General features: G+C 69.9%; 95 protein-coding genes and 1 pseudogene (1 of these 96 only partly in view). 54 read left to right on the top strand and 42 right to left on the bottom strand.

Annotation, left to right across the window (positions count from 1 at the left end):
• Positions 1-339, bottom strand: the start of a protein-coding gene (locus ACFWHU_RS10240; RefSeq protein ID WP_385791108.1) for an SPFH domain-containing protein. 597 nt of this gene lie to the left of the window's left edge; the window shows 339 of its 936 coding nt (coding positions 1-339); the start codon lies at positions 337-339; its stop codon lies beyond the left edge, outside the window.
• A 264-nt stretch (positions 340-603) separates the two neighbouring features.
• Here ACFWHU_RS10240 and ACFWHU_RS10245 point away from each other — a divergent pair, with 264 nt between their 5' ends.
• Positions 604-2,886: a transglycosylase domain-containing protein gene (locus ACFWHU_RS10245; RefSeq protein ID WP_385791106.1), complete on the top strand. Its 2,283-nt coding sequence runs from the start codon at positions 604-606 to the stop codon at positions 2,884-2,886.
• A gap of 88 nt (positions 2,887-2,974) precedes the next feature.
• On the opposite strand, the pseudogene ACFWHU_RS10250 reads toward ACFWHU_RS10245, so the two are convergent.
• The 4 genes and pseudogenes from ACFWHU_RS10250 to ACFWHU_RS10265 all read right to left on the bottom strand — a co-directional run.
• Positions 2,975-4,031 (bottom strand): annotated as a pseudogene (locus ACFWHU_RS10250) (catalase); the annotation flags it as partial.
• A 191-nt stretch (positions 4,032-4,222) separates the two neighbouring features.
• Positions 4,223-6,160 carry a SpoIIE family protein phosphatase gene (locus ACFWHU_RS10255; protein WP_385791104.1) on the bottom strand — a complete coding sequence of 646 codons (1,938 nt, stop codon included), beginning with the start codon at positions 6,158-6,160 and terminating at the stop codon, positions 4,223-4,225.
• A 475-nt stretch (positions 6,161-6,635) separates the two neighbouring features.
• Entirely contained in the window at positions 6,636-7,310 is a 675-nt protein-coding gene (locus ACFWHU_RS10260) for a DUF402 domain-containing protein (RefSeq protein ID WP_385791102.1), read from the bottom strand.
• A 138-nt stretch (positions 7,311-7,448) separates the two neighbouring features.
• Entirely contained in the window at positions 7,449-8,834 is a 1,386-nt protein-coding gene (locus ACFWHU_RS10265; protein WP_387224595.1) for a class II fumarate hydratase, read from the bottom strand.
• Positions 8,835-8,940: 106 nt separating this feature from the next.
• Here ACFWHU_RS10265 and ACFWHU_RS10270 point away from each other — a divergent pair, with 106 nt between their 5' ends.
• On the top strand, positions 8,941-10,491 hold the full coding sequence (locus tag ACFWHU_RS10270; protein WP_387224596.1) for a ricin-type beta-trefoil lectin domain protein: 1,551 nt from the start codon (positions 8,941-8,943) through the stop codon (positions 10,489-10,491).
• A 74-nt stretch (positions 10,492-10,565) separates the two neighbouring features.
• Here the strand turns inward: ACFWHU_RS10270 and ACFWHU_RS10275 are convergent, their stop codons facing one another.
• A complete protein-coding gene (locus ACFWHU_RS10275) occupies positions 10,566-12,257 on the bottom strand; it encodes a fumarate hydratase (protein ID WP_387224597.1) in 1,692 nt (563 codons plus the stop codon).
• 398 nt (positions 12,258-12,655) lie between these two features.
• Between ACFWHU_RS10275 and ACFWHU_RS10280 the strand changes: the two genes are divergently transcribed.
• Together ACFWHU_RS10280 and ACFWHU_RS10285 are read left to right on the top strand one after the other, a co-directional pair.
• A complete protein-coding gene (locus ACFWHU_RS10280) occupies positions 12,656-13,321 on the top strand; it encodes a DUF1707 domain-containing protein (RefSeq protein WP_385791093.1) in 666 nt (221 codons plus the stop codon).
• A gap of 269 nt (positions 13,322-13,590) precedes the next feature.
• Entirely contained in the window at positions 13,591-13,965 is a 375-nt protein-coding gene (locus ACFWHU_RS10285) for a WhiB family transcriptional regulator (RefSeq protein WP_385791091.1), read from the top strand.
• 125 nt (positions 13,966-14,090) lie between these two features.
• On the opposite strand, the gene glpX is transcribed toward ACFWHU_RS10285, so the two are convergent.
• Complete coding sequence (glpX, locus tag ACFWHU_RS10290) at positions 14,091-15,122, bottom strand: class II fructose-bisphosphatase (RefSeq protein WP_078075286.1); 1,032 nt, start codon at positions 15,120-15,122, stop codon at positions 14,091-14,093.
• Between the two features lie 122 nt (positions 15,123-15,244).
• Here glpX and ACFWHU_RS10295 point away from each other — a divergent pair, with 122 nt between their 5' ends.
• Positions 15,245-15,835 (top strand): DUF4245 domain-containing protein, encoded by a 591-nt coding sequence (locus ACFWHU_RS10295; protein ID WP_385791089.1) that lies wholly within the window; start codon positions 15,245-15,247, stop codon positions 15,833-15,835.
• 109 nt (positions 15,836-15,944) lie between these two features.
• Here ACFWHU_RS10295 and ACFWHU_RS10300 read toward each other — a convergent pair whose 3' ends face one another.
• From ACFWHU_RS10300 to ACFWHU_RS10315, 4 genes are all read right to left on the bottom strand, one after another.
• A complete protein-coding gene (locus ACFWHU_RS10300) occupies positions 15,945-16,535 on the bottom strand; it encodes a malonic semialdehyde reductase (RefSeq protein WP_385791087.1) in 591 nt (196 codons plus the stop codon).
• A gap of 202 nt (positions 16,536-16,737) precedes the next feature.
• The gene (locus ACFWHU_RS10305; protein ID WP_385791085.1) at positions 16,738-16,995 is read right to left on the bottom strand and encodes an exodeoxyribonuclease VII small subunit; all 258 of its coding nucleotides are present in this window, start codon (positions 16,993-16,995) and stop codon (positions 16,738-16,740) included.
• Between the two features lie 96 nt (positions 16,996-17,091).
• Positions 17,092-18,300, bottom strand: coding sequence for an exodeoxyribonuclease VII large subunit (xseA, locus tag ACFWHU_RS10310; RefSeq protein ID WP_387224598.1), 1,209 nt, complete (start codon positions 18,298-18,300; stop codon positions 17,092-17,094).
• Positions 18,301-18,423: 123 nt separating this feature from the next.
• A complete protein-coding gene (locus ACFWHU_RS10315) occupies positions 18,424-19,950 on the bottom strand; it encodes an APC family permease (protein ID WP_387224599.1) in 1,527 nt (508 codons plus the stop codon).
• An 85-nt stretch (positions 19,951-20,035) separates the two neighbouring features.
• Here ACFWHU_RS10315 and ACFWHU_RS10320 point away from each other — a divergent pair, with 85 nt between their 5' ends.
• Together ACFWHU_RS10320 and ppgK are read left to right on the top strand one after the other, a co-directional pair.
• On the top strand, positions 20,036-21,064 hold the full coding sequence (locus tag ACFWHU_RS10320; protein WP_385791079.1) for a 4-hydroxy-3-methylbut-2-enyl diphosphate reductase: 1,029 nt from the start codon (positions 20,036-20,038) through the stop codon (positions 21,062-21,064).
• Between the two features lie 34 nt (positions 21,065-21,098).
• Positions 21,099-21,845: a polyphosphate--glucose phosphotransferase gene (gene ppgK / locus ACFWHU_RS10325; RefSeq protein ID WP_385791077.1), complete on the top strand. Its 747-nt coding sequence runs from the start codon at positions 21,099-21,101 to the stop codon at positions 21,843-21,845.
• 66 nt (positions 21,846-21,911) lie between these two features.
• On the opposite strand, the gene ACFWHU_RS10330 is transcribed toward ppgK, so the two are convergent.
• The gene (locus tag ACFWHU_RS10330; RefSeq protein ID WP_387224823.1) at positions 21,912-22,436 is read right to left on the bottom strand and encodes a DUF6542 domain-containing protein; all 525 of its coding nucleotides are present in this window, start codon (positions 22,434-22,436) and stop codon (positions 21,912-21,914) included.
• Between the two features lie 369 nt (positions 22,437-22,805).
• On the opposite strand from ACFWHU_RS10330, the gene ychF reads away from it, so the two are divergent.
• Positions 22,806-23,894, top strand: a complete 1,089-nt coding sequence (gene ychF, locus ACFWHU_RS10335) for a redox-regulated ATPase YchF (RefSeq protein WP_242570574.1) — start codon at positions 22,806-22,808, stop codon at positions 23,892-23,894.
• A gap of 245 nt (positions 23,895-24,139) precedes the next feature.
• Positions 24,140-25,579 carry an ATP-binding protein gene (locus ACFWHU_RS10340; protein ID WP_387224824.1) on the top strand — a complete coding sequence of 480 codons (1,440 nt, stop codon included), beginning with the start codon at positions 24,140-24,142 and terminating at the stop codon, positions 25,577-25,579.
• A gap of 204 nt (positions 25,580-25,783) precedes the next feature.
• On the opposite strand, the gene ACFWHU_RS10345 is transcribed toward ACFWHU_RS10340, so the two are convergent.
• Positions 25,784-26,338 carry a hypothetical protein gene (locus ACFWHU_RS10345; RefSeq protein ID WP_387224600.1) on the bottom strand — a complete coding sequence of 185 codons (555 nt, stop codon included), beginning with the start codon at positions 26,336-26,338 and terminating at the stop codon, positions 25,784-25,786.
• 86 nt (positions 26,339-26,424) lie between these two features.
• Between ACFWHU_RS10345 and ACFWHU_RS10350 the strand changes: the two genes are divergently transcribed.
• The 7 genes from ACFWHU_RS10350 to ACFWHU_RS10380 all read left to right on the top strand — a co-directional run bounded on the left by ACFWHU_RS10350 (position 26,425) and on the right by ACFWHU_RS10380 (position 32,457).
• On the top strand, positions 26,425-26,793 hold the full coding sequence (locus tag ACFWHU_RS10350; protein WP_385791070.1) for a hypothetical protein: 369 nt from the start codon (positions 26,425-26,427) through the stop codon (positions 26,791-26,793).
• Positions 26,794-26,905: 112 nt separating this feature from the next.
• On the top strand, positions 26,906-27,388 hold the full coding sequence (locus ACFWHU_RS10355; RefSeq protein WP_381954524.1) for a cupin domain-containing protein: 483 nt from the start codon (positions 26,906-26,908) through the stop codon (positions 27,386-27,388).
• Positions 27,389-27,551: 163 nt separating this feature from the next.
• Positions 27,552-28,304, top strand: a complete 753-nt coding sequence (locus tag ACFWHU_RS10360) for a GntR family transcriptional regulator (protein WP_385791067.1) — start codon at positions 27,552-27,554, stop codon at positions 28,302-28,304.
• 267 nt (positions 28,305-28,571) lie between these two features.
• Positions 28,572-28,751: an SPOR domain-containing protein gene (locus ACFWHU_RS10365; RefSeq protein ID WP_385791065.1), complete on the top strand. Its 180-nt coding sequence runs from the start codon at positions 28,572-28,574 to the stop codon at positions 28,749-28,751.
• A 66-nt stretch (positions 28,752-28,817) separates the two neighbouring features.
• On the top strand, positions 28,818-29,237 hold the full coding sequence (locus ACFWHU_RS10370; protein ID WP_385047852.1) for an NUDIX domain-containing protein: 420 nt from the start codon (positions 28,818-28,820) through the stop codon (positions 29,235-29,237).
• Between the two features lie 89 nt (positions 29,238-29,326).
• Positions 29,327-29,752: an ATP-binding protein gene (locus ACFWHU_RS10375; RefSeq protein WP_387224601.1), complete on the top strand. Its 426-nt coding sequence runs from the start codon at positions 29,327-29,329 to the stop codon at positions 29,750-29,752.
• Between the two features lie 146 nt (positions 29,753-29,898).
• Entirely contained in the window at positions 29,899-32,457 is a 2,559-nt protein-coding gene (locus ACFWHU_RS10380; RefSeq protein ID WP_385791061.1) for a SpoIIE family protein phosphatase, read from the top strand.
• Between the two features lie 277 nt (positions 32,458-32,734).
• On the opposite strand, the gene ACFWHU_RS10385 is transcribed toward ACFWHU_RS10380, so the two are convergent.
• From ACFWHU_RS10385 to ACFWHU_RS10410, 6 genes are all read right to left on the bottom strand, one after another.
• A complete protein-coding gene (locus tag ACFWHU_RS10385; protein WP_387224825.1) occupies positions 32,735-34,762 on the bottom strand; it encodes a TPM domain-containing protein in 2,028 nt (675 codons plus the stop codon).
• Between the two features lie 225 nt (positions 34,763-34,987).
• Positions 34,988-36,481: a glucoamylase family protein gene (locus tag ACFWHU_RS10390; RefSeq protein ID WP_387224602.1), complete on the bottom strand. Its 1,494-nt coding sequence runs from the start codon at positions 36,479-36,481 to the stop codon at positions 34,988-34,990.
• Between the two features lie 174 nt (positions 36,482-36,655).
• Positions 36,656-38,503 (bottom strand): glycoside hydrolase, encoded by a 1,848-nt coding sequence (locus ACFWHU_RS10395; protein WP_385791057.1) that lies wholly within the window; start codon positions 38,501-38,503, stop codon positions 36,656-36,658.
• A 90-nt stretch (positions 38,504-38,593) separates the two neighbouring features.
• Positions 38,594-39,532 (bottom strand): carbohydrate ABC transporter permease, encoded by a 939-nt coding sequence (locus ACFWHU_RS10400; RefSeq protein WP_387224603.1) that lies wholly within the window; start codon positions 39,530-39,532, stop codon positions 38,594-38,596.
• Positions 39,529-40,509, bottom strand: a complete 981-nt coding sequence (locus tag ACFWHU_RS10405) for a carbohydrate ABC transporter permease (RefSeq protein ID WP_387224604.1) — start codon at positions 40,507-40,509, stop codon at positions 39,529-39,531. The genes ACFWHU_RS10400 and ACFWHU_RS10405 overlap by 4 nt, the downstream gene beginning before the upstream one ends.
• Positions 40,510-40,514: 5 nt before the next feature.
• Complete coding sequence (locus tag ACFWHU_RS10410) at positions 40,515-41,756, bottom strand: sugar ABC transporter substrate-binding protein (RefSeq protein ID WP_387224605.1); 1,242 nt, start codon at positions 41,754-41,756, stop codon at positions 40,515-40,517.
• 233 nt (positions 41,757-41,989) lie between these two features.
• On the opposite strand from ACFWHU_RS10410, the gene ACFWHU_RS10415 reads away from it, so the two are divergent.
• Positions 41,990-42,997, top strand: a complete 1,008-nt coding sequence (locus ACFWHU_RS10415; protein WP_387224606.1) for an acetylxylan esterase — start codon at positions 41,990-41,992, stop codon at positions 42,995-42,997.
• Between the two features lie 276 nt (positions 42,998-43,273).
• Here the strand turns inward: ACFWHU_RS10415 and ACFWHU_RS10420 are convergent, their stop codons facing one another.
• Together ACFWHU_RS10420 and ACFWHU_RS10425 are read right to left on the bottom strand one after the other, a co-directional pair.
• On the bottom strand, positions 43,274-44,344 hold the full coding sequence (locus ACFWHU_RS10420; RefSeq protein ID WP_387224607.1) for a LacI family DNA-binding transcriptional regulator: 1,071 nt from the start codon (positions 44,342-44,344) through the stop codon (positions 43,274-43,276).
• A 132-nt stretch (positions 44,345-44,476) separates the two neighbouring features.
• Positions 44,477-46,129 carry an MFS transporter gene (locus ACFWHU_RS10425; protein ID WP_387224608.1) on the bottom strand — a complete coding sequence of 551 codons (1,653 nt, stop codon included), beginning with the start codon at positions 46,127-46,129 and terminating at the stop codon, positions 44,477-44,479.
• Positions 46,130-46,245: 116 nt separating this feature from the next.
• Between ACFWHU_RS10425 and ACFWHU_RS10430 the strand changes: the two genes are divergently transcribed.
• On the top strand, positions 46,246-47,163 hold the full coding sequence (locus ACFWHU_RS10430; RefSeq protein WP_385791045.1) for a TetR/AcrR family transcriptional regulator C-terminal domain-containing protein: 918 nt from the start codon (positions 46,246-46,248) through the stop codon (positions 47,161-47,163).
• 57 nt (positions 47,164-47,220) lie between these two features.
• Here ACFWHU_RS10430 and ACFWHU_RS10435 read toward each other — a convergent pair whose 3' ends face one another.
• From ACFWHU_RS10435 to ACFWHU_RS10450, 4 genes are all read right to left on the bottom strand, one after another.
• A complete protein-coding gene (locus tag ACFWHU_RS10435; RefSeq protein WP_387224609.1) occupies positions 47,221-48,105 on the bottom strand; it encodes a succinate dehydrogenase/fumarate reductase iron-sulfur subunit in 885 nt (294 codons plus the stop codon).
• Positions 48,102-50,027: a fumarate reductase/succinate dehydrogenase flavoprotein subunit gene (locus ACFWHU_RS10440; protein ID WP_387224610.1), complete on the bottom strand. Its 1,926-nt coding sequence runs from the start codon at positions 50,025-50,027 to the stop codon at positions 48,102-48,104. Before ACFWHU_RS10440 ends, ACFWHU_RS10435 begins: the two co-directional genes overlap by 4 nt.
• A 21-nt stretch (positions 50,028-50,048) precedes the next feature.
• Positions 50,049-50,870, bottom strand: a complete 822-nt coding sequence (locus ACFWHU_RS10445) for a hypothetical protein (RefSeq protein WP_385791041.1) — start codon at positions 50,868-50,870, stop codon at positions 50,049-50,051.
• Positions 50,871-51,000: 130 nt separating this feature from the next.
• Positions 51,001-51,240: a hypothetical protein gene (locus tag ACFWHU_RS10450; RefSeq protein ID WP_385791039.1), complete on the bottom strand. Its 240-nt coding sequence runs from the start codon at positions 51,238-51,240 to the stop codon at positions 51,001-51,003.
• A 321-nt stretch (positions 51,241-51,561) separates the two neighbouring features.
• Here ACFWHU_RS10450 and ACFWHU_RS10455 point away from each other — a divergent pair, with 321 nt between their 5' ends.
• From ACFWHU_RS10455 to ACFWHU_RS10515, 13 genes are all read left to right on the top strand, one after another.
• Positions 51,562-54,306, top strand: a complete 2,745-nt coding sequence (locus ACFWHU_RS10455) for an ABC transporter substrate-binding protein (RefSeq protein WP_387224826.1) — start codon at positions 51,562-51,564, stop codon at positions 54,304-54,306.
• A 331-nt stretch (positions 54,307-54,637) separates the two neighbouring features.
• Positions 54,638-56,524 (top strand): translational GTPase TypA, encoded by a 1,887-nt coding sequence (typA, locus tag ACFWHU_RS10460; RefSeq protein WP_078075256.1) that lies wholly within the window; start codon positions 54,638-54,640, stop codon positions 56,522-56,524.
• A gap of 410 nt (positions 56,525-56,934) precedes the next feature.
• The gene (locus tag ACFWHU_RS10465; RefSeq protein WP_385791035.1) at positions 56,935-58,563 is read left to right on the top strand and encodes an ABC transporter substrate-binding protein; all 1,629 of its coding nucleotides are present in this window, start codon (positions 56,935-56,937) and stop codon (positions 58,561-58,563) included.
• A 123-nt stretch (positions 58,564-58,686) separates the two neighbouring features.
• A complete protein-coding gene (locus ACFWHU_RS10470) occupies positions 58,687-59,616 on the top strand; it encodes an ABC transporter permease (protein ID WP_385791033.1) in 930 nt (309 codons plus the stop codon).
• Positions 59,617-59,647: 31 nt separating this feature from the next.
• Complete coding sequence (locus ACFWHU_RS10475; RefSeq protein ID WP_385791716.1) at positions 59,648-60,565, top strand: ABC transporter permease; 918 nt, start codon at positions 59,648-59,650, stop codon at positions 60,563-60,565.
• Positions 60,566-60,576: 11 nt separating this feature from the next.
• Complete coding sequence (locus ACFWHU_RS10480) at positions 60,577-61,635, top strand: ABC transporter ATP-binding protein (protein ID WP_385791032.1); 1,059 nt, start codon at positions 60,577-60,579, stop codon at positions 61,633-61,635.
• Positions 61,628-62,776, top strand: a complete 1,149-nt coding sequence (locus ACFWHU_RS10485) for an ABC transporter ATP-binding protein (protein ID WP_385791030.1) — start codon at positions 61,628-61,630, stop codon at positions 62,774-62,776. Before ACFWHU_RS10480 ends, ACFWHU_RS10485 begins: the two co-directional genes overlap by 8 nt.
• Positions 62,777-62,933: 157 nt before the next feature.
• The gene (locus ACFWHU_RS10490; protein ID WP_385791028.1) at positions 62,934-64,565 is read left to right on the top strand and encodes an ABC transporter substrate-binding protein; all 1,632 of its coding nucleotides are present in this window, start codon (positions 62,934-62,936) and stop codon (positions 64,563-64,565) included.
• A 117-nt stretch (positions 64,566-64,682) separates the two neighbouring features.
• Entirely contained in the window at positions 64,683-65,606 is a 924-nt protein-coding gene (locus ACFWHU_RS10495) for an ABC transporter permease (RefSeq protein WP_078075249.1), read from the top strand.
• Positions 65,599-66,579, top strand: a complete 981-nt coding sequence (locus ACFWHU_RS10500; RefSeq protein WP_385791026.1) for an ABC transporter permease — start codon at positions 65,599-65,601, stop codon at positions 66,577-66,579. Before ACFWHU_RS10495 ends, ACFWHU_RS10500 begins: the two co-directional genes overlap by 8 nt.
• 11 nt (positions 66,580-66,590) lie before the next feature.
• Positions 66,591-67,574 (top strand): ABC transporter ATP-binding protein, encoded by a 984-nt coding sequence (locus ACFWHU_RS10505; RefSeq protein ID WP_387224611.1) that lies wholly within the window; start codon positions 66,591-66,593, stop codon positions 67,572-67,574.
• Positions 67,558-68,676, top strand: a complete 1,119-nt coding sequence (locus tag ACFWHU_RS10510; RefSeq protein ID WP_387224612.1) for an ABC transporter ATP-binding protein — start codon at positions 67,558-67,560, stop codon at positions 68,674-68,676. Before ACFWHU_RS10505 ends, ACFWHU_RS10510 begins: the two co-directional genes overlap by 17 nt.
• Positions 68,677-68,887: 211 nt before the next feature.
• Positions 68,888-69,907, top strand: coding sequence for a hypothetical protein (locus ACFWHU_RS10515; protein ID WP_387224613.1), 1,020 nt, complete (start codon positions 68,888-68,890; stop codon positions 69,905-69,907).
• Positions 69,908-69,961: 54 nt separating this feature from the next.
• Here ACFWHU_RS10515 and ACFWHU_RS10520 read toward each other — a convergent pair whose 3' ends face one another.
• On the bottom strand, positions 69,962-72,247 hold the full coding sequence (locus ACFWHU_RS10520; RefSeq protein ID WP_387224614.1) for a prolyl oligopeptidase family serine peptidase: 2,286 nt from the start codon (positions 72,245-72,247) through the stop codon (positions 69,962-69,964).
• A 180-nt stretch (positions 72,248-72,427) separates the two neighbouring features.
• Between ACFWHU_RS10520 and ACFWHU_RS10525 the strand changes: the two genes are divergently transcribed.
• The 4 genes from ACFWHU_RS10525 (at position 72,428) to ACFWHU_RS10540 (ending at position 76,570) form a co-directional block, all read left to right on the top strand.
• A complete protein-coding gene (locus ACFWHU_RS10525; protein ID WP_147874013.1) occupies positions 72,428-72,622 on the top strand; it encodes a hypothetical protein in 195 nt (64 codons plus the stop codon).
• A gap of 86 nt (positions 72,623-72,708) precedes the next feature.
• Positions 72,709-73,611 (top strand): N-acetyl-1-D-myo-inositol-2-amino-2-deoxy-alpha-D-glucopyranoside deacetylase, encoded by a 903-nt coding sequence (gene mshB, locus ACFWHU_RS10530; protein ID WP_387224615.1) that lies wholly within the window; start codon positions 72,709-72,711, stop codon positions 73,609-73,611.
• A complete protein-coding gene (locus tag ACFWHU_RS10535) occupies positions 73,608-74,207 on the top strand; it encodes a DUF6113 family protein (RefSeq protein ID WP_387224616.1) in 600 nt (199 codons plus the stop codon). The genes mshB and ACFWHU_RS10535 overlap by 4 nt, the downstream gene beginning before the upstream one ends.
• 206 nt (positions 74,208-74,413) lie before the next feature.
• Positions 74,414-76,570, top strand: a complete 2,157-nt coding sequence (locus ACFWHU_RS10540; protein ID WP_387224617.1) for a hypothetical protein — start codon at positions 74,414-74,416, stop codon at positions 76,568-76,570.
• Between the two features lie 88 nt (positions 76,571-76,658).
• Here ACFWHU_RS10540 and ACFWHU_RS10545 read toward each other — a convergent pair whose 3' ends face one another.
• Complete coding sequence (locus ACFWHU_RS10545; protein ID WP_387224618.1) at positions 76,659-77,504, bottom strand: tetratricopeptide repeat protein; 846 nt, start codon at positions 77,502-77,504, stop codon at positions 76,659-76,661.
• 17 nt (positions 77,505-77,521) lie between these two features.
• Positions 77,522-78,529: a GNAT family N-acetyltransferase gene (locus tag ACFWHU_RS10550; protein ID WP_385804776.1), complete on the bottom strand. Its 1,008-nt coding sequence runs from the start codon at positions 78,527-78,529 to the stop codon at positions 77,522-77,524.
• A gap of 139 nt (positions 78,530-78,668) precedes the next feature.
• Here ACFWHU_RS10550 and fdxA point away from each other — a divergent pair, with 139 nt between their 5' ends.
• Together fdxA and ACFWHU_RS10560 are read left to right on the top strand one after the other, a co-directional pair.
• Positions 78,669-78,995, top strand: a complete 327-nt coding sequence (fdxA, locus tag ACFWHU_RS10555) for a ferredoxin (protein ID WP_078075238.1) — start codon at positions 78,669-78,671, stop codon at positions 78,993-78,995.
• Between the two features lie 99 nt (positions 78,996-79,094).
• Entirely contained in the window at positions 79,095-80,189 is a 1,095-nt protein-coding gene (locus tag ACFWHU_RS10560; RefSeq protein ID WP_385804773.1) for a bifunctional succinyldiaminopimelate transaminase/glutamate-prephenate aminotransferase, read from the top strand.
• A 106-nt stretch (positions 80,190-80,295) separates the two neighbouring features.
• Here ACFWHU_RS10560 and ACFWHU_RS10565 read toward each other — a convergent pair whose 3' ends face one another.
• Entirely contained in the window at positions 80,296-80,736 is a 441-nt protein-coding gene (locus ACFWHU_RS10565; protein WP_385799712.1) for an ATP-binding protein, read from the bottom strand.
• A 288-nt stretch (positions 80,737-81,024) separates the two neighbouring features.
• Positions 81,025-81,999 (bottom strand): hypothetical protein, encoded by a 975-nt coding sequence (locus ACFWHU_RS10570; protein ID WP_387224619.1) that lies wholly within the window; start codon positions 81,997-81,999, stop codon positions 81,025-81,027.
• 94 nt (positions 82,000-82,093) lie between these two features.
• Here ACFWHU_RS10570 and dapE point away from each other — a divergent pair, with 94 nt between their 5' ends.
• Together dapE and ACFWHU_RS10580 are read left to right on the top strand one after the other, a co-directional pair.
• Positions 82,094-83,185 (top strand): succinyl-diaminopimelate desuccinylase, encoded by a 1,092-nt coding sequence (dapE, locus tag ACFWHU_RS10575; protein WP_387224620.1) that lies wholly within the window; start codon positions 82,094-82,096, stop codon positions 83,183-83,185.
• A 144-nt stretch (positions 83,186-83,329) separates the two neighbouring features.
• On the top strand, positions 83,330-84,079 hold the full coding sequence (locus tag ACFWHU_RS10580; protein ID WP_385799717.1) for a TIGR00730 family Rossman fold protein: 750 nt from the start codon (positions 83,330-83,332) through the stop codon (positions 84,077-84,079).
• Positions 84,080-84,111: 32 nt separating this feature from the next.
• On the opposite strand, the gene folP is transcribed toward ACFWHU_RS10580, so the two are convergent.
• Entirely contained in the window at positions 84,112-84,984 is an 873-nt protein-coding gene (folP, locus tag ACFWHU_RS10585; RefSeq protein ID WP_387224621.1) for a dihydropteroate synthase, read from the bottom strand.
• A 123-nt stretch (positions 84,985-85,107) separates the two neighbouring features.
• Between folP and ACFWHU_RS10590 the strand changes: the two genes are divergently transcribed.
• Positions 85,108-85,461 carry a DivIVA domain-containing protein gene (locus tag ACFWHU_RS10590; RefSeq protein ID WP_385799721.1) on the top strand — a complete coding sequence of 118 codons (354 nt, stop codon included), beginning with the start codon at positions 85,108-85,110 and terminating at the stop codon, positions 85,459-85,461.
• Positions 85,458-86,054 carry a DNA-3-methyladenine glycosylase I gene (locus ACFWHU_RS10595; RefSeq protein ID WP_387224622.1) on the top strand — a complete coding sequence of 199 codons (597 nt, stop codon included), beginning with the start codon at positions 85,458-85,460 and terminating at the stop codon, positions 86,052-86,054. The genes ACFWHU_RS10590 and ACFWHU_RS10595 overlap by 4 nt, the downstream gene beginning before the upstream one ends.
• Before the next feature lie 15 nt (positions 86,055-86,069).
• On the opposite strand, the gene ACFWHU_RS10600 is transcribed toward ACFWHU_RS10595, so the two are convergent.
• Positions 86,070-86,870, bottom strand: coding sequence for an enoyl-CoA hydratase/isomerase family protein (locus ACFWHU_RS10600; protein WP_387224623.1), 801 nt, complete (start codon positions 86,868-86,870; stop codon positions 86,070-86,072).
• Positions 86,871-87,194: 324 nt separating this feature from the next.
• Here ACFWHU_RS10600 and ACFWHU_RS10605 point away from each other — a divergent pair, with 324 nt between their 5' ends.
• Positions 87,195-87,362: a DUF3117 domain-containing protein gene (locus ACFWHU_RS10605; protein ID WP_003966491.1), complete on the top strand. Its 168-nt coding sequence runs from the start codon at positions 87,195-87,197 to the stop codon at positions 87,360-87,362.
• A gap of 142 nt (positions 87,363-87,504) precedes the next feature.
• On the opposite strand, the gene ACFWHU_RS10610 is transcribed toward ACFWHU_RS10605, so the two are convergent.
• The gene (locus ACFWHU_RS10610; protein WP_356595863.1) at positions 87,505-88,170 is read right to left on the bottom strand and encodes a class I SAM-dependent methyltransferase; all 666 of its coding nucleotides are present in this window, start codon (positions 88,168-88,170) and stop codon (positions 87,505-87,507) included.
• 142 nt (positions 88,171-88,312) lie between these two features.
• Here ACFWHU_RS10610 and sigE point away from each other — a divergent pair, with 142 nt between their 5' ends.
• The 5 genes from sigE (at position 88,313) to ACFWHU_RS10635 (ending at position 93,305) form a co-directional block, all read left to right on the top strand.
• The gene (gene sigE / locus ACFWHU_RS10615; protein WP_385799880.1) at positions 88,313-89,071 is read left to right on the top strand and encodes an RNA polymerase sigma factor SigE; all 759 of its coding nucleotides are present in this window, start codon (positions 88,313-88,315) and stop codon (positions 89,069-89,071) included.
• Positions 89,068-89,949: an anti-sigma factor family protein gene (locus tag ACFWHU_RS10620; protein ID WP_387224624.1), complete on the top strand. Its 882-nt coding sequence runs from the start codon at positions 89,068-89,070 to the stop codon at positions 89,947-89,949. Before sigE ends, ACFWHU_RS10620 begins: the two co-directional genes overlap by 4 nt.
• 90 nt (positions 89,950-90,039) lie before the next feature.
• A complete protein-coding gene (locus ACFWHU_RS10625; RefSeq protein ID WP_387224625.1) occupies positions 90,040-91,914 on the top strand; it encodes a trypsin-like peptidase domain-containing protein in 1,875 nt (624 codons plus the stop codon).
• Positions 91,915-92,040: 126 nt separating this feature from the next.
• A complete protein-coding gene (locus ACFWHU_RS10630) occupies positions 92,041-92,517 on the top strand; it encodes a sec-independent translocase (protein WP_385799731.1) in 477 nt (158 codons plus the stop codon).
• A gap of 116 nt (positions 92,518-92,633) precedes the next feature.
• A complete protein-coding gene (locus ACFWHU_RS10635; RefSeq protein WP_385799733.1) occupies positions 92,634-93,305 on the top strand; it encodes a hypothetical protein in 672 nt (223 codons plus the stop codon).
• Between the two features lie 79 nt (positions 93,306-93,384).
• On the opposite strand, the gene ACFWHU_RS10640 is transcribed toward ACFWHU_RS10635, so the two are convergent.
• From ACFWHU_RS10640 to ACFWHU_RS10650, 3 genes are read right to left on the bottom strand one after another with little or no spacing between them, the layout of a single operon-like run.
• Positions 93,385-94,545: an Mrp/NBP35 family ATP-binding protein gene (locus tag ACFWHU_RS10640; RefSeq protein WP_385799735.1), complete on the bottom strand. Its 1,161-nt coding sequence runs from the start codon at positions 94,543-94,545 to the stop codon at positions 93,385-93,387.
• A gap of 42 nt (positions 94,546-94,587) precedes the next feature.
• Complete coding sequence (locus ACFWHU_RS10645) at positions 94,588-95,190, bottom strand: DUF1003 domain-containing protein (RefSeq protein ID WP_387224626.1); 603 nt, start codon at positions 95,188-95,190, stop codon at positions 94,588-94,590.
• Positions 95,180-96,451 (bottom strand): magnesium transporter MgtE N-terminal domain-containing protein, encoded by a 1,272-nt coding sequence (locus tag ACFWHU_RS10650; RefSeq protein ID WP_385799739.1) that lies wholly within the window; start codon positions 96,449-96,451, stop codon positions 95,180-95,182. Before ACFWHU_RS10650 ends, ACFWHU_RS10645 begins: the two co-directional genes overlap by 11 nt.
• A gap of 256 nt (positions 96,452-96,707) precedes the next feature.
• Here ACFWHU_RS10650 and ACFWHU_RS10655 point away from each other — a divergent pair, with 256 nt between their 5' ends.
• A complete protein-coding gene (locus tag ACFWHU_RS10655; RefSeq protein WP_387224627.1) occupies positions 96,708-97,508 on the top strand; it encodes a hypothetical protein in 801 nt (266 codons plus the stop codon).
• Positions 97,509-97,542: 34 nt separating this feature from the next.
• Here the strand turns inward: ACFWHU_RS10655 and ACFWHU_RS10660 are convergent, their stop codons facing one another.
• Both ACFWHU_RS10660 and ACFWHU_RS10665 read right to left on the bottom strand, forming a co-directional pair.
• A complete protein-coding gene (locus ACFWHU_RS10660) occupies positions 97,543-98,070 on the bottom strand; it encodes a hypothetical protein (protein ID WP_387224628.1) in 528 nt (175 codons plus the stop codon).
• A 31-nt stretch (positions 98,071-98,101) separates the two neighbouring features.
• Complete coding sequence (locus ACFWHU_RS10665; protein WP_387224629.1) at positions 98,102-99,217, bottom strand: magnesium and cobalt transport protein CorA; 1,116 nt, start codon at positions 99,215-99,217, stop codon at positions 98,102-98,104.
• Positions 99,218-99,696: 479 nt separating this feature from the next.
• On the opposite strand from ACFWHU_RS10665, the gene ACFWHU_RS10670 reads away from it, so the two are divergent.
• The 4 genes from ACFWHU_RS10670 to ACFWHU_RS10685 all read left to right on the top strand — a co-directional run bounded on the left by ACFWHU_RS10670 (position 99,697) and on the right by ACFWHU_RS10685 (position 102,900).
• Positions 99,697-100,323 (top strand): suppressor of fused domain protein, encoded by a 627-nt coding sequence (locus ACFWHU_RS10670; protein ID WP_385799747.1) that lies wholly within the window; start codon positions 99,697-99,699, stop codon positions 100,321-100,323.
• 163 nt (positions 100,324-100,486) lie between these two features.
• The gene (locus ACFWHU_RS10675) at positions 100,487-101,125 is read left to right on the top strand and encodes a DUF6758 family protein (protein WP_385799749.1); all 639 of its coding nucleotides are present in this window, start codon (positions 100,487-100,489) and stop codon (positions 101,123-101,125) included.
• Between the two features lie 111 nt (positions 101,126-101,236).
• Entirely contained in the window at positions 101,237-102,106 is an 870-nt protein-coding gene (locus tag ACFWHU_RS10680; protein ID WP_387224630.1) for a PHP domain-containing protein, read from the top strand.
• Positions 102,107-102,294: 188 nt separating this feature from the next.
• Entirely contained in the window at positions 102,295-102,900 is a 606-nt protein-coding gene (locus tag ACFWHU_RS10685; RefSeq protein ID WP_385799753.1) for a MarC family protein, read from the top strand.
• A 128-nt stretch (positions 102,901-103,028) separates the two neighbouring features.
• Here ACFWHU_RS10685 and ACFWHU_RS10690 read toward each other — a convergent pair whose 3' ends face one another.
• The gene (locus ACFWHU_RS10690) at positions 103,029-103,181 is read right to left on the bottom strand and encodes a hypothetical protein (protein WP_187280063.1); all 153 of its coding nucleotides are present in this window, start codon (positions 103,179-103,181) and stop codon (positions 103,029-103,031) included.
• A gap of 177 nt (positions 103,182-103,358) precedes the next feature.
• Between ACFWHU_RS10690 and ACFWHU_RS10695 the strand changes: the two genes are divergently transcribed.
• The gene (locus ACFWHU_RS10695; RefSeq protein WP_385799755.1) at positions 103,359-104,270 is read left to right on the top strand and encodes an NYN domain-containing protein; all 912 of its coding nucleotides are present in this window, start codon (positions 103,359-103,361) and stop codon (positions 104,268-104,270) included.
• A 26-nt stretch (positions 104,271-104,296) separates the two neighbouring features.
• Here the strand turns inward: ACFWHU_RS10695 and ACFWHU_RS10700 are convergent, their stop codons facing one another.
• Both ACFWHU_RS10700 and ACFWHU_RS10705 read right to left on the bottom strand, forming a co-directional pair.
• Complete coding sequence (locus ACFWHU_RS10700; RefSeq protein ID WP_387224631.1) at positions 104,297-105,157, bottom strand: alpha/beta fold hydrolase; 861 nt, start codon at positions 105,155-105,157, stop codon at positions 104,297-104,299.
• Positions 105,158-105,287: 130 nt separating this feature from the next.
• Positions 105,288-107,111, bottom strand: a complete 1,824-nt coding sequence (locus ACFWHU_RS10705) for a DEAD/DEAH box helicase (RefSeq protein ID WP_387224632.1) — start codon at positions 107,109-107,111, stop codon at positions 105,288-105,290.
• A 506-nt stretch (positions 107,112-107,617) separates the two neighbouring features.
• Here ACFWHU_RS10705 and ACFWHU_RS10710 point away from each other — a divergent pair.
• Positions 107,618-108,376 (top strand): ferritin-like fold-containing protein, encoded by a 759-nt coding sequence (locus tag ACFWHU_RS10710; RefSeq protein ID WP_387224633.1) that lies wholly within the window; start codon positions 107,618-107,620, stop codon positions 108,374-108,376.
• Positions 108,377-108,413: 37 nt separating this feature from the next.
• On the opposite strand, the gene ACFWHU_RS10715 is transcribed toward ACFWHU_RS10710, so the two are convergent.
• Positions 108,414-108,683 carry a hypothetical protein gene (locus ACFWHU_RS10715; protein WP_385799762.1) on the bottom strand — a complete coding sequence of 90 codons (270 nt, stop codon included), beginning with the start codon at positions 108,681-108,683 and terminating at the stop codon, positions 108,414-108,416.
• Positions 108,684-108,892: the final 209 nt, after the last annotated feature.

The following is a 108,892-nucleotide window of genomic DNA, read 5'->3' on the forward strand; positions in this document are numbered from 1 at the left end:
GAGGGGGTTCACCCAGCGCAGGCCGTCGACGCGGATCGTGCCGCGGTAGCGCCCGAAGAGCTGGACGACGCGGGCCTCGCCCGGCGCCACCATGTTCAGCCCGCACATCGCGAAGAACGCGGCGATCGCGAGCAGGATGCCGAGCACGATCAGCGCGACCTTCCCGCCGGTCGACGAGATGGCCGCGCCGATCACGACGAGGGCGATTCCACCGATCAGTCCGATCATCCCGAGCAGCAGCGCGAGGCCGCCGCCGATACTGCTCGCCTGGAATTCCCGGACCCGTGGCGCGGGCATCTCGGGCAGGTCGTCCACCACTGGGGTGCTGGTCGTAGGCATGTCTGGTCCCCGTTTCCGCGATTCTCGCGCCGCTCGGCGCAGCTATCATTGTGATTACACATTAACGCGCTTCGCAACCCTCCGCGCCTGTCATGAGTCGGTTCCTCTGAGACAGGTGCTGATTGTCACGTCGGAAAAGACCGGATCGAGGCTCTTTGTCACAGGGGACGGTGTTAGCTTTCTGAGCTGATTCCGGCAACTGGGACAAGCTGACAAACGGACGGGGCCCGGCGGGACGAGACCCGAGAGCGGAGCGACTGAGCGATGGGCCGAGCGGAAGCGCGACAGGCCCGGCAGCGTGAAACGCGCCGGGCGAAGAAGGCCGGCGGCATACGTGGCTTCTTCACGTTGAAGAGGCTGCTCGGCACGTTCCTCGGGCTGTGCCTGCTCGGCATGGGCGCGTTCGTCGTGATCTATTTCCTGGTCCCGGTGCCGAAGGCCAACGCCCAGGCCGAGATGCAGAGCAACGTCTACAAGTACAGCGACGGCACGGTCCTGGCGCGGACCGGCGAGATCAACCGCGAGATAGTCGGCCTGGAGAAGGTCCCCAAGGACGTCCAGCGGGCCTTCGTCGCCGCCGAGAACAAGTCCTTCTACAAGGACTCCGGCGTCGACATCAAGGGCACGACCCGCGGCCTGGTGAACACCCTCTCGGGCAAGGGCAAACAGGGTGGTTCCACCATCACCCAGCAGTACGTGAAGAACTACTACCTGGACCAGGACCAGACGGTCACCCGCAAGCTCAAGGAGCTGGTGATCTCGCTGAAGGTGGACCAGCAGATGAGCAAGAGCGACATCCTCGCCGGGTACATGAACACCAGCTACTACGGGCGGGGCGCTTACGGCATCCAGGCCGCGGCGCAGGCGTACTACGGCGTGGACGCGGCGAAGCTGAACGTCGCGCAGGGCGCGTATCTCGCCGCGCTGCTCCAGGCCCCCAACCAGTACGACTGGACCCTGGCCTCGGAGACCGGCAGGAAGCTCGTCACCGAGCGCTGGAACTACGTCCTCGACAACATGGTCGAGGAGAACTGGCTCGGCGGTACGGAGCGGGCCGGACTGAAGTTCCCCGTACCGCAGAAGCCCAAGCCCGCCCCCGGAGCCGAGGGGCAGGGCGGCTATCTGGTCGAGGCGGCCAACAGTGAGCTGGAGCGGCAGGGCGTCACCAAGGCGGACATCGACGCCGGCGGCTGGACGATCACGCTGAGCGTCGACAAGAAGCGCCAGAAGGAGCTCGTCGGCGCGGTCGAGAAGCAGCTGGAGTCCAAGCTCGACCGGAAGAAGAACAAGGTCGACGCGACCGTGCAGGCGGGCGCCACGTCCGTGGACCCGAAGACGGGCGCGGTGGTCGCGCTCTACGGCGGGGTCGGCGCCACCGAGCACTGGATCAACAACGCGACGCGCACCGACTACCAGCCCGCGTCGACGTTCAAGCCGGTCGTGCTCGCCTCGGCGCTGGAGAACGAGTCGAAGACGCAGGACGGCGATCCGATCGGCCTCAAGACGGTCTACGACGGCACCAGCAAGCGGAAGGTCGTCGGCAGCGACACCCCCTTCAACCCGCAGAACGAGGACGACGTCGACTACGGCGACATCACGGTCCAGGAAGCGGCCAACGACTCCGTCAACTCGGTCTTCGCGCAGATGGTCGTGGACGTCGGCCCCGGCAAGGTCAAGAAGACCGCGCTCGATCTGGGCATGCGGGACAAGAACTTCCCCGAGCGGCCCGCGATCACGCTGGGCACGATGGAGGCCTCCACCTGGGACATGGCGGGCGTGTACGCGACGCTCGACAACCACGGTGAGAAGGTCACGCCGTCCATCCTGAAGTCCGCCGAGCACAAGGACCGCGAAGTCGACCTGCCCGAGCGGATCGGCGACCAGGCCATCAGCCGCGAGTCGGCCGACACCGTCACCTCCGCCCTCACCGGCGTCGTGAAGAACGGCACCGCGCACGAGGCGAACACCGACGCCTACGAGGCGGCGGCCAAGACCGGTACGTCGGAGGACAACAAGTCGGCGTGGTTCGCCGGCTACACACCCGAACTGTCCACGGTGGTCGCCCTGTTCGGCGAGTCGACCAAGGAGGGCGGCGGACAGGTCACCCTGACCGGCACGGCCAACTCGGGCCGCGCCAACGGTGGCGGTTTCCCCGCCAAGATCTGGGCCGACTACACCCTGGGCGCGCTGGGCGGCGGCTCCGACGCCTCGTTCGACCTCGATGTCGCCGAGGACACCTTCGTACCCCCGCCGCCCCCGCCGGACCCGACACCCTCCGACGAGCCGACGAACGACGACCCGTCGAGCCCGCCGCCCGACGAGCCGGATCCGGGCGACACGGGCACCAGCCCGCCGGCGTCCGAGCCCCCGCCGTCCAGCGAGCCCCCCGCCCCGCCGCCCGAGCCGGGTGCCGACGGGGGAGCCGGCGGCGGGGACACCGGCGGCACCGACGGAGGCACCGACAGCGGCGGTACGGGCTCCGCGGGCGGCTCCAACGGGGGCTCCAACGGCTCGAACGGCGGTCAGCGGCCGCCGTTCACGCCCTAGGGGGTGTCTTCAAAGTAGCGCCGTCCGCCCGCGGGCCAGGCGGGACTTTGAAGACACGGCCTAGGACCCGTCCGGCGCGGCCGGTCGTTCAGCCGCCGTTGACCTTCCCGGCGATCCGGTCACCGACGTTCTTGTCGATGTTGCGCCAGTACTGGAGCGCCCGGTCCAGGACCGGGCGGGTCACGCCCTGGAGCAGATGGCCGGCGACGTTCGACACGAGCCGGTCGCGCTGCGCGTCGTCGAGGACGTTGCGGACCTGGGTGCCCGCCTGGCCCCAGTCGTCGTCCTCGCGCCGCTTCGTGTACGCCTCGCGGACCATGTCGCCCGCCGCCGCCCAGCCGGCCGGGTCTCCGTAGTTCTGCGTGTCGGCGGCCGGGCCGCCGTACGAGTTCGGGGCGTACGGCATCGCCGCGTTGGACGCGACGTACCGCATCGGGCCGTCCTTGGCGTACGAGTTCACCGGCGAGTGCGGCCGGTTGGGCGGCAGTTGCGCGTAGTTCGGGCCGATCCGGTACCGGTGGGTGTCCGGGTACGAGAACAGCCGGCCGAGCAGCATCTTGTCCGGGGACGGACCGATGCCCGGAACCATGTTCGACGGCTCGAAGGCGGCCTGCTCGATATGGACGAAGAAATTGTCAGGGTTCGTGTTGAGCGTCATCCGGCCGACATCGATCAGCGGGTAGTCGCCGTGCGGCCACACCTTCGTCAGATCGAAGGGGTTGAAGCGGTAGTCGGCCGCCTCCTCGAACGGCATGATCTGGACCTTCAGGCTCCAGGTCGGCGCGTTCCCCGACTCGATCGACTCGTACAGGTCCCGGCGGTGGTGGTCCGCGTCCGAGCCCGCCATCTCGTCGGCGTCCGCCTGGCTGAGGTAGTCGATGCCCTGGTCGGTCTTGAAGTGGTACTTGACCCAGAAGCGCTCACCGGCGGCGTTCACCGACATATAGGTGTGCGAGCCGTAGCCGTTCATATGGCGGAAGGACTTCGGGATGCCCCGGTCGCCCATCAGCCATGTCACCTGGTGCGCGGACTCGGGGGACAGGGCCCAGAAGTCCCACTGCATGTCGTTGCTGCATCTCGGTGCGCCTGACCGGCTGGAAGAGGTCCGCCTTGGTGAACTGGCTCACGTCGTCGGTCACTTCGAACCGCTGTCCTCCCGTGGCGCGGGATTCCCGCCGCGGGAACCCCTATGACGGGAGAGAACTCGTGACCGGGTCGACCCCCAAGGCGCCGTACACGACCTGCCCCGGTCAAACCCGCCGACACATCGTCGGCAACATTTGACAGGAGTCCTCGCGGAGGGCCGGAACCACACCGGAACCGGCCCCGCGCCGCCCTACGGACGCGTCGAGATCTCGAACCAGACGACCTTGCCGGTGGACAGCCGCGTCGCGCCCCAGCGCCTCGCCAGCCGGTTGACCAGGAACAGGCCCCGACCGCCCTCGTCGGTGTCCCGCGCCCGGCGCTGCCGGGGCAGCTGCGGCGAGTCGTCGCCCACCTCGCAGCGCAGCACGTCCGTACGCAGCAGCCGCAGGGTGACGGGCCGCTCCGCGTACCGGACCGCGTTGGTCACGACCTCACTGATCAGCAGCTCGACGGAGTCGCTCAGCTCCTCCAGACCCCACCGCGAGAGCGCCCGCCTCGCGAGCCGCCTGGCCCGTCCCGGCGCCGCGTCCTCGGGCTCCAGGAACCAGTACGCGACATCGCTCGGCGCGATCCCGTCGAACCGGGCGGCCAGCAGCGCGATGTCGTCGTCGCGGTCGCCGGGGCCGAGCACGTCCAGCACGTCGTCGCACAGCGCCTCCAAAGGAGGCGAGTGGTCGGGGCCGGTGAGCTGGGCCGTGGCGGCGAGACGCTCCCGCAGCTGCTCGATCCCCGTCCACACGTCCCGCAGCCGGGACTCCACGAGACCGTCCGTATAGAGGAGCAGCGTGGCGCCGGCCGGCGCGTCCAGCTCGACGGCCTCGAAGTCCACCCCGCCGACACCGATCGGGGCACCGGGCGGCACCCGCAGCACCTCGGCCCGGCCGCCCAGGTGGAGCAGTATGGGCGGCGGATGACCGGCGTTGGCGATGGTGATGCGGTGCGAGACCGGGTCGTACACCGCGTACAGGCAGGTGGCCATCCGGTCGGTGCCCAGCCGCTGCGCCTGCTCGTCCAGGTGGTGCAGGACCTCCTGCGGCGGCAGGTCGAGACCGGCGAGGGTCTGCGCGGTCGTCCGCAGCTGGCCCATGATCGCGGCGGATGTCATGGAGTGGCCCATGACGTCACCGACGACGAGCGCGACGCGGCTGCCGGGCAGCGGGATCGCGTCGTACCAGTCGCCGCCGACGCGCGCGGTCTCGGCGGCGGGCAGATAGCGCGAGGCGAGCCGGACGCCCGTCGGCTGCGGCAGGCCCTCCGGGAGCATCGTGCGCTGGAGCTCGTCCGCGATGTACGCCTCGCGGCCGTACAGCACGGCCTTGTCGATGCCCAGCGCGGTGTGCGTGGCGAGCTGCGCGGCCACCAGCAGGTCGTTGGGCTCGAAGGCGGGACGGTCGGGCCTCCGCAGGAAGACGGCGGCGCCGATGACGCGCCGCCTGCCGCGCAGCGGGGCCAGGATCGCGCGCCTGCCGCCCGGAACGGTCATCTCGTCGCCGAGCAGCTCCGGCAGCGCCGCGCGGGCGGCGGCGGAGTCGCCGAAGACCGGCCGGACACCGCGCAGGACTTCGGAGAGCGCGCCGCCGGACGCCACCTCGCAGAGCTGCGCGGCGGGCATCACATCGGTCTGCGCGTCCAGGATCGGCACCCGGCCGCTCTCGGACTCCGGAAGCTGGATGCCCACGGCGGCGGTACCGACGGTGCTCTCGCCGTCCTCGTCGGTGAGCCGCAGCCGGTCCGTACGGCGCAGCCTCAGTACGAAGGGCGAGATCGGGCGCTCGTCGCCGACGGGCAGCGGGTCGCGCAGATAGACGAGTATCGCGTCGGAGAACGTCGGGACGGTCGCCCGGCACAGACCGAGCACGATCTCGTCCAGGTCGATGCCCCGCGCGATACGGCGGGTGGCGGCCCCCACGAAGCGCAAGCGGTCGCCCTCGCGGCGCGCGGCGCCCACGGGGTCGAGCGGGGGCGACGCCGAGGGCACGGAGGCCTGCGCGGACGCGGGCGTGGGCGCCGACGGCACCGAGGGCTGCGGTACGGCGGTGGCGGGAGCCTCCTGCCGCGGCCGGGTGCGTTCCTGGGACCGGGCAGCCACGGGCTGCCGGCCTTCATGGGAGGTGGGATGCTCCGTCACGCGTGGGATTCCGTCCGTCCGGGCCGGTGGTGCGAGACAACCGATTCGACTGGCGATGCCACCCTCGTCCAGGGTGCCCCGGGTCTGTCCCCGCAAGGGCCGTCGCAGCCGGTCACCGGGACCTTCCGCCGGAAGCTTCCCGCGCGGGCGCCGAGGGCGCGAATGCCAGGGCGGCAGGCGTCCTGCATGGCTCCCCCCTCGTCGATGGTCCAGCGGCTGATGTGCGGCTGTCCTGCGGCTGTCTGCGGCTCGTTGGTCGTGCGAGTCGTTCTCGCGTGCGTCGTACGTCGTGAGGCTCGGTGGTCCAGCGATATGACTTTAAGTCAGCTCCGCTGCCCCGCCTGCGCGTTGGTCCGGCGCAGCCTCGCGGAGGACGATCCTACGTTTGAACCCCCGGGGCGCATCAAGGGTCTCACGACGTCGGTGAACCCGTCCCGGTGATCACCAGGTAGGTGCGGTCACCTGCCGTTCTGCCTCATCTGGTCCGGACCTTTGCCGGTTCGGGGGCGCGGTCCCAGCCCTCCGGCAGCTCGGGCACCGACCACCGCGGGTCGGGCCGCCAGTTCTCCCAGCCCTCGGAGAACGGCGCCCCCCACGCCTTGATCATCTCGACCGCCGCACTCCCGGCCTTCCGCACGCGCAGCGCCTGGCGGGCGTCCAGCAGTCCGACCCGCTGCGCCTCGGCGAACTCGTCCTCGTCCCGCCACAGCCAACTGCGGTCCGGGTAGACCGAGATGTCGAGGAAGTGGTCCTCGGAGTCGATGCCGCCCGCCCAACGAAGGCGCGGCTCCTCCAGGTTCACGTACCAGCTGCGGAACTCCCAGCCCTGTTCCCAGAACAGCCAGATCGACCACGGCTCGTCGGGCCTGGCCAGCTTCAGCACACCGGTGCCCTCCCAGTGGGCACGAGCCGTGCTGCGCGGCGCCGTGTACCGGGTGGCGAGGGGTTCGTGGTGCACGGGCGTGCCGTCGGCCAGCACCGGCTTCACGCACTCGGTGCCCGGCGCCATCCACACGGCCAGCAGCTCGTCGGTGTCCTGGACGACGGTCACCGGGCGGCAGATGTGCACATGGCCGGAGCCGTTGTCCCGGTAGCGCCAGAGAATCCGCTCGCCCCGGTCCCAGTGTCGAATGCCGTCCGCTCCTGTCATGCGCAGATCTTAGGGCGGAGGTGGCGCGGGCGCTGTGAGGTGCGCCCGGACGGCTCGATCTTGTCGGTCCCGATCACGGCCGTCCCCGCCCCGATCACGGTCGTCCCCGGCCCCGATCGCCCGGCGTCCGGACCACTCTCACGGGTGCGTCATCCGCAGGACGTCCAGCGCCTCGTCCAGCTGCTCCAGCGTGAGATCGCCGCGCTCCACGTATCCGGAGTCCAGCACCACCTCGCGGATCGTGCGCCGCTCCGCCAGCGACCTCTTGGCGACCTTGGCCGCCTCCTCGTAGCCGATGTACTTGTTCAGCGGGGTGACGACGGACGGGGACGACTCCGCGTACAGCCGGGCCCGCTCCACGTTCGCCGTGATGCCGTCGATGGTGCGGTCCGCGAGGAGCCGGGAGACGTTGGCGAGCAGCCGTACGGACTCCAGGAGGTTCCTGGCGATCACCGGCAGCATCACGTTCAGCTCGAAGTTCCCCGCGGCGCCCGCGGTGGCGATGGTCGCGTCGTTGCCCGTGACCTGGGCGGCCACCATCAGGACGGCCTCCGGGATCACCGGATTGACCTTGCCCGGCATGATCGACGAGCCGGGCTGGAGATCGGGCAGATTGATCTCGGCCAGCCCGGTGCGCGGCCCCGACGCCATCCAGCGCAGATCGTTGGAGATCTTCGTGAGCGAGACGGCGACGGTACGCAGCTGGCCCGAGGTCTCCACGAGCCCGTCGCGCGAGCCCTGCGCCTCGAAGTGGTTGCGGGCCTCGGTCAGCGGCAGCCCCGTCGTGCGGGCCACCTCGGCGATGACGGCGGCCGGGAAACCGGGCGGGGTGTTGATGCCGGTACCCACCGCCGTACCGCCCAGGGGCAGCTCGGCCAGTCGGGGGAGAGCCGATTGCAGCCGCTCGATCCCGTACCGGACGGCCGCCGCGTAACCGCCGAACTCCTGGCCCAGCGTGACGGGCGTCGCGTCCATCAGATGCGTACGCCCCGACTTCACGACATCCGCGAACTCCTCGGCCTTGCGCTCCAGCGCGGCGGCGAGATGGCCGAGCGCCGGGATCAGATCGGCGGTGACGGCGGCCGTCGCGGCGATGTGGATGCTGGAGGGGAACACGTCGTTGGAACTCTGCGAGGCGTTGACGTGGTCGTTGGGGTGCACGTCACGGCCCAGGCGCTCGGTGGCGAGGGTGGCGATGACCTCGTTGGCGTTCATGTTCGACGAGGTGCCCGAGCCGGTCTGGAAGACGTCCACCGGGAAGTGCTCGTCCCAGCGGCCCTCCGCGACCTCGGCCGCAGCGCTCCGTACCGCCTCGGCGATGTCCCCGTCCAGCACGCCGAGTTCGGCGTTGACGGTGGCGGCGGCGGCCTTGATACGGGCCAGGGCCTCGATGTGGGCGCGCTCGATGGGCCGGCCCGAGACGGGGAAGTTCTCCACCGCCCGCTGGGTCTGGGCGCGCCATTTGGCATCAGCGGGGACCTGGATCTCGCCCATGGAGTCGTACTCGGTGCGGTAGCTCGTCATCGTGGTCGTACCTCCTACAGAAGTTGAGCAATTGTCTTGTTCGGAGTGTTCCCAAGCCTCCTACCCGCCAGTAAAAACCCCTGGTAACACTGAGATCGGGGAGGCCATGCAACGTACGAGACCCACGTTCCGAAGTACCGTCGCCACGCTCGCCGCATTCGCGACCGTCGTCGGCGGACTCGTCGCACTTACCCCCACGGCCCAGGCGTCCGCCCCCACCGGCGCGCCCGCCTCCGTCCGTGCGTCCACCCCGCTGCCGCCCGCCCTGGAGGAGATACGCGCGGCCGAGGCCACCCGCCTCTACGGTTCCCCCGCCGAACGGCCGCTCGACCAGCGCAGGACCGGGCTCATCTCGCTCGGCGACAGCGAGATCTCCGGCGAGGGCGTCGGCAACTACGAGCCGGGCACGAACGGGCCCGACAACTGGTGCCACCGGTCGCCCGACTCGGCGATCCACCGCACCGGGATCGCGGCGGACGTCACGTACAACGTCTCCTGCTCCGGCGCCTCGACCGTCAACATCCGCGTCGGCGGCACGGCGCAGTTCGCCGACGAACTCGTGCAGAGCGACAGCCTCGCGATCAAGGCGCGCAACACCAGGATCAAGATGGTGCTGCTGGTGGCGGGCGCGAACGACGATCTCCAGTTCGGCCCGGTGATCACCGACTGCGTGCTGCGCTGGTTCACCTTCCAGGGGCCGTGCGTCAACAAGTACCGGGCCGGCTGGCAGGCCCGGGTCGACGGACTCGTACCGAAGGTCGAGTCGACCGTGGCCGACCTGCGCGGCGTCATGCGCGACGCGGGCTACGCCGACGGCGACTACAAGCTCGTGGTGATGGGCTACCCGGGCCCCCTCACGCCCGACTACGGCGACAATCCCCACTTCCCCGGCAAGATCCCCGGCGGTTGCACCGGCTACGACGAGGACGCCGCCTGGGCGCGCGACGGCGCCGTCCCCGCCTTCCAGAGCGGGGTGCGCAGGGCCGCCAAGAACTCGGGCGCGGTGTACCTGGACAACTCGCGCCTCTTCCACGGCCACGAGGTGTGCACGGACGACGACTGGGCACGGGGGCTGTTCATCGACATCGGCAACCCCTTCCCGCCGGACGCGAATTCGGCCCGCCAGTCATTCCATCCGAACGCCGCCGGACATGTCGCCTTCGCCTCGTGTCTGACCCAGCTCTACGACTCGGGCCTGAACGAGGCGAGTTGCGCCGATCCGGCGAGCACGGGGCGGCCCGTTCTCCAACCGGGCGCCTGGGACGACGCTTTTCAGCCATTGAAGAACGCCGGGACCGGTACCTGCGTCGACGTGACCGCGTCGAAGACCCGTAACGGATCCAAGATCACCGGCTACGGCTGCAACGACGGGCGCAACCAGGGCTGGTGGTACGACACCGGCACGGGCGCCGGCGCCCGGTCGCTGCACAGCGAGCTGAGCCACGACCGCTGCGTCGACGTCCCGTCAGGGACCTACCGCGCGGGCACCGCGGTCACGCTGTGGGACTGCCACGGCGGCGAGAATCAGAAGTTCGTACGCGAGGCGGGCACCATCCGTCCCGCGTCGGCGGGCACGCTCTGCCTGACGCTGGCCTCGGCGCAGGACCCGCTGCGGCTCCAGAACTGCGACGGATCGGCGAACCAGCGCTTCGTCTGATCCATGGAACGGCGCACGCGCGTCGAAGCCCTCCGCGGACCGTGCGGAGGGCTTCGACGTGTACTGCCGGCCGGCTACGCGAGGCCGGGACCGCGCACCGGGATGCTGGTGAACGTCGGCGCCGGCGCGGGCTCGGTGAAGAAGTCGTTGCCCTTGTCGTCCACGACGATGAACGCGGGGAAGTCCTCGACCTCGATCTTCCAGACCGCCTCCATGCCCAGCTCCTCGTACTCCAGGACCTCGACCTTGCGGATGCAGTCCTGCGCCAGCCGCGCCGCCGGGCCGCCGATCGAACCGAGGTAGAAGCCGCCGTGGGTGCCGCACGCGTCGGTGACCTGCTTCGAGCGGTTGCCCTTGGCGAGCATGACCTTCGAGCCGCCCGCCGCCTGGAACTGCTCCACGTAGCTGTCCATCCGCCCCGCCGTCGTCGGGCCGAACGACCCGGAGGCGTACCCCTCGGGCGTCTTGGCGGGCCCGGCGTAGTAGACCGGGTGGTCCTTCAGGTACTGCGGCATCTCCTCGCCCGCGTCCAGCCGCTCCTTGATCTTGGCGTGCGCGATGTCGCGGGCCACGACGAGCGTTCCGGTGAGCGACAGCCGGGTCTTGACGGGGTGCCGGGTCAGCTCGGTCAGGATGTCGTCCATCGGCCGGCCGAGGTCGATCCGTACGACGTCGCTCTCGCCGCTCTCGCCCTTCTGCTCCAGATGCTCGTCGGTCGTGTCGGGCAGGAAGCGCGCCGGGTCGGTCTCCAGCTGCTCGAGGAAGACCCCCTCGGCGGTGATCTTCGCGACCGCCTGGCGGTCCGCCGAACAGGACACGGCGATCGCGACGGGCAGCGAGGCGCCGTGCCGGGGGAGCCGTACGACCCGCACGTCGTGACAGAAGTACTTGCCGCCGAACTGCGCGCCGATGCCGATCCGCTGCGTCAGCTCGAAGACCTTCTCCTCCAGCTCCTTGTCCCGGAAGCCGTGACCGGCGGGGGAGCCCTCGGCGGGCAGCTCGTCCAGGTAGTGCGCGGAGGCGTACTTCGCGGTCTTGAGCGCGAACTCGGCGGACGTGCCGCCGACGACGATCGCCAGGTGGTACGGCGGACAGGCCGCCGTACCGAGCGAGCGGATCTTCTCCTCCAGGAACTTCATCATGGAGGCCTCGTTCAGGACGGCCTTGGTCTCCTGGTAGAGGAACGACTTGTTGGCCGAGCCGCCGCCCTTGGCCATGAAGAGGAACTTGTAGGCGCCGCCGTCGGTCGCGTACAGCTCGATCTGCGCGGGCAGGTTCGAGCCGGTGTTCTTCTCCTCCCACATGGTCAGCGGGGCCATCTGCGAGTAGCGCAGATTGAGCTTGGTGTACGCGTCGTAGATGCCGTGCGACAGGGCCGCCTCGTCGCCGCCCTCCGTAAGGACGTTCTGTCCGCGCTTGCCCATCACGATGGCGGTGCCGGTGTCCTGGCACATGGGGAGCACACCGGCGGCGGCGATGTTGGCGTTCTTCAGGAGGTCGAGCGCCACGAACTTGTCGTTCGACGACGCGTCCGGGTCGTCGACGATCCTGCGCAGCTGGGTGAGGTGGGCCGGGCGCAGATAGTGCGAGATGTCGTGCATCGCCTCGGCGGCGAGCGTGCGCAGCGCCTCGGGGTCGACCTTGAGGAACGTACGGCCGTCGGCCTCGAAGGTGGAGACACCGTCGGCGGTCACCAGGCGGTACGGCGTGGTGTCCTCTCCCAGAGGGAGCAGATCGGAGTACGCAAACTCTGGCATTTCGGCCATTCCTCACTCGACAGACGGCGGCTGACCTTCGTCGGGCAGCGCGCCTCTCAGCGTAAGACGTGGCGCGCGGGCGGGCGGGGTGAGGTGAGACTCAGTAGGAGGCGGGCGCCGGGCCGGGGCGCGGTGCGCCGGGAGGTGGGCACTCGGCCAACACCGCCCGGTGGCGCCCCCGGTGCCTGGCGTCCGGATCTTGCCGGGCTCGCGTGCCCTGGCACGCACGCTCGCCGCGTTGTCGGCGGAGGAGGGAGGCATGGCTCAGCCATCCCTCCCTCCTCCGCCTTGCGATCGCACGCGCCAACGCGGACATCAGCCGCCGGCGCGGCGGGCGCTCCCCCATCCGGCCTGATCCGGACGCCAGGCCCTAGTCGCGATCTATCGCGTTTCGCTACTCTGTTGCCGTGGACCTCGAAAAGCACCCCCAGAAGCCGGTCGCGCCGGCGGAGCCCCACGCCGGTATCCGGGCCTCCGACGCCGATCGGGACCGGATCGCCGACATCCTCAGGGAAGCCCTCGCGCTCGGTCGCCTGGATGCCGAGGAGCACTCCGAGCGGATCGACGCCGTCTACCGCGCCAAAACCATGGGTGAACTGGAGCCGCTGGTCAGGGACTTGCCCGCGACGTCCACCACCGCCCGCCCCACCGCCGCGCACACCTACGGGCCCGACAACGAGACCGAGCCCGCCGAGTCCATGGTCGCGATCTTCAGCAGCTCGACCCGCAAGGGCCGTTGGCGGGTGGGCCGCCGTACGAACGCCTTCGCGCTCTTCGGGAGCATCGAGATCGACCTGACCGAGGCGATCTTCGCGCAGCGGACGACCGTGATCAACGCGACCGCCATCTTCGGCTCGATCGAGGTCCGGGTCCCGGAGAACATCTCCCTGCGCGGCGGCGGCACCGGCATCTTCGGCAACTTCGAGGTCAGCACGCTGGAGGGCACCGACGCGGACGCCCCCGTCGTGGTCGTCAACGGCTACTCGGTCTTCGGCAGCATCGAGGCCAAGCCGAAGCGCGGCAAGTTCATCGCGGATCTCAACAGGCGGCTGCGCAAACACCTGGGCCACTGACCCCTCGGGCCGTTGTCCGGCGCCGACCGGCAACCGGCCACCGGTCTTCCGGTTGTCGATCCGTTCCGCTTCGGGTTCCGCTTCCGGTCGGGGTGGACGTCACAAGGGCCATCGCCCCACCCGGGCCCACGTGTTCACTACGGCGTACGCCACTCCGTACGGCATTCCGCACGTCGCATCCCAGTGCCACTCAGTGCTTAGGCGTGCGCACAGCGGGTAGGGACTGCTGCATCGCCTCTCGCTCGCGAAGCCGTCGTCAGGAGTGGACCGTGCTGCCATTGCCGCATCAGCCCCTGCAGGTCGCCGCCGTACCGCCCCAGCGGAGTCCCGCTCGGGAGGATCAGGCCGGACCCTGGCATTCGGAGGCGGTGTGCCGCCGGGACGAAGCCGGATTGTTCTTCGCGCCGTCCAAGGAGCCGACGGCCGCGAGGCTGGCGCGTGAGGAGGCCGCCAAGCGGGTCTGCGCCCGCTGTCCGGTGATGGTCGACTGCCGGGAGCACGCCCTGCTTCAGCCCGAGCCGTACGGGGTGTGGGGCGGCCTTACCGCCGCCGAGCGCCGTGTGGTCCTCGCGCGCCGAAGGCGCCGTGAGGTGGAGCTGCGGAACGCGGCGTCGGCCTCGGGCCGCATGTCCGCGGCGGGCTGACCGCCCTCCCGTTTCCGTTCGGATGTGACCGGGGCGCCCCTGCCGCACATGAGGAGCGCCCCGGATTCACGCGTACCGAACACGGCGTACCGTCCGTCGCCGGCCGCGTATACGTACGCGTACCGCTACTTCGCGCGGTCGAAGTCGATCGTGCTGTAGGCGCGCAGTTTCGACAGCCGGTGCGTCGAGTCGATCTGCCGGATCGTGCCCGACTTCGAGCGCGTCACCATCGACTGGGTGGTCGCGGTCTCCGAGCGGTACCGCACGCCGCGCAGCAGCTCGCCGTCCGTGATGCCCGTCGCGACGAAGAACACGTTGTCGCCGCTGACCAGGTCGTCCGTCGACAGCACCCGGTCCAGATCGTGCCCGGCGTCGAGCGCCCGCTGCCGCTCGGCGGCGTCCTTCGGCCACAGCTTGCCCTGGATGGTGCCGCCGAGGCACTTGATCGCACACGCCGAGATGATGCCCTCGGGGGTGCCGCCGATGCCCATCAGCAGGTCGACGCCGGTGCCCTCGCGCACGGCCATGATCGAGCCGGCCACGTCGCCGTCCGAGATGAACTTGATCCGCGCGCCCGTCTCGCGGATCTCCTTGACGATGTCGTCGTGGCGGGGGCGGTCGAGGATGACGACCGTGACGTCCTGGGGGGACGAGCGCTTGGCCTTGGCGACACGGCGGATGTTGACCGAGACGGGGGCGTTGATGTCGACGAAGTCGGCGGCCTCGGGCCCGGTCACCAGCTTGTCCATGTAGAAGACCGCCGACGGGTCGAACATGGCGCCGCGGTCGGCCGCCGCGAGCACGGCGATGGCGTTGGGCATGCCCTTGGCGTTGAGGGTGGTGCCGTCGATCGGGTCCACGGCGATGTCGACCTCGGCGCCGGTGCCGTCACCGACCCGCTCCCCGTTGAACAGCATCGGGGCTTCGTCCTTCTCGCCCTCGCCGATGACGACGACGCCGTTCATCGAGACGGTGGAGACGAGGGTGCGCATGGCGTTCACGGCCGCGCCGTCCGCGCCGATCTTGTCGCCGCGCCCTACCCAGCGTCCGGCCGCCATGGCGGCGGCCTCGGTGACCCGTACGAGTTCGAGCGCGAGGTTGCGGTCGGGGGCCTCGGGAGAGACCTCCAGCGGGGACGGGAGCTGATGCTCGGTCATCGGAACGCACCTTTCTGTACGGCGACGGCCGGAATGAGGGTGCTGTGACTCTATCTGTACGTCGATAAAATGAGCAGAGGGGCCCACGTATGAGCATGAACCCTTGATGGGACCATAGGAAGGTGGCAGCGAAGCGAGGCAATCAGACGGTGCGGAGCATGTTCCTGTCGATGGCGGTCGTTGTCGCCGTCGCGGGGGTCTTCTACATGGCCAATCCGCACGACGAGAACGCGGATCCCCTCAAGGCGGTCGACTACCGGGTCGAGCTGGTGACGGCGCAGCGAGCCGCCCCGTACCCGGTGCTGGCCCCGAAGGGTCTCCCCAAGACATGGAAGCCGACATCCGTGTCGTACGCGCGGCAGAACGGTAACTCCTGGCATCTCGGCTTCCTCGACCCCGACCGCGAGTACGTGGCCGTGGAGCAGTCGACGGCGCCGGCGCGGAAGTACATCGCCGACGTCACGCACCACGCCGAGGACACCGGGAAGACCGCGCGGGTGGGCGGCGAGACCTGGCAGCGGTGGGAGGGGCCGAAGTACGACGCCCTGGTGCGGGCCGCCGACGGGGCGACGACGATCGTGACGGGTACTGCGCCGTACGAGCGGCTCGTCGAGATGGCGGAGGCGCTGGAGTCCGACAAGGCGCCGACCTCCGACTCCGGCTCCGACTCCGGGTCGGGAGCCGGGTCCGACTCGGGGTCCGGCGAGGCCTGAGCGCGTCGAGAGCGACGACGAGGTCTGAGCGGGTCGAGAGCGACGACGAGGCCGCCGTCCCGGGGAGGGGCGGCGGCCTCGTCGTGGTGTGTGGGAGGGACCCGGCCCCTCAGACGGTCGTGACGACCTCGTCGTAGGACCGGCGCGGGGAACGTGCGGACCAGGCGTCGTCGCCGGGCTTGCCGATGTTCACGACCATCAGGGGCGTGTGGTCGCCGTCCAGGAACTCCTTCTGGACGCCGGCGTGGTCGAAGCCGGTCATCGGGCCCGCGGCCAGACCGGCGGCGCGGATGCCGACGATGAAGTACGCGGCCTGGAGCGCCGCGTTCATACCGGCGTTCTGCTCGCGCACCGGACGCTGGGAGAAAATGGCGTCCTTGGCCGCGGGGAAGGCCGGGAAGAGCTCGGGGAGCTCCTCGTGGAACTCGTTGTCGGCGGCGAAGATCGCGACCAGCGGGGCGGTGGACGTCTTGGGCTTGTTGCCGTTGCTCATGTGCTGGACGAGCCGCTCGCGGGCCTCGGGGGAGCGGACCAGGACGACGCGCAGCGGCGTCTGGTTGAAGGCGGTGGGGCCGAACTTCACGAGGTCGTAGATCGCCTGGACCTGCTCCTCGGTCACCGGCTCGTCGGTGAACGTGTTGGCGGTACGGGCCTCGCGGAAGAGGAGGTCCTGGGTGGCGGAGTCAAGAACGAGGGACATCTGGGCGTACCTTCCGAACGGGCAGACCGATCAAATGATCGATCAAACGGCTCGGTCAACGTACGCCGGGATGTATTAACTTTCAACTAAAAGCGGGGCTCCGGTGACTCGTTTCACATGATGTTGACAATGGGGTCTCCGGAGACGACCGCCCGCTGCCCGATCGGACCCTGGGCCCCGGACAGGGCTCAGGGCCCCAGCCTCAGCCCCGGTCCTCGGGGCCGGACGCGGGCGCCGGGTCCGCCAGTGAGGCGTCGAGGCGGGCGCGCGCGCCGTCCAGCCAGCGGCGGCAGACCTTGGCCAGCTCCTCGCCCCGCTCCCACAGGGCCAGCGACTCCTCCAGGGTCGTACCGCCGGTCTCCAGACGGCGTACGACATCGATCAGCTCGTCCCGCGCCTGCTCGTAGCCGGGCGCGTCCGCTCCGGCGACCGCTGCTGTCCCGCTGTCCTTCTTGGCCATGTGATCCACCCTCAATACGGTCTGCGACAACGAATCGTCGAGGAAAATGCCTACGCCGTGCGGCTACGCCGTGCGGCTACGCCGTGCGCCTGCGGCTCATTCGGAGACCCGCACCGTGAACTCGCCCTCCGCCACCCTGGCCCGCAGCTCCTGGTCCGCCGAGATCTCCGCGGGGGAGCGGACGACGGCCCCGTCCGGCCGCTGGAGCACCGCGTACCCGCGCTCCAGCGTCGCCGCCGGTGACAGCGAGACCACGCGCGCCCGGGTGTGCGACAGCTCGGAGTCCGCGCGGTCCAGCAGATGCCGCAGCACCCGCCGACTGCGGTCGACCAGCGCGTCGATCTCGCTCCCGCGCTCCTCCACCATCCGCTGCGGGCGCTCCATCACCGGCCGGGCGAGCGCGTGGGCGAGCCCGCGCTCCTCCCGGTCGAGCAGCCCCTGCACCGTCCGCAGCGCCCGGTCCCGCAGCGCCTGCACGCGGTCCAGCTCCTCACCGACGTCCGGCACGGTCTTCTTCGCCGCGTCCGTGGGCGTCGATGCCCGTACGTCGGCGACGAGGTCCAGCAACGGGGAGTCGGGCTCATGGCCGATCGCGGACACGACGGGCGTACGGCAGTCGGCAACCGCCCGTACCAACTGCTCGTCCGAGAACGGCAGCAGATCCTCCACGCTGCCGCCGCCGCGCGCCACGATGATCACATCGACCTCGGGCAGGTCGTCCAGCTCCTTGACCGCCTGGACGACCTGATTCACCGCGTTGACGCCCTGTACGGCGGTGTTGCGCACCTCGAAGCGGACAGCGGGCCAGCGCCGTCGCGCGTTCTCCAGGACGTCCCGCTCGGCCGCCGACGCCCGGCCGCAGACGAGCCCGATCAGCTGCGGCAGAAAGGGCAACGGCCGCTTGCGATCTGCGGCGAACAGCCCTTCGGCGCCAAGGGACTTCTTCAACTGCTCCAGCCTGATGAGCAGTTCGCCGATGCCGACGGGCTTTATCTCGGTGGCTCGCAGCGACAGCTGCCCTCTCGGCGCGTACCACTCCGGCTTCGCGTGCACCACGACCCGCGCGCCCTCGGACACGACATCGGCGATCGCGTCGAAGACCTGCCGGTAGCAGGTGACGCTCACCGAGATGTCGTACGACGGGTCGCGCAGCGTCAGGAACACGACCCCGGCACCCGGCCTCCGCGACAGCTGGGTGATCTGTCCCTCGACCCAGACGGCGCCGAGCCGGTCGATCCAGCCGCCGATGAGGCGCGACACCTCACCGACGGGCAGCGGGGCGTCCGCGGACGTGTTGAGAGCCATGCCGTCGAGCGTATCGGCCGCCTCCGACAACACCGTCCATGCCGCGAGGCGCCCGCCTCGTCCCTACGGGACGTACGGGAGAGGGCATGCGTAACGGGACGTACGGGACAGGGCCGGCCGAACCTAAGGAGCCTTCTGCGTAAGCGCGCGACGACGCCACTGGACCGCCAGCACCACCAGCCCCACCGCCAGCCAGATCGCGCCCACCACCTGCGCCGACTCCGCCGCCTCCACGATCACCGCGACCAGCACACCGGCCCCGACCACCGGCGCCACCACATGCGCCAGGATCCGTGGCGGGCCCTCCATGCGCCGTACCGCGTACCACCCGACCACCGACGCGTGCAGCAGGATGAACGCCGTCAGGGCCCCGATGTCGACCACCGACACCAGATGGTCCAGCCCGTTGTCGTTCCTGGCCGCCCACACGGCGGCGATCAACGTCACCACCGCCGCGAGCAGCAGCGCCACGCGGGGCGTACCCGCGTTCGTACGGGACAGCAGCCGCGGCAGCCGCCGCTCCCTGCCCATCGCGAAGAGCAGCCGGCCGGCGGCGGCCTGTCCCGCCAGGGCGGCGAACGCGGCGCCGATCGCCTTGCTCACCGCGACCAGGTCGTGCAGCCACGTTCCTACGGAGGCGTCCACCGCGTCGTAGAAGGCCGACCCCTGCTTCGCCGGGTCGGCGGCCAGCTCCGCCGAGCTGAGCGGTTCGAGGAGGGCCACAAGATACGTCTGCGCCACGAACAGCACACCGGCGAGCGCCAGACACAACAGCACGGCCCGCGCCACCTTCCGCGAACCGCCCGTCACCTCCTCGGCGAACGAGGCGATCGCGTCGAAGCCCAGATACGACAGCACGGCGACCGACACCCCGCTGAGCACAGCCGTCAGCGAGAAGGTCAGATCGCCGGTGAGCGGTGACAGCCAGCCGCGCGTCGCGCCGTCCTGCGCGAGCACGACGATCGCCGACACCACGAAAATCACCAGCACCACGATCTCCATCGCGAGCACGAAGAAGCCGACACGCGCGGCGGCCCGTACGCCCCAGAGATTGAGCAGCGTGGTGATCACGACGGCGAGCCCGGTCCAGATCCACCGGTCTACGGAGGGCACCAGTGCCTCCATCGCGATCCCGGCGAAGAGATACGCGACGGCGGGGATCAGGAGGTAGTCGAGCATCGCCATCCATCCGGCGATGAACCCCGGCCCTTCGCCGAGCCCCTTGCGCGCGTAGGCGAAGACCGAACCGGCCTGCGGTGCGACCCGGATCATCTGCGCGTAGCTGAAGGCCGTGAACGCCATGGCGACGGTCGCGAAGACGTAGACGAGGGCCACGGCGCCGTGCGACTTGGCGTCCAGCGTGCCGTACACGCCGACGGGCGCCATGGGCGCGATGAAGAGGAGTCCGTACACGACGAGATCGCGGAATCCGAGAGTCCGCCGCAGCCCGCCCACGGCGTCCGCGCCCCCGCCGCTGCCCGCATCTGAGGGTCCGTCCGAACTCAAGTCGGGCTCCGGCTCCGGCCCGGGCTCGCGGCCGAAGCCGCCGTTGCCGCCACCCGTACGCCGGTTCGTACCGCCTGTGCCGCTCGTTCCGCCTGCACCGTCGCTGCCCGAACCGTCCGCATCGCCCGCACCGCTGTCGGCCATGGCGTCCCTCCGTCGATCACGTAGGCCCAGTCTCGGCCCGGCAGGCGATCTTCCGCCTCTTCTGGACGGCCTTACGATGGTGAGCATGACTGCTACGCCCAGCCCGTCGCCCGCCGCCACCCCGAGTGGAGACGCCGCGCGCCGCGCCGGCAAACGCGTCCTGCTCGCCGCGCCCCGTGGTTACTGCGCCGGCGTCGACCGTGCCGTGATCGCCGTGGAGAAAGCCCTGGAGCAGTACGGGGCACCGATCTATGTCCGCCACGAAATCGTCCACAACAAATATGTCGTGCAGACCCTTCAGAAGAAGGGCGCGATTTTCGTCGAGGAGACGGCGGAGGTCCCCGAGGGATCGATCGTCATGTTCTCCGCGCACGGCGTGGCCCCCGTCGTCCACGACGAGGCCGCCGACCGCAAGCTCGCCACCATCGACGCGACCTGCCCCCTGGTCACCAAGGTCCACAAGGAAGCCGTCCGCTTCGCCAACGACGACTACGACATCCTGCTGATCGGCCACGACGGCCACGAAGAGGTCATCGGCACCTCCGGTGAGGCCCCCGACCACATCACGCTGGTCGACGGACCCGGCGATGTGGCCAACGTCGAGGTGCGCGACGAGTCCAAGGTCGTCTGGCTCTCCCAGACGACCCTCTCCGTGGACGAGACGATGGAGACCGTCGACAAGCTCAAGGAGAAGTTCCCGCTGCTGATCTCGCCGCCGAGCGACGACATCTGCTACGCCACACAGAACCGGCAGATCGCCGTCAAGCAGATGGGCGCCGACGCGGAACTGGTCATCGTCGTCGGGTCGAAGAACTCGTCCAACTCCGTACGGCTGGTCGAGGTCGCCCTCGGCGCCGGCTCCCGCGACGCCCATCTGGTGGACTCCGCCGACGAGATCGACGAGGCGTGGCTGGAAGGCGTCACGACGGTCGGCGTCACCTCCGGCGCGTCCGTCCCCGAGATCCTGGTCGAAGGCGTCCTGGAGTGGCTCACGGGCCACGGCTTCGAAGACGTCGAGATCGTCAAGGCCGCCGAGGAGTCGATCGTCTTCTCGCTGCCGAAGGAACTCCGCCGTGACCTGCGCGCGGAGGCGGCCTCCCTGGCCGAGAAGTAGGGAAGCGTGGTCATCTCCCCGTAACGTTGCGTCCATGAACGTCTTCGGAGTGGACATCGGCGGCTCTGGCATCAAGGGCGCGCCCGTGGACCTGGAGCGCGGTGAACTGGCAGAGCCGCGCCACAAAGTGCTCACCCCGCAGCCGGCCACACCTGACGATGTGGTCGGCTGCGTCGCCGAGGTGGTCGAGCACTTCAACTGGTCCGGCCCGGTCGGCATCACCTTTCCCGGAGTGGTCACGGGCTCGGTCGTCCGTACGGCCGCGAACGTCGACAAGCGCTGGATCGACCTGGACGCCGGCGAACTGCTCGGCGACCGGCTGAATCTGCCCGTCACGATCCTCAACGACGGGGACGCGGCGGGGGTGGCCGAGATGACCTTTGGCGCGGGCAAGGGCCGGCAGGGCACCGTCTTCCTGCTGACCTTCGGTACGGGGATCGGCAGCGCGCTCTTCATCGACGGCAGGCTCGTCCCGAACACCGAGCTGGGTCATCTGGAGCTGAACGGACACGACGCGGAGAAGCACGCGTCGACGAAGGCCAAGGACGACCACGACCTGAGCTGGCAACACTGGGCACACCGGGTGCAGAAGTATCTGGCGCACCTGGAGATGCTGTTCTCGCCGGAGCTGTTCATCATCGGCGGCGGGGTGAGCCGCAAGGCGGAGAAGTTCATTCCGCTGATCGAGGACATCAAGGCGGAGATCGTCCCGGCGCAGCTCCAGAACAACGCGGGAATCGTGGGGGCCGCGATGACGGCCGCGGAACGCACGGAACACTGACCCGGACCGCCGGACGGGCCCTGAAGCCTGTCCGGCGCCTCGACACCCCCTGGTTCCTGTCCGAACCTAGCCCCGGCGCGCGACGGCGTTCGTGCCGCCGGTGCCCGCCTTCGCCCCGGTCTTCGCTCCTGCTCCCGCTCTGGCACCCGCACCCGCACCGGCGCCGCGGGCGGCGGCAGCATCACGTGCGCGCTGTCGGCGGCCCATCTGGCGGACCTTCCGTACGGAGGCGACGACCCCGGCGACGAGCGTGCCGCCGTACAGCCAGCCCGCCTGCACCGCCAGCGCGGTGACGACGGCCATCGTCTGCCCGCCGATGCCGCTCGTCCCGCCGGAGATCGGGAAGGTGCCGAAGGCGAAGGCGATCGGCACGCTGATCGGGGCGGTCACCAGATCGGCGGTCCGCACCCAGAACGCGGTCAAGGCGCTGACCGGGATGAACAGCACCCCGTAGACCAGGGGCTCACCGTCGAACAGCAGCTGGTCCAGGCACCCGATCACGAACATCGTCGCGGCGGCGAAGAGCCCGGCGCCCAGCCCGGTCAGCCGGGGATTCGGGAGTCTGCGCAGGGTGAGCACGACAGGCGGCACCCGGCGCCCGGTCGGTGCGGGAACCCGGTAGACGGCGGCGGTCTCGGTGACGGCGCCCCGCGGACGGAGAGGGCTCTGCGGCGGCCGCGGCCGGCGCTGGGGGGGACGTGTCCTGTGCTGCTCCACCGGAACAACCTAGGTCGCATGGGTGTCGGATTCAGGCGATGGACACGCCCTTTGGGCGACCTTGGCGTTGCGTTCGACGGTCGCTGGGCGTGTCGGGCCGACGGGTGCCGCCATCTGCCGTACCGACTGCCGTCGGCCGCCGGGACGACCCGCCCGTAAACTGGGGGATCGGTCCGCATCCGGGCCGTACCGGCCATCCGGCCGCACAAGCTCCGCCAGTCCTCACTTCAGGAAGTCGCCAACGTGTCGCTCACGATCGGAATCGTCGGTCTGCCGAATGTCGGCAAGTCGACCCTTTTCAACGCCCTGACCAAGAACGACGTGCTGGCGGCCAACTACCCGTTCGCCACGATCGAGCCCAACGTGGGCGTCGTCGGTGTTCCCGACCCCCGACTCGCCGTCCTCGCCAAGATCTTCGACTCCCAGAAGATCCTCCCGGCGACGGTCGACTTCGTCGACATCGCGGGCATCGTGCGCGGCGCCTCCGAGGGCGAGGGCCTCGGCAACAAGTTCCTCGCGAACATCCGTGAGTCCGATGCCATCTGCCAGGTCATCCGGGCCTTCAAGGACGAGAACGTCGTACACGTCGACGGCAAGGTCTCCCCGAAGGACGACATCGAGACGATCAACACCGAGCTGATCCTCGCCGACCTCCAGTCGGTCGAGAAGGCCGTCCCGCGGCTGACGAAGGAGTCCCGCCTCCAGAAGGAGAAGGTCGCCGTCCTGGCGGCGGTCGAGGAGGCCCAGAAGATCCTCGAAGCCGGTACGACGCTCTTCGCGGCGGGCATCTCGGCGGGCACGGAGAAGGGCCGGCTCCTCCACGAGCTGCACCTGCTCACCACCAAGCCCTTCCTGTACGTCTTCAACGTCGACGAGGACGAACTGGTCGACGAGGACTTCAAGAACGAACAGCGCGCCCTCGTCGCCCCGGCCGAGGCGATCTTCCTGAACGCCAAGATCGAGTCCGAACTGATCGAACTGGACGACGACGAGGCCCTGGAACTGCTCCAGTCCATGGGCCAGGAAGAGCCCGGCCTCGCCACCCTCGGCCGCGTCGGCTTCGCGACCCTGGGCCTCCAGACGTACCTCACGGCAGGCCCGAAGGAAACCCGCGCCTGGACGATCAAGAAGGGCGCGACGGCCCCCGAGGCGGCCGGTGTGATCCACACCGACTTCCAAAAGGGCTTCATCAAGGCGGAGGTCATCTCCTTCGCCGACCTGGTGGAGGCGGGCTCGGTCACCGAATCCCGCGCCAAGGGCAAGGCCCGCATGGAGGGCAAGGACTACGTGATGCAGGACGGCGACGTGGTGGAGTTCCGCTTCAACGTGTGACGGCTGACGTACCGCCACGCTGGCGGCCAGGCAAAACCGCAGGTCAGTAGGGGTCCGACTCTTCGGGGTCGGGCCCCTACGTGCTTGGTTGCGGACAGGGCTTCTGCGCTGGATCCCCGCAGCTCCCCCGGCGGGCATCTCGACCTTCCGTACCCGCCCGCCTTTGCGTTCGATCCACTGGGTCGCATGGTTTGAAGTAAGATTCAATCTACGTAATAATTTATCTACGTTGCATGGGAGTGGCGGTGGAGTTTCAAGGTCGGGTCGGGGATCTTGAGCTGCTGGCCCAGCAGTACCGGACAGTGGCAGAGGGTGCTGGCGCCACTCGAGGGCGGGCCGTGATCATGACGGGCCGTCGTCGAGTGGGGAAGTCACGGCTGGTTCAGGAGTTCTGCGATCGCTCGGGAGCGCCGTACGTGGTGTTCCAGGCCACCCGGGGGCGCAACCCTGTGACGGAACGTGCCGACTTTGCCGCGACCCTCGCGCAGTCGCTGTTGCCGGGGGCGGAACTGGTCGCCGGCCTTCAGCCGCAGGACTGGAACCAGGCCCTGCGCTCGCTTGCGCTCGCGGTACCCGATGACTCTCCCAGCATTGCGGTGATTGACGAGGTGCCCTGGCTGGTCGAGCAGGATCAGGAATTCGAGGGCGGACTTCAAACTGTCTGGGACCGGCACCTGTCCTCGAAGCCCGTACTTCTGCTGTTGGTCGGCAGTGATACCTCGGTGATGGAGGCACTGCAGTCGTACGGACGCCCCTTCTTCGGACGTGCGGCGAAAATGACCGTGCGCCCCCTGAACCTGGCCGACGTGCAGGAGATGACTGAACTCGACGCCGCTGCGGCCGTCGATGCCCAGTTGATCACTGGCGGGTTCCCCGAGATCGTGCAGTCGTGGCGGCCGGGAATGGATCTCACGGCCTTCTTGCGGGCGTCGGTTGCCAATCCTCTCTCGCCCTTGCTGGTGGCCGGCGAGTTGTCCCTGCTGGGTGAGTTCCCCGAGGCTTCGCACTCACGAGCCGTACTGGAGGCGGTTGGCAGTGGTGAGCGCACATTCAGCACCATCGCAGCCCAGGCGGGCGGAGCCGGCGCCCTGCCGTCGGGCACGCTTTCCCCGCTGCTGGCCATGCTGCAAGCCAAGCGGGTCCTGGCCGCTGATCTCCCCCTGTCCGTCAAGCCGGACACCAAGAACAAGCGATACCGGATCGCCGACCCGTATCTGCGGTTCTGGCTGGCCTTCCTGGCACGCGCGATCCCGCTCATCGAGCGTGGCCGTGGCGACTTGGCACTGGAACGCATCGAGCGGTCGTGGACCACTTGGCGCGGACGAGCGGTCGAGCCGCTGATCCGTGAGTCCTTGCTGCGTCTGATGCCCAATGACGAGTGGCCCGAGACCGAGGCCATCGGCGGTTGGTGGAACCGTCAGAACAACCCCGAGATCGACCTCATCGGTACAGACCGTGAGTCGGTGGCTCGGCAGGTGCACTTCGTCGGGTCGGTCAAGTGGCTGGAGACCCAGCCCTTCGGGCGCCATGAGTACGAGACCTTGGTACGTGACATGCTCGCCGTCCCCGGCACCTCTCCGGACACTCCTCTAGTGGCGGTCTCCCGCTGTGGGATGGCCGATGATCTGCCCCTCAAAGCATGCTGGGGGCCGGAAGACCTGGTACGGGCGTGGCGGCCCCGATAGTCGCGGAGCGGCAATGTGCTCCTTCTCGTATCGCGTGAAATGAGTGCGGTGGCGAGGCCCACCTCGGGCGGCATGGTGATCGATTACCACGGCATGCCGGGAAGTCGCGAGGTTCAGCCAGCACATCACCGTTCTTCGGCGGGGTGCCTCGTAGGCCGTTTGCCCGACTGTTGGTGGGCCTTGTGCGGCCCCACCAACGCGGGTTCAGGCGCGGGAGATGCGCCAGTCGGCGACGTTGACGGCGCGGTTGTAGTAGGCGTTGGTGCAGACGTCGTACTTGCCGCCGGCGGGGCCGCCGCCGTTGGTCTCCAGGAAACTGCCATTGCCGCCGTAGACGTTCCACAGGTGGACGGTGTCCCCGATGTGGACGTCGGTGTCCAGCGGGTCGGCGGTCTGGGCGAAGATCCGCCACTCGGCGGTACCCGTGCCGCGGTCGGCGCCCTTGGCGGTGAGGACGTCGTACTTGGCGCCGGCCTTCTTCTGCTCCGCTGCGGCGGGCCCGTTGGTGTCCAGGTAACTGCCGTTCCCGTAGAGGTTGCGCAGGGTGACCAGGTCGCCGCTGGCCACCGGGGTGCCGGTGGCCTTGCCGTTGCCGGAGGCGACCTCCCAAGTGCCGGTGCCCGGGCCCCGGGTCGGGCTCTCGGCGGTGGAGACCCCGTACACGCTGCCGGAGGCGTCGCTGTGGCCGTTGGTGTCGAGGTAGCCGCCGGCCCAGGTAGATCCGGCCGCCGCACTTGAGTGCTTCTGTTGCCGCAACATCGAAGCAGTGGGGCCAGTGGGGCCTTGAGGAACGGCCTCCGCTGGTTCCGGAACCGGTGGGACGGGGTCCCGCGTCTGTGGTCGATGTGATCACACGATCGGGGACAGCCGGTACAGGGACGACGCGGCAGACGAACGGCTGGGCCGGGTGCCTGGCCGTCGTCGCCGGGTTTGTCACGGGGGTCGTCGCGTGGGGTGTCGGCGCGGCGCCCGGTCTGCGTGGCGCATTCGAGGGCGAGCGGGACTTGAGCCTGCTCTACCTCGACGGGCCGGTGATGATCTTCGGCGCGCCTGCCCTCGCACTGGGGGTCTGGGCCCTGGTGGGTGGTGTGTTGCGGGCCCGGGACTGGATGGCGGCCGTGGCCGTGCTGCTCGTGTTGGCGGCCGTCGCCTGGGGGTGCGGGGAGTGGCTGGAGATGCGCACGGATCGGTTCACTCGTGGTGACTCCTGGTGAACGACCGTGACTTCGGCGAGGTTCCCGGGAGGGGGGAACTCGCGGTGGGCATGATGGCTGTCGGCGCGACCGGCCGGCGTCGCGTCATGGCGTCGTGTTGAAGGAGTGGCACATGTCGTACCCGGAACCCCGTCATCTCGGTGACAAGGGCGAGGTCAACGCGGTCTTCCGGCCCGCGAACACCCCCGCCGACGTGCGGTCCCCGTCGGGCACCGAGACGCACTTCGTGGCCTCCAGCGTGTCCACGGGTGGTGAGTTCGGGCTCTACCGGATGGACATGGTGCCCAGGGGAGGCGGCCCGAGCACCCATTTCCACAAGACGATCTCGGAGTCGTTCTACATCCTGGACGGGACGGTCCGGCTGTACGACGGTGAGCGCTGGATCGATGCGGAGAAGGGCGACTTCCTCTACGTGCCGCCGGGCGGGCTCCACGGCTTCCGCAACGACTCGGACGCGCCCGCCTCCACGCTCATCCTCTTCGCTCCCGGGGCACCCCGCGAGGAGTACTTCGAGAAGGTGTCCACGGTCGGCCGGATGACGGACGAGGAGCGCACCGCGTTCTTCATCAAGCACGACACGTACTGGGTGGACTGACGACCCCCGCGCGCGGATCCCCCTCCTCGCGGAGCCGTATCCGTGGCAAAGCCCCTGCGTAGAGCGCCGATTTTCACTCCGGGTGAAGTCATGGCCCATGCTTGCGGTCAACAACCAACGGTTGCCAGGGTGTTGCTGTCTGTCAACCTGTTGGGAGTGGCCCGTGGCATTCGGTGAGCAGCCGGCCTATCTGCGCGTCGCGAGTGATCTTCGGCGAAAGATTGTTGACGGTGCTCTGCCGCCGCACACCCGACTGCCGTCCCAGGCGCGTATCCGGGAGGAGTACGGCGTCTCGGACACGGTTGCCCTGGAAGCCCGCAAGGTGTTGATGGCGGAAGGGCTCGTCGAGGGCCGATCCGGGTCGGGGACCTATGTTCGCGAGCGGCCCGTGCCACGCCGTATCGCCCGCTCCGGCTACCGGCCGACTTCCGGGGCCAACCCTTTCCGGCAGGAGCAGGCCGATGACGGAGTGCGCGGTACGTGGGAGTCGAGCAGCGACCGGGACGCGGTGGCGCCGGAGATCGCCACACGCCTCGGCATACAACCGGGCGACCCGGCCATGCGCACGCGCTACGTCTTCAGGGACGCGGGGGAGCCGATGATGCTCTCCACCTCCTGGGAGCCCCTGGAAGTCACGGGGCGTACCCCGGTGATGCTCCCCGAAGAGGGGCCGCTCGGGGGCAGCGGTGTGGTGGAGCGGATGGCGGCCATCGGCATCGTGGTGGACAACGTGGTCGAGGAGGTCGGCGCACGCCCGGGGCTGGCGGAGGAGCTCCTGTCGCTCGGCGGTGTGCCCGGCCATGTGGTGATGGTGCTGGAGCGGACCTACTACGCGTCGGGCCGCGCGGTCGAAACGGCCGACATGGTTGTGCCGGCGGACCGATATCGCATCGCCTATCACCTTCCGGTCAGATGACGGTCCGATGAGCACCGCCTGATCGAAGCAACGCCCTCACCGGTCCACGACCGCGACGTTGCGCCTCAACAGGGCGGCGGACAAGGGGGGATGGCGAACGCGTCCACAGGTGCGCCCTCGCGGGTCCGAATCTTCTTGGCCAGATGTGTACCTCTTTGTATAAACACGCATCCGCTGAGTGAAGGTCAGGCGTAGGGTCGGGCATATGCGGATTGGGGTTTCCAGGACATCGTCCGAGTGGTACGGGCCGACGGCGGGAGGGGCGCGATGACCGACGGCGGCGCTGTACTTCCCTGGCTGGTGATACGTCAGGACGACAACGGAAACCGGTATCGCGTGGGCAGGTACGCCACGAAGGACGAGGCGCAGAAGATCGCCGACGGCCTCGGCGGCAGCGGACACAAGCAGCTCTACTGGGTCGAGCGTCTGGGGCAGGCCGGCCGCTGACCTCGTCGACTCCGGACCGTGGCCCCTCGTCGAGCGCGCGCCGTCCCCCACGTTACGCTCCGGCTCATGAGTGAGGGCGGAGCTGCAACGGTCTTGATCGACACAGTCGCGTGGGTCCGAGTGGAGCAGGGCAGGATCCTCTGCGCGCGTTCCCGTGGGAAGGATGTGTTCTACATCCCCGGCGGCAAGCGCGAAGGCGCGGAGACCGATCTGGAGACCTTGCTCCGTGAGGTCGAGGAGGAGCTGGCCGTCGCCGTCCTTCCGGCCACGACGGCCCATCTGGGTACGTACGAGGCCCAGGCCCACGGCCAGCCCGACGGTGTCGTCGTCCGGATGAGCTGTTACTCCGGCGACTACCGGGGGACGCCGGCTGCCAGCAACGAGATCGAGGAGATCCGCTGGCTCACCTACGGCGACCGAGGTCTGGTGGCCCCCGTCGACCAGCTTCTCTTCGACGACCTCAGGGACTCGGGTGAGCTGACATGAGCCTCCGTCAAGGTAGTTCCCCTCGGATTCCGGGTATGTGCTGACCAACCCCCCTATAAAGGGCGCGGGCCTGGTGTCAGTCTGGGGAAGTGGTCGGCTTGACCGAGGCGGAGAGCATCTACGCCGAGTGGACCTTCCCTGCCGAGCCGGATGCCGTACGTACCGCACGCCACGCGGTACGCGACACCCTCGACGTCTGGCGTCTCGACCACCACGTTCGCGACTCGGCCGTTCTGCTGGTCAGTGAGCTGTTTACCAACTCCTTGCAGTACACGTCAGGCCCGATCGGTGTCAGGCTGGCTGTTGTTTCCGTATGCCCCGCGGGCCTCCCCGGTGCCGCGCTGCTGGTGGAGGTGTCCGATCCGCTCCCCGATCCGCCGACCGCACGGTCTCCCGGCCCTGACGACGAAGGGGGACGCGGTATCCAGCTCGTCGCTTGCTCCGCGCGCCGTTGGGGTACACGCCGGGGGAAGACGGGTAAGACGGTGTGGTTCGAGCTGCCGCTCCCTGGTTAGGAGTGTGGAGGGACAACGATCACGTGGTTCTCGGCTCAAAAAGAACGAGACAGTGCTGTGATCGTGAACGCCGTACCTGTCTGGGCCGTAGTGCTGAATACTGCGGGGATGGCCGGTCCGGTGCGTGAGCTGGAGGGGACGGTCGCGTGAGCGAGATATCTGGAACGGCGGGCGACGTCGTGTGGCAGAGCAGTCCACCCGGCTCGATCTATGACTACATAAGGGTCGCTTCCTTCTCGATCGGCCCCGACGGGCTGGTCGACCAGTGGAGTCTGCGAGCCGCCGAGCTGTTCGGGATCGCCCAGGACGAGGTCAGGGGCAAGGACCCGGTCGAGGTGTTCGTGCCTTCCGACCTGCGTTCGCGAGGGCACAACAAGATCGCCGAGATCCTCGACGGCAAGGAATGGACCGGGCTGGTCCCGTTCCAGGTGCCTGGCGAACTCGGGCTTCACGGCCTCGCCGAGGTCTATGTGATGCCCAGTGAGACGGAGAACGGTGAACGGGCCGCGCTCTGCATCGTCGTGGACGTCCGCGCGCTTCGTCAGATCGAGACGGAACTCGCCTCTTCGCAGGCCATTTTCGGCCAATCTCCCTTCGGCTTCGTGCTGTTCGGCACGGACCTCACCGTCCAGCGAGCCAATCAGCGTTTCGCCGCGGTCTTCGGCGGAGCGGCGGACGACCACCGCGGGCGCACCGTCCACGACTATCTCTCCCGCCCCGAGGCCGAACGCCTGAGCGCCTCCCTCAAGAGGGTCCTGGAGACCGGCGACCCCGCCACCGACATCCAGATAGTCGGCGTCGCCCCGGGCAGCAAGGAACGCAGGCACTGGTCCGTCAACCTCTACCGCGTGCTCAGCGGAGCCGGCCGCACCATCGGGGTGGCGGGACTCGGCAGCGACGTCACACGTCGTCAGATCGCCGCACGTGAAGCCGCCAGCGCCCGTCGCAACCTCGCGATCCTCAACGAGGCGAGCGCCCGGATAGGCAACTCCCTCGACCTGGAGACCACCGCCAAGGAACTCCTCGACGTCGCCGTCCCCGGCTTCTGCGACCTCGCGTCCGTCGACCTCTACCAGGGGCTGCTGACCGGCGACGAGGCTCCGCCCGGACGCGGCGGCTCCACGGGCTCCGAGTCCGGCGGCGGCAGTGCCACCCTGCGGCGCGTCGCCTTCGCCAGCGCCGTCGCCGACGCGCCTCTGCTCGGAGCCGATCTGACGGGTGAAGGCGCGGTCGAGCCACCCTCGGTCGGCTCCGTCCACCGATATCCCTTCAACTCGCCCTGCGCGAACGCTCTGCGTACCGCCCGGGTGCAGACGGTGCCCGGCGGGGCCGGCAGCCTCATCCAGTCCACCTTCGCCGTGCCGATGGTCGCGCACGACACCGTCGTCGGACTCGCCCAGTTCTCCCGGACCAAGGGCAGTGAGCCCTTCGGGGAACGGGACCGCGCCCTCGCGGTGGAACTCGCGGCGCGCGCCGCCGTCTGTATCGACAACGCCCGCCTCTACCGGAGGGAGCACGAACGCGCGCTGATACTGCAGCGCAGTCTGCTCCCGCCCGGCGATCCCGAGGCGGCCGGGCTGGACATCGCCTGCCGCTACCTGCCGGGCAACACCGCCACCGAGGTCGGCGGCGACTGGTTCGATGTCATCGAACTGCCTGGCCACCGGACCGCGCTGGTTGTCGGCGACGTCATGGGACGCGGACTGCGCGCCGCCGTCGCCATGGGCGAGTTGCGCACCGCCGTCCGCACCCTGGCTCTGCTCGACCTGGAGCCCGCCGAGGTCCTTTCCGCACTGGACGAGATCGCCCGCGGCCTCGGCACACCGAGCGGCGCCCAGCAGGCCTCGCGTGTCGCCCACAAGTCGCGGGACGCCGACCTCTCCGAGGTGTACCTCGCGACCTGCGTCTACGCCGTCTACGACCCGGTCACCCGCCGCTGCACCTTCGCCAACGCCGGACACCCCCCTCCCGTCCTCGTCGAACCCGGCGAGGAGGCGCTGCTCCTCGACGTACCGCCCGGGATGCCCCTCGGCGTCGGCGGCGAGCCGTTCGAGCAGGTCGAGGTCGAGCTTCCCGAAGACGCACTGCTCGCTCTCTACACCGACGGTCTCGTCGAATCCCGCGACCATCCGATCGATGAAGGCCTGACCGCCTTCCGCCGGGCGCTCACCAACCCCGTACGGCCTCTGGAAGACGTCTGCGACCACGTACTCAACACGCTGGACACCCGGCACGGTGAGGACGACATCGCGCTGCTGATGGCCCGAATACAGGGCCTGCCCGCCGATGCCGTCGGCGACTGGCAACTGCCGCGCGAGCCGCGCTCCGTCGGCCGCGCCCGCGAGGTCGCCCGCGCCCAGCTCCTCTCCTGGGGCCTCGAACCGCTGGTGGACACCGTCGAACTGCTCGTCAGCGAACTGGTCACCAACGCGATGCGCTACGGCGAGGGTGAGATCAGGCTGAGGCTGCTGCGCGACCGCACGCTCGTCTGCGAGGTGTGGGACGCCGGCCTCGTACAGCCGCGCAGGCGACGGGCGCGTGACACCGACGAAGGGGGTCGCGGACTCCAACTGGTCGGGCTGCTCAGCGCGGCTTGGGGGTCGCGCCGGACCCCGCGTGGCAAAACGGTCTGGTTCGAACTCGCCCTGCCTGATGGGGACTCGACGGCGGAGCCCACCGTCGAACAACTCCTCAGCATGTTCTGACCCCGGGCCCTCTCCTCCGGCCGACCTATGAGAACGGGTCGGCCGGGCCGGATCCATCATGCCCGGCCGAGGCAGAGGGGCCAGAAGCAGAGACAGAGGCGTCAGGCGCTCTTCAGCGCGGCCAGGCTTGACTCGATCTCCATCAAGTCCCCGACGCTCTCCTACTGGTTGAACTGGGCGTCCCGCGACGAATCCGTCGGCTCCTGCTTGCCCATGGCCCCGGCCTCCTCCCGCCGCACCGTGTCCTCGAACCTGCCCAACTCGGAGGGGAATCGCGTCAGAAACGGACGCCGCCGCCCATCCGGCCGCGAGTCCCACCGCCGCCGAAACTGCCAGGAACAGCACCGCCGCCGCCCCCATGACCTCCACCAAAGCCCCCACCCCCGCCAAGTCCGCCTCCGCCGCCGAACAGGCCACCGAGGATGATCCCGCCGAGCACGGCACCGCCGAGCCCGCTTCCTGCCCCTGATACACCGCCGGGGCCGGACCGGTTCCCGAACGACCGGACATCGTGCTCGGCGAGGCTCTGCGCCCGCCTGGCCAGAGTGTCCGCGTGCTGGGCCTCGGCCAGTGCGCCGGGCGCATCGCCCAGCTCCGTCAGCGCTCCGGTCTGTTCGATCCGCCGCTGGGCCTCCGTCAGCCGGGTGCGGGCCTCGCTGCCGACCGCGCCGCGATGTGTCGTGATGTAGTCGGTGGCGGCGCCGATGGCCGAGCGGGCGCCGAGCATCGCCCGGTCGAGCAGCGCCCACGTCCGGCTTCCCCCCTCCTCGCGGGCGCGCGCGCCCGCGAGAGCCTCGTCCAGCACCGCGTCCACCTCCTCCACCCGGCGCAGGGCCTCGATCGGGTCGTACCGCCCGGCGCCCTGCGCCTGCCGCACGTCGGCGACCACCGCCTCGGCACGTGCGATCCGCCCTTGCAGATCGGCCGTGGACGTGCCTTCCGCCGTGCCTTCGAGCAGGACGAGAGCGTTCGCCAGGTCCGTCTCCGTCTCGATGAGCGAGCCGGGGAGTCGGCCGGCGGCCTCCGCGAGTTCGAGTGCGCGCCGCTCCACCGCGTCGACCAGGGCCGTCGCTTGCCCGATGGCGCTCTCGGCCGCCCGGACATGCACGGCCGCGCGGCCGTTGTCGCCCGACTCGATCGAGCGGCGCGCGTCGTCCAGATTTCCCGTCGCGAACACCACCCGGTCGTCGGCCTGTTCGACGGCGCTCCCGACCGGGGCCGAGGCTGAGTCCGCGTACCGCTCGCGCATCGCGGCGAGTGTGGCGGCGGCCGTCACGGTCCTGCCTGACAGCTCGCGGAACGCGGCCTCGGCGGCGGTCAGTGCCTCCGGGGCGTTGCGTTCCATGGCGCGCAGCCGGTCGAAGTCCACCGACTCGGCGTCCAGCCGGCTGTTGGCATCCGTACATCGGGCGATGATTTCGTCCAGCACGCGACGCCGTGTGACGTCGTCCTCCGGCAATGCGTCGTCGAGCTGCTGCCGCAGCCGGAAGGCGGCCGTCAGCTCGCCCTTCGCGTACGCCACGGCGTCCTGGAACGGCCGTACGGCGTCCTCGTCGAACTGGGCCGTTACGAAGCCGAGTTCCTCCTGGCTGGTGCGGACGGCGTCGTCCGTGTCCACGAGGGCCTGCGCCGTATGCCGGTCGAGCTCAGGCAGCGAGGTCCGCGGGGTGCGCCCCGGCTCTCCCCGGCCTTCCTGTCCGCCCCGAGGTGTCGTACGGGTCGAGGCACGGCGTTTGCGTTTGATGTAGGCGTACGCGGCGAGGGCTCCCGCACAGCCCACCAGGACGACGGGCAGGACGAGCGCGCTGCCCGATCGGTTGGAGGAGACGTCGGCGCCGGGGTCCACCGTGCCGGGAGTGACGGCGGGCGTGGGGACGGGTGCGCCGGCCGCGACCGCCCGGTAGCCGTTCGCGGCTCCGATCGCGGCGCCCGCCCAGTCGTTCTTCCGGAGAGGCGGTTCGACCGCCGTCCTCGCCACCTCTGCGAGCCGGTCCTCCGTAAGAGGACCGTCGGCGGCGGAGTAGGCGTACTGCCGGTCGTCAGTGGCCACGGCGAGCAGGATGTCGTCCCGCCCGAGACCGTTCCGTTCGGCGGTCGCGTCCGCCCAGCTCTGCGCGTTCCGGCCCGAGAAGTCACGCACGTAGACGACGAAGAGCTGTATTCGGCTGTCGCCGTACAGCCGGTCGAGGGACGCGGTGACCGCTCTCTCACGGTCGTCGAGGGCACCGACCTTGTCGGTGATCCGTCCTTGGCGCGAGAGGGCGACGGGATCTTCGGCGCGGGCGTCGTACGCCCCGCCGGGCATCAGCAGCCCCCCGGCCGTCACCAGCAGGACCAGGAGGCTCCGGCCGGTCGTACGAGTCCGGTTGCGGCTTGCTGTCCGTCTCACATTTGGGAGGCTATGTCCGGCTTCGATTGTCCGCGACCGGACGGAGCGCGGCCCGTGGAGGCGGGTGAACTGCCTGGTCGGCGCCGGTCCGACCGGCGCCACGGACGGGGCGGCGCCGGTCGGACCGGGGATTTCGGGGGATCAGATGCTGAAGCGTTCCTTGGCGAGCATCGGGCGGATGCGCGAAGCGAAACCGCCGCTGCGGAAGGGGCGCTGCAGCAGACCGGGCCGCAGCTCCTGGGCCAGAGCGGCGGCGATCATGCCCTGATCCAGGGCGAGAGCCGAGCTGCTGACGTGTCCGGTCCCCACATTGACCGAGTCCCGGAAACCGTAGCCGTCGTCGTACGCGCCGAAGTCGCCGGCGATCGCCTTGAGGTTGGCGAGCGCCTCCGACCGTGCGTAGGGCAGGGCGAGGAACGAGGCATGCGGGGTCACGACCCCGTTGGTGTACGCGGAGGCCGACGGCAGCGGTTCACCGTGCGTGACATACGTACGGTCGGTGTTGGAGGCGTATCCGTCGATGTTCATGCCGATCGCGTCCACGCCGTACTCCTGGTAACCGCCTTCGGGCACCTCGGAGGGGGAGAACCCCCAGTAGCCGTACTCCGCCTCCTCCAGGCCGTGCTCGATCTGGGAGCGGACGAACCGGCGGTGCGTGGTGCCCCAGGAGCGGGGGGACCACTCCGGCTCGGGCACGAACAGCGGAACCATCAGGGCCTCGAACATTGAGCCGCCCCAGGTCGGGACGAGCTTGCGGCCCCGGTAGGTGTAGTGCCCCTGCCAGAGACGGACGCCGTCGATCGTGTCGTACGCCCCGCCGGGCGGCTGCTCCTGACCGTGCTCGGGGAGCATCGTGCGGAGCATGTGCCAGTAGTGGTCCGAGGGAAGGCTGCCGTCGGCGATTCCGAGGTAACTGGCCATCCGGGGCTCGGTGTTGAGCGCTCCGTAGTGGTGTGCCGTCGGCTCGCCGGTGTCGGTCCAGAAGCCGCCACGGAGCTGGCCGGGGTTGGCCACCGGGTCCGCGGCGTCGTACGGCGTGTAGAAGTACGACCAGTCGGCGGTGGCGAGGATCTTGCCGATCCGGCGGCGCAGTCGGCTGTCGGCGTCGGCGGCGATGAGCAGCCCCGTCACGAGCCACGCGTTGTCGACCGAGGAGAGGAAGGGACGGACCGGGTCGCCGGTACCGGGCCAGTTGGTGAGCACCGAGCCGTCGTGGGCGTTGTACCAGTTGAGCCAGAAGCCGTGGTGGCGTTCGAGCTTCTCGACGGCGGTGACAGTGAGGTCGAGGCGGCGGCGCAGGGTGTCCTGGTCGATGACGCCCAGTCCGGCGGCGGCGACGGTGGACCACAGCCCGCAGCCGATGTTGGTCGGCGAGGTGTTCAGTGAGGGGACGGGCCCGCCCGGCGCATCGAGGTCGATCTTGTCGGCGGCGAGACCGATGTCGGTCGTCATTGCCTCGATCGAGTGATACGTATCGCGGAACCAACGGTGCAGCAGCGGTGTATCAGAGGCATGAACAACACGAGAACGCGACGCGGCCGAGGCCGGCGCGGATACGGCGGGTGTGGTGGCGGCTCCGAGAGTCAGGGCGGTGGCCCCGGTTCCCGCGGCGGCGAGAAACGTACGACGGTCCATGAGAGTCCAGCTCCCCTTGGCAGGTGTGGAGTTGTGGCCAGGGCCGGTGCCTGGGCCAGGTCTTTGGCCGCCGCCATGGCCGGAAGTGTTTCCGGAGGTCCGGCCATGGCGGCGGTGCTGGCACGGGGGCCGGCGGCGGTCAGGTGCCGCCGACCCCCGGGACTGTGGGGTGGATCAGGTCCGGGCGAGGCGCAGGAAGCGGATGCCCGGGTTGGGCAGCGGGACGGTCAGCGTCGCCGTGCCCGTGTCGTCGGCGACCAGGGGCGCGAGGGGTTCCACGGACAGTTCGTCGGCGGACCGGAGCTTCGCCCACTGGAGATCGTCGGGCCAGTCGCCGCCGCCGAGGTCGTTCCAGACGGCCTGGATGTTGGAGTGCCGTTCGTCGACCCGGCGGGAGAGCGCGGTGTAGGTGGTGCCCGGCTCAAGTCCGTCGACCCGCACGGTCGCCGTACGGTCCAGCAGCGCGGAGCCGTCGATCTTCGACTGGTCGAGCGTGCCGTTCCAGAGCAGTACGTCGACGGTGGATCCGTTTTCGGCGCGAGTGGCAAGGGACTCCACGAGCGCCTCGGCGCCGTCGCCGGTGACCGCGGCGGGAATGCGTCCGCCGGTCAGCTGGGAGAGGAGGTACAGCGCCCAGAAGCGGGGCTTGCGCAGATTGCCGACCGTGAGCAGACCGAATCCGCCGTGGAAGAGACGGGGCGGCCAGCCCAACTCCTCGAACTGGTCCGAGGCGACCCAATAGGCCAGTGCGTCGGTCGACGACAGGGCGCTCTTCATGCCGCGCAGGACGAACGGGGCGGCGAACACGGAGTCGCTGACCCGGTGGAAGTGGGTGGGCGTGACGCCCCACTCGGTCCACAGGATCTCCGGCTCGGGCTTGCCCGTCGCCTCCGCGAACGCGCGGGTCATCGGACGGAAGTCCAGTGGAGCGTTGCCGTAGGTGTGGGTGGAGATGAAGTCGACGGGTACGTCGCGTTCCTGGCAGTACTCGAGAAGCGCGCCGACCCAGCCGGCGGCGGCGGACGAAGGGCCGCCGACCTTGATCCGCTCGTCGACGCCCTTCACAGCGCGGACGGCGACTTCGTAGAGCCGGTGGTAGTCGTCCTGGGTGCCGTTCCAGAAGACCTCGAGATTCGCCTCGTTCCAGACCTCGAACTCCCAGCCCGCGACGGTGTCCCTGCCGTACCGGTCCTGGAGGTGGACGGTCACCTCGCGGCAGAGGTCGCCCCAGTGCTCCCACACCGCAGGCTTGGAGACCAGGGCCTGATAGTCGAAGACCGTGTAGTGCGGATCGGCGGCGAGTTCCTTCGGCATGAAGGAGAGTTCGACGACGGGCTGGAGGCCGGTGGCCAGGAAGCGGTCGTAGACCTCGTCCAGGCCGGAGAAGTCGAACGAGCCGTCGGGCTTGACGGTCAGTGTCTCCGGGAGAAACGTGCCGTGCGCCCGGACGGAGCGGACGCCGATCTCGTCGCGGACGATGCCGAGGGCCTGCGCGTACTCCTTCGCGACGTCGGAGCCGCCCGCACCCGGCTTGTCCCAGGTCAGCAGGGAGAAGTGCTCGGCGCCGATCATCCTGTTCCAGACCCCGGGGAGGGGAGTGGTGGGTGCTGCGGCGTCCACCGTGACGGTGACCGGGGCAGGGCTGGAGCCGGCCGCTCTGGCGCAACCGGCGGCGGCTTCGGAGAGGGCGCCGGCTCCACTGTCGGACCAGGTCGCGACCTTGTAGAAGTAGCCGCGGCCCGGCTCGGCGAGGGTGTCGGCGTACGGGGGATGGGGGACGGCGAGCACATCGCCGCCGAGGTGGTCGAGCGGTTCGTAGGGGCCCTCGACGGAATCGGCGCGGTGCACGAGATATCCGAGCGCGCCCGCCACCGGGTGCCACGTCAGCAGCACGTGGCCGGTGCCGTCCTCGGCGGACAGGCCGCCGGGGGCGGGGAGTTCCCCGATGCCGGTGAGCCGCTGATCACTGGGCTTCCCGATGCGGGTCTCCCAGTCGGCGCGAGCGGTGGACTTCTCGGTCATGGCGGTACAAACCTTTTCGTCGATAAGTGCGCGGCGGTAGAGCGGCGGCGTCGGAGCCGCGGTACGCGTCGGGAAGGGCGGGGGCGGTGGCTACTTCATGCCGGTGGTGGCGAGCCCTTGGGTGAAGTGGCGTTGCAGGACGATGAAGACCAGCAGCACCGGCAGGATGATCAAGAGGGAGCCGACCATCAGCATGCCGTTGGAGCCGGCCGACTGGTTGGGGTCGGTGGCGAAGGTGGCGAGGGCCACCGGGAGGGTGTATTTCTCCGGATCGTTCGTCGCGATCAGCGGCCAGACGAAGTTGTTCCACGAGCCCAGGAAGATAAGGATCGAGAGTGTCGCCAACGCCGGTTTGACCAGCGGCATCGCGATCCGCCAGAAGATGTACCACTCGCGGGCACCGTCGATCCGGGCCGCTTCCAGCAGTTCGTCGGGGATCGACTGCATGAACTGCCGCATCAGGAAGACCCCGAAGGCCTGGGCGGCGAACGGCAGCACGAGCCCCGCGTAGGAGTCGATCAGCTGGAGCTTGCTCATCAGGACGAAGAGCGGAAGCAGCATCAGGTTGCCGGGGACCATCAGGGCGCCGAGGACCAGCGCGAAGACCTTGTTCCGGCCGCCGAACCGCAGTTTGGCCAGTGCGTAGCCCAGCATCGAGCAGAACACCAGATTGCAGGCGGTCACCAGGACGGCCACGGTGAGGGAGTTGAAGAAGTAGAGCGGTATGTCGAGACGGTCGAGCAGTTCCCCGAAGTGCTCCAAGGTCCACTCGGTCGGGATCCACACCGGTGGGTTGGCCGTCAGATCACGGTCCGTCTTGAAAGCGGACAGACCCATCCACAGGAAAGGCGCCACCATGACCAGCAGGCCGATCGAGAGCAGCACATAGACGCCGGGCTTTCGCAGCCGCCCCGCACGTGACGCCGGGACACCGCCGCCTGTCCTGGGGCCGGACCGGTCCGGGCCTTTGGGGTCCTGCGGACCCGTGGGTGCGGAGGGCGGGGGCGTGGTCGTACGCGCGGCGCTCATTTCGTGTTGTCCTTCAGCAGACGGAGCTGGAGCACCGTGATCGCCATGATCACGACGAAGAGCACATACGCCATGGCGCTCGCGTAGCCCATGTGGAAGAAGTTGAAGCCCTCGCGGTACATGGACAGCGACACCGTGAGCGTGCTGTCCGAGGGCCCGCCCTGCGTCATCACGAACGGCTCCTCGAAGACGTTGAGATAGCCGATGGTGGTGATGACCGTGGTGTAGAGCATCGTCGGCCGCAGCAGCGGAACGGTGATGCGGCGGAACTCCTGCCAGGTGCTCGCGCCGTCCAGCCGCGCCGCCTCCCGTACGTCGGGCGGTATGGCCTGGAGGCCGGCGATGAAGAGCACCATGACCGTGCCGAGGTTGCGCCACACGGCCATCACGATCAGCGAGGGCATGGCGAGTGCCTCGGAGCCGAGGAAGTCCGGTGAAGTCAGGCCGACTTCGGAGGCGAGGCCCGCGATCAGTCCGTCGGACGGGTCCAGGACGAAGCGCCAGACGACGGCGATCGCGACAATGCTGGTCACGACCGGGGCGTAGAAACCGACCCGGAAGAAGGTGCGCGCCCTGTCGATGCCGTTGTTGAGCAGGACGGCGACGAACAGCCCCAGGCCGACGGTCAGCGGTACGCCGACGACCACGAAGTACCCCGTGTTGAAAAGCGCCTTGAGGAACTTCTCGTCGTCGAGCAGTTTCGTGTAGTTCTCAAGGCCGATGAACTCCGCCGAGAAAGGATCGGTGACATTGCGCAGGCCGAAGTCCGTGAAGCTCATGACGAGCGTCGCGACGATCGGCAGAGCCATGAAGACGGCGAAGAGCACCAGGAAGGGGGTGGAGAACAACCAGCCGGCCATGTGCTGCACGGCGACGGGCTGCCGCTTGCCGCGGTTCCGTCCGCCGGGCGGGGGGTGTGCCCCCGGCCCGGTCTTCACCGGGGCCGCTTCGGCGGCCGGTTCGGTCGTGGTGCTCATGACGACTACTCCACAAGCCCTTCGATTTCGGACTGGGCCTTCTTCGCGGCGTCCTCGGCGGAGGCCTTGCCCTGGGTCACCTGCGAGATGGCGTCATCGGCCTTCGAGGAGATCTCGGTCCACTGCGGCAGGACCGGCCAGGACTGGGCGGTCTCCATCTGCTCACGGAAGATCTTGAAGTTGGCGTCGTTGGCGAGTTCGCCGGAGTCCCAGGCGCTGGTGTTGGCCGGCAGGTCGCCCGAGCGCTTGAACCAGTCCTTCTGGCCCTCGGTGTCGGTGAGGTAGCTGAGGAACTCCGTGGCGGCTTCCTTGTGCTCGCTGTCCTTGGAGATGACGAGGCTGGAGCCACCGGCCATGGAGGAGGAACTCTGGTCGGCGGGGACCTTCGCGATGGCCCACTTGCCCTTGAGGTCCGGGTAGTTGTCGTTGATGCCCGTCATGGTCCAGGGACCGGAGTAGAACATCGGGACGTCGCCGGTGTTGAAGTCCGTCAGGACTTCGTAGCCGGGCTGGAAGCTCTTCTTGGCGAGGCCCTTGTCGAAGTACGTGCCGTACTCCTTGAGGGCGCGGACGGTCTCCGGGCTGTCCATGGCGGCCTTGCCGTCGGAGACGATCGAGCCGCCGGCCGAGTACAGGAAGGGGTACCAGCTGTGCACGGCGTCCAGGCCGGCGGGCTGGAGCGAGATGCCCCACTTCGTGCCGGCCTTGTCCTGGAAGTCGGAGGCCGCCTGCTGGAGTTCGGGCCAGGTGGCGGGGGCCTTGGTGATGCCGGCCTTCTTCGCCAGGTCGGTGCGGTAGTAGAGGACGCGGGTCTCGACGTACCAGGGGACGCCGTAGGTCTCGCCGTCCGCGACGCCCTGCTCCCAGGCGGCGGGGAAGAAGTCGTCCTTCTTGAAGGTCTTGGTGTCGACCGGCTCGAGGACGCCGAGTTCGACGAACTCGCCCATGAAACTGCTGCCCATCTGCGTTATGTCGGGCAGAGTACCCGCGGCAGCGGCGGAGACCAGCTTCTGGTGGGCGACGTCCCAGCCGATGGGGGTGACCTTGACGGTGATGTTCGGGTTCGCGTCCTCGTACACCTTGGCCACGTCGGCGAGCTTCTCGCCCTCGACGCCCATGGCCCACACGGTGAGGGTCTGCTTCTTGTCGGCGGCGACGCCTTCGCCCCCTGAGCTGCCGCATGCGGTGATTCCTGCGGCCATCGTGAGGGCGATGGCGGCAGAGGCGGTTCTGGCGGTGCGATGCATGGACGGCTCCTCCTTGAGCTCACCGATGTATGCGCTGCCTGTAAGCGCATACATCACTCTGCTGTAGGGCTTCCGAGAACCGCAAGAGGGGCTTTGGTCACACTCGTGCAACATGTGGGACATCCGGAATCTCTTCTTCCGCAGGCTAGGTGGGCCGTTTGCGTAGCGGAAGTAGCTGTGTCGATTCCGGTTGTGCTCCGATCGGTGGAGGGCCGGGGGTTAGTGTCGCGCTCATGTCTGAGTTCGAGCACGACTACCCCTTCGACCCGGCCTACGGCCGGAACCTGGACGAGTTGCTCGACATCCCCGCGCCTGCCCCTCCGGACGGATTCGACGCGTACTGGCGGGACCGTTTCGCGGCGGCGGCAGGGGTGGCGACCGCGCCGGCCATGGGGCCGCAGGAGGACGAGCGGGACGGCTGCCGGATCTTCGGGGTGTCCTACACATCGGTGGGCGGGCTGCGCCTCGGCGGCTGGCTGGCGCTGCCGGTCGAGGGGGCCGCGAAGCACGGCTTCGTGATCGGGCACGGTTATGGCGGGCGCGACGGGCCGGGGGCGGATGTGCCGCTGCCGTTGCCCCGTAGCGCGGCCATTCTGCCGTGCGTGCGGGGGATGGGCTCTCGCAGTCGGCGCCCCGGGATCCCCGGTGAGGCCGATGAGCATGTGCTGCACGGCATCGAGTCGCGCGAGACGTATGTGATCGGCGACTGCGTGGCCGATCTGTGGTGCGCGGCGTCGGCGCTGCTGGAGCTGGTGCCCGAGCTGAGGACGACGGGGCTGAGGGCGACGGGGCCGGGGGAGAGTGCGCGGCTGGGGTATGTGGGCGAGAGCTTCGGGGGCGGGCTAGGGGCGTTGGCGCTGCCGTGGGACGCCCGGTTCGCCTGTGGGCAGTTGACGGTGCCGACGTTCGGGAATCATCCGCTGCGGGTGACGCTGCCGTGCGTGGGGAGCGGGGAAGCGGTGCGCGCGTACCGCGAGGAGCACCCGGAGGTCATGGACGTCCTCGCGTACTTCGACGCGGCGACGGCGGCGAGCCGGATCGGGGTGCCGATGATGGTCGCGCCCGCGCTGTTCGACCCGTCGGTGCCGCCGCCGGGGCAGTTCGCCGTGTACAACGCCTTGCCGGAAGCGCGGGAGCTGCACGTGCTGCGGGCGGGGCACTTCGAGTACGAGGGTGAGGGGGAGGGGGCTGCGGCGCTGGCGAAGGCTCGCCGTGAGTTCTTTGGGGCGAGGCTTGGTTGAGGCGGAGGGCTGGGGTGGTGCCGGGTTCGCCCGGCGGCCGGTCTTGTCCTCAATCGCCGGACGGGCTTGAAATGCGGCCCTGCCTGCTGGGCCTTGAGCCCTGGGACGGTCCGTGCGGCGGCTGGTTTGTCCTCAATCGCCGGACGGGCTTGAAGTGCGGGTGCGGTCTGCTGTTGCGGCTGGGGCTTGGGACGCTGTCGGGCCCGCCCGGTGGGTGGTGTCCTCAATCGCCGGACGGGCTTCATGTGGGCCTGCGGCCTAGGTGAGGCGCGGGGCTCAGGGGCAGCCGCAGCTTGCGCGGTGGGCCAGGGAGACCGGGAGCATCAGGGAGACCGGGTCGCGGGTCGGGTCCGCCAGGCGCTGGATCAGGAGTTCCACCGCCTCCTCGCCCAGGCGGCGCATCGGCTGGCGGACCGTCGTCAGAGAGGGCCGCACGATCCGGCTCATCGGGATGCCGTCGAAGCCGGTCACCGCGATGTCCTCGGGCACCCGCACCCCGCGCCGTTCCAGCGCGTGCAGCGCGCCGATCGCCATCTGGTCGTTGGCGAAGAGGATCGCCTGTGGCCGCTCGTGCCCGGCGGCGCGGTCCAGGAGCGCGTCGGTCGTCCGTTCGCCCTCGGCCTGCGTCATCATCTCGGCGCGCAGGTCCGGCTCGTCGGCGACCGGGAGGCCCGCCTCCAGGCAGGCCTCCCGGTAGCCGCGGAACCGAGCCTCCGCGTCCGGCGATTCGCGCAGACCGCCCACGAAGGCCAGTCGGCGCAGCCCGTGGTCGCGGATGAGATGACGGGCCAGTTCCCGTTCCCCGTCGGAGTTCGCCACCTCGATGTGGTCGAGGTGGTCGATCTCGCGCGGCCCGGCCAGCATCACCACCGGCAGCCGCCGCGAGATGACCTCGAGGTCCTCGGTGGGCACGGTCCTCGCCAGTACGGCGAACCCGTCCACCCGCCCCGCGACCTTGGCGACCAGGCTCTCCGGCCCACCCGCCAGCGAGGCGGCGATCAGCAGGGCGTACCCGTGCCGCCGCGCCGCCCGTTCCATGCCGCGGATGATCTGGTCGGAGTAGAGCATCACGGCGGAGTCGTCGGCCTCGGCGTCCGCCTCGGCCTCCGCGTCGGTCTCGGCGTCCGGGTCCGCGTAGTCCGGGAAGCAGAGTCCGAGGACGCCGGTGGTCCGGCTGGCCAGCCCGCGGGCGTTTCCGCTCGGTACGTATCCGAGGGCGCGGGCGGCCTCCAGCACGCGGTCCCGGGTCTGGGCGCGTACGGAGTCCGGATTGCGGTAGACGCGCGAAACCGTGGCAATGGAGACGCCGGACCGCTCGGCGACGTCGTACACCGTGGGGGCACTCACCCGATCCGACCGTCCGCTCTCGCCGCTGTGACTTCTGACTGGTCATGCACCGCGCTCGAAGCCACCCCGCTCGGAGTCACCCCACTCCACTTGGCCACATTCTCCCCGTCCACGACCGCTGTGTAAGCGCATTCACTCTAGGACGCCGGTCTGTGCACGAGCAAGGTCGCCCCCCTCGGGACCGTCCCCGGCCTTGCTCGTGGCGCGCCCGGCCGTGCCCCGTAGCACCACGAACGAGAAGATCGCGGCCGTCACCATGACGACGGCGGCGCCGACCGACGCCAGTCCCATCCCGTGCGAGAACGCGTCCCGCGCCACCGCCAGCACGCTGTCGCCGGCCTCGGACGGGAGCCGGGCCGCCGCCGCGGCCGCGCCGCCCAGTGTCTCCCGTACGGCGTCCGCCTCGCCGCCCGGCAGCGCGGCGACGACATCGGCGGGCAGGGCGTCGGCCATCTCCCGGCTATAGACCGCGGCCCCGACCGAGCCGAGGACGGCCATCCCCAGCGCCCCGCCCAGCTCCTGGCCCGATTCGAGTACGGCGGCGGCCGACCCCGCGCGCTCCGGCGGGGCGGCGCCGATGGCGAGTTCGTTGGCGAGGGTCATGGCGGCGACCAGACCGCCCACATAGAGGGCGCCCGCCGAGAGGCAGAACGAGAGGGCCGAGTCCGTACGGATCTGGGTCAGCCAGGAGAATCCGGCCGCCGCGAAGAGGAAGCCGCCGCCCATGACGTACGCGCGGTCGACGCGCTGCGCGAGGAACGCCGCCGTCGGCGCCGCCACGATCACGCCCGACGCCGGTACGAGGCTCCACAGAGCGGCCTCGAAGGGACTCAGACCCTGCACGGACTGGAGGTACTGGGTGAGGAAGACCGCCATGCCCACCGTCGCGAACATCGCGAGCACGTTCGCGAACACCGGCCCCCCGAAAGCCCGTCGTCCCAGCAGTTCGAGGTCGATCATCGGGTGGGTGAGACGCTTCTGGCGGCGTACGAAGACATACCCGAGCGCCAGCCCCACCACGACGGCGAGGGCGGGGACCGGCGCGAATCCGTGCCGTGCCCACTCCTTGATGCCGTAGATGACCGTGAGCAGGGCGGTGAGCGAGAGCGCCGCGCTCACCAGGTCGAACGGGTCACGCGCTCCCTCACGTGCCCCTTCACGCGCCCCCTCGCTTCCCTCCTCGGCGTCGGACTGCGTCCGGGACTCCGGTACCAGGAACGGCACCAGCATCAGAAGCAGCACCATCGCCGGCAGGTTGATCAGGAAGACCGAACCCCACCAGAAGTGTTCGAGCAGCAGCCCGCTGACCACCGGCCCCAGCGAGATGCCGGTGGTCATGACGCCCGTCCAGATCGTCACGGCCCGGCCGCGCTGCTTCGCGTCGTGGAAGAGATTGCGGATCAGGGCGAGTGTCGACGGCATGAGGGCTGCGCCGCCGAGCCCGAGCAGCGCGCGTACGCCGATGAGCGCGTCGGCCGAGTGCGCGTACGCGGCGGCGACCGAGGCCGCGCCGAAGACGGCCGCGCCCGCGAGCACCAGTTTGCGCCGGCCGATCCGGTCGCCGAGCGCGCCCATCGTGATCAGCAGCCCGGCGAGTACGAAGCCGTACATGTCCAGGATCCACAACTGCTGCGTGGCACTGGGCTCCAGGTCCTGGCTGACGTACGGGATCGCGAAGTACAGGATCGAGATGTCCATCGAGACGAGAAGCAGCGGCAGCATCAGGACGCCGAGGGCGATCCATTCCTTGCGGCCCGCGAGGCCGGGTGCGTGTGAGTTATCCATGTGCGGTACGTAATCGGCTCGCCGCGTACGCGGCAAACAGCTCCCTAGTGCACCGGCCCCGAAGCCCTTTGCACACTGGGACTTGGCGCCTGGAGTGCACTAGTACGGTAGGTGTCGTGACAGTCGATCCGCCCTACCTCCGCATCGCGGCCGAACTCCGCCGCCGTATCGCCTCCGGGGAGCTCGCGCCCGGCGACCGTGTGCCGTCCACCCGCCGTATCACCCAGGAGTGGGGTGTCGCGATGGCGACCGCCACGAAGGCGCTCGCCGCGCTCAACCAGGAGGGTCTGGTTCGGGCGGTGCCCGGCGTCGGCACGGTGGTCGCCGAGCCCGACCGCTCCGCAGGGCGCGGCGCGGCTCCCCAGCAGGGCCTCAGCCGCGATCGCGTCGTGCGCGCGGCCATCGCGCTCGCCGACGCCGAAGGGCTGGGCGCGCTGTCGATGCGGCGCGTGGCGACGGAGTTCGGTACGTCCACGATGGCCCTGTACCGCCATGTCCCCAGCAAGGGTGAGCTGGTGCGTCTGATGTCCGAGGCGGTGTTCAGCGGCGGGCCCACGGGGCCCGAGCCGGCCGGCTGGCGTCCACGGCTGGCGCGGGAGCTGCGGTGGTTGTGGAGCCAGTACGAGCGTCATCCCTGGCTGGCACGCGCCATGGCGGGGCTGACCCGGCCGCTGGCCTCACCGCACGCGATGAGCTACACGGAGCGGACTCTGGGCACTCTGCGCGGGCTCGGTCTCACGCCGTACGGAATGATCCACACCCATCTCGCCCTGCTCGGCTACGCCCAAGGCGTCGCGATGGCGGTCGAGTTGGAGTCGCAGGCGCGGCAGGACACGGGTATGACGGCCGACGAGTGGATGGCGGCCAACGATGCGCGCATGCATTCGATCCAGCTCTCCGGGGAGTATCCGGTGCTGTCGACGCTGTTCGGGGACGGGGAGTTCGACCTCGAACTCGGCGCGCTCTTCGAGTTCGGGCTCGAACGGATGCTGGACGGCATCGAGTCGCTGGTCGAGCGGTCCCTCGAACGGTAGGGAGAAGGCAGGCCGCAGGCGCCGGACGGAACACAGCGCCCGTCCGGCGCCCGGCGCTCAACTGCTCGTGCGGCGGCGGATCTTGTCGCCCAGCCAGACCAGCGGGTCGTACTTCTTGTCGGCCACCCGCTCCTTCAGCGGGATCAGCGCGTTGTCCGTGATCTTGATGTTCTCGGGACAGACCTCCGTGCAGCACTTGGTGATGTTGCAGTAGCCGAGCCCGTGCTCGTCCTGCGCGGTCCGCTTGCGGTCCAGGCCGGTCTCCTCGGCCCCGTCCAGCGGGTGCATGTCCAGCTCGGCGACCCGCATCAGGAAGCGCGGCCCGGCGAACGAGGTCTTGTTCTCCTCGTGGTCCCGGACGACGTGACAGGTGTCCTGGCACAGGAAGCACTCGATGCACTTACGGAACTCCTGCGAGCGTTCCACGTCCACCTGCTGCATCCGGTACTCGCCGGCCGCGACTCCCGGCGGGGGTACGAACGCGGGTACCTCCCGTGCCTTCTGGTAGTTGAAGGACACGTCCGTCACCAGGTCCCTGACGACAGGGAACGCCCGCAGCGGGGTGACGGTGATCGTCTCCTCGCGGCTGAACGTGGACATCCGCGTCATGCAGAGCAGCCGCGGCCGGCCGTTGATCTCCGCACTGCACGAACCGCACTTGCCCGCCTTGCAGTTCCAGCGCACCGCCAGGTCCGACGCCTGCGTCGCCTGGAGGCGGTGGATGATGTCGAGGACGACCTCGCCCTCGTTCACCTCGACGGCGAAGTCCTTCAGTTCGCCGCCCTCCGCGTCGCCCCGCCAGACCTTGAACTTGGCCTTGTACGAGGTCGACGCGGTCGCCCCGGCGGCCGGGGCCGGTGCGGACTCGGGCGACGGGCCCGGTGACGGGACCGAGGCGGACGAGTCGGATGTGCTCGGAGTCGGAGTCGTGCTGGCACTCACTCGTGGAGCTCCTCTTCGGCAAGGTACTTGACCAGCTCTTCCTTCTCGAAGAGGGCGAGCAGGTCGGGACGGATGGGCTCGGTCGTCTTCCGGGAGAGGCTGATCCGGGGGAGCTTGGGGTCCGTCGAGGGGTCCCGCGCCGAATCGTTCAGCCCGCAGTGCAGATTGACCCGGCGCCAGTCGAGAGCCATACCGGGCCAGTCCTCGCGGGTGTGACCGCCACGGCTCTCCGTGCGCTCCAGCGCCGACAGGGCGATGCACTCGCTGACCAGCAGCATGTTGCGCAGGTCGATCGCGAGGTGCCAGCCGGGGTTGAACTGCCGGTGGCCCTCCACCCCGGCCCGCGCCGCCCGCAGGCGCAGCTCGCCCAGCTTCTCCAGCGCCTGCTCCATCTCGCCCTCGCGGCGAATGATGCCGACGAGATCGTTCATCGTCTGCTGGAGCTCCTGATGGACGCTGTACGGGTTCTCCGGCGCACCGCCGCCTTCCGGTTCCTCCGCGCCGAACGGCCGCAGCGCCTCGGTGGCCGCCGCGTCGATCTGGCCCTCGTCGAGGACCGGCCGCGTCGTGAGCGCCGCCGCGTACTCGGCCGCGTGCAGTCCCGCCCGTCGGCCGAAGACCAGCAGGTCGGAGAGCGAGTTGCCGCCCAGCCGGTTGGAGCCGTGCATTCCGCCGGCGACCTCGCCGGCCGCGTAGAGACCGGGGACACCCGGAGTGGCGGCGCTGTCGGAGTCGACGGCGATACCGCCCATCACGTAGTGACAGGTGGGGCCGACCTCCATGGCCTCGGCCGTGATGTCGACGTCCGCCAGCTCCTTGAACTGGTGGTACATCGAGGGCAGTCGGCGCTGGATGACCTCGGGCGACATACGGGTGGACACGTCCAGGAACACACCGCCGTGCGGCGATCCCCGGCCCGCCTTGACCTCGGAGTTGATGGCACGGGCCACCTCGTCACGGGGCAGCAGCTCGGGCGGACGCCGGTTGTTGTCCGGGTCCTCGTACCAGCGGTCGCCCTCCTCCTCGGACTCCGCGTACTTCTCCTTGAAGACGTCCGGGATGTAGTCGAACATGAACCGCTTGCCGTCGGAGTTGCGCAGCACTCCGCCGTCGCCGCGCACCGACTCGGTGACGAGGATCCCCTTCACCGAGGGCGGCCAGACCATGCCCGTCGGGTGGAACTGCACGAACTCCATGTTCAGCAGCGGGGCACCGGCGAGCAGCGCCAGCGCGTGCCCGTCGCCCGTGTACTCCCACGAATTCGACGTCACCTTGAAGGACTTGCCGATACCGCCGGTCGCGAGGACGACGGCGGGCGCCTCCAGGACGAAGAAACGGCCGGACTCGCGCTCGTAGCAGAACGTGCCCGAGACCCGTTCGCCCTCCTTCAGTACGGAGGTGACGGTGCACTCCTGGAAGACCTTCAACCGGGCTTCGTAGTCACCGAATTCGCGGAAGTCCTCCTGCTGGAGGGCGACGATCTTCTGCTGGAGCGTACGGATCAGCTCAAGGCCGGTCCGGTCACCGACGTGCGCGAGACGTGGATACTCGTGCCCGCCGAAGTTGCGCTGGGAGATCTTCCCGTCCGCCGTGCGGTCGAAGAGCGCGCCCCAGGTCTCCAACTCCCAGACCCGGTCGGGCGCTTCCTGTGCGTGCAGCTCCGCCATCCGCCACTGGTTGAGGAACTTCCCGCCGCGCATGGTGTCGCGGAAGTGGACCTGCCAGTTGTCCCCGGAGTTCACATTGCCCATGGAGGCCGCGATACCGCCCTCGGCCATCACCGTATGGGCCTTGCCGAAGAGTGATTTGCAGATGACAGCGGTACGGGCGCCACGCTCACGCGCCTCGATGGCGGCCCGCAGACCCGCTCCGCCCGCGCCCACCACCACGACGTCCCACTGCTCGCGTTCGAGTTGCGTCATTGCTGAAGGCTCTCCCTAGCACTAAAAGAGGCGCGGATCGTCGAAGACCCCGCTCGCGAGCAGATACACGTAGAAGTCGGCGAGGGCGACGCTGATCAAGGAGGCCCAGGCGAGCTGCATATGGCGGTGGTTCAGCTTCCCGACCCAGCCCCACAGCCGGTAGCGCACCGGATGCTTGGAGAAGTGCTTCAGCTTGCCGCCGATGACATGGCGGCAGGAGTGGCAGGAGAGGGTGTACGCCCAGATCAGCACGATGTTGACGACCATGATGATCGTGCCGAGGCCCATGTGGCCCCACTCGTAGTCCGAGTTCCGGAAAGCGAGCACCGTGTCGTAGGTGAGGATGACCGCCACCGGGACGGCCGCGTAGAAGAAGTACCGGTGGAGGTTCTGGAGGAGCAGCGGGAAGCGGGTCTCGCCGGAGTACTTCTTGTGCGGTTCCGCCACGGCGCAGGCGGGTGGCGAGGCCCAGAAGCCCCGGTAGTACGCCTTGCGGTAGTAGTAGCAGGTCATACGGAAGCCCAGCGGGAAGATCAGGATGATCAGCGCGGGGGACAGGCCCCACCAGCTGCCGAAGATCTCCAGGTTGGGGCCGCCCTTCATCGGCTCGCAGTTCTCCGCGAGACAGGGCGAGTAGAACGGTGAGACGTACGGCGCCGCGTAGTAATGGGCGTTACCGAACGCCCGCCACGTCGAGTAGATGACGAAGGCGAGAAGCCCGGCCGCCGTGGCGGCGGGCGCCAGCCACCAGCGGTCGGTTCGCAGGTGGCGGGCGGCGATGGCGGCACGCGACTTGTCGTGCACGCCCGTATTCAGTTGGGGTTGTTCCGTGCCTGTTGCCAACGAAAACTCCGTATGGAGATGGAGTGGGATCGGGTGGGGGGTCGAAGGGCCGGGGTCGGGTGATGTCGATGACAGGTGTTTCCGTGCGGTGCGCGCCGGTGCTCAGGTGCGGTCGTGGTGGGGCGCCCGGCTAGGGCGCGCGCCGGTCCCGCAGCCCCAGGCCCTCGTCGTCCGAGTCCGTCCAAAGCGCCGCGTTGTACGGCGCGTCGGGGATGGTGACCACTTCCGGACGGTCCTTGGGCTTGGGCCTGGAAGGCGTGACCGGCAGGGCTTCGTTCAGCCTGCCGACCGTCTGCTCCAAGTCCGCGACGCGTTGGACGAGCTCATCGATACGACGGTGGACTGCTGTCAGATCTTCCGGCTGGGACATGACTTGCCCTCACTTCCGCAGGGGAGCGATGCCATCGGTAACGCGCCTGCGAGTGTCGCTTGTCACATCCCCGCTTGTGAAGGGACGTGCAGGGATTCCCGGCGCATACCTCAGCCGTGCGCTCCGCGTCGTTGATGTCGCGCCCCTCCATTTTCGCTCCTACGGCGGGCCTGTGTCCTGGTTCCCGTTGGGCCGTACGGGTGGGTTTCGTGCGTCGGGACGCCGTGTCGCCGCGATCGGAGGGAATCGGTCCTCTTCAGTGGGTGGGCAATAGGTGTGATCATCTCTAAATTCCACAAACAGGACGAAGAGGTAGAAGCAATGTCCCAGGTCGGCGCCCCACGCGGGAGGACATGCTCCCGGACCATCCGTTCCGTCGCACTAATCACCACCGGCGTGCTCGCTCTGCCCGCGCTCGCCTCGTGCAGCTCGGGTGACGAGCGGAGCGAGGTCCCGGCCGCCGCCCAGGACGTCGGCCCGGCGGCTCGGGACCGGATCGCCGACGGGGGCACGCTGCGCTGGGCGACCGACACGGTGCCCACGACCCTCAACACCTTCCAGGCGGACGCCGACGCCACGACGTCGCGCGTCGCCGGAGCCGTACTGCCCTCGCTCTTCACTCTCGACAAGACCGGCCGGCCGCAGCGAAACCCGGACTATCTGGAGTCGGCGAAGATCGTCGAGCGCGAGCCCAAGCAGGTCGTGCTCTACAAGCTCAACCAGCAGGCGGTGTGGAGCGACGGTCGCGAGCTCGGCGCACCGGACTTCGTGGCCCAGTGGCGCGCGCTGAGCGGCAAGGATTCCGCGTACTGGACCGCGCGCAACGCCGGGTACGAGCGGATCCAGAAGATCGAACGCGGTGCGAACGACCTTGAGGTCAGGGTCACGTTCAACAAGCCGTACGCCGACTGGAGGGGCCTGTTCAGCCCGCTCTACCCGAAGAGCGTGATGGGGGCGCCGAACTCGTTCAACGACGGCGCGCGCAACAAACTCAAGGCCACGGCGGGGCCCTTCCAGCTCAAGGAGCTGGACCGGGAGGGCCGTCAGGTGACGCTCATCCGCAATCCCCGCTGGTGGGGCGCGCGGCCGAAGCTCGACTCGATCGTCCTGAGCGCCGTGTCGCGTGACAAGCGCGCCGCCGCCCTTGCCGACGGCACCCTCGACCTCGCCGAGATCGACAGCCCCGTGGCAGAGCGGATCAAGCAGGCCGCCCACGACAAGAAGGGCGGAGCGGGACCGGAGTCCGACACCGGGACGGAGTCGACAACGGCGTCGCCGTCCGCCGCGAGCGACTCCGACGACGAGAAGGCCGCGGCGGCGCAGGCGTCGCGCAAGAAGGCGAACGAGGCGATCGCGAAGTACGCCAAGGAGCAGAAGGGCCTGCGGGCCTATGTCGTACGCAAGTCCCTGGAGCCCGCCTTCACCCAGCTCGCGCTCAACGGGGAGACCGGACCGCTCGCCGACGAGCGGGTCCGGCGGGCAGTGGCCCGCGCGCTCGACCGGCAGAAGCTGGCCGAGGCCGTACTGAAGCCGCTCGGCCTGCCGGCGAACCCGCCCGGCAGCCATCTGGCACTGGCCGGACAGCACGCGTACGCCGACAGCAGCGACGCGCTGGGGGAGCAGAACACGCAGGAGGCGCAGGGGCTGCTCGCCGACGCGGGCTGGGCGCCCGGTGGCGCCGTGAAGAAGGACGACGGGACGAAGGCCGGGAGCGAGGCCGACGCCGACAAGAAGAAGGAGAAGGACGAAGACAAGGACAAGGAGACGACCAAGGCCGAGGAAGGAGACGCCACGGAGACGGACAAGGAAGCGGACAGCGAGTCCGACGCGAGCGGATCCGGTTCCGGTTCGGGCTCCGAGAGCGCCTCGGACAGCGCCTCGTACAGCCCTTCGGACAGCGCCTCCGGCAGCGCCTCGGAGAGCGGCTCGGACAGCGACTCCGAGAGCAGCTCCGAGAGCGGCTCCGAGAGCGATGAGGAAAGCGATGGGGAAAGCGCCTCCGACGAAGGCTCGTACATCGTCGGTGACAACAAGCCCGGACGTGGCGTCACCGTCTCCGAGACCGGTACGCACGTCATCGCCCCGGCTTTCGGCACCGCCTTCCAGCGCGCGGTCCTGACCCGCCGGACCGACTCGGACGTCAGCGCCCAGGACCGGCAGCCGGGCGGCGGCGGCATGGCCGGCGCGTACGCCCCGAGCGGCACGGAGGCCCCGTCCTCCGCTTCCGCGTCGGCCTCCGCCTCGGCATCAGCGTCGTCCTCGGCTTCAGCTTCGACCTCGACCTCGGCGTCGTCCTCGGCGTCGACCTCGGCATCCGCATCCGCATCCGCGTCGGCCACCGGCTCCCCGCTGCCCGGCTCGCTCGCCAAGGACGGCAAGCCCCTCACCCTGCGCTTCGTCCTTCCCTCCGGCTCCGGCTCCGAGCAGCTGCGTACCGTCGGCGAGAAGATCGCGCGCATGCTCGACCGCATCGGCATCCGTACGGAGATCATCAAGGTCGCCGACGCCAACTACTTCAAGGACCACATCGCGTCGGGCGACTACGACCTCGCCCTGTACTCGTGGCCCGCGACCGCCTACCCCGCGACCGACGGCCGGCCGATCTACGCCAAGCCCGTCCCGGCCTCCGACGGCTCGCTGCTGGTGGAGCAGAACTACACCCGCGTCGGTACGGACCACATCAACCAGCTGTTCGACCAGGCTGCCTCCGAGCTGAACGAGAAGGCGGCCCGCGATCTCCTCAGGCAGGCCGACGCCCGCATCTGGGCGGCGGCCGGATCCATCCCCCTCTACCAGCGCCCGCAGCTCGTGGCGGCCAAGCCGTCCGTGGCCAACGCGGGTGCCTTCGCCTTCGCCTCCCCGCGCTACGAGGACATCGGCTTCAAGGGCAGCGCCAAGAGCGGCCCGCAGAAGCCCGCGGAGACGCAGAAGCCCGCGGAGACGGAGAAGCCCGCGGAGAAGACGGAGCAGCCCGAAGCGGCGGGGTCCGAAAGCGAGCAGCCCGAAGCGGCGGGGTCCGAGAGCGAGCAGCCCGAAGCGGCGAGGTCCGAAAGCGACGAGGAGTAGAAGGACAGCGGTAGCACAGAAGAAGAAACGGAGAGAACCAGCAGGTCAGACCCAGAGAGCCGAACGATTCACTTGCCCGCCGGGCCTCCCGGCGGGCAAGATCGTGTGTACCCCCTGACCCGGGCGATCGCACACCCCGCAGTACCTGCCTCCGACCGCCCCACCAGCACTCTCCGCCCGCGCTCGCGGGCGCCCCCGCCTCTTGTCGGATCGGCCCCGGAAGCCCCGGACGCGCCAGCCCCGTACGATGGGTACGGCCGTGGCGTGTCCGCCCGGCAGGCGTACGAGGAAGAAACGCCGCATCCCACGATCGAGAGAAGCGCCAGCCAGCATGCCCACGCGCCACGACATCCGTAACGTCGCCATCGTCGCCCACGTCGACCATGGCAAGACCACTCTGGTCGACGCCATGCTGAAGCAGGCCGGCGCGTTCGCCGCGCACGCCGCCGAGCACCTCGACGACCGGATGATGGACTCGAACGACCTGGAGCGTGAGAAGGGCATCACGATCCTCGCCAAGAACACGGCGGTGAAGTACCACCCCAAGGAGGGCGGTACAGGTGACATCCCCAACCTGGTCACGATCAACATCATCGACACCCCGGGCCACGCCGACTTCGGCGGTGAGGTCGAGCGAGGCCTGTCGATGGTCGACGCGGTCGTCCTGCTCGTCGACGCCTCCGAGGGCCCGCTGCCGCAGACCCGTTTCGTGCTGCGCAAGGCACTGTCGGCCAAGCTGCCGGTGATCCTGTGCATCAACAAGACGGACCGGCCGGACGCCCGTATCGCCGAGGTCGTGGACGAGACCTACGACCTCTTCCTCGACCTGGACGCGGACGAGGACCAGATCGAGTTCCCGATCGTCTACGCCTGCGCGCGTGACGGCGTCGCCTCGCTGACCAAGCCCGAGGACGGCACGGTCCCGGCGGACAGCACCAACCTGGAGCCGTTCTTCTCCACGATCCTGGGCAGCGTCCCCGCTCCGGTGTACGACGAGGACGCCCCGCTCCAGGCTCATGTCACCAACCTCGACGCGGACAACTTCCTCGGCCGTATCGCGCTGTGCCGCGTCGAGCAGGGCGAGCTGAAGAAGGGCCAGACCGTCACGTGGATCAAGCGTGACGGCACGATGTCCAACGTCCGCATCACCGAGCTGATGATGACCGAGGCGCTCACCCGCAAGCCGGCCGAGAAGGCGGGCCCCGGCGACATCTGCGCCATCGCCGGTATCCCGGACATCATGATCGGCGAGACCCTGGCCGACCTGGAGAACCCGATCGCGCTGCCGCTGATCACGGTGGACGAGCCGGCCATCTCGATGACCATCGGTACGAACACCTCGCCGCTCGTCGGCAAGGGCGGCAAGGGCCACAAGGTCACCGCCCGTCAGGTGAAGGACCGGCTGGACCGTGAGCTGATCGGTAACGTCTCGCTGCGCGTCCTGGACACCGAGCGCCCCGACGCCTGGGAGGTGCAGGGCCGAGGCGAGCTGGCGCTGGCCATCCTGGTCGAGCAGATGCGCCGCGAGGGCTTCGAGCTGACCGTCGGCAAGCCCGAGGTCGTCACCAAGGACATCGACGGCAAGCTGCACGAGCCGATCGAGCGCATGACGATCGACTGCCCCGAGGAGCACCTGGGCGCGATCACGCAGCTGATGGCGACCCGCAAGGGCCGTATGGAGACCATGACCAACCACGGGTCCGGCTGGATCCGGATGGAGTGGATCGTGCCGTCCCGCGGACTCATCGGCTTCCGTACGGAGTTCCTCACCCAGACCCGCGGCACCGGTATCGCGCACTCGATCTTCGAGGGCCACGAGCCGTGGTTCGGCGAGCTGCGGACCCGTAACAACGGCTCGCTCGTCGCCGACCGGTCCGGTTCGGTGACGCCGTTCGCGATGGTCAACCTCCAGGAGCGCGGTGTCATCTTCACCGAGCCCGGCACCGAGGTGTACGAGGGCATGATCATCGGTGAGAACTCACGCGCCGACGACATGGACGTGAACATCACCAAGGAGAAGAAGCTCACCAACATGCGCGCGGCCTCCGCCGACACGACGGAGAACGTGGTGCCGCCGCGCAGGCTGTCGCTGGAGCAGTCCCTGGAGTTCTGCCGCGACGACGAGTGCATCGAGGTGACCCCGGAGACGGTCCGTATCCGCAAGGTCGTCCTGGACCAGAAGGAGCGCGGTCGCGCGGCCTCACGCGCCAAGCGCTGACCCGCTGTTGGCGGGAGTCATCCGACGGCCCGGCCCACCGTGAAAAATGCGGCGGGCCGGGCCGTTCGTCAAACCGTTTTTCCCGGTCGAGCGTCCGGATATCGACCTCCGCTCTCCGGAACATGGGTTAACGGTCCGTTTCGCGGGTGTCTGTCTGTGCTCAGTTTGTCCGGATTTCGGGCTGTCGGGGTGCTTCGATGTTGTCAAACCGAGACGCTCTAAGTGTGGTTTACAGCCGAGCGGTACTTAATAGTTGGCTCCATTGAGCTCGGGTCAATGGGTCATGCGCGATGGGGAGCGCCGACTCACGAGCGCACTCGGGGTATCTGTCGAGCCCGCTGCCAGGGGTGTCAGCGCGCGTAGACAAGCCCCCTCTTGTTTGTGACTAACGGACTCATGAGGAGGAACCCATGCGCGGTGCCAAGAGCGCCAAGTGGGTAGTCGGCGCGATAGTCGTGGCTCTGGCTGCGACGGCCTGTGGTGGCGGCGACGGCGGAGACGAAGGCAGCGATTCGGCATCGAAGGAGAAGGGCAAGCCCGCGGGCTATGTCTCCATCGACGTCGGCGAGCCGCAGAAGCCGCTGATCCCGGCCGACACCAACGAGTCGCTCGGCAGCTACGTGATCCAGTCGGTCTTCACCCAGCTGCTGGACTTCGATGCGCAGGGCAAGATCGTCTACACGAACGCCGAGTCGGTGAAGACGACCGACTCCAAGACCTGGACGGTCAAGCTCAAGCAGGGCTGGAAGTTCCACGACGGCACCCCCGTCACCGCTGAGTCGTACGTCAAGGCGTGGAACTGGTACGCCAACATCAAGAACAACCAGCAGAACGCCTTCTGGTTCCAGGACATCGCCGGCTACGACGACGTCCACCCGGAGAAGGGTGACCCGAAGGCCGACGAGATGTCGGGCCTGAAGGTCGTCGACGAGACCACCTTCACCATCGACCTCTCCGCTCCGGTGCCGTACTTCGAGTACAAGCTCGGCTACGCGACCTTCGCGCCGCTGCCGGAGGTGTTCTACAAGGACACCAAGGCGTTCGGCCAGGCGCCGGTCGGCAACGGTCCCTACATCTTCGAGAAGTGGGACCACAAGAAGCTCATCCAGGTCAAGGCCAACCCTGACTACCAGGGTCCGAACAAGGCCAAGAACAAGGGTGTCCTCTTCAAGAACTACGCGACCATCGAGGCCGCGTACCAGGACCTCCTGTCCGGCAACCTGGACATGATCCGCCAGGTCGGTCCGAAGGACCTTCCGAAGTACAAGCAGGACCTCGGCGACCGCGCGATCGACCAGCCGTACGCGGCCATCCAGAGCCTCGTGCCGACCTTCTACTCGAAGACCTTCAAGGACATCGACCCGAAGGTCATCCAGGGTCTGTCCATGGCGATCGACCGCGACACGATCACCAAGACCGTCCTCAACGGCACCCGCAAGCCCGCCACCAGCTTCACGCCCCCCGGCGTGGCCGGTAACCAGGACCTGGGCACGGACGTCTTCTCGTTCGACGCCGCGAAGGCCAAGTCCCTCGTGACCGAGGGCGGCGGCGTTCCGGGCAACAAGATCTGGATCCAGTACAACGCCGACGGTGGGCACAAGGAGTGGGTGACCGCGGTCTGCGAGTCGATCCGCAACTCCACCGGCGTGGACTGCATCCCGGACGCCAAGCCCGACTTCCAGACCGACCTGGAAGCGCGTGACAACGACGAGGTCAAGTCGATGTACCGCGGTGGCTGGGTGGCCGACTACCCGCTGAACGTCAACTTCATGCGGGAGCTGTACGGCACCACCGCTGAGGCGAACAACGGCCGGTTCTCCGACAAGGAGGTCGACGCCGCGTTCAAGAAGGGCGACAACGCCGCATCCCTGGACGAGTCGATCGCGGCTTACCAGGAGGCCGAGAAGCTGCTTCTGACCAAGATGCCGGCGATCCCGCTGTGGGAGTACAAGACCAACGGTGGCTTCTCCAAGGCTGTGGACAACGTGACGGTCGACTTCCACGGTGACTACAACATCACCGAAGTCACTGCCAAGTAACCAGCCCGAGGGCCAACCCCCCCACTCGGCCATCAGCCGCTAACAGGCGGTGAGTCCCCGGGGCCGCTCCCCGATCAAACGGGAGCGGCCCCCGGGGCTGTCGTTATCCATTCGGAGGCAAACATGGGGCGTTATGTCGCGCGGCGACTGCTCCAGATGATCCCGGTCTTCCTCGGGTCAACCTTGCTGGTCTTCTCCATGATGTACGCCCTGCCCGGTGACCCCGTGCGCGCGCTCGCCGGAGAGCAGACGGTCGATCCCGCCCAGATCGCGGCCATGAAGAAGAATCTCGGTCTCGATCTGCCGCTCTGGCACCAGTACTGGAACTACCTCATCGGCCTGTTCCAGGGTGACTTCGGCACCCAGATCGCCAGCGGCAGACCCGTCGCCGACATCATCTCGGAGGCGTTCCCGATCACGGTCAGACTGACCCTGTTCGCCTTCACCTTCACCGTGCTCGTCGGTATCTCCATGGGCGTCTTCGCCGGACTCAAGGCCGACCAGCTCCGGGACCGTGGGCTGCTCATCCTGACGCTCCTGCTGATCTCCGTTCCCTCCTTCGTGCTCGGCTTCCTCGGCCAGTACTTCTTCGCCTTCCAGCTCGGCTGGGTGGACCCGAACGTGAGCTCGGAAGCGAACTGGGACGAGTTGTTCCTGCCCGCTGTCGTGCTCGGCTCGCTGTCGCTGGCGTACGTCGCCCGCCTCACCCGTACCTCGGTCGCCGAGAACCTGCGCGCCGACTACATGCGTACCGCCGTGGCCAAGGGGCTGCCCCGCCGCCGCATCATCGGCGTGCACCTGATGCGTAATTCCATGATCCCGGTGGTGACGTTCCTCGGCACCGACCTCGGCGCCCTGCTGGGCGGCGCGGTCGTCACCGAAGGCATCTTCAACGTCAAGGGTGTCGGCTGGAACGTCTTCGACGCGCTGAAGCACCGCGAGGGTGCCACGGTCGTGGGCATCGTGACCCTCATCGTGGTCGTCTATCTCGTCGCCAGTCTGCTCGTCGACCTGCTCTACGCGGTCCTGGACCCGAGGATCCGTTATGCCTGAGGCACTCAAGGACACCGTCACCGAGCCCGGCATGGGTGCGCCGATCGACGCTCCGTCGGTCGAGCCCGCGGACGGCAAGGTCGGCAAGCCCCGCAGCCTCTGGTCGGACGCCTGGCACGACCTGCGGCGCAATCCGCTGTTCGTCGTCTCCGCCCTGCTGATCGTCTTCCTGCTGACCATGGCGACTTTCCCGGGGCTGTTCACCAGCGCCGACCCGCGGTACGCCGACCTCGCCAACCACTATCTGCAGAAGCCCAACTGGGGCAACTTCTTCGCGCCCGACTGGTTCGGCTACGACATCCAGGGCCGTTCGATCTACGCGCGCGTCGTCTATGGCGCCCGTGCCTCGATCACCGTCGCGCTGGTCGTCACCCTGCTGGTCACGGTGCTCGGCACCGTCGTCGGAATGCTCGCCGGCTACTTCGGTGGCTGGATCGACTCCCTGCTGTCCCGGATCACCGACATCTTCTTCGGTGTCCCCTTCATCCTCGGCGCGATGGTCGTCCTGACCTCGTTCGAGGAGCGTCACCTCTGGGTGGTGATCCTGGCTCTGGCCTTCCTGGGCTGGACCTCCATCGCGCGTGTTGCCCGTGGCTCGGTGCTCACCATCAAGCAGGCGGACTACGTGATGGCGGCCAAGGCGCTCGGCGCCTCGACCACCCGCATCCTGCTCCGGCACATCATGCCGAACGCGATCGCCCCGGTGATCGTGGTGGCGACCATCGCCCTCGGCGGCTACATCTCGGCCGAGGCCACGCTCTCCTTCCTGGGCATCGGCCTCGCCGAGCCCACCGTCTCGTGGGGCGTCGACATCTCCTCGGGCCAGGAGCAGCTGCGCAACGCCGCGTTCATCCTGATCATCCCGTCGGTCATGGTGTCGATCACCGTCCTGGCGTTCATCATGCTCGGCGATGCGGTACGCAACGCCCTCGACCCGAAACTGCGCTGAGGGAGGCGTACATGACCATCATCGACAAGACGGCGGACGTTCCTTCCCCCCGCGGTTCGGATACGAGTGGCACTCCGCTGCTCGAAGTCCGTGACCTGCACGTGGAGTTCCGCACCCGAGACGGTGTGGCGAAGGCGGTCAACGGAGTCAACTACAGCGTCAGCGCCGGCGAGACCCTCGCCGTGCTCGGCGAGTCCGGCTCCGGCAAGTCCGTGACCGCGCAGGCGATCATGGGCATCCTGGACATGCCGCCGGGGAGCATTCCCCGCGGCGAGATCCTCTTCCGCGGCGAAGACATGCTCAAGATGGGCAACGAGGAGCGGCGGCTCATCCGCGGCCGGAAGATCGCGATGATCTTCCAGGACGCGCTGTCCTCGCTCAACCCGGTGCTCTCCGTGGGCTACCAGCTCGGCGAGATGTTCCGCGTGCACCAGGGCCTCTCCAAGAAGGAGGCCAAGGCGAAGTCCATCGAGCTGATGGACCGCGTACGCATCCCGGCGTCGAAGGAGCGGGTCAACGACTACCCGCACCAGTTCTCCGGCGGTATGCGCCAGCGCATCATGATCGCCATGGCGCTCGCCCTGGAGCCCGATCTGATCATCGCGGACGAGCCGACCACCGCGCTGGACGTGACAGTCCAGGCGCAGGTCATGGACCTGCTGGCGGAGTTGCAGCGCGAGTTCAACATGGGGCTGATCCTGATCACCCACGACCTCGGCGTCGTCGCCGACGTCGCGGACAAGATCGCGGTCATGTACGCGGGCCGGATCGTGGAGACCGCTCCCGTGCACGAGCTGTACAAGCGCCCCGCGCACCCGTACACCCGCGGCCTGCTCGACTCGATCCCGCGCCTGGACCAGAAGGGCCAGGAGCTCTACGCGATCAAGGGCCTGCCGCCCAACCTCACGCGGATTCCGTCCGGCTGCGCCTTCAACCCGCGCTGCCCGTCGGCGCAGGACATCTGCCGTACGGACATCCCGGCGCTGCTTCCCGTCACCGAGCGGGACGGCGGCGAGCTGCCGGGCCGCGGCAGCGCGTGCCACTTCTGGAAGGAGACGATCCATGGCTGAGTCGACCAGGAAAGACGACTCCATGGACGCGACCCCGAACGTCACCGAGGTCGAGACGGCCGACGCCGCCACGGTCGAGGAGTCCGTCGCCGCCATCGAGGCGCCGGCCGAGCGCGGGGAGCCGATCCTCCAGGTGCGCAACCTGGTCAAGCACTTCCCGCTGACCCAGGGCATCCTGTTCAAGAAGCAGATCGGCGCGGTCAAGGCCGTCGACGGCATCTCGTTCGACCTCTACCAGGGCGAGACGCTGGGCATCGTCGGCGAGTCGGGCTGTGGCAAGTCCACGGTCGCCCGCCTGCTGATGACGCTGGAGACGGCCACCGCGGGCGAGGTCTTCTTCAAGGGCCAGGACATCACCCGGCTGTCCGGGCGGGCGCTCAAGGCGGTCCGCCGGAACATCCAGATGGTCTTCCAGGACCCGTACACCTCGCTGAACCCGCGTATGACGGTCGGCGACATCATCGGTGAGCCCTTCGACATCCACCCCGAGGTGGCACCGAAGGGCGACCGGCGGCGCAAGGTCCAGGACCTGCTCGACGTCGTGGGACTGAACCCGGAGTACATCAACAGGTACCCGCACCAGTTCTCCGGCGGTCAGCGCCAGCGCATCGGCATCGCACGCGGTCTCGCGCTCAACCCCGAGATCATCATCTGCGACGAGCCGGTCTCGGCGCTCGACGTGTCCGTGCAGGCGCAGGTCATCAACCTGATGGAGAAGCTCCAGGACGAGTTCAACCTCTCCTACATCTTCATCGCGCACGACCTGTCGATCGTCCGGCACATCTCGGACCGGGTCGGTGTCATGTACCTCGGCAAGATGGCCGAGATAGGTACGGACACCCAGATATACGACCACCCGACGCACCCCTACACCCAGGCGCTGCTGTCGGCGGTCCCGGTCCCCGACCCGGAGGCCCGTACCGGCCGCGAGCGGATCATCCTCTCCGGCGACGTGCCGTCCCCGGCGAACCCGCCGTCCGGCTGCCGCTTCCGCACCCGCTGCTGGAAGGCCGAGGACAAGTGCGCCAAGGAGGTCCCGCTGCTGGCGATCCCCGAGCGTTTCGTCACCTCGACCACTCCGGCGGCGCACGAATCGGCCTGCCACTTCGCCGAGGAGAAGGACGTCGTCCACGCCGTGTGAGACGCCTGTGAGACACCGTCGGTGAACGACGGGAGGCCCGGACCGTACGCGGTCCGGGCCTCCGTCATGTCCACGCACGGGCGCCCAATAAATGCGCGAGATCTGAAAGGGAGTGATATTTGGGCCTAAGTGACATTCAGGACTCAGGAGGAACTCCATGCGCCGAGCCACACACGCCAAGTGGGCCGCCGGTGCGCTTGCCGTCGCCCTCACGGCGACAGCCTGCGGTGGCGGCGGCGGGAGCGGCAGCGGGGGTGGCGCGGACGGGGTGCTGAGCTCGTCCTGGGGCGATCCGCAGAACCCGCTGGAGCCGGCCAACACCAACGAGGTCCAGGGCGGCAAGGTCCTCGACATGGTCTTCAGGGGACTGAAACGGTACAACCCGAAGAACGCCAAGGCCGAGAACATGCTCGCCGAGAAGATCGAGACGACCGACTCGACGAACTTCAAGATCACCGTGAAGAACGGCTGGACCTTCAGCAACGGCGAGAAGGTCACCGCGAAGTCCTTCGTGGACGCCTGGAACTACGGCGCGAACCTGACGAACAACCAGCGCAACGCCTACTTCTTCGGCCAGATCGACGGCTATACGGCCGTCCACCCCGACTCGGGCAAGCCCACCGCGACCACGCTCTCCGGCCTCAAGGTCACCGGCCCCCAGACCTTCAACGTCAAGCTGTCCCAGAAGTTCTCCACCTGGCCGGACACCCTCGGGTACGCCGCGTTCGCGCCGCTGCCCTCCGCGTTCTTCAAGGACCACGCGGGCTGGCTCTCCAAGCCGGTCGGCAACGGGCCGTACGCCATCGACTCGTACACCAAGGGCTCGCAGATGTCCCTGCGCAAGTGGGACAAGTACCCGGGGCCGGACAAGGCGCAGAACGGCGGCGTGGACCTCAAGGTCTACACCGACAACAACACCGCCTACACCGACCTGACGGCGGGCAACCTGGACCTCGTCGACGACGTCCCGGCCTCCCAGCTCAAGAACGCGCCCTCCGACCTGGGATCCCGCTACATCAACACCCCCGCGGGCATCATCCAGACCCTCGCCTTCCCGTACTACGACAAGGCGTGGAACACCCCGGACGCGCAGAAGGTCCGCACCGGCCTGTCGATGGCGATCAACCGCAAGCAGATCACCGAGACGATCTTCCAGAAGACCCGCACCCCGGCCACCGACTGGACCTCACCCGTGCTCGGCAAGGACGGCGGCTACCAGGCCGGCCTCTGCGGCAAGGCGTGCGACTACGACCCCGCCGCCGCGAAGAAGATGATCGCCGACGGCGGCGGCCTCCCCGGCGGCCGGATCCAGCTCACGTACAACGCGGACACCGGCTCCCACAAGGACTGGATCGACGCCGTCTGCAACAGCATCAACAACACCCTCGGCAACGACCGGGCGTGCGTCGGCCGGCCGATCGGCACCTTCGCCGACTTCCGCAGCCAGATCACCCAGCAGAAGATGCCCGGCCCCTTCCGGGCCGGCTGGCAGATGGACTACCCGCTGATCCAGAACTTCCTCCAGCCGCTCTACTTCACCAACGCCTCCTCCAACGACGGCAAGTGGACCAACGCCGAGTTCGACAAGCTCGTCAACGAGGCGAACGCCGAGAGCGACACCCAGACCGCGATCAAGAAGTTCCAGCAGGCCGAGGGCGTCGTACGGGACAACATGGCCGCGATCCCGCTCTGGTACCAGAACGGCAGCGCCGGCTACTCGGAGCGGCTGAGCAACGTCGAGCTGAACCCGTTCAGCGTCCCCGTCTACAACGAGATCAAGGTCAGCTGACGCCGGAGTCGTCAGGCCCGGCGCACCCTCCCCGCGCCGGGCCGCGGTCCTTCCCCCGCCGGGCCGTACGCATTCCCCGCCAGGCCCCCGGCCCGACCACGACCCCCGGAGCCCTTCATGGGACGTTATGTGATCCGGCGTCTGCTCCAGATGATCCCGGTCTTCATCGGCGCCACGCTGCTGATCTTCCTCATGGTCAACGTCATGGGCGACCCCATCGCGGGTCTCTGCGGCGAGCGGCAGTGCGACCCGGCGACCGCCGCCCAGCTGCGCTCGGAATTCGGCCTCGACAAGCCGGTGTGGCAGCAATACCTCACCTACATGGGCAACGTCTTCACCGGTGACTTCGGGACCGCCTTCAACGGCCAGAAGGTCACCGAGCTGATGGCCACCGCCTTCCCGATCACCATCAGACTCACGATCGTCGCGATCGTCTTCGAGATCATCATCGGCATCACGCTCGGCGTGCTGACCGGACTGCGGCGCGGCCGGCCGGTCGACAGCGGCGTCCTGCTGCTGACCCTGGTCGTCATCTCCGTACCGACCTTCGTGACCGGCCTGATCGTTCAGCTCCTCCTCGGAGTGAAGTGGAACGTCATCTCCCCGTCGGTGTCCTCCGCCGCCCCGCTCGGCGAACTCATCGTGCCGGGCCTCGTACTGGCCTCCGTGTCCCTGGCCTACGTCACCCGGCTGAGCCGCACATCCATCGCCGAGAACACCCGCTCCGACTACGTGCGCACCGCCGTCGCCAAGGGCCTGCCGAGGCACCGGGTGATCACCCGGCATCTGCTGCGCAACTCACTGATCCCGGTGATCACCTTCATCGGCACCGACATCGGCGCACTGATGGGCGGCGCGATCGTCACCGAGCGGATCTTCAACATCCACGGCGTCGGCTACCAGCTCTACCAGGGCATCCTCCGCCAGAACACCCAGACCGTCGTCGGCTTCGTGACGATCCTCGTCATCATCTTCCTCCTCGCGAACCTGCTGGTCGACCTTCTCTACGCCGTACTCGACCCGAGGATCCGCTATGCCTGAGCCCACTCCCCCCGAGGACGAGGGAGCCATCGCGCCGACCGGCTTCGGCGGGTCGATGGACCTCGCCACGAGCGACGGCGCCGACCTCGAAGGGCTCGACCAGGGCGACGGCAAAGGGCCCGACGAGAAGCCCCGCAGCCTCTGGTCCGACGCCTGGCGCGATCTGCGCCGCAACCCCGTCTTCATCATCTCGGGCCTCATCATCGTCTTCCTGGTCGTCATCGCGATCTGGCCCCAGCTGATCGCCTCCGGCAACCCGCTCTCCTGCGACCTCGCCAAGGCCCAGGAGGGCTCCCAGCCCGGCCACCCCTTCGGGTTCACGGCGCAGGGCTGCGACGTCTACACCCGTACCGTCTACGGCGCCCGCGCCTCGGTCACCGTCGGCGTCTGCGCCACCCTCGGCGTCGCGCTCGTCGGGACCGCCCTCGGCGGACTGGCCGGCTTCTTCGGCGGCTTCTGGGACTCGATCCTCTCCCGCGTCACCGACATCTTCTTCGGCATCCCCGTGGTGCTCGGCGGCCTCGTCCTGCTCTCCGTCGTCACCAGCTCCACCGTCTGGCCCGTCATCGGATTCATGGTGCTGCTCGGCTGGCCGCAGATCTCCCGGATCGCCCGCGGCTCCGTCATCACCATCAAACAGAACGACTTCGTCCAGGCGGCGCGCGCCCTCGGCGCCTCCAACTCCCGGATGATGCTGCGCCACGTCCTGCCCAACGCCGTCGCCCCGGTCATCGTGGTCGCGACCATCGCGCTCGGCACGTACATCGCGCTGGAGGCGACCCTGTCCTACCTCGGCGTGGGCCTCAAACCGCCCTCCGTGTCCTGGGGCATCGACATCTCCGACGCGTCGAAGTTCATCCGCAACGCCCCGCACATGCTGCTCTGGCCCGCCGGTGCCCTGGCCATCACCGTGCTCGCCTTCATCATGCTCGGCGACGCGGTGCGCGACGCCCTCGATCCCAAGCTGCGCTGAGGAGCCGGTCCATGTTGCTCGAAGTGCGCGATCTGCAGGTGGAGTTCCACACCCGCGACGGTGTCGTGAAGGCGGTCAACGGGGTCAGTTACTCGGTCGACGCCGGCGAGACGCTCGCGGTGCTCGGCGAATCGGGCTCCGGCAAGTCCGTCACCGCCCAGGCGATCATGGGCATCCTCGACATGCCGCCCGGCCGGATCACGGGCGGCGAAGTCCTGTTCAAGAAACAGGACTTGCTGCGGCTCAAGGAGGACCGGCGGCGGAAGATCCGCGGCGCCGACATGGCGATGATCTTCCAGGACGCGCTCTCCTCGCTCAACCCCGTGCTCAGCGTGGGCGCGCAGCTCGGCGAGATGTTCATCGTCCACCGGGGGATGTCCCGGAAGGAGGCGCGGGCGAAGTCGGTCGAACTCATGGACCGGGTACGGATCCCGGCGGCCAAGGAGCGCGTGAACGACTACCCGCACCAGTTCTCCGGCGGTATGCGCCAGCGCATCATGATCGCCATGGCGATGGCGCTCGAACCCTCGCTGATCATCGCCGACGAGCCGACGACCGCGCTCGACGTGACCGTGCAGGCCCAGGTCATGGAGCTGCTGGGCGAGTTGCGCCGCGAATTCGACATGGGGCTGATCCTGATCACCCACGACCTCGGCGTCGTCGCCGACGTCGCGGACAGGATCGCGGTCATGTACGCGGGCCGGATCGTCGAGTCCGCCCCCGTCCACGACATCTACAAGGCCCCCGCGCACCCGTACACCCGCGGTCTGCTCGACTCCATTCCCCGGCTCGACCAGAAGGGCCGGGAGCTGTACGCGATCAAGGGCCTGCCGCCCAACCTCCAGCGCATCCCGGCCGGTTGCGCCTTCAACCCGCGCTGCCCGAGGGCGCAGGACATCTGCCGTACGGACGTGCCGCCGCTCTTCGAGGTCGACGAGAACCGGCGCAGTGCCTGCTTCTTCTGGAGGGAGACCCTCGATGACGTCGATGGCTGAGCCCGCCGAGCCCATTCTCCAAGTGCGCGACCTGGTGAAGCACTTCCCGCTCACCCGGGGAATCCTCTTCAAGAGGCAGATCGGCGCGGTCAAGGCGGTCGACGGCGTCTCCTTCGACCTGGCGGCCGGCGAGACGCTGGGCGTCGTCGGAGAGTCCGGCTGCGGGAAGTCCACCGTGGCGCGGATGCTGGTCAACCTGGAGCGGCCGACGGCCGGCGAGATCCGGTACAAGGGCGAGGACATCACCCGGCTGTCGGGCCGCGCGCTCAAGGCGGTCCGCCGGAACATCCAGATGGTCTTCCAGGACCCGTACACCTCGCTGAACCCGCGTATGACGGTCGGCGACATCATCGGTGAGCCCTTCGACATCCATCCCGAGGTGGCGCCGAAGGGCGACCGGCGGCGCAGGGTCCAGGACCTGCTCGACGTGGTCGGCCTCAACCCGGAGTACATCAACCGCTATCCGCACCAGTTCTCCGGCGGTCAGCGCCAGCGCATCGGCATCGCACGCGGACTGGCGCTGCGGCCGGAGGTCATCGTCGCCGACGAGCCGGTCTCGGCCCTCGACGTGTCCGTGCAGGCGCAGGTCATCAACCTGATGGAACGCCTCCAGAACGAGTTCGACCTGAGTTACGTCTTCATCGCGCACGACCTGTCGATCGTCCGGCACATCTCCGACCGCGTCGGGGTCATGTACCTGGGGCGGATCATCGAGATCGGCACGGACACCCAGATCTACGACCACCCCACCCATCCCTACACGCAGGCGCTGCTCTCCGCGGTGCCGGTGCCCGACCCGGCGGCCCGCGTCTACCGCGACCGGATCATCCTGACCGGTGAGGTGCCGTCCCCGGCGCATCCGCCGTCCGGCTGCCGGTTCCGTACCCGCTGCTGGAAGGCGCAGGAGCGGTGCGCGCTGGAGGTGCCGCTGCTCGCCGTGCCCGCCGTCTTCCGGGAAACGGAGGGGCCCGCTGAGCACGACTCGGCGTGCCACTTCGCCGAGGAACGGCAGGTGGTGCCGACCACGGCCGGGCCCGCAGGGGCGCCCGGGGCGGGTGGCGAGGGCGGGGAGCAGGGGCAGGATCCGGACAAGGAGATGTGATTGAGACGTCAGCTCCGTTGACACGCAGGAAACTTCACCGACGCCTCGCCGATATACGGACGGGTCACATTGGTCGACGTACGGCCGTGCGGGTGCCGTTGGACCGGCCGGGATCCTGAGGTCCCGGCCGGTCGCCCGCCGGGCGGGCCCCGGGCGCCGGGGTACCTCTGGTGCTCTTGTTCCCGCGGCGTTCAGCCGGGACCATCGCAGTGTGATATTCACCCGCGGGGCCCGGATCACCGGCGCTGTGCTGTGCGCCGCGCTCGCCGTCGTCACCGCCGCGTGGATCGTGCGGGACCTGATGGAGACGGACCGGCCCGTCGACCTCTGGTGGTTCTGGGCCGGCCAGGGCGACGTCCGGGCGGCGGCCCCGCCCGTGACCTCGCTGCTCGACCCCGTGCTGCTGGCCGTCTACGCGATCGTGGCCGGCACCGTCATGCGCTCGGCGGTCGCCGCGTCCGCGCTGTTCGCCACCGGCGTCCTCACGTTCGCCGTCCGGCTGCCGGGTCTCTGGGTGCTCGGCTCGTCGTGGATGGACGGCCGGGCCTCGGACGAACTCCGTACACGTGCCCTGCTCTGCGCCTTCGGCGTCCTCGCGGTGGCCGTCGCGCTGATCGTCACGGCCCTGGCCGGGCGCGGGGTGCCGGACTCCGCGTACGGTCTGACGCCGACCCGGCCCGCGCAGGGCGTCGCCGTGACCGCCTTCCTGCTGCTGGGCGCCGCGGCGGGCATCTGGGCGGCCTGGGAGGTCTACTGGGGGCAGCGGCTCGGCCTCGACGCGTATCTCGACCGTGTCACCGGCGAGTCGGTCCTGATGCCGCTCCTCGGCACGCCGCCCGGCTGGCTGAACGCGGCGATCGTGCTGCTCTGCCTCGCGGCGGCCGTCGGGGCGCTGTTCGGCACACCGTTCTCACGGCCGCTCGGCATGGTGGCCTCGGCGCTGCTGGTGGGGGTCGGCGGGGCGGCTCTCGCGACGGCGCTGCGGTACGAACAGCTCGACCGCTTCGCCGAGTTGACCACCGTCGAACAACTCTCTCTCGCCAGCCTGCTGTTCGGGCTGGGCGCGGGCGCCCTGGCGCTGTTCGCGCTCGCCCGCAGGGGCGAGGAGGACATGCCGGGGGCAGGGCCGTACGGACCGGCGTGGGGGCAGCCCGAGCCGGAGAGGTACGGGCAGGGCGGCAGCGGCGGATTCGGGCCGCCACCGCCCTCGTCGCCGCCGCCCGGTTGGTGAGGCCGACCGGACAGTGTGGCGGGCGGTGCGTCGGGCGTCGCGAAGGGTGTCGCCCTACGTCATCCCGAGCGAACGCTTCAGGAAGTCCACCTGGAGGAGCAGCAGATTCTCCGCGATCTGCTCCTGCGGCGTCATGTGCGTCACCCCGGTGAGCGGCAGCACCTCGTGCGGCCGGCCCGCGGACAGCAGCGCCGACGACAGCCGCAGCGTGTGCGTCATCACGACGTTGTCGTCCGCCAGACCATGGATGATCATCAATGGCCGCGCGGGGCTCGCCGGTTCCGACAGTCCGTCGTCGGTGACCAGCGAGTTGGCCGCGTAGACCTCGGCCGCCGTCGCCGGATCGCCCAGATAGCGCTCCGTGTAGTGGGTGTCGTAGAGCCGCCAGTCGGTGACGGGAGCGCCCGCGATCGCCGCGTGGAAGACGTCGGGGCGGCGCAGCGCGGCGAGCCCGGCGAGGTAACCGCCGTACGACCAGCCGCGGATGGCCACCCGTGACCGGTCCAGCGGGAACCGCTCGGCGAGCGCCTCCAGCGCCTCGATCTGGTCGTCCAGGGTGAGCGCCAGATTGTCCTTGACCGCCTTCTCCCAGCCGGGGGAGCGGCCCGGACTGCCCCGGCCGTCCGCGACGACGACGGCGAAGCCCTGATCGGCGAACCACTGTGACGTGAGGTACGGATTGTGCGCGGCCACCACGCGCTGCCCGTGGGGTCCCCCGTAGGGATCCAACAGCACCGGAAGCGGACCGTCCGCCTCCCTGTACTCCGTGGGGAGCAGAACGGCGCACGGAATTCGGTGTGCGCCCCCCTCCGTGAGTTGTACGCGCGGGGTGAGATTCGGCTGCTGCGCGTACGAGGTGACGACGGCGAGCTGTTTGCCCTCCCGCATCACGCGTACCACCGATCCGCTCACGTCGGGCCGGGCGGACGCCATCACCATGACGCCGCCCGCGCGGACGGCGGTATGCACTCCCACGCCGTCCGAGACGCGCTCAGGGCCCCACGGGGCGGCTTCCTCGGTCTCGTGCGCCTCGTCGGCTCCGCCCGCCTTGCCGCTCCCGCCGGCGGGCGTCCGGCCGTTGTCCCCGTAGGGGACCCGGTAGACGTGGATCTCGCCGGTCTCGGGCGACTCGGCGGCCAGGCCCGCCGCCGCCGACACCAGCACGTCCCGTTCGCCGATGTCGAGTACCGCGCGCAGCTGCAACTCCGGTCCGGTCAGGGCCCGGTCGCCGACGAACAGCACCCGCGCGCCGCCACCCGCCCCCGTACCGTCCCCGCCGTCCCGGCTGTCGTCGCTGTCGTCGCTGTCGTCGCTGTCCGGGATGTCCGTCACCCGCACCAGCTCGCCGCCGGGCGTCAAGGCCGGTACCCCGGAGATCAGTTCAAGCCAAGCCGGGTCCGTCTCCTCGTGCCGGACGCGCGTCTCGCCGCTCTCCGTGTCGACCGACAGACAGCGCTGAGCGCGCTGGTCCCGCGCCTGGACGAGCAGCAGCGGCTCGCCCGCCGACGACCAGTGGACGGCCGCGAGATACGGCGACCGGTCCCGGTCCCAGACCACCTCCGTACGTGAACCGTCGAGGCCGATCAGGAAAAGCCGCACGTCAGCGTTGGGTGTGCCGGCCGAGGGATAGGCGATCGTCGACGGTTCGCGGTCCGGGTGCGCGGGGTCGGCGATCCACCAGCGCTGGACGTCCGCCCCGTCGACGCGCGCCACCAGCAGCCGGTCCGACTCCGGCGACCACCAGTAGCCGCGTGAGCGGGCCATCTCCTCGGCGGCGATGAATTCAGCCAGACCGTATGTGGTCTGTCCGTCCTCCGGAGCCGCCAGCGCGCGGTCGCCGTCCCCCTCGGCGCCCGTCACGCGCAGCGTGCCCTCGGCCACGTAGGCGATGTGCCGCCCGTCCGGCGACGGCCTCGGGTCGATCACCGGCCCCGGTACGGGCAGTTCGCGCGCGGTCCCCGCGCGCAGCTCCGCGGTGAACAGCCGCCCCGACAGGGCGAAGGCCGCCAACTCGGCCGCGCCGTCGGTCGCGTAGCCGACGATGCCCGCGGATCCCTCGCGGCTCCGCTCCCGGCGGGCGCGCTCCTCGGCCGAGAGTTCCTCGGGTGTGCCCGCCATCAGGGCTTCCGGGTCGGCGGCGATCCGCTCGCGCGCCGTACCCGATCCGTCGTCGAGATCGAGCACCCACAGACGGTTCGTGCGGTCCGTTCCCGAGGCGGACCGGAGGAAGACCACCCGCGAACCGTCGGGGGACACCGTGAAGGCGCGCGGAGCACCGAGCGTGAACCGCTGGGTCCTGGCGTACTGGCGAGGAAAGGAGAGTTGTTGCCCTGAGGTCATACGACCGAACCTAGCGTCCGTCCCAGTCGTTCGTGCGCCCCCGTGTGCTGCCGTGCACCGATCGATGCGTTCCGCCGGATAGTTATGATCCATAGCGCCAAGTGGGTATGTACCCGCCGGCACATGCGTGTTGCTCGTCCCGATCGAATATCCGCCGAACATCTGTGGAGGTGAACCGCCGTGGCACTCTCGATTTCGGCGGTGGTGCTGCTGGCGATCGTTGTCTTCCTGTTGGTCCGGAAATCCGGACTCAAAGGTGGACACGCGTTGGTCTGCGTCTTACTCGGGTTCTATCTGGCCAGCTCCTCGGTGGCCCCCACGATCACCGAACTGACCAGCAACGTGGCGGGGATGATCGGCGACATCCAGTTCTAGGGGGTGTCTTCCCGGCCCTGCCCGTGCTCACGCGCGCCCGTCCCACCGGGGCGGCCGCATGAGGACTCGCCTCGTACGCTGTGCGCATGACCGATCTTCCCGAGCGTCGTCTGCTCCTGGTCCACGCGCACCCCGACGACGAGTCGATCAACAACGGCGCCACGATGGCCAGGTACGCGGCCGAGGGCGCCCGGGTCACCCTGGTGACCTGCACACTCGGTGAGGAGGGCGAGGTCATCCCGCCCTCGCTCGCCCATCTGGCGCCCGGCGGTGAGCCGACGGGTGCCTCCAGCGCGCTCGGGGCCCACCGCGAGGGTGAACTCGCCGCGGCGATGCGGGAACTCGGCGTCACCGACCACCGGCTGCTCGGCGGCCGCAGGCGGTTCCGGGACTCCGGGATGATGGGCTTCCCGCAGAACGACCGCGAGGACGCCTTCTGGGGCGCGGACGTGGACACCGCCGCCGTGTACCTGGTCGAGGTGATCCGCGCCGTACGGCCGCAGGTGCTGGTCACGTACGACCCGCACGGGGGCTACGGCCATCTCGACCACATCCAGGCCCACCGCGTGGCCACGCGCGCCGCCGAACTGGCCGCCGACGCCGCCTTCCGGCCCGCGCTCGGCGCCCCGCACACGATCGCGAAGACCTACTGGAACCGGGTACCGCGGTCGGCCGCCGAGGAGGGCTTCGCCCGACTGCGCGCCTCCGGGCCCCGGTTCGAGGGCGTGGCGGACATCGAGGACGTCCCCGGTGTGGTGGACGACGGCGAGATCACGGCCCAGATCGACGGGACGGTGTACGCGGCGCACAAGGCCGCCGCGATGCGCGCCCACGAGACCCAGATCGTCGTGGACGGAGCCTTCTTCGCGCTCTCCAACGGTCTTGGGCAACCGCTTTTCACCACGGAGTACTACCAGTTGGTGGGGGGCGCCTCCGGCGCGGACGCCGGTGTACGCGAGACGGATCTCTTCGCCGGGGTGGGCGTGTGAGCGGGCGTGAGGGCCGGCGCGGGGGCGCGGGCCGCGCGGGCCGCCCGAAGGCGACGAGCGGTGCGAATGAGACGGCCGGTGCGAATGAGACGACCGGTGCCAAGGCGGCGTCCGGTGCGAAAGGTGGCGCACGTGCGGGTGCGACCCGCGCGGGTGGTGTGACGGGCGGTGCCACCGGTGCGGGAGCGGCGGGGCGCGGCGAGCCCGGCGCATGGCTCGCGACTCCGCCGAGACCCGGCCGCATCGCCGCGTACCTCGGTCTCCTGGTCCTCGGGGCGGTGGTCGGCACGGCGGGCGCCCTGGCCCAGGGCGGCTTGTTCCCCGGCGGTCTGATCCTCGCGCTGCTCGGCTCGGCGGGCCTCTTCTACGGAGGCCGGACCGCCACCGGAACCTCGCTCGGCGTCGGCGCCCCGGCCGCGGGCTGGCTGATCGCCGTCATCGGCCTGAGCCTCGGCCGCCCGGAGGGCGACGGCGTTTTCGCCGCGGGCCTGGGACCGGTCGTCTATCTGCTGGGCGGTGCGCTGGTGGCTGTGATGTGTGCCACCATGTCGCGGTCACCGCAACCGGTCGCCGAGTCCGGCCGACTTGGAAAGTGACGAGCCCGTCCAGTACCCGTCGGCCCGAATTGACCCCCTCCGTACGGTCGGTGGAATAAACGCTTCCCCCGGTCGTCGGGTGTGGTCCGGCGCAGGACAGTATGGTGGTGCGCGCTCCGGGCCGTCCCCTGGCCTCCGGCTTGGGGGACCCACACAGTTGAGTACCAGTAAGAACGGGCGGCGGAGCCAACCCGGGAGAACTTGCTTTGAGTCGTGAAACTGACAGTTCGTCCTCCGGGCCCCAGGGGCGCGGCGGAGCCGCGTACCCCTCGGGGACACCGCCGTACGGATCCCGCCAGTATCCGTCGCCGCACCCTGAGCAGGACGCTCCGGAGGAGACAGAGGCCCCGGCCCAGCCGGACGAGCCCAAGACCGAGACCACGCTGACCACGCGCATCCGGATCAACATCCCGGGTTCGCGGCCGATTCCGCCTGTCGTCATGCGTACGCCCATGAGCGACACCGACAGCGGCCCGTCCGGACCGGGCGGACCGGGCGGACCCGCCGGTCCGCCGGAGCGGCCGGGCCGGGGCGCCGACGACACGGGCGGCGCGCCGCGTTCCGGCGCCGGACCCGACACCGGCGCGCCCGACGCGGACGCGCCGGCGGCGGACAAACCCGCGACGAGCGACTGGTTCGCGCCGCGCAAGCCCTCGACCGGGGGCACGCTGGGCGGCGCGATGGGCGCGGGCGCCGCCGCGACGGCCCCCGGACCCGGTACCGGCGCCGGCGGGCGGTCCGACCTGCCGTACGGCTCCGACTCCGGACCGGACACCCAGGGGGGTGCGGGCGTGCCGCGCCCGCCGGCCCCGGGCGGCAACGCCTTCATGCCGCCGGGCAGCGGCGGTACTCCGGCGTTCGGCACCGGCGCGCCCGACGGGCCGACCGCGGGCCCCGCGAGCGGCACGTCGTCGCTCGCCTTCCTGGACCTGCCGCCGGGCGCCGACCTGGGTGCCTCCGCGGGCCCGACGGGACCGGCCGGTCGTGACGACCGGGACGACCGCGGAGGCCGCCCGCGGATGTCCGACGACACCGCCATACTGACGCCGCAGCAGCCGGCCCCCGAGCCCGCGAGCGGGCCCGGCCCGCACGTCTCGGGCGACACGCTCACCAGCGGTATCCCGGTGGTGCCCTCGGAGAGCCGCGCGCCGTTCCCGTCCGCCGGTTCCCAGACGGGTCCGGTGCCACGCGCCGACCTGTCCGGGGGACGGCTCCAGGACGGCCAACTGCCCGCGCCTCCCGGCCCGTCGGCCGGCGGCCCCATGTCGGCGGGGCCCTCGTCCCACGGTGGCGGCAACCCCGACTTCTCGTCGCCCGACTTCCCCGGCCCGCCGGGACCGTCGGCCGGGACGCCCGCGGGCCCCGGCTCGGGCCCGGCGCCCGCGCGGACGGCGAGCCCGCCTCCCAAGAAGAAGAAGGGCCGCTCCAAGCTGATGGGCGTCGGCGTGGGCATCGTCACGCTGGTCGCGATCGCCTACGGCGCCGGACTGCTCCTGAACCACTCCGACGTGCCCAAGGGCACCACCGTCCTCGGTGTGGACATCGGCGGCGGCACCCGCGACGACGCGGTGGACAAGCTCGACGCGGCGCTCGGCAAGCGCTCGACCACTCCGCTCCAGCTCTCCGTCGGCGGCAAGAAGGAGGAGCTCGGCCCGGACAAGGCGGGGCTCAGCCTCGACAGCCAGGCGACGGTCCGCAGCGCGGCCGGCAGCGACTACAACCCGGTCTCGGTGATCGGCTCGCTCTTCGGCGGCGAACGTGTCACCGAGCCGGTGATCCCGGTCGACGAGGAGAAGCTGCGCGTCGCGCTCACCGACCTCGCGGGTGACTCGGGCTCGGCGTCCGACGGCACGATCAAGTTCGAGCCGGGCAAGGCCGTTCCCGTACAGGGCAAGGCGGGCAAGGCACTTGACGTCGAGCGCTCGATGATCTCGGTCAAGGACGCCTATCGCGCCCAGGTCGAGACGGGCGAGCCCAACAGCGTCGAACTGCCCATCAGCTCCCGCGAACCGACGATCGATCAGGCCGAACTCGACCGTGCGATGAAGGACTTCGCGGAGCCCGCGATGTCCGGTCTGATCACGATAAAGGCGGGCGGCAGGCAGATCCAGTTCGGCCCCGACCGTTCGCTGCCGCAGATCCTTTCCATGAAGGCGATCGACGGCAAGCTGGTCGAGGTCTACGACCGGGGGGCGATCGAGGAACTGCTGGACGGCGTCTTCGAGGGCCTCACGATCACCAAGGCCGACGGCAAGGAGCACCCGCTGTCGGCGGCGGACGTGGCGCAGGCGATGCAGAAGCCGCTGCTGGGCAAGACACCGGCGGAACGCACCGCGGAGATCGATCTCGACCCGCAGGGTTAGTACCGGCCTCAGGTCCACAGAGCGCCGGACGGGCTGCGAAGCCCGGCCGGCGCTCTGTGGTCGCCCGGCCGGCACGCCCGGCCCGCCGTCAGTTCAGCATCGCGCGGGCCGCCCGCGCCTTCTGGCGGATCATGTCGGCCGTCGACGGTTCCACCGCGGCCACCACCTCCGCGTACTCCTCCATCTCCGTGGCCCCCTCCAGGAACTCCCCGCGCCGGACCAGCAGTTGGGCGCGTTCGTAACGGAGCCGGGCCGGGTGGGACGGGAGCAGCAGGCTCAGTTCGACCCCCCACAGCGCGACGTCGCCGCGTTCCGGGCGCGTCGACGCCCACGCGCGGATGTTGTTCAGGATGCGGACCACGACGTGCAGCGGTTCGGCCGGAGTCAGCATCGAGGGCTCCAGAGGGGCCCCTGTCGCCCCCGTGACCAGCGTCTCGGTGTCCTTCCGCGTCAGGAGCCTGCCGCCCGCGTACGGGTCGACCAGGACCTGCTGGTCGGGTTCCTCGGGCACGCCGAGGCCGACGACGAAGTGACCGGGCAGCGCCACCCCGTACACCGGCGCTCCCGCCCGGCGCGCGACCTCCGTCCACAGCACGGACAGCAGGATCGGCAGTCCGCGCCTGCGGCGCAGGACCTCGTGCAGCAGGGAGGCCTTTAGGCGCCGGTACTCGCCAGGGGTGCCCCGGAACCCGAGGCGCGTGCCCAGCAGGTCCGCCAGCGCGGTGGCCCAGGCGCGCGGTCCTTCGAGACCGAACGGCAGCATCCCGGCCAGCCGGTCGAGTTCGATCTGCGCCGCGTCGAGCCCGGCCTCGTCGAGCGCCGGGTCCGCCTCCGTACCGATGAGGAGGCAGAGCAGCGCGACATCGGGCCGCTCGGCGCGGGCCTCGGCGGCGAACAGGCTCCGCCGGTCGGTCGATGACGGTTCAGGTTCCATGGCCGGTCCGTGGCTCCTCACGCGGCTCGGAAGTGGTGGTACAGGTGATGCGTGGTGAATCCCATGCCGTCGTACAGCGCGCGGGCCGCGTCGTTGTCCGACTCGACCTGGAGCCACGCGGCGGACGCGCCCTCGTCCAGCGCGCGCCGCGCGAGCGCGCGCATCACCGCGCCCGCAAGCCCCTGCCGCCGCCGCGCGGGATCGACCTCGACGGCCATGAAGCCCGCCCAGCGCCCGTCGACGACACACCGGCCGATCGCCGCCGGTACGCCGTCGTCGCCGTCCACCGACGCGAACCACACGGACGGCCCGCCGCCGAGGACACGCAGCACGTGCGGACCCGGCTCCTCGAAGCGCTGGTAGCGGCGGAGCCACGCCTCGTCGCAGGCGCGCTCCAGCCGTACGCGCGCGGACTCCGGGTCTGTCTCCGGCGGCCCGTCCGCCAGTGGCGCGAGCGCGCCGATCCGCATCTCGGCCGTCACCTCCCGCACCCAGCCCCGCGCCTCCAGTTCGGCGCAGAGCACCTCCTGAGTCCCCTCGGCGCCCGTGGCGGTCTGGATGTACGCCGGCAGGCCCCGGCGGTCGTACCAGCGCCGTACGTGCCCCAGGGCCTCTTCCAGGGGCATTCCCGGCTCGCCCAGCGGCAGCGCCGAGTTGGCGCGCCGGGTGAATCCGCCGGCCGCCCGCAGTTCCCACTCGCCGAGCGCCTCCCGCTCCACGGGCTGCCACGCCCGCGCCGCCACCCGGGCCAGCTCCCGGAACGAGGCGGCGGGCCCCCGCCGCCTCGCCGGCGCGGCCGGGACGACCTTGCCCGCGACGAGCGAGGACTCCCGGATCCGGACGGTCTCACCGGTGCGTCGTGTGACGAGGACCACACCGTCGTCCCAGGATGTGAGAACACCGACCGTGTCGGTGAACTTCTCCGCGCCGTCGTCGGCGCCGGTCAGACGGCGTACCGATACGCGTTTGCCCACGTCAGCGGGGGTGATACGGACCTCCAGCCGTGCCCCGGTTGTGAATTCCACAGCTCTGTGCGCCCCTCCTGTGCGGATCGTGCCCAGGAACGGAGATACTAGGTCCGGGCATCGACGACGCCGCGCTCCCGCGCGCCCGTGGACGGAGCCGCAAGTGGCCCGCCGCGCCCTATCGAGGAGGAACGACAGCGTGACCTACGTCATCGCGCAGCCTTGTGTGGATCTCAAGGACAAGGCGTGCATCGAAGAGTGCCCGGTCGACTGCATCTACGAGGGCTCCCGGTCCTTGTACATCCATCCGGACGAATGCGTCGACTGTGGCGCCTGTGAGCCGGTCTGCCCGGTCGAGGCGATCTTCTACGAGGACGACACCCCGGAGGAGTGGAAGGACTACTACAAGGCGAACGTGGAGTTCTTCGACGAGCTCGGTTCCCCCGGTGGCGCCTCCAAGCTCGGTCTGATCGAGCGTGACCACCCCGTCATCGCCGCACTGCCGCCGCAGCCCCAGAACGACTGACGGGCGCGGCTCCCGGTCCCGTACGGCACGCCGCCGTACGGGACCGCGGTGTTTTCCCCGGCGTACCGAAAAGTGAGCAGTGTCGAGAAAGTGAGCACCGTGTCCGCAGTCTCTTCGCGACTTCCGGTCTTCCCCTGGGACAAGCTGGAGCCCTACAAGGCGACAGCGGCGGCCCATCCGGACGGCATCGTGGACCTGTCCGTCGGCACCCCGGTCGATCCGGTCCCGGAGCTGATCCAGCGCGCCCTGGTCGCCGCGGCGAACTCGCCCGGCTACCCCACGGTGTGGGGGACGGCGGAGTTGCGTGACGCGCTGACGGGCTGGGTCGAACGGCGGCTCGGCGCGCGCGAGGTCGCGCACACCAACGTTCTTCCGGTGGTCGGCTCCAAGGAGTTGGTGGCCTGGCTGCCGACCCAGCTCGGTCTCGGCGCCGGTGACCGGGTCGCGTATCCGAAGCTCGCCTACCCGACGTACGAGGTGGGGGCCCGGCTCTGCGGCGCGGAGCCCGTCTCCTACGAAGACCCGACCGAACTCGATCCGGCGGGCCTGAGACTGCTCTGGCTCAACTCGCCGTCGAACCCGACCGGGCGGGTCCTGGACAAGGCCGAGCTGACCCGGATCGTCGCCTGGGCCCGTGAGCACGGTGTGCTGCTCTTCAGCGACGAGTGCTACCTGGAGCTCGGCTGGGAGGCCGAGCCCGTCTCCGTGCTCCACCCGGACGTCTGCGGCGGCTCGTACGAGGGCGTCGTGGCCGTCCACTCGCTCTCCAAGCGCTCCAACCTGGCCGGCTACCGCGCGGCCTTCCTCGCGGGCGACGCGGCCGTCCTGGGTGAGCTGCTCCAGATTCGCAAGCACGGCGGCATGATGACGCCGGCGCCGGTGCAGGCGGCGACCGTCGCGGCGCTGGGCGACGACACGCACGTCGCGGAGCAGCGCGCGCGGTACGCGGCCCGGCGCACCGCCCTGCGCGCGGCCCTGGAGGGCCACGGCTTCCGGATCGAGCACAGCGAGGCGAGCCTGTATCTGTGGGCGACGCGCGACGAGCCGTGCTGGCGGACGGTGGCGCACCTGGCTGAGCTGGGGATCCTGGTGGCGCCGGGGGACTTCTACGGGCCTGCGGGCGACAGTTTCGTCCGGGTGGCGCTCACGGCGACCGACGAGCGCGTGGAGGCCGCGGTCAAGCGACTCGGCTGAGACTTTCGTAAGAGGCCGGCGTGAGCCGGCCTCTTACGTGAAGGGGCCCGGGGAGTACGTACTCCCCGGGCCCCTTCACGTACGTGTGCTTCTCGGCGGGCTCGGATCAGCCGAGGGGCAGGGTGTTGACCGGGAGCTTGTCGGTGGGCAGGCCGCCACCGAGGGAGTCGGTCGGCAGACCGTTCTCGGTGGCGGACGTCGCCGCGTCGCCGAGGGTCTCACCGGCGCCGCCCGCGGCCTCACCGGCCGCCCGCTGGGCGACGGGGGTCGCCTTCCTGGCGACGCCGCCGAGGGTCTTGCCGGCCGCCGGGACGGACGAGGCGACCGCATCGCTGCCCGCCTCGCCCGCCACGCCGGTCGCCTTCTGGGCGCCGCTGTCGAGGGTGCTGCCGAGCGCGGCGCCGTCCAGCTGGGAAACGCCGCCGAGGTCGGCGGCCTGCGGGAGGGCTACTGCGCTGGCGGAGCCGGCCGCACCGACCACGGGGGCTGCGCCCGCCGCGACAAGCAGCGCGGCACGGGCGATCCGACGGGCCAGGGGGAGGGACATGATGCTCCTTCGACGGGAGAGAAAATTGTCGTGTCCACTGAGCGGACGCAGTGACAACCCCTCCGAGGGCACCGAAGGTTGCGGTGTACAAGAGTAAAGAATTGGTAATGCGTCGCATTATCGGCTACGGATAAAAACGGTCAAATGATCCTCGGCGCGGAAACCTGGCGAACCGTCACTTCACTTTCGCCACAAGGGATTTGGTGCCGCGCAAGGGAACCGTCCGGTGAGACCGCGCAATGCCGCCCGGATCTACCGCGGCTAACCCGTCCGGGTGGCCTCGCCGTACTACTGCGCGATACGCATTCGAACGTCGTTCGCGGTGGATTTCTCCGGACCCGAATGGCCCTCCGTCTTCCGCCAGCCCTGGCCGGACTTCGCCGCGCTCCACACCCGGTTCCCGATCGAGACCTCGGCGATCCGCAGGTCGGCGGAGCGCGCGACCGCCCAGTGGGCGAATTCCCAGCCACGGGCCCTGTCCGAGGCGCCGACCGGCACCGCGACCTCGGCCGGCCCCTTCGCGTCGGCCTGTCCGTCCGCCTGCCGGTCCGTCTGTCCGCCCGCCTCGCCGCCCCCGGCGGCCGGATCGGCGCCCGCGGTGCTCGGCAGCACCTCCGGCCCGAAGGCGCGCGACAGGGCGGCCCGTACCTTCGACGGATCGCCCGGTTCGCCGTCACCCGAGCCCGTGCAGGTGAGCGTCGCGGCGGACCGGCCGGTGAGCGCGGCGGACAGCAGCGTGGCGTCCGGCTCGTGCTTCGCGTACGCCTGCGGGAAACCGCTGCGCTGCACGCGCTGCGCCGCCTCTGTGAGAGGCAGCCGCGAATAGCCGGGGACCTCGGCCAGCTCCGCGTAGAACTTCCCCGCCGAGTAGACGGGGTCGAGGATCTGCTCGACCGTGCCCCAGCCCTTCGAGGGACGCTGCTGGAAGAGGCCGACGGAGTCCCGGTCGCCGTAGTCGATGTTGCGCAGCGCCGACTCCTGGAGAGCGGTCGCCAGGGCGATCGTGACGGCGCGTTCGGGCATGCCGCGCGTGGTGCCGACCGCCGAGATCGTGGCGGCGTTCGCGGCCTGCTCCGGGCTCATGTCGTACGTGGGTACGTCGCCGTCGGACGACTCGGCGGCCCGCGCGGTGCAGCGCGGTGGGCCGCTGTCGCCGGAGACGTACCGCACCGCGACGTAGCCGGCCAGCGCCAGGAGCACGGTGAACGCGGCGGCGAGGCGAAGGAGTCGCCCGCGGCGGGGAGGGGAGGCGGTCTCGGACACGCAGACACCGTACCGGCACCGCCGGTCGAGCAGGGCCCGTCCGCCCGTCCCCTTCCGCGCCCGCCGGACACCGGCCACGCCGTAGGGTCTGGCCATGCCCGAAACGAAGCCTGGAACCACGCTGGACCTCACGCTGGACGCCCCGGAGCTCACCGCCCGGCTCGTCGACATCCCGTCCGTCAGCGGCGACGAGAAGCCCATCGCCGACGCCGTCGAGGAGGCGCTGCGCGCCCTGCCGCATCTGACCGTCGAGCGGTTCGGCAACAACGTCGTGGCGCGTACGGATCTGGGGCGGGCCGAGCGCGTCATCCTGGCCGGGCACATCGACACCGTCCCGATCGCGGACAACGTGCCCTCCAGGCTCGACGAGAACGGCATCCTCTGGGGCTGCGGCACCACCGACATGAAGTCGGGCGTCGCCGTCCAGCTGCGCATCGCCGCGACCGTTCCCGCGCCCAACCGCGACCTCACCTTCGTCTTCTACGACAACGAGGAGGTCGCCGCCGACCTCAACGGACTGGGCCACGTGGCCGCCGCCCGCCCCGATCTCCTGGAGGCGGACTTCGCCGTCCTGCTCGAACCCTCCGACGCGCAGGTCGAGGGCGGCTGCCAGGGGACGCTGCGGATCCACCTCCGTACGGAGGGCGAGCGGGCGCACTCGGCGCGCGGCTGGATGGGAGCCAACGCCATCCACGCCGCCGCGCCGATCCTGGCCCGCCTCGCCGCGTACGAGCCGCGCCGCCCGGTGATCGACGGGTTGGAGTACCGGGAGGGCCTGAACGCCGTGGCGATCGAGGGAGGCGTGGCGAACAACGTCATCCCCGACGTCTGCACCGTGGTGGTCAACTACCGCTACGCGCCCGACCGCGGCGAGGAGGAGGCGGTGGCGCACGTACGCGCCGTGTTCGCCGACTGCGGGGTCCGGGAGTTCGTCGTGGACGACCACTCGGGCGCGGCCCTGCCCGGCCTCTCGCACCCCGCCGCGGCCGCTTTCATGGCGGCCGTGGGCGGTACCGCGCAGCCCAAGTTCGGCTGGACGGACGTCTCACGCTTCGGCGCGCTCGGGGTGCCGGCGGTCAACTACGGTCCGGGGGACGCGCTGCTCGCCCACAAGCGGGACGAGCACGTGGCCGTCGAGCGGATCACGCACTGCGAGAACCGGCTGCGGGAGTGGCTGACCTCGTAAGGAGGCTTCGGCGGCCGGTCGGTACGTGGCCGGTGGGCGGTCGGTGGGGCGGGGGAGCCGGACCGACCGCCGGAATTTCGCCGTTTGTCACCTCCATGGATCTACGCTGGCCGGGAACTGGCACAGCAGCGGAGGGAGCAGTCCATGGGCAGTCCTGAGGAAGCACGGAAGCCGGACACGCAGCGACTCGGGCCGGTGCTGCGTCGCCGGGACCAGGTTCAGCCGGGCACCACCGACCAGCGGCTGCTGGACACCGAGGGCGACTCCGAGTGGGTGCACACCGACCCCTGGCGGGTCATGCGCATCCAGTCGGAGTTCGTGGAGGGCTTCGGCGCGCTCGCCGAACTGCCCGGCGCCATCAGCGTCTTCGGCTCGGCACGTACCCCCGTCGACTCACCGGACTACGACGCGGGTGTCCGGATCGGCCGGGCACTGGTCGAGGCCGGTTTCGCGGTGATCACCGGCGGCGGTCCCGGCGCGATGGAAGCGGCGAACAAGGGCGCGCGGGAGGCGAAGGGCGTCTCCGTCGGACTCGGTATCGAGCTGCCCTTCGAGCAGGGGCTCAACCCGCACGTCGACATCGGCGTGAACTTCCGTTACTTCTTCGTCCGAAAAACGATGTTTGTCAAATATGCCCAGGGTTTCGTGGTTCTGCCCGGTGGCCTCGGCACGCTGGACGAGCTGTTCGAGGCGCTCACGCTGGTCCAGACGCGCAAGGTGACGCGCTTCCCGATCGTCCTGTTCGGTACGGCGTACTGGTCCGGGCTCATCGACTGGCTGCGGGACACGGTCGTGGCGCAGGGCAAGGCGTCCGAGAAGGACCTGCTGCTGTTCCACGTCACGGACGACGTGGACGAGGCGGTGGCGCTGGTGACCAAGGAGACCGGCAAGTAGCGGCGTCCGCGTCGTCGACGGGATCAACGGGGTCAGGCGAGCCCCCGGCGGGCCACCGCCGGGGGCCGGTGGCCCGCGATGGACGACACCATGTCCAGTACCTGCTTCGTCTCGGCCACCTCGTGCACGCGGTAGATCCGCGCGCCGAGCCAGGCCGAGACGGCGGTCGTCGCGAGCGTGCCGATCACCCGCTCCTTCACCGGCTTGTCGAGCGTCTCGCCGACGAAGTCCTTGTTGGACAGCGAGACCAGTACCGGCCAGCCGGTCTCGGCCATCTCGCCCAGCCGGCGCGTCGCCTCCAGTGAATGCCGGGTGTTCTTACCGAAGTCGTGCCCCGGATCGATCATGATCCCGTCCCGGCGGACACCCAGCTCAACGGCCCGGTCGGCCAGCCCGAGCGTCACCCGGAGAATGTCAGCGAGCACGTCGTCGTACGCGATCCGGTGCGGCCGGGTCCGGGGCTCGGCCCCGCCCGCGTGCGTGCAGACCAGGCCCGCGCCGTACCGTGCCGCGACCTCGGCGAGCGCCGGATCCACCCCGCCCCAGGCGTCGTTGAGCACATCGGCGCCCGCTTCGCAGACGGCCTCGCCGACCTCGTGCCGCCAGGTGTCGACGCTGATCACCACGTCCGGATACCGCCTGCGGACCTCGGCGACGAAACCGACCGTACGGCGCGCCTCCTCCCGCGCCGTCACTTCGTCACCCGGCCCCGCCTTCACCCCGCCGATGTCGATGATGGCGGCGCCCTCGGACACCACCTGCTCCACCCGGTCGAGCGCGGGCTGGTCGCGGAAGGTCGCGCCCCGGTCGTAGAAGGAGTCCGGAGTCCGGTTGACGATGGCCATGATCACCGGCTCGTACGCGTCGAACTCCCGCCGCCCCAGCCGCAGAGTGCCGCTGCTCATCCCCTGGTCACCACCCGTTTCTGCCGCCCGTCCTGTCGCCGCCGACCCTAACCGTCACTCCCGGCTGTCCGCGCCGCATGGCACGATCGGCACCGGACGTTTTCCTGCCCCGGGGAGAAGCACGTGTTCTTGTTCTTGCTCGTCGCGATGGTCGTGGTGGTCGCCGCCGTCACCCTGGCGGTCGTCGGCGGCGGCGACCGTGAGGTGCTGCCCGAGTCCGCGCCCGAACAGCTCGTGGACCCGCTGCCCGCGACACGCCCGGTGGGCCGTGCCGACATCGAGGCCCTGCGGCTGCCGGTCGCGCCCCGCGGCTACCGGATGGCGGACGTGGACGAGGTGCTGGCAAGGCTCGGCGCGGAGCTGGCCGAGCGCGACTCCCGGATCGCCGAGCTGGAGTCCACCCTCGCGGGCGCCCAGGCGACCGCGGTCGCCCGGCCCGACCTCTTCAAGAACCCGGGCGCGGAGGACCAGCGGTGACCGAAGGCGGCGCGGTGGCGGGACCGGACGGCGAGCTGCGCTGTCCCTGGGGCCTGTCGACCGAGGACTACGTCACGTACCACGACGAGGAGTGGGGCCGCCCCGTCCACGGCGACGACGCGCTCTTCGAGCGGCTGTGCCTGGAGGCGTTCCAGTCCGGCCTCTCCTGGATCACGATCCTGCGCCGCCGAGAGGGCTTCCGCCGGGCCTTCGCCGGGTTCCACATCCCGGCGGTCGCCGCCTTCACCGACGCGGACGCCGCCCGGTTGCTGACCGACGAGGGCATCATCCGCAACCGCGCCAAGATCGACGCCACGCTCGCCAACGCGCGCGAGCTGGCCGGCTGGTCCGCCGGCGAGCTGGACGCCCTCATCTGGTCCTACGCCCCCGACCCGGCGACCCGCCCGGTGCCGAAGACCATCGGGGACGTCCCGGCGGTCACCGACGAATCGACCGCGCTGGCCAAGGCGCTCAAGAAGCGCGGCATCCGATTCGTCGGCCCGACGACGGCGTACGCCCTGATGCAGGCATGCGGCCTGGTCGACGACCACCTGGCCGAATGCCTGGTCCGCAGGCAGCTCAACGAGGGCTGAGGCGAGGCGGGCGCCTCAGCGGCCCACGTAGCGGGGCTTCTCCTTCGCGAGGAAGGACTGGACGGCGATGCCGTGGTCCTGCGACGCGCCCGCCCGGTTCTGGAGTTCGCCCTCCTTCTCCAGCGTCTCGGCCAGCGAGTGGTCGGCGCCGTACGCCAGGGACTCCTTCAGCGCCGCGTACGCCAGCGTGGGGCCCTGCGCGAGGGTGCGCGCGACCGACGCCGCCTCGGCCGCGAGATCGGCCGCGGGCACCAGCTTGTTGACGATCCCCAGCTCCTCCGCCCGCTCCGCCGTGATCGATCGCGGGAACATCAGCAGATCGGCCGCCCTGCTCTGCCCGATCAGGCGGGGCAGCGTCCACGACACGCCGGAGTCGGCCGTCAGTGCCACGCCCGCGAAAGAGGTGTTGAAGGAGGCCGTGTCGGCGACCACCCGGTAGTCGCAGGCGAGCGCGAAGCCGAGGCCCGCCCCCGCCGCGACCCCGTTGACCCCGGCGACGACCGGCTTCGGCATCTCCGTCAGCGCCCGCACGATGGGGTTGTAGTGCTCCCGCACGGTGCTCATGGTTCCGCCGCTGCCGTCGGCGACGTCGGCCGCCAGCAGCGCGACATGCTCCTTCAGGTCCTGTCCTACACAGAAGGCCCGGCCGGTGGCGGTGAGGAGCACGGCCCGTACGGCGGAGTCGTCGGCGGCGGTGCGCAGCGCGTCCCGCAGCGCGACCTTCGCCGCGACGTTCAACGCGTTCATGGCGTCGGGCCGGTTGATCGTGACGGTCGCGAGCCCGTCGCTCACCTCGTACAGCACCGTGTCGGCCATGATCGGATCTCCTCTGCGACTCTGACTGCCTGTCCGCTGTCCTGTCCGGCCCCAGCATGGCGGAGATCACCGCAGGTCGGCATGTGACCTGCGTCAAACATTCCACGGCCGTTCGGCCGTGAAGAGCGGCGAAGTATCGCAGGCTGATCGCCGAATTGAGTCGTTTTGAGAGAGCGCGTTGCGCAAGCGATGCCGTCCGATGTTGGTCATCGGGTCCCGCCATGCGGGATAATGGCCTGGAAGCAATGTGTTCGATGCCGGTGACACAGCGCCTGTCATGGGGCCGCCGGCTGCGATGAGCTGGTTTCAGGAAGGGGAACGAGCATGGCGGCCATGAAGCCGCGGACGGGCGACGGCCCGCTCGAGGTGACCAAGGAGGGGCGGGGCATCGTCATGCGCGTTCCGCTCGAAGGCGGCGGTCGGCTGGTCGTCGAGCTGACCCCCGACGAGGCGGATGCGCTGGGCGACGCCCTGAAGAAGGTCGTCGGCTGACGCGGACAGAACGCGCATTCTCATGCCGCCCCGCCACGGAGACAATTCCGTGGCGGGGCGGCTTCATGTCGTTCCGGGGCGCGCCGAGGCCGGACTCACCGAACGGGACGGGACGGGCCCCGGGGACCCACGGCCCGGCCCCTCAGCGGCGTACGGCGCAGAGCAGCCCGTCGCCCACCGGCAGCAGTGACGGCAGCAGCTCGTCCTGCATCTCCCGGACGGTGCGCAGCAGCTCGCGCAGCCGCAGCACCTCGTGCGGCTGGGCCGCCGAATCGACCGTACGGCCGTCGGCGAAGACGCCCTCGAAGCACACGAGCCCGCCAGGTCGCAGCAGGCGCAACGATTCAGCGAGATAGTCCAGGCACTCCAGTCGGTCCCCGTCGCAGAAGACGAGGTCGTACCCGCCGTCGGCGAGCCGGGGAAGCACGTCGAGGGCCCGGCCCGGAATGAAGCGCGCGCGGTTGTTCGTGAAGCCGGCCGCGCGGAACGCCTCGCGGGCGAACTGCTGCCGCTCGGGCTCCGTGTCGACCGTGGTCAGCACGCCGTCGGGCCGCATTCCGTTCAGGAGATAGATCCCGGAGACCCCGGTACCCGTACCGATCTCCGCGACCGCCTTGGCGTCCGCCGTGGCGGCAAGCAGACGAAGCGCGGCGCCCGTGCCCGGTGACACCGAGCGGAGCCCCATGTCCCGGGCCCTGTCGCGGGCCCAGCGCAGTGCCTCGTCCTCGGCGACAAAAGCGTCGGCGAACGCCCAGCTTGTCTGCCGGTTGGCGGTAATGACCCTCTCCTGTCCCCGTAGTTGGCGCACCGGTGACTGTATCGGCTGGACTCGGGAACCCGCTGATGGGACCGGGCGTTATGAAGGGGTGGGGGAACACATGGATGAAGACCTGGGACCAGGCGCAAATTCAGGCAAAGATTCTTATCCGGAGCTAACGGGCGAGGTGGCTATGGTAGGTGCTCCGCTGGACACCACCAGAGTCGATAGGGGAGGTGCGGCTGCGCCTGCGGATCGGGGAGGAGCGTTCAAGCGCTTTCTCAGGTCGGCCGGTGAGCCGAAATCCGTGACCAACTTCGCTGACCGTTCTCGCTCGACCGACTCCGCAGTTACGGCGACCTTCGCATCGGATGCGGAATCGCAGGCGTGGACGCCTCCCAGCTGGGAGGAGATCGTCAGCACGCACAGCGCCCGCGTGTACCGCCTCGCCTACCGTCTCACGGGCAACCAGCACGACGCCGAGGATCTGACCCAGGAAGTCTTCGTCCGGGTCTTCAGGTCTCTGTCGACGTACACCCCCGGCACGTTCGAGGGCTGGCTGCACCGCATCACCACCAATCTCTTCCTGGACATGGTCCGCCGCAAGCAGCGGATCCGTTTCGACGCGCTCGGTGACGACGCGGCGGAGCGCCTGCCCAGCCGTGAGCCCTCACCGCAGCAGGTCTTCCACGACACCCACTTCGACGCGGATGTGCAGCAGGCGCTGGACACCCTCGCCCCCGAATTCCGGGCCGCGGTCGTCCTGTGCGACATCGAAGGACTGTCGTACGAGGAGATCGCCGCCACGCTCGGCGTGAAGCTCGGCACGGTGCGCAGCCGGATCCACCGCGGTCGCTCGCACCTGCGGAAGGCCCTTCAGCACCGTTCTCCCGAGGCTCGGGCCGAGCAGCGCACGTTCGCGGGCGTGGCCGGGGAGGGCGGACTCGCATGAGTGGGACAGGACCGACCCCCGCCGAGCAGCACCTGGGGGACCGGCTCGCCGCCCTGGTGGACGGGGAGCTCGGTCACGACGCCCGGGAGCGTGTGCTCGCACACCTCGCGACCTGCGCCAAGTGCAAGGCGGAGGCCGACGCACAGCGCAGGCTGAAGAGCGCGTTCGCGCAGTCGGCGCCGCCGCCGCTGTCCGAAGGGTTTCTCGCCCGGCTCCAGGGTCTGCCCGGTGGATCGTCCGAGCGGGACGAGGACGAGGCCCCCGGCCCGTTCGACGGATCGGCTCTCAGCAGCGGTGTCTTCGGTGTAAGGAGCGACGCTTTCGGCTACGACCCGACCGGCGGCCACGTCTCCCCCCTGCGCGGTGGCTCCGGCTCCGGCGCGGGTTTCAGGATCCACGAGGTGGGGCGCGCGGAGGCCGAGCGCTCACCGTGGCGCGGCCGGAGGTTCGCCTTCGCCGCCGCGAGCGCGATGTCGTTCGCCGCGATGGCGCTGGGCGGCGCGCTGCCCATGGGCGCCACGGGCGACACGGCCGCGCGCGGAGCCGGCGGCAACAGCATCACACCGCTGACCAGGGCCACCACACCGCCCGGCAGCGGCACACGGGGCAGGCAGGGCGGCGAGCAGGGGGCCATCCTTCCGCAGTCGGTCGACAGCACGCCCGTGCTCGCTCCGGGCACGATGCAGGCGCCGTTCACCCCCCACCCGTTCCAGTCGGCGGTTCTCAACCACTTCCCGGCGGCCCCGTTGATACGTCCCACGGGCTCGGCGTTCCAGCTGGCGGCGAACCCCGGACTGACCACACCCACGGCCACGCCCGACCCCACGCACCTCGCCGCGCCCACACAGTCCGGCGTGCCGCTTTCGCGGCCTCGGTGACAGGGTCCCTGCGCGGACATTCGTAAACCTGGTTGAATCCCTGCACGGGTGCCCTCGTCGGGGCACGGACGAAGCAGGTGCGGGGAGAGCATGGACGACGGGAAGCCCACCGGACCCAAGGCGAAGTGGTGGAGCCGCCCGGCATCGGGACGCGCGATACCGCCGGAGCCCGACATGACGGAGCGCCGGAACACTGAGGAGACGACGGAACTGTCGCCGGTCACCGATGAAGTCCCGCCGGGTCCCGACGGCGCGTCCGTCCCCGAACCGGCCGGCAGCGAACGGATCCACGGTGAACCGGTCGACAGCGTCCCGGAGCGGGCGGCCGAGCCGGACCGGGATTCCGACGACCATCTGCTCGCCCCGCCCGAGCGCGCCCCCGCCGCGGTGAGCGCCCCCGCGGAGACGCAAGTGCGGCCGCAGCCGCTGCACGAGCCCGACCCGTACAGCACACCGCCCTACGGCGGCCCCGGCCCGTGGGCGCCCGCGCCGCCGGTCCAGCGACCCGTGCCCACCCCGGCGCAGGGCACGCCCGTCCCGCCGCAGCACTACGCAGGGCCGACCGGCCCGGCCGCCCCCGGCCAACCGCAGCCGCACGCCCAGCCCCAGCCCCACCAGACGTCCGGCTACGGCGTGCCGACGCAGGCCGCCCAGCAGCCGATGCCGCAGCCCGTGCCCGCCCCCGGGACACAGACCCACTCGCAGCCTCTCGCGCACCCGCAGGCGCAGCCTCAGCAGCTTCCCCCGCCCCAGGACCAGCACCCGCAGCCCACCCAGTGGCTCCAGTACGACCCCTGGAGCGCTCCGGGGCAGCAGCAGCCGCTGTCGTACCCCGACCTCGGCGAGTCCCGGCAGAAGAAGCGCCGGGGCATCGGACTCGTCGGCGCCCTGGCACTCGCGCTCTGCACCGCCGTCATCGGCGGCGGCGTCGGCGCGTACGTCGAGCGCAACGGCGGCCTCACCAGCGTCGAACTGCCCCAGGCGGGCACCGACGGCGGCGGCCGTCCGGCCGACAGCGTCGCCGGGATCGCCTCCAGCGCCCTGCCGAGCGTCGTCACCCTCCATGTCAGCGGCGGCGGCGAGCAGGGCACCGGCACCGGCTTCGTCCTGGACCGCCAGGGCCACATCCTGACGAACAACCACGTCGTCGACCCGGCCGGCGACTCCGGCGACATCTCGATCACCTTCAGCGGTGGCGAGACGGCCAAGGCGAAGCTCGTCGGCAAGGACAGCGGCTACGACCTGGCCGTGGTCAAGGTCACCGGAGTCTCCGGGCTCAAGCCCCTGCCGCTCGGCAATTCCGACAACGTCCAGGTCGGCGACCCGGTCGTGGCCATCGGCGCGCCCTTCGACCTCCAGAACACCGTCACGGCGGGCATCATCAGCGCCAAGGAGCGCCCGATCACGGCCGGCGGCGAGAACGGCGACGGCAGCGACATCAGCTACGTCGACGCCCTCCAGACCGACGCGCCGATCAACCCCGGCAACTCCGGTGGCCCGCTGGTGAATTCGAAGGCACAGGTCATCGGCATCAACAGCGCGATCCGCGGTGCGGACGGCGGCGGCACGCCGGACGGAGCCCAGGCCGGTTCCATCGGGCTCGGCTTCGCCATACCGATCAACCAGGGCAAGCGTGTCGCCGAGGAGCTGATCAACACGGGCAAGGCGTCGCACCCCGTGATCGGCGTCACGCTCGACATGGAGTACACGGGCGACGGTGCCAAGGTCGGCGCCAAGAGCGCCGAGGGCGGACCGGCGGTGGAGGAAGGCGGCCCCGCCGCGAAGGCGGGCATCAGGACCGGCGACATCATCACCGAGGTGGACGGCCAGCGGGTGCACAGCGGCGAGGAGCTGATCGTGAAGATCCGCTCGCACCGCCCCGGTGACGAGCTGGACCTGACCCTGACCCGCGGAGGTAAAGAGCAGACCATGACTCTGGTCCTCGGAAGCGCGGAGGGCAGGTGAGTGCCGAATGAAGGTACCGTCCGGCCAGGTCCGCCGGGTACCGTGGAGCGGCCCGGGCCTTGACCCACCACAGGCCAGGCCGACGAGGTCTCGCCTGCGGGCACGGAGAACACGAGGAGCAGCAAGGTGTTCAATGACATAGGCGCGCTTGAGCTGGTGACGCTCGTGATCCTCGCCGTTCTCGTCTTCGGCCCGGACAAGCTGCCCAAGGTCATTCAGGACGTGTCCCGTTTCATCCGCAAGGTGCGCGAGTTCTCCGACAACGCGAAGGAGGACATCCGTTCCGAGCTGGGACCGGAGTTCAAGGACTTCGACTTCGAGGACCTCAACCCCAAGAAGTTCGTGCGCAAGCAGCTGTCGGAGCACGAGGACGACCTGGGGCTGAAGGAGATCCGCAGCAGCTTCAATCTCAAGAAGGAAATCAACGACGTCGCCGACTCGGTCCACGGCAGGGACGCCGACACCGCCGGGAGTGACACCACCGGGACGGCGGCAGCGCCGACGAGCCTGACGAAGAGCCCGTCCGGCACCTCTGACCTGCTCAAGAAGCAGGAGAAGCCCCAGCAGGCCGATCGTCCGCCTTTCGACGCAGACGCCACCTGAGGCCCACCCTGCCCGGCGAGCCGGTAACGGGTGGCTATCCTCCATCTGTCCGGTAGTGAGACGTCCGTGAGGGCGGGCCGCTCCGGACCCCGAGACGGAGGAGGCGGTCCGGACCGATGGAGACGACGAGTCGGGCAGGGGCCCGGAGTACGGCCGGCGGCGCGCCGGGGAACAGGCGCGCGGTCGAGGGCTATCTGCGGGCGACCTTCCCCTGGTACGGACTGGACGACGCGTTCACCGGCCCACGGTGGCTCATGCAGGTGGGGACGGCGGCGGACGGCACCGTGCAGCACGGTTCCACGGGACACGGCGACGAGCCGTCGATAAGACCGGACGCGTCGGGCGCGGAGAAGGAGCGCTTCGCGGCGGTCGTCACGGTCGCCGCGAGCCCCGTACGGGGCAGCGGTGACGGCACGGGGGTGCTCGACGCCACGACGGTGTCCTCGGCGGCCTGGCTGGCCGGTTCGGGGCTGCTGGTGTCGACCTGGCCCGCGCAGCTCGACCACTCGCTGCGTGACGACTGGCTGGACCAGCAGACGGAGACGGCCTTCGAGCTGGCCGACGATCTGAACGGCTCCGCCTGGTCGGTGCTCTCGCTGCCCGTGGACGGTGTGCCGACGCCGTTCCACTATCGCGAATCCGAATTCGGCTGGGTGCTCGCGGGCTCGACGGGCCCGACCGCCTCGGCCGAGGACGGGGTGCACCTCGGCGCGTACGGGCGGGGCATGAGCGCGTACGGCCTCGGGTTCTCGGTGATCGACGACATCAGGTCGTACGTGGCCGAGTAGCCGCGTTCACCGGCCTGTGGTGCCCTCGTTCGCCGGACCGCTCATCGAGCCCGTCCGGCGAACGAGGGCACCTTCCGTGTCAGAACTTGTTGCGGGGCGTCAGTCCCAGCGTCATGCCCGCCAGACCGCGCTGCCGCCCGCCCAGCTTGCCGGCGATCGACCGCAGCGCCGCGCCCGCCGGGGAGTCGGGGTCGGAGAGCACGACCGGCTTGCCGTCGTCGCCGCCCTCCCGGAGCCGTACGTCGATCGGGATCGCGCCGAGCACCGGCACCGAGGCGCCGGTAGTCCTCGTCAGGCCGTCGGCGACCCGCTGGCCGCCGCCGGTCCCGAAGACGTCGATGATCTCGTCGCAGTGGGGGCAGGGCAGGCCCGACATGTTCTCGACCACGCCGACGATCTTCTGATGGGTCTGTACGGCGATGGAGCCGGCCCGCTCCGCTACCTCCGCGGCGGCCTGCTGCGGTGTGGTGACCACCAGGATCTCCGCGTTCGGCACGAGCTGTGCCACCGAGATCGCGATGTCGCCCGTCCCCGGCGGCAGGTCCAGCAGCAGCACGTCCAGATCGCCCCAGTACACATCGGCGAGGAACTGCTGGAGCGCGCGGTGCAGCATCGGTCCGCGCCAGACCACCGGCGAGTTGCCGGGGGTGAACATGCCGATCGAGATGACCTTCACGCCGTGCGCCGACGGCGGCATGATCATGTTCTCGACCTGGGTGGGCTTGCCGTCCGCGCCCAGCATGCGCGGCACGCTGTGCCCGTAGATGTCCGCGTCGACGACGCCGACCTTCAGTCCGTCGGCGGCCATCGCCGCCGCCAGGTTGACCGTCACTGACGACTTGCCGACGCCGCCCTTGCCCGAGGCGACCGCGTAGACGCGGGTCAGCGAGCCGGGCTTGGCGAAGGGCACCTCGCGCTCGGCCGTACCGCCGCGCAGCGACGCCGCGAGGTCCTTGCGCTGCTCGTCGCTCATCACGTCGAGCGTGACATCGACGCGGGTGACGCCCTCGACCGAGGCGACGGCCTCCGTCACGTTCGTGGTGATCGTGTCGCGCATGGGGCAGCCGGACACCGTGAGATAGATCGTGACAGCCACCGCGCCGTCCGACCCGATATCGACCGATTTGACCATGCCGAGGTCGGTGATCGGCCGGTGGATCTCGGGATCGTTCACCGTCGCCAGTGCTGCGCGCACCGCGTCCTCCGCGGGGGCGACGGTTCCGTGCGTGTCGGTAGCCATAAGGAGATGGTACGGCGCGGCGCGCACGCCCCGGAAAGCGCGTCAGTGCTCGGAACGGTCTGATTCGTCACGTCTGCGCGGCGGTTGCGTCGGCGGCAGGACATGCTGTTCGGCGAGGTCCCGCACCAGATCCTGGAGCTCCGAGCGGATCCAGTCGCGGGTGGCGACCTCGCCGAGCCCCATCCGCAGCGAGGCGATCTCGCGGGTCAGGTACTCGGTGTCGGCGATGGAGCGCTCGTTCTGCTTGCGCTCCTGCTCCTGGGTGACCCGGTCCCGGTCGTCCTGGCGGTTCTGCGCCAGCAGGATCAACGGGGCCGCGTACGAGGCCTGGAGGGACAGCGCCAGCGTCAGGAAGATGAACGGGTACTCGTCGAAACGCAGTGCCGGCGGCGCGAAGATGTTCCACAGCACCCACAGGATGATGACCAGCGTCATCAGGACGATGAAGCGTCCCGTTCCGAGGAACCGCGCGATGCGCTCCGACAGCCGGGCGAAGGCCTCGGGGTCGTAGTCCGGCAGCAGTCTGCGCCTCGGCGTGCGCGGCTGGTCGAGCCGTCCGCGCGGTCCACGTGCCACGGCGCTCGCTCCCGTGGCCGCCAGGCCCCGTTCCCTCGCCGCGTCCTTCTCCGCCCGCTCAGCGCCCATTCGCGGCCTCCGCCAGGCCGTACCCGGTCTCCCGCCAGTCGTCCGGCAGCAGGTGGTCCAGGACGTCGTCGACGGTAACGGCGCCGAGCAGCGACCCGCTCTCGTCCACGACCGGCGCGGCCACCATGTTGTACGCGGCGAGATAGCCGGTGATCTGGGGCAGCGGCGTATCGGGCGCCAGGGGCGGCAGGTCACTCTCGACGATCGAGCCGACCAATGTGAACGGCGGGTCCCGCAACAGCCGTTGGAAGTGCACCGTGCCCAGGTACTTGCCCGTCGGCGTCTCGTCCGGCGCCCGGCACACGTAGACCTGCGCGGCCAGCGCGGGCGAGAGATCCTGCCGGCGCACCCGCGCCAGCGCGTCGGCGACGGTCGCGTCGGGCCGCAGCACGATCGGCTCGGTCGTCATCAGACCGCCCGCCGTCCGCTCCTCGTACGCCAGCAGCCGCCGCACATCGGCGGCGTCGTCGGGCCGCATCAACGCCAGCAGCCGCTCCTTGTCCTCCTCGGGCAGTTCGGAGAGCAGGTCGGCCGCGTCGTCCGGGTCCATGGCCTCCAGGACATCCGCCGCGCGGTCGTCCTCGAGTTTGCCCAGGATCTCCACCTGATCGTCCTCGGGCAGCTCCTCCAGGACGTCGGCGAGCCGGTCGTCGTCGAGGGCGGCGGCCACCTCGGCGCGCCGCTTGGGCGTCAGATGGTGCATCACGTTGGCCAGGTCGGCGGGGCGCAGCCGCTCGAAGGTCGCGACGAGACTCTCCGCGCCCTGGCTGTCCTCCTCCAGCGTGAAGCCGGTGACCGCGGACCAGTCGACGGTCAGCGTCTCGCCGCGTCGCCGCAGCGCGCCGCCCCTGCCGCGCCGGACGAAGACCTTCCCGATCTCCCACTCGCGGCGGGCGGGCAGCTGCTGGACGGCGACGTCGAGGACGGTCACCTCCTCGCCGCTCTCCACGAGCTGTACGCGGCGGTCCAGCAGCTCGCCGAGGACCAGGCGCTCGGTGGGGCGCTGTTCGAAGCGCCGCATGTTGACCACGCCCGTCGTGATCACCTGGCCGGAGGCGACGCCGGTGATGCGCGTCATGGGCAGGAAGATCCGCCGCCGGCTGAGTACTTCGACGACCATGCCGAGCACCCGGGGCGGCCGGCCGCCGACGCGCAGCATCGCCACGAGGTCGCGTACCCGCCCGACCTGGTCACCGTTGGGGTCGAAGACCGGCACACCGGCGAGATGAGAGACGAATACCCGGGAAGCGCCCGACGCCATGATGCGCTCCTCCCTGCCCGCGATTGTCCCTGTCCCGCACTGTCCCGCACTGCCCTGCTTTGCGGCCCGGCCCTGTCCGTGGCCTTGCCCGTGACTGTCCCCGTATCGACCGCGACAACGGGTTCAGGCTAGCCCGTACCGCTCCGTGCCGCCCTGGCGGATCCGTCCGTACGGTACGGGCGATCCGCCGCCGGGGCTCGTTGTCGAGGGGTGTGGTCGGCACGGGTACGCTGCGGTCTGCCGTCCCCCGTCACGTATGAGAGGCAGTGCGTTCGTGACCCTTCTTCGGTCCTCCGCCCGACTTCGCCGGGCCGCGGTCCCCATCGCTCTCTGTGTCGGGATGGGCGTCGCGCTCACGGCGTGCGGCGGCGACGAGGATCCGGACGCGGGGACGAACGGCGTCGGCAAACTGACGGCCGCCGGGATCGAGAAGAAGGCGAAGGCCGCGGCCGAGAGCGCGGACGCGGTGCGACTGTCGGGCACGGTCGTCACCGACGGGCAGACGTACAAGCTCAACATGTCGCTCAAGGAGGCCGGCGGGACCGGATCGGTCAGCTCCAAGACCGGCGGCACGTTCGAGCTGCTGCGCGTCGAGGACGAGCTTTTCCTCAAGGCGGACGCCGGTTTCTGGAGCCACGCGGACGACAAGGGCGGCGACGGCGGGACGAGCACCCCGCCCAGCAAGGCCGACGCCGAGGCCGCGGAGAAGCTCGACGACAAGTACGTGAAGGTCCCCGAGGACGATCCGGCGTACAAGCAGCTGCGGGGCTTCACCGACAAGAGCGTGCTGCTCGACGGGTTGCTGGGGCTGCACGGCAAGCGCGGCAAGGGCGACCGGGCGGAGATCGGCGGCGTACGCACCATCGAGGTCAACGGCAGCGAGGGCGCGGGCGGCTCGCTGAACGTGTCGCTGGAAGGCACGCCGTACCCGCTGCAACTGGCGCGGGCGGGCGGCGCGGGGACGCTGACACTCAGCGACTGGGGCAAGGACTTTCCCCTGAAGGCACCCACCAAGAACGAGACGGTGGACTACGGCAGCACGCTGCCGGGCACCTGAGCCGCCCCCTGCGGATCGCCCGTCGGCCCTGCCCTCAGTCCTGCTTCTTCTTGCGCCTGAACAGCAGACGCGGCACGGCCGCCGGGGCCGGCCGGCGCGTCGTCGCCGATGTCGGCAGCGGCGCCGCCGCCTGAGAATCCTGCGGCATGTCGGTGATCGCGTCGCGCGGCTCCAGCCGCAGCACCCGTGACTCGCGCGCCCAGCGCTCCGTCATCGAGTCGAAGTCCGGCGCGTTCAGCCGCTTGCCCTTCAGCTCCGCGACGGCCGCCTCCCACGCCTCCGTACGAGGAGCGAGTTCGGTGACGGACGCCGTCCAGGCCACCAGCCGCCCGCCCTTGTCCTTGCTCCGTACGGTGACGTCGGCGGTGGAGCCGTCCACGAGCCCGGGCAGGGGCTGCTCACCACTGCCGTCCCCGACGATCAGCGCGGCGCCGTCGAGCCACACGTGCCACAGGGCACGGGCGGGACCGCCCGCCCGCACCCAGATGAGGCCTGACTTCTTGGTGGCCTCCTCGACGAGCGCCTTGCCGAGGAGCGGGGAGCCGGGGGCGGTTTCTGTCATGTCCCGCAGCCTAAGGCGTCACTCGGCGGCCCTACAGCCACCCGTTGCGCTTCAGCATCCGGTGGATCGTGAGACAGACGACCGCGATGCCGCCCAGCACCATCGGGTAGCCGTACTTCCACCCGAGTTCCGGCATGTGCTCGAAGTTCATGCCGTAGACACCGCAGACGGCCGTCGGTACGGCGATGATCGCCGCCCAGGACGTGATCTTGCGCATGTCCTCGTTCTGCGCGACCGTCGCCTGCGCCAGATTGGCCTGGAGGATCGAGTTCAGCAGCTCGTCGAAGCCGACGACCTCCTCGTGCACCCTGGCCAGATGGTCCGCGACGTCCCGGAAGTACTTCTGCACGTCGGGTTCGACCAACCGCATCGGACGCTCGCTCAGCAGCTGCATCGGGCGCAGCAGCGGCGCCACGGCCCGCTTGAACTCCAGCACCTCACGCTTGAGCTGGTAGATCCGCCCCGCGTCCGAACCGCGCGGGCTGCCCTTCGCGGGCGCCGAGAACACATCGATCTCGACCTCGTCGATGTCGTCCTGCACGGCGGCGGCCACCGCGATGTAGCCGTCGACGACATGGTCGGCGATGGCGTGCAGGACGGACGACGGCCCTTTGGCGAGCAGTTCGCTGTCGTCCTCCAGCCGGTGCCGCAGCGCGCGCAGCGACCCCTTGCCGCCGTGCCGCACGGTGATGACGAAGTTCCGGCCGGTGAAGCACATGACCTCGCCGGTCTCCACGACCTCGCTGGTCGCGGTGAGTTCGGCGTGCTCGACGTAGTGGATGGTCTTGAAGACGGCGAAGAGGGTGTCGTCGTACCGCTCCAGCTTGGGCCGCTGGTGGGCGTGCACGGCGTCCTCGACGGCGAGTGGGTGCAGCCCGAACTCGGCCGCGATACCGGCGAATTCGGCCTCCGTCGGCTCGTGGAGGCCGATCCAGGCGAAGCCACCGCCCTTGCGTACCTCCAGCATCGCCTCGTGCGGGGTGAGGCACGGCTCGTCCTTCACCCGGCGGCCGTCGCGGTAGACGGCGCAGTCGACGACGGCGCTGGAGACCGAGGGGTCGCGGGTGGAGTCGTACGTGCTGTAGGCGGTGTTGCTCTTGCGCAGGGACGGACGGACCGCCGCACGCAGGTCACGGATCATCGACATGGCTGGGCTCCTCACGGAGAGGCCGTCGGCGGAGCGTGGCACAGCCCGGAACGGGGACGTGACGCGCGTACGGGCCGGCACGCCATCGAATCGGGATGACATGCCATGACGTGACACGACGCGGCGCGTATACGTCCGCAAAGCGGGCGGCACCGCGAGGGCGCGGTGACGGCGTTCGCTACAGACAGGCAATACAGAGCTGGTGCAGTGCTCTTCCGTCGTGCGACGAGCCGCGGGCCTGTACGGGGCAGGGCCTCAGAGAGAGGCGGTACAGCGCGAGGAAGAGCGGCTGGTACTGGCCGGGTGACTTCGATCCACCGCAGCCCCACCTCCTCCGGCCGGTCCCCCGTGGGGGATGACGTGTGTCGGGACCGGAGAGCGACGCTCACGCGCGCTGTCCCGACCGGCGGCCCAGACTAGCAGTCGATCCGGGCCAATTTTGTCTCCTGCCCGTTAAGGCGGCGTTCTATGCTCACGGGATGGCAGAAGTTCTCTCTCTGGTCGAGGCCCGGTTGCGAACGGCGCTCGGCGAGCCCGACGCGCGCGCCGCGATGACGTTCGTGGGTACGGACCGCGTCGAGGTGCTGCGCTTCCTCGACGCGGGGGAACGCGACGAGTCCGGGGAGTCACCGGGCTCCGGCGGCGCCGTCGTGCGGTACGCCACGCTCGGGATGTCCGCGCGGCCGATGGCCGACCCCACGGTCGTCGTCGCGGACCCGGAGCGGGGCCCGCGCGCCGAACTGGTCCTGTCGGTACGCGCCGGGCTCGCCGACACCGACCAGGTGCTGCGTCCCCTCGCCGTACTGGCCGCGTCGCCGCAGGTCGAGGGCCTGGTCGTGGCGCCGGGCGCGGCTCTGGAGGTCGGTGAACCGCTGTGGCCGGGCGCGCCGTTCAGCTCCGTGCTCGTCGCGGAGTCCGGCGGACTGGTGGCCGATCTGGAGCTGGACGCGCCGCTCGACCCCGTACGGTTCCTGCCGCTGCTCCCGATGACGCCCAACGAGGCCGCGTGGAAGCGGGTCAAGGGCGCGCAGGCGCTCCAGGAGCGGTGGCTGGCACACGGGACGGATCTGCGGGATCCGCTGCGCGGCTCGGTCGCGCTCGACTAGGACAGGCCGTGGGGCGTACGCCGGAGCACGGCCGTTCGCTGAACCTCGTACGCCGCCGAGAGGACTCCCCGTCTCGTACAGGCCGCTGGTATTTGCCAGGGTTCTGTGCCGGACGGGTGATCGTCCTTGACGGGGCGGCGGGCGCGGAGGACCGTTGGGCGATATGAGGGGCGAACCAGGTTGCCCGAAGTGCGGTGGCCGGGTCAGGGCGCCCGGTCTCTTCGCCGACTCCTGGCAGTGCGACACACACGGCACGGTGCATCCCATGCAGCCGGTGATACCGCCGAGTGTCGAAGCCCTCGGTGTGGTGGTGAACCGCGCCAGGGTCCCCGTCTGGATGCCCTGGCCCCTCCCCGTCGGCTGGCTCTTCAGCGGTGTCGCCTACGCCGGCGACGACCGCAGCGGCGGCCGGGCCACCGCCGTGGCCTGCTCCGGGCCCGGCCCGCTCGGTGGCACGGGGGAACTGCTGCTGGTCGCCGAGGAGCTCGGCGTCGGACTCGGGGCGCGTTACGCGGGGATCGACGGACCCGACCCGGGGCCGCACATCTGCGGCGGCAAACCCCCGCACGCCAAACTGCTTGCCGCAGGCCGCCCCACCCCGCTCTGGCACGTGCCCGACGCCCCGCCGGACCGCGCGGTCTTCGCGGGCGAGGCGCTCGGGCTGTGGCTCTGGGCGATCGTCTGGCCGGAGCAGACGGGGCTGCTGATGTACGACGAGCTGGTGCTGACCGATCTGCGGGACGCGGGCGCCGAGGTGGACCTGCTGCCGTGCGGGGCCCTTTCGCAGCGCCTGCTGAGCTGACGGGCGGCCGGTCGGGCCGGTGGGAGGGCCGGGGCCGGGCGGCCGGGAGGGTCTGGATCGCCCGTTACCCTGGAGCGTCCCCTGTCTGCCCGAGCCCCTGGAGTACGCGTCGTGCGCATCGACCTGCACACCCACTCCACGGCGTCGGACGGCACGGACACCCCGGCCGAGCTGGTACGTAACGCCGCCGCCGCCGGCCTCGACGTCGTCGCGCTCACCGATCACGACACCACGCGGGGCCACGCCGAGGCCGCCAAGACCCTCGCCGATCTCGACAGCGGCCTCACCCTGGTCACCGGCGCCGAGCTCTCCTGCCGCACCGACGGTGTGAGCTTGCACATGCTGGCGTACCTCTTCGACGCCGACGAGCCCCAACTGCTGCGCGAGCGCGAGCTGGTGCGCGACGACCGGGTGCCCCGCGCGCGGGCGATGGTGGCCAAGCTCCAGGAACTCGGCGCGCCGATCACCTGGGAGCAGGTCGCCCGGATCGCCGGGGACGGCTCGATCGGCCGCCCGCACATCGCGTCGGCGCTCGTCGAGCTGGGCATCGTGGGCTCGGTCGACGAGGCGTTCAGCTCTCGTTGGCTCGCCGACCACGGCCGGGTGCACGTGCCCCGGCACGAGCTGGACCCCTTCGACGCGGTCCGGCTGGTCAAGGCAGCCGGCGGCGTCACCGTCATCGCGCATCCGCTGGCCGTGACCCGGGGCGCGGTCGTGACGGAGGCGGCGATCGCGCGGCTGGCCGAGGCCGGGCTCGACGGCGTCGAGGTCGACCACATGAACCACGACGAGCCCACGCGCGCACGGCTGCGCGGACTCGCCGCCGAGCTGGGCCTGCTCACCACCGGCTCCAGCGACTACCACGGCACCCGCAAGACCGTCCGGCTCGGGGACTACACCACCGACCCGGAGATCTACGGCGAGATCGCCCGGCGCGCCTCGGGCGCGTTCCCGGTGCCGGGCACGGGCGGACAGGCCTGAGCGGCGGCGTACGTCGCACCCCCGCACCACGCACCCACAAACCCCCCGCATCACGCACCCCCGTACCTCGTAGGCCGTCTCCTCACGGCCCGGCAGCGGACCACGTACGCCGTCGTACGCGCTCCGCGCCGCCTCCCGGTCTCCCCGGGCCCCGCGCTCCATCCACCCACTCCTCGCAAGGCCACACCGTGTTCGACGCCGCCGTTTTCGGCTCCCTCTTCCTGACCCTCTTCGTGATCATGGACCCGCCCGGGATCACGCCGATCTTCCTCGCCCTCACCTCCGGGCGCCCCGCCAAGGTCCAGCGCCGGATGGCCTGGCAGGCGGTGGCCGTCGCCTTCGGTGTCATCACCGTCTTCGGCATCCTCGGCCAGCAGATCCTCGACTATCTGCATGTGTCCGTCCCCGCGCTGATGATCGCGGGCGGGCTGCTCCTGCTGCTCATCGCGCTCGATCTGCTCACCGGCAAGACCGACGAGCCCAAGCAGACGAAGGACGTCAACGTCGCCCTGGTACCGCTCGGGATGCCGCTCCTGGCGGGCCCCGGCGCGATCGTCTCCGTGATCCTCGCCGTCCAGCACGCCGAAGGCGCGGCGGCGCAGGTGTCGGTGTGGGCGGCGATCGTGGCGATGCACGCCGTGCTCTGGCTGACGATGCGCTACTCGCTGGTGATCATCCGGCTGATCAAGGACGGCGGTGTGGTGCTGGTGACACGGCTCGCCGGAATGATGCTCTCGGCCATCGCCGTGCAGCAGATCATCAACGGCGTCACCCAGGTCGTCCAGGGCGCGTGAACACGCCACGGCGCGTGGCACCAAGCACATGACACCGAGGCGCGCCACACCAAAGCGCCCCCGTACGGATGGTCCGTACGGGGGCGTCTCGACATGTGCCGATCAGTGGATCCAAAGGGATCCGGAACTCAAGAAGCCGTGGTGACGGCCGGTCGGATATAGAGGCGCTGCCCTGTTGAGGCGGCCTGCTGCACGATCTGATTGACGGAGGCGGCGTCCACAACGGTGCTGTCCACGGCGGTGCCGTCAGCATCGTTCAGTCGCATGATCTCGAAGCGCATATCGCTTCTCCCTTCGTCTGATCCTCCGTAGGAGAACTATGTGTGACGGTGAGCCCGTCGTTGATTACATAAGGCCACAACGCCTTGCCCTCTGCAAACATTCCCTACACTAAGGAAAATTTTCAGTCGGCTAACTACTGGCGGGTACAGCCGCGCCCACGGAACAATGGGTCCTGTATGAGCGAGGCAGAGATCAACCCCGACATCGCCGAGGTCGGCGCCCGCTTGGAGCGCACCAACGAACTGCTCCAGCGGATGCTGGCCGAGGTCGCGAAGACCCCTTCCACCCACGCCATTTTCGTCGACGCGGGTTACGTCTACGCTGCGGCGGGATTACTGGTGGCGGGAACCGAGGACCGCCGGTCCTTCGATCTCGATGCCGAGGGGCTCATCGAGGCGTTCATCGACAAGGCACGCACGATCTTCGCGGACAGCAGGCTGCTGCGCGTCTACTGGTACGACGGCGCCCGGCGGCGTATCCACACGCCCGAGCAGCAGTCCATCGCCGAACTGCCCGACGTCAAGGTCCGCCTCGGCAATCTCAACGCGAACAACCAGCAGAAGGGCGTCGACTCGCTGATCCGCACGGATCTCGAATCGCTCGCCCGACACCGCGCCATCAGCGACGCCGCGCTCGTGGGCGGTGACGAGGACCTGGTGTCCGCCGTCGAGGCCGCGCAGGGGTACGGGGCGCGCGTCCACCTCTGGGGCATCGAGGCCGGCGACGGGCGCAACCAGGCCGAGCCGCTGCTGTGGGAGGTCGACAGCCAGCGCACCTTCGACCTCGACTTCTGGCGGCCGTACGTGACGCGGCGGCCGGTCACCACGTACGAGAACGAGGGCGATCCGCCGCCCTCGCGCGAACAGGTGCGCTTCATCGGCGCTCAGATCGCGGCCACCTGGCTGGTGGGGCGGGGGCGGGTGGCGATGGCCGAGCTGCTGCCCGGCCATCCGTATCTGCCGGGGCCGGTGGACCAGGACCTGCTGATCGAGGCGGAGAAGCTGCTCCAGCGGTCGCTGCGCGGGCACGCCGTGCTGCGGCGGGCACTGCGCGACGGCTTCTGGCAGCACCTGGAGGCGCAGTTCTGAGCGTCTGACGCCACACGCGCGGTCGCTCACCCCCGGTGCCGGCCGGCCTCGTCCCAGAACGCGCTGAGCGCGGCGGCCGTACGCGGCGGCTGATCGGTGTTCGGCGAGTGTTCGGCGCCCTCGATCACGGTCCTGCGCGCGCCCAGCCTCCGTGCCATGTCGTCGAGCAACGGCACCGGCCAGGTGTCGTCCCGCTCGCCGGACATCACATGGACGGGCAGATCCCGTACGGCCGCCAGCTCTGCCACCCGGTCCGGCTCCACCGTCAACTGCCGCCCCGTGGCGATCAGTTGGGCCGGGTTGTGGCCGAGCCAGCGACGGCGCAGATCCGCGCCGTCGACATCGGTCTCCTCCGGCGGGTCCATCGCCCGGATGCCCGCCCAGACCTGCTCCATGTCCATGTGCGTGAGTTCCAGGGCCTCGCTCAGCAGCCGTACCCGCTCCTGCTGGGAGGGCGCGATGCGGGCGGGGCCCGACGAGATCAGCGTCAGCGTCAGGAACGGCTCCGGGTCCGTCAGGACGGCGGCGCGGGCGATCTGCCCGCCCAGCGAGTGACCCACGAGGTGGACCGGGGCGCCGACCGCAGCCACCTGTGCCAGCACATCCGCCGCCAACTCCTTCTGGGCGTACGCCTCTTGGGAGTCGGGCCCTTCGGACTCGTACTGCCCGCGACCGTCCACGGCGAGGACGCGGTAGCCGGCCGCGGTGAGCGGTTCCAGCATCGCGATGAAGTCCTCCTTGCTGCCCGTGTATCCGGGCAGCAGGAGCGCGGTGCCCCGCGGCGTCCCCTCGGGGCGCGCGTCGAGCACGGCGAAGGGCCCGCGCCCGGTCGACAGCTGGAGCGCGCGGGCGCAGGGCGGGGGAGTGAACGTGGGCGGCCGGCTCATGCGACGAGAGTAAGACCCCGCGCCCGACGCCGCCTCACCCGGCCGGGGCGCCGAGAGCGCCCTCCTACTGAGGCGCGCACACCGATGGCCCGGCACCCCCTGCGGGGACCGGGCCATCGTGTGCGCTGTGTCAGCTCTCGGGCTGGGCGACCGCCGCGCGCGTACGACGGCGGCGCGGCTTGGCCTCGGCGGCGGGCGCGTCGGCGTCCGTCGCGGCGGCGGCCTTCGCCGTCTCGGCCTCGACCGGGGCCTTGGCGCGCGTACGGCGCCGGGGCTTGGTCTCGGTCTTCGTCTCGGTGTCGCTGTCGATGACCACGGACGGAGCCACGGTCTCGACGGTGTCCACGGCCTCGACCGCGGGCTTGGCGGCGCGCGCACGACGACGGCGCGGCTTGGTGGCCACCTCGGCGTCGGCGTCGCCCTTCGGCTCGGCGAGCGGCTCGACGAACACGTCGGCCGCGGGCTGAGCCACGGTCGTGGCGACCGCGTCGGCCGCCTCGGCGGGCACGCTGACGCGCGTACGCCGACGACGGCGCGGGATGCGCGGCTCCGTACCGTCGGCGCCCTCGGCGGTGTCGACCGCCGCGGTCGCCGCCGGAGCGGTCGCCGTCACCGTCTGCGTCTCGCCGGCCTCCAGCGCGGTCCCGCCGCGCGTACGGCGGCGCTGCCGCGGCGTACGCGTACGCGCCGGGCGCTCCTCCTGCACGGCGGTGGACGTCCGCGCCGACGACGACGGACCGGCGGACTTACGGCCGCGACCGCCCGTCTCGCCCAGGTCCTCGACCTGCTCCGCCGACAGACCGGCACGCGTCCGGTCCGTACGCGGCAGGATGCCCTTCGTCCCCGCGGGGATGTCGAGCTCCTCGAAGAGGTGCGGCGACGTCGAGTACGTCTCCGGCGGGTTCGGGAAGCCCAGGTCCAGAGCCTTGTTGATCAGCTGCCAGCGCGGGATGTCGTCCCAGTCGACCAGCGTCACGGCGATACCGGACGCGCCCGCGCGGCCGGTGCGGCCGATGCGGTGGAGGTAGGTCTTCTCCTCCTCGGGCGACTGGTAGTTGATGACGTGCGTCACGCCTTCGACGTCGATACCGCGGGCGGCGACGTCGGTGCAGACCAGAACGTCCACCTTGCCGTTGCGGAACGCGCGCAGCGCCTGCTCACGCGCTCCCTGGCCCAGGTCGCCGTGGACGGCGCCCGAGGCGAAGCCGCGCTGGGCGAGCTGGTCGGCGATGTCGGCGGCCGTACGCTTCGTGCGGCAGAAGATCATCGCGAGCCCGCGGCCCTCGGCCTGGAGGATGCGCGCGACCATCTCCGGCTTGTCCATGGAGTGGGCGCGGTAGACCCGCTGGGTGGTGTTGGCGACCGTCGCGCCGGCGTCGTCCGGGGACGTGGCGCTGATGTGCGTCGGCTGCGACATGTAGCGACGGGCGAGACCGATGACCGCGCCCGGCATGGTGGCCGAGAACAGCATCGTCTGGCGCTTCGCCGGCAGCAGCTGGATGATCCGCTCGACGTCGGGCAGGAAGCCCAGGTCGAGCATCTCGTCGGCCTCGTCGAGAACGAGTCCGCGCACGTGCGACAGGTCGAGCTTGCGCTGGCCCGCCAGGTCGAGGAGCCGGCCGGGGGTGCCGACGACGACGTCGACGCCCTTCTTCAGGGCCTCGACCTGCGGCTCGTAGGCGCGGCCGCCGTAGATCGCCAGCACGCGCACGTTGCGCACCTTGCCGGCGGTCTGGAGGTCGTTGGTGACCTGCTGGCACAGCTCGCGGGTGGGGACGACCACGAGGGCCTGCGGGGCGTTGGTCAGCAGCTCGGGGGCGGCCCGGCCCGCCTCGACGTCGGCGGGGACCGTGACGCGCTCGAGGAGCGGCAGGCCGAAGCCGAGCGTCTTGCCGGTGCCGGTCTTGGCCTGGCCGATCACGTCCTTGCCGGACAGCGCGACCGGGAGGGTCATCTCTTGGATGGGGAACGGAGACACGATGCCGACGGCTTCAAGCGCTTCGGCTGTCTCGGGGAGGATTCCGAGGTCTCGGAAAGTCGTAGTCAGGGTGCTGCCTCTTCTGTGAGACGCGACGCGAGGCGAACGCTGGGGGTCGTACCGCACCTGGGTACTCGGCCGGCCGTGGATTGGCCGGATGGCGCGGGACCACTGCCGTCGCTCGAGCGCTCGTGCCGCTGAGGGGGCCCCTCATCTGCGGTCATACGCAGCTGTGCGTACGGTCCGCGCGGAGGGCGGTCGGGGTCGGAGCCGATCGGGCCACCGACCGGGCATCCTCATGGGGCCTGTCCGGGACAGATCTCCCGGTCAAACACTGCGATGGCCCACCGAATACTCGGCAGGCGCATTACCACTGTACCCCGGAATCGCGCATGTGTGTTGGACGAATTCGTCGGAACGGTATGAGAGCAGTCACTGACCAGGCCCTTACGCGGTGCGCGGAGCGGGCTATTGTGCGCTCCATGGAGACGTCTGACAACGCCACTGCACCCAAGTCCACACCCGGATCCGCGCCCTCGGAACTCACCGGGATCGCCGCCCAGGACTGGGCGGCGGCCTCCGCCGATCCGAAGTACCGGGCCGCGGTCGTGGATCTGCTGGGAGCACTCGCCTACGGCGAACTGGCGGCTTTCGAGCGGCTCGCCGAGGACGCCAAACTCGCGCCGACGCTGGACGACAAGGCGGAACTCGCGAAGATGGCCTCCGCCGAATTCCACCATTTCGAGAGGCTGCGCGACCGTCTCGGCGAAATCGACGCCGATCCCACGGGCGCCATGGACCCCTTCGCCGCCGCGCTGGACGACTTCCACCGCCAGACCGCGCCGTCGGACTGGCTGGAGGGCCTGGTCAAGGCATATGTGGGCGACTCGATCGCCAGTGACTTCTACCGCGAGGTGGCCGCACGGCTGGACTCCGACACCCGCGGTCTGGTGCTCGCTGTGCTCGATGACACAGGGCACGGCAATTTCGCGGTCGAGAAGGTCCGGGCGGCGATCGAGGCAGAGCCTAGGGTCGGCGGGCGGCTCGCGCTCTGGGCGCGGCGGCTGATGGGAGAGGCGCTCTCGCAGGCGCAGCGTGTGGTGGCCGACCGCGACGCGCTCTCGACGATGCTGGTGGGCGGGGTCGCGGACGGTTTCGACCTGGCCGAGGTCGGCCGGATGTTCTCGCGGATCACGGAGGCGCACACCAAGCGGATGGCGGCTCTGGGGCTGGCTGCCTGAGTTTTCCCGTCCGGGGCGGTCTGCCCGCGGCCGGGAGTCAGGAGGGCATCGGCCGGCGCAGACCGTGGCCCACGGGGCGCAGCAGCAGCGAGAGCAGGACCGCCCCGACGGCCACCGCGCCGATCAGCGTCGCGACCACATGACCGGGGCCGAGCGCCGCGTGCGTGAGCACCGCGCCGAACAGGGATCCGAGGGATCCCGCGGCGAGCACGAGGCGGCGGGACGGGAGCCGGTGGGGCAGTCGCTGGAGCGCGGCCCACGAGGCGCCGAGTCCGAGCAGGATCGCACCGAGAGCTTCCAAGATCACTGCTGTTCACCTCACGAAGCGCGCCGGGTAATTCGGTCGTAGCCCGGTCTACCCGGAGTGTGCGCGGAACAACCCTCCGCGATTCGAAGAGACGACGAAGGAGTGGCCCGGGGGGGTACCCCCCCCGGCCCCCCCACAGTCGCCGTTGTGGTGTTAGGGCGGCACGGACCCCGCCCCCCAAAAAATTGCGAAACCCCCAACACGGGTGG

Source organism: Streptomyces sp. NPDC060366, assembly GCF_042725135.1.
Lineage (GTDB): Bacteria > Actinomycetota > Actinomycetes > Streptomycetales > Streptomycetaceae > Streptomyces.

Excerpts from the sequence above, each read along its gene's own strand:
- ACFWHU_RS10565 (WP_385799712.1), bottom strand. The coding sequence starts at position 80,736 with ATGTCCCTCCCCCTGGCCCGTCGGATCGCCCGTGCCGCGCTGCTTGTC.
- ACFWHU_RS10695 (WP_385799755.1), top strand. The coding sequence starts at position 103,359 with ATGAGCGAGGCAGAGATCAACCCCGACATCGCCGAGGTCGGCGCCCGC.
- ACFWHU_RS10675 (WP_385799749.1), top strand. The coding sequence starts at position 100,487 with ATGAGGGGCGAACCAGGTTGCCCGAAGTGCGGTGGCCGGGTCAGGGCG.
- ACFWHU_RS10410 (WP_387224605.1), bottom strand. The coding sequence starts at position 41,756 with ATGCATCGCACCGCCAGAACCGCCTCTGCCGCCATCGCCCTCACGATG.
- ACFWHU_RS10275 (WP_387224597.1), bottom strand. The coding sequence starts at position 12,257 with ATGGCCGAAATGCCAGAGTTTGCGTACTCCGATCTGCTCCCTCTGGGA.
- ACFWHU_RS10645 (WP_387224626.1), bottom strand. The coding sequence starts at position 95,190 with ATGGGCGCTGAGCGGGCGGAGAAGGACGCGGCGAGGGAACGGGGCCTG.
- ACFWHU_RS10490 (WP_385791028.1), top strand. The coding sequence starts at position 62,934 with ATGCGCCGAGCCACACACGCCAAGTGGGCCGCCGGTGCGCTTGCCGTC.
- ACFWHU_RS10485 (WP_385791030.1), top strand. The coding sequence starts at position 61,628 with ATGGCTGAGTCGACCAGGAAAGACGACTCCATGGACGCGACCCCGAAC.
- ACFWHU_RS10545 (WP_387224618.1), bottom strand. The coding sequence starts at position 77,504 with ATGGAACCTGAACCGTCATCGACCGACCGGCGGAGCCTGTTCGCCGCC.
- ACFWHU_RS10400 (WP_387224603.1), bottom strand. The coding sequence starts at position 39,532 with ATGAGCGCCGCGCGTACGACCACGCCCCCGCCCTCCGCACCCACGGGT.
- mshB (WP_387224615.1), top strand. The coding sequence starts at position 72,709 with ATGACCGATCTTCCCGAGCGTCGTCTGCTCCTGGTCCACGCGCACCCC.
- ACFWHU_RS10405 (WP_387224604.1), bottom strand. The coding sequence starts at position 40,509 with ATGAGCACCACGACCGAACCGGCCGCCGAAGCGGCCCCGGTGAAGACC.
- ACFWHU_RS10670 (WP_385799747.1), top strand. The coding sequence starts at position 99,697 with ATGGCAGAAGTTCTCTCTCTGGTCGAGGCCCGGTTGCGAACGGCGCTC.
- ACFWHU_RS10260 (WP_385791102.1), bottom strand. The coding sequence starts at position 7,310 with ATGACAGGAGCGGACGGCATTCGACACTGGGACCGGGGCGAGCGGATT.
- ACFWHU_RS10495 (WP_078075249.1), top strand. The coding sequence starts at position 64,683 with ATGGGACGTTATGTGATCCGGCGTCTGCTCCAGATGATCCCGGTCTTC.
- ACFWHU_RS10390 (WP_387224602.1), bottom strand. The coding sequence starts at position 36,481 with ATGGACCGTCGTACGTTTCTCGCCGCCGCGGGAACCGGGGCCACCGCC.
- ACFWHU_RS10510 (WP_387224612.1), top strand. The coding sequence starts at position 67,558 with ATGACGTCGATGGCTGAGCCCGCCGAGCCCATTCTCCAAGTGCGCGAC.
- xseA (WP_387224598.1), bottom strand. The coding sequence starts at position 18,300 with ATGGCTCTCAACACGTCCGCGGACGCCCCGCTGCCCGTCGGTGAGGTG.
- ACFWHU_RS10710 (WP_387224633.1), top strand. The coding sequence starts at position 107,618 with ATGGAGACGTCTGACAACGCCACTGCACCCAAGTCCACACCCGGATCC.
- ACFWHU_RS10620 (WP_387224624.1), top strand. The coding sequence starts at position 89,068 with ATGAGTGGGACAGGACCGACCCCCGCCGAGCAGCACCTGGGGGACCGG.
- ACFWHU_RS10300 (WP_385791087.1), bottom strand. The coding sequence starts at position 16,535 with ATGTCCCTCGTTCTTGACTCCGCCACCCAGGACCTCCTCTTCCGCGAG.
- ppgK (WP_385791077.1), top strand. The coding sequence starts at position 21,099 with ATGAACGTCTTCGGAGTGGACATCGGCGGCTCTGGCATCAAGGGCGCG.
- ACFWHU_RS10455 (WP_387224826.1), top strand. The coding sequence starts at position 51,562 with ATGTCCCAGGTCGGCGCCCCACGCGGGAGGACATGCTCCCGGACCATC.
- ACFWHU_RS10605 (WP_003966491.1), top strand. The coding sequence starts at position 87,195 with ATGGCGGCCATGAAGCCGCGGACGGGCGACGGCCCGCTCGAGGTGACC.
- ACFWHU_RS10305 (WP_385791085.1), bottom strand. The coding sequence starts at position 16,995 with ATGGCCAAGAAGGACAGCGGGACAGCAGCGGTCGCCGGAGCGGACGCG.
- ACFWHU_RS10665 (WP_387224629.1), bottom strand. The coding sequence starts at position 99,217 with ATGTCGATGATCCGTGACCTGCGTGCGGCGGTCCGTCCGTCCCTGCGC.
- ACFWHU_RS10600 (WP_387224623.1), bottom strand. The coding sequence starts at position 86,870 with ATGGCCGACACGGTGCTGTACGAGGTGAGCGACGGGCTCGCGACCGTC.
- ACFWHU_RS10580 (WP_385799717.1), top strand. The coding sequence starts at position 83,330 with ATGGGCAGTCCTGAGGAAGCACGGAAGCCGGACACGCAGCGACTCGGG.
- ACFWHU_RS10355 (WP_381954524.1), top strand. The coding sequence starts at position 26,906 with ATGTCGTACCCGGAACCCCGTCATCTCGGTGACAAGGGCGAGGTCAAC.
- ACFWHU_RS10370 (WP_385047852.1), top strand. The coding sequence starts at position 28,818 with ATGAGTGAGGGCGGAGCTGCAACGGTCTTGATCGACACAGTCGCGTGG.
- ACFWHU_RS10270 (WP_387224596.1), top strand. The coding sequence starts at position 8,941 with ATGCAACGTACGAGACCCACGTTCCGAAGTACCGTCGCCACGCTCGCC.
- dapE (WP_387224620.1), top strand. The coding sequence starts at position 82,094 with ATGCCCGAAACGAAGCCTGGAACCACGCTGGACCTCACGCTGGACGCC.
- ACFWHU_RS10650 (WP_385799739.1), bottom strand. The coding sequence starts at position 96,451 with ATGGCGTCGGGCGCTTCCCGGGTATTCGTCTCTCATCTCGCCGGTGTG.
- ACFWHU_RS10700 (WP_387224631.1), bottom strand. The coding sequence starts at position 105,157 with ATGAGCCGGCCGCCCACGTTCACTCCCCCGCCCTGCGCCCGCGCGCTC.
- ACFWHU_RS10465 (WP_385791035.1), top strand. The coding sequence starts at position 56,935 with ATGCGCGGTGCCAAGAGCGCCAAGTGGGTAGTCGGCGCGATAGTCGTG.
- typA (WP_078075256.1), top strand. The coding sequence starts at position 54,638 with ATGCCCACGCGCCACGACATCCGTAACGTCGCCATCGTCGCCCACGTC.
- ACFWHU_RS10500 (WP_385791026.1), top strand. The coding sequence starts at position 65,599 with ATGCCTGAGCCCACTCCCCCCGAGGACGAGGGAGCCATCGCGCCGACC.
- ACFWHU_RS10705 (WP_387224632.1), bottom strand. The coding sequence starts at position 107,111 with ATGACCCTCCCGGTCGCGCTGTCCGGCAAGGACGTGATCGGCCAGGCC.
- glpX (WP_078075286.1), bottom strand. The coding sequence starts at position 15,122 with ATGACCGAGCATCAGCTCCCGTCCCCGCTGGAGGTCTCTCCCGAGGCC.
- ACFWHU_RS10640 (WP_385799735.1), bottom strand. The coding sequence starts at position 94,545 with ATGGCTACCGACACGCACGGAACCGTCGCCCCCGCGGAGGACGCGGTG.
- ACFWHU_RS10265 (WP_387224595.1), bottom strand. The coding sequence starts at position 8,834 with ATGACGAGCTACCGCACCGAGTACGACTCCATGGGCGAGATCCAGGTC.
- ACFWHU_RS10320 (WP_385791079.1), top strand. The coding sequence starts at position 20,036 with ATGACTGCTACGCCCAGCCCGTCGCCCGCCGCCACCCCGAGTGGAGAC.
- folP (WP_387224621.1), bottom strand. The coding sequence starts at position 84,984 with ATGAGCAGCGGCACTCTGCGGCTGGGGCGGCGGGAGTTCGACGCGTAC.
- ACFWHU_RS10315 (WP_387224599.1), bottom strand. The coding sequence starts at position 19,950 with ATGGCCGACAGCGGTGCGGGCGATGCGGACGGTTCGGGCAGCGACGGT.
- ACFWHU_RS10415 (WP_387224606.1), top strand. The coding sequence starts at position 41,990 with ATGTCTGAGTTCGAGCACGACTACCCCTTCGACCCGGCCTACGGCCGG.
- ACFWHU_RS10345 (WP_387224600.1), bottom strand. The coding sequence starts at position 26,338 with ATGTTGCGGCAACAGAAGCACTCAAGTGCGGCGGCCGGATCTACCTGG.
- ACFWHU_RS10480 (WP_385791032.1), top strand. The coding sequence starts at position 60,577 with ATGACCATCATCGACAAGACGGCGGACGTTCCTTCCCCCCGCGGTTCG.
- ACFWHU_RS10635 (WP_385799733.1), top strand. The coding sequence starts at position 92,634 with ATGGAGACGACGAGTCGGGCAGGGGCCCGGAGTACGGCCGGCGGCGCG.
- ACFWHU_RS10470 (WP_385791033.1), top strand. The coding sequence starts at position 58,687 with ATGGGGCGTTATGTCGCGCGGCGACTGCTCCAGATGATCCCGGTCTTC.
- ACFWHU_RS10625 (WP_387224625.1), top strand. The coding sequence starts at position 90,040 with ATGGACGACGGGAAGCCCACCGGACCCAAGGCGAAGTGGTGGAGCCGC.
- ACFWHU_RS10505 (WP_387224611.1), top strand. The coding sequence starts at position 66,591 with ATGTTGCTCGAAGTGCGCGATCTGCAGGTGGAGTTCCACACCCGCGAC.
- ACFWHU_RS10245 (WP_385791106.1), top strand. The coding sequence starts at position 604 with ATGGGCCGAGCGGAAGCGCGACAGGCCCGGCAGCGTGAAACGCGCCGG.
- ACFWHU_RS10655 (WP_387224627.1), top strand. The coding sequence starts at position 96,708 with ATGAGAGGCAGTGCGTTCGTGACCCTTCTTCGGTCCTCCGCCCGACTT.
- sigE (WP_385799880.1), top strand. The coding sequence starts at position 88,313 with ATGGTAGGTGCTCCGCTGGACACCACCAGAGTCGATAGGGGAGGTGCG.
- ACFWHU_RS10690 (WP_187280063.1), bottom strand. The coding sequence starts at position 103,181 with ATGCGCTTCGAGATCATGCGACTGAACGATGCTGACGGCACCGCCGTG.
- ACFWHU_RS10395 (WP_385791057.1), bottom strand. The coding sequence starts at position 38,503 with ATGACCGAGAAGTCCACCGCTCGCGCCGACTGGGAGACCCGCATCGGG.
- ACFWHU_RS10475 (WP_385791716.1), top strand. The coding sequence starts at position 59,648 with ATGGGTGCGCCGATCGACGCTCCGTCGGTCGAGCCCGCGGACGGCAAG.
- ACFWHU_RS10365 (WP_385791065.1), top strand. The coding sequence starts at position 28,572 with ATGACCGACGGCGGCGCTGTACTTCCCTGGCTGGTGATACGTCAGGAC.
- ACFWHU_RS10385 (WP_387224825.1), bottom strand. The coding sequence starts at position 34,762 with ATGCCCGGCGGGGCGTACGACGCCCGCGCCGAAGATCCCGTCGCCCTC.
- ACFWHU_RS10450 (WP_385791039.1), bottom strand. The coding sequence starts at position 51,240 with ATGTCCCAGCCGGAAGATCTGACAGCAGTCCACCGTCGTATCGATGAG.
- ACFWHU_RS10440 (WP_387224610.1), bottom strand. The coding sequence starts at position 50,027 with ATGACGCAACTCGAACGCGAGCAGTGGGACGTCGTGGTGGTGGGCGCG.
- ACFWHU_RS10425 (WP_387224608.1), bottom strand. The coding sequence starts at position 46,129 with ATGGATAACTCACACGCACCCGGCCTCGCGGGCCGCAAGGAATGGATC.
- ACFWHU_RS10660 (WP_387224628.1), bottom strand. The coding sequence starts at position 98,070 with ATGACAGAAACCGCCCCCGGCTCCCCGCTCCTCGGCAAGGCGCTCGTC.
- ACFWHU_RS10520 (WP_387224614.1), bottom strand. The coding sequence starts at position 72,247 with ATGACCTCAGGGCAACAACTCTCCTTTCCTCGCCAGTACGCCAGGACC.